This is a genomic window from Embleya sp. NBC_00888, assembly GCF_045207655.1.
Lineage (GTDB): Bacteria > Actinomycetota > Actinomycetes > Streptomycetales > Streptomycetaceae > Embleya.
In genome coordinates this window covers 1-84492 of the sequence record NZ_CP108787.1, presented here as the reverse complement: position 1 = coordinate 84492, position 84492 = coordinate 1, and the positions used below count along the sequence as shown (strand labels likewise).

Below are 84492 nucleotides of genomic sequence, written 5' to 3'. Positions count from 1 at the left end.
AATCGACGTCAACGCGGCACCCAGGTCCTCCCGGGCCTCCGCCGGCAGGCACACCGTCAACCTCACGCCTCCCATGAACCACCCTTCGAACGCGCGACAAGACTCGCCAACGTAGCGGTGGGCAGCGGCCGGCGCACCCGATAATCCGCGGCCTCGTCTCTCCCCCAAGCGTGCGCGCGACCCTCGCCGACACCGCCGTCGGAAGCTCGGTGACGCCGTGCCGAACCCGCGCAGCACGCCCGGGCAAGCGCGGGGCATTCAGCACAGGCAAGTCCACGCTGTCGCGTCGGCCCTCGGGGGACACACACGGGCGGGAGCAACGGCGAAGTCAGCGGCCATGTCGCCCTCGAAAGGCCCGATGTCCACGCGCCCATGGCGCGACTCTCTTCGTGTCCGAAGCGGTGATCACGACATCGGGCACCGACAGGGCCGGCACGACGCGGGCGGGGTCGCCCTGCGGTCCGGACCGGCGATGGACGAGTTCACGCAGACTGGCGTTTGACCACGGCATCACCCGCAGCCGCAGCGGCGACAAAGAACGTCACGAGACGAACAAGCCCCTCGTGCAATGCCTGCCTCACGTCGTCGTCCCATGGCATCAGGAGGTCCAGCGGCGAGTCCTCGTCGTCGGTGAACACCGGTTCCACCTCCCGAACGCGCTGCGCGACGTCGACGCCACTCAGGAACCGAGCGGCCTCGCGAACCTGCGAAGGCTCGAGCACCCACACCACGGAGCCGAGGAACCCGTACTCCGGGTGTTCCGTTCCCTCCTCCCGTACCTCGCCTCCGTAGACGGGGAGTTCGCAGACCCCTTCCTCCCGCTCGCCGAACGTGAGCACCGCGTGCATCAGGTCGCCGATCCGCTCGACCCCCAGCACCATGCCCGCGTCCCGAAGCGGAGCGAACTCCCGGTCGTGCCAGTACGGCACCATCTCCTCCAACTCCCGCGCGGACCCGCCGGCCACCGTCCCACCGGGCAACCGCCGCCAGAAGAAGTTCACCCCCACCGCGACTCCCCCGGCCGCGACGTCCACGCCCTCCAACGAAAGTTCGGCGTGAGCGTGTCGTGGATGCGACCGAGCGGTTCGTGGTGCGGGTCGACCGATCGGAGCCACGGCACCTGCCGGAGCAGGGCGCCGTGTTGCCCGGGGGGCGCCGAGAAGGGCGCGGTCGGACGTGCCGCCGTGGGGGAGAGCTCCGTCGTGGCCCGGCCCGGGTCGGATGCCGCGTCGAAGAAGAGGCTGTAGCGCCTGGGGAGCGTGCGGCCCGCCGCCGGTCGGCGAGGTGCCCGGTTCGGTGACCATGTGCTGCCGGAATTCGGGCCACGACGGGGACGAACTGGTCACGGGCACCACCGCTTGCCCTCGGGGCGGGGGTCGAGGTCGCGGCGCCCGCTGCTCCGCGTCCTCCCTCCAGGCCCTTCTCACACCACCGACGGTGACCTCGGACGAGCCGTTCGGAGCCCCAGCCGTCACCCCGTCCGCCGAATTCGTGGAGGACGGACTCCCTTTTCGTGGAACGCAATAAGGATCATCATTACGGAAATATGGGGAATTTTGTGGTTTCATTGACGTACTACCGTACACGGAGACACAGCCACGTCCGAGAGAACGCACGTCGAGACTTCAAGAATTTGAGATTTCGCCGCCGGGAAACGGGGTAGGTTACACGAATTCGGGGAGAGGAATTTCGCATGGCTCAACACATCTTTACCCAATACACCGACGACATCACCGGAGAGGTCAGCGGCGAAATCAAGACGCACACATTTGCGTTGGACGGCATCACCTACGAGATCGACCTCGGCGAGAAGACTTATCAAGAATTGCTGAACAAGCTGGGCCCGTACCTCACAGCGGCCCGAAAGACCAGCTCCCCGTCACGCATGCAGAGCAAGCGCCGTCTCTCGGCAGGCCACGGGCCAGACCCGGTGGAGGTTCGAAAATGGGCCCAGAGGCGCGGTATCGAAGTCCATGCTCAGGGCCCCATTGCCATCAGCGTTATAGAGCAGTACATGGAAGAACACTGACCGCCGCGAACCTTCACGTATCGGGACGATATCGACAGGGGACGCGGGGTCCTGCTCCTTCCGGTCTTCGCGTCGACACGGCCTCTCGAACCGACCGTTCGTCCACACCACCTTCCATAGGGAGGCGTGACTCTCGTCCGCCTGCTGGGTAGGGCCGTCCCGATCAAAAGAAATTTCAGGCTTCTCCCGTGGGGACTCATGAACAGCGATCTTTACGCTCGAGGCGTATATCGGCGCAGATGCGCCCGGAAGACGTCAAGTCGAATAAACGGCCCACGAAGTCATGATTCTCCACCGTGCCCGGTGGGGCCGTTGATCCATGCGGTGCTGGATGCCTTGGGTGGCGTCAGGCGTCAACCGACGCTTTCGGGGTCGCGCCGCGCAGGGCCGCACGGGGGCAACCGCGGCGGGAAACGCCGGATTCGGGCTGGTCACGGGAGTCCTCCCGTCACGCCCGCTCAGGCGTCTGTCGCGCGTCTCACCACACACTGACGGAGATGAGCATCCAGCGCCGAACCGCGACACACGCTGCGAGACAGAGAAGTGAGCTCCACACCCGACCACGCGAGCACTTCCTTGTGGCAGAACCAGAGCCATGTCCTGGACCGCAGCACTGCGAGCAAACCCCTTGCAAAACAACGGATTTCTTCTGCCGACTCGCGGGGGCCGGGGCATCTGCTGGCACACTGGCCTAGTCGTGTGTCATCTCTGGCGTGGGGGTACTCGGTGAAGCGCAAGGTCCTTTTGGCAGCCTGTCTAACGACCATGGTGACTGCATCGGGTTGCGGAGCCGAGAGCGGGGACGGAGCCCCCACCACCAGCTCCGTCGAGGACGCGGGAACCAACACCGGTACCGGTACCCCCCTCCATGCGGGGCTGCGCCTGGTCCTCCCCGACACCCTCGGCTCCGGCCGCTATTCCCGCGACGTCACCGTGCAACCGTCGACCACGACCCGTGAAGCCACACAGACCCTGATCACAGCTGGTGTCGGCAATCCCGTCATCGTCAACGGCGTGTATGTACAGGCCGGCAACACCAGCGGTGCCCTGCGAATCGACGGCGCATACGGCGCATTGTCCGACCCCGCAAAGGCCCGGGACGCGCTTCTCCAGGTACTGGCCGCAAGTGAACACAGCACGCCCGTCCCAAATACCGCCCGCACGATCCTTCCCTCAGGCGCAACCGAACCTCTCGTGTGTCAGGTGGTTTCCGTCGAGGACCAGCGTGCCGGGGCCACCGTAACGGCACCGGTCTGCGCGTGGACCGATACCTCCACGACAGCCCGGGTCCTCCGTGGCGGTGGCAACGGCGATCAGACCACGGGTGCCCGCATCGACTTGGACGCCTACGCTGCGGAAGTAGATCGCATTCGTGCCGAAATACGGATCGGCTAACGGAAGCGCTCTCAGGCGCTGCCGACATTGAGCTTGCGTCGGGGAGGAACCTTGGTTGCGCCGTGAAGCGCTGCAGTTGGACTGGAGGTGATGAAGGAACACCGCCTCCGCCCACAGTCCCGGCCTCCTTCGATCCCGAGCAAGTCTGGATCGACGGACCCACAGGGTGCATAGTCAGCCGGCCGTCATCCCCGGAGACCGCCCCAACCAAGGGTTCACGGCTGTACGTTGGCCACTTGCTTGCCACCGATCAAGCTGCGTTCCGCCTGTTTCGCGCGCCGAGGGCCGTTCCTCTGGGCAGAGTCGGTGAACTCCAATCGTGCTTGCGTGAAAGCCTTGGCGAACCGAGTTGAGCGTGGGCCGTCGTTCGTCGCGCGAACAATCAGGTGAAGGGGAAGACCATATGTCCGTGGACGGGTTCAGGCCGACTCGCCCCCGCGACGAGCGGAAACGGTACCTCGCTGGCCGGCCGCAAGACCGTCCGAACCGCCCCCTCTCTGTCGGTGTGCGGTGAGACGCTCGCCCAAGTGGCCAAATCCGTGCCAGCGCCGTTGCCACATTCGCCATACCAGGCGTGGGCTCCATGTTGTTCCACAACCCCGCACGGGGTGAGCGGCGGCACGAGATCGGCGAGGATGGCAACATCGGCTCGCGAAAGGTGCCATCAACTCGCCCAGGTCAATGAGTAGGCACCCAGCAGCCCGGCCATCCGCATGGCCAAGGGCGCCTCCGCCTACTTGGAGGGCCATCCGACCTGTCGACTTCGTGCGACGCGTGTGAATCGAGAGAATGCCGCACCGGACCCCGGGAGGAATATTGGTTGCGCAGCCCGCCGTCTTCATCCACGATCGACGGTCCTTCGCCTCAGAGACGGAAGACCTGGCCGCACTCGACGCGGCCACGTGGAGCGAGCGGTTGGCCCGTGCGTGTGTCGACCGCCGGACGTGCGCAGAGCTCTGCGCCGAGGCCATCCGCCGGACCGCCGCCGGGACCATGTCCCTGCGGGACATGCGTATGGTCCTGCTGGTCGCGGACGAGGACAAACAATGGGCGAAGGTACGCGCGTCGATCATGGCGCGCCTGATGGACCGCGTCGAGACCATGCGCGAAATCCTGCACCTGCACAGCCAGTTGGAGATGTGGCCCCCGCTCGCATTCCTCGACTCCGACCAGTCACCGGGTGCCAGCTTCACCCACAAGAGCCGGGCCCGCACGGGGATGCCGGGTCATGAAATCACCGGCCCCGCACGCAAGGGCCGTTCCCGGGAACACGCGCGCACCCGCGCGGCGACGAGTCTTCTTGCCGTCCTGGCCGGGGTTGCGGATCCCCACGCGCACGGCGCCCCGCCGGAGCGCCGCCCCGCCGGCCAATCGGGCCTGGGGATGGAGGCCTTCGAGTACCTCCTGTGCGATCGGCTGCATGCCGACGACCCCGGACCGGTGCTGCTCGAGGAGATCCTCGTCCATGCCGCATGCGGCCGGTTTCGCCATCGACACCTTCACGACCTGCTGTTCCGCGTCGACGGGCCCGGGTGGCGGCAAGCGCGCATCGCCGCCCTGGACGTGGTCGCCAACCGCAACGGCCTCGCCGGAACGTTGCTGGGCAAGCATGCCGCCGTCCTCGGTCGCCCGCTTCCCGTCTATCACGAAAACACTCGACACCAAGGCCCCGTGCGCGTCGTCGAGGTCACCGCCGGCTTCGACCCCGGCACCGGTCTCGTCCGCGGCGCACCCCAGACTTCGACCGGCCGCAAGGGCGCGCGCAACCGCGCGATGGTGAGTCTGGTCGCCGCCCTGACCGGCCTGCCCGAACAATGCGCGCGCGCCCGACCCGCCGGACCCACGCGAAACCGACACCACGACCGCAGCGACGACAAGCCCTCGCAAGACCAACGCGACACCTTCGAAGGCCAAGCGCACCAACGCGCTGATGGACCTGAACCAATTGAAGATGGACGCAGTCATCACCAAGCCCGAGTGGCAGTACCACCCGTCCCACAGCCCCGGCCGATCCGAGTTCACGTGCACGGGCACCTGCCGCATGCACGGCCGACTCGTCGACGCCTCCGGCCGGGGACGGTCGAAGGCCGAAGCCCGCATGGCCGCGGCACAGGTGCTCGTGGAGCGGGTCCGGAACATGCCCCCGCCCACCGGCGAGCCTCCCGGTCTCGTCCCGCCGCCGCGACGCGCGCCCGGCGAACAGCACGGATCTCACGCCGCGTCTTGGCCCCGGCCCGCCACGGGCCCTCACACCACCCCGGACGCCGGCGACACCGTGTCCTTGCCCACCGCCTCGGACGTCGCCGTCGAGGCGCTCGCGACCGGATGCGCCCTGACGGTCGACTCCGACCGCGACGGCGTCCGATTCCTGATCTACCGGCCCGACGGCCGACCCATGCCGCACCTACCGCTGCCGGACCCGATGCACCCCGCGATCCGCGACCTCGCCCTGGGCCACGCCGCCGGCGCACGGCGCGCAAGCGTGACCTGCTGGGTCCTGCCCCTGTCGGCGGCCGTCCCGGCGCTGGTGCCCACACTCCCCGCGGGCGCCCATCCCTCGGCGCGGGCCTGGGCCGCAGCGGCCCGGCTCGGACTCGAACTGATCGCCGCACGCGCGCTGTACCCCACCCTGGACGACGACGACCGCGACACCTGGTGCCTCGCGACGCACAACGGCCCGGCCCGGCAAACCCTGCGCGACATCACCGACGCCATGCCCCCGCACGCCCACTGCCGCGCCGTCCCGAACTCCCCGAACGACCCACTCCACATCGACACCGCCGACGAGGCCGTCGACGCCTTCCTGCGCGCCCTCGCCGACCACATGCTGCGCCCGCCCGGCGCGCCGGTACTCTTCGGCGCCGGCCCCTTCACCAACCCCGGCCCCGGCGACGCTCAACACCTGCGACCGTGGACCGATGCCGTCGAGGACACCCTCGACCCGGCGCCGCCCCCCGGACTCCACCTGCACGTCCAGCCACCCGACGGGACGGACGCCGCCACGGGAACGCTGCGCGCCACCCTGCTGCTGCAGCTCGAGCATCGCGATCACCCCGTGCCCGCCCACGACGTGTGGTCCGGCCACCACCACCCCGACGCGCGACACCTGCGCGCGCGTACACGACGTGCGCTGCGCCGTATCGCAGACGGCTGGGGCCCCGCCGAACGCCTCGCCGCGCAACCCGCACCCGCGGTGGTCCGGTTGACCGCGTCCGAGGCCGTCCGACTCGCCGAAGCCCCGCCCGCGAACCTGACGATCTCGTGGCCCGCGGACATGATCGGGGCCCTGACCGCGCGCACCGTCGTCGGCATCCGTTCCGGCAGCGGCCCCACCCGCCTGGGCCTGGCCGAACTCCTCGACTTCCGGTGGGAACTAGCCCTGCACGGGCGGACGTTGACCGACGCCGAGATGGACTCCCTCGCCGAGGCCGCCCGCCCCCTCGTGCGGCTGCGCGGCACCTGGATCCTCGTCGACGACGCCTCAACCCAGCGTGCCGCCCACCCCCACCTGGCCCCGCTCGAACCCGTCGACGCCTTGGGCGCGGCACTCACGGGCTCCGTCACCATCGACGGCCACATGTACCCCTGTGCCCCCGCGGACGGCCTGGCCGAGCTGGTCGCCACGCTGCGCGCCGCGACATCCGACGCCCACCCCGTGCCGCTGCCCGACACCCTCGCCGCCGAGCTGCGCACGTACCAACACCGCGGCCTCACCTGGCTGGCACGCGTCACCGGCCTCGGCTACGGAGCCTGCCTGGCCGACGACATGGGGCTCGGCAAGACCGTCACCACGATCGCCCTGGCCCTCCACCGACGAGCCACCGGCATCTCCACCGGCCCGACCCTGGTCGTGGCCCGGACATCCGTCGTGACCAACTGGATCCGCGAGATCCGCAGATTCGCCCCCGCCACCCCCGTAATCGCCTACCACGGACCCGGACGCACCCTGGCCGACCTGACGCCCGACACCATCGTGGTGACCACCTACGGCATCGTCCAACGCGACACCGCACTCACCGACATCTCTTGGGACCTGATCCTGGCCGACGAGGCACAGAGCATCAAAAACCCGTCGAGTGCCGCCGCGCGCCGCCTGCGCGAGGTCCGCGCCCGAGCGCGCGTCGCCATCACCGGCACACCCATCGAAAACCGCACCGACGAACTCTGGGCCCTCATGGACTGGACCAATCCGGGCCTGCTGGGCACCCGCACGACCTTCCGCGCCCGATACGGACGCCACGCCGAACGCGACACCACCGGCGACGCCGCCCGCCGACTCGGCCTCCTGGTGGGCCCCTTCCTCCTGCGTCGCCTCAAAACCGACCCCGGAATCGCACCCGAACTCCCCGACAAGCTCCACGAACGACACATCGTCCGGCTCACCCGCGAACAAGGAGCCCTCTACGAGGCAGCCGTACGCGAAACCATGGCGGCCATCACCGAATCCGCGGGCATCGCCCGACACGGACTCGTCGTACGCCTGCTCACCGCACTGCGCCAGATCTGCAACCACCCCGCCCACTACCTCAAGGAACCCGGACCCGACACTCCCGGCGCCACGCAGCACTTCGCCGCACGATCGGCGAAACTCGCCGCCCTGGACGACGTCCTCGACCAGATCACCGCCTGCGGCGAATCCACGCTGATCTTCACCAGCTACGTCGCCATGGGCCGGCTGCTCGACGCCCACCTGCGCGCCCGCGGCCTCGCACCGAACCTCCTCCACGGCGGCACCCCACCCACCGCGCGGCAACGCATGATCGACGACTTCCAAGCCGGCGGGACACGCGTACTGATCCTGTCCGTCAAAGCCGCCGGCGCCGGACTCAACCTCACCCAGGCCACCCACGTCGTCCACTACGACCAGCAGTGGAACCCCGCCGTCGAGGACCAGGCCACCGACCGCGCCCACCGCATCGGACAACGCCGCGCCGTCACCGTGCACCACCTCGTCGCCGAAGCCACCCTCGAAGACCGCATCGCCGACCTCCTCCACCACAAACGCGCCCTCGCCGACGCCATCCTGGCCACCGACAACCGCACCGTCACCGACCTCACCGACCAGGAACTCGTCGAACTCGTCACCCTCGGGACCCCATGAGCACCCCCGCACACGAAGCCTTCCACCGGTGGCACACCCGCCCCCGCAGCACGACCCCGGCACACGCCCGCAACGCCCCGGCGCCCCCGCCCCTCGACACACCCCGACAGGACCCGCCCCGCCCCGCCCCCACCGCCGACGCCCTGAACCTCCTCACCCGCGACGCCGCCCGCCGCGCAACCGCACTCCTGCGCGGCGACACAAGGGCGCAGACGCACCCGGACCCGCTCCACGACGCCGCCCGCATGCTCACCCACCCCGACAACCAGCCGTACCTCCAGGACGCCGCCGCAGCGCTGAACCTGTCCACCGTCGAGATGAAGCACCTCGCCCTCGCCCACGCCCACGGCGGCCCCGCCAACGTCGACGTCACCAGGAACCGCCGCACCACCAACCCGGCACACCTCGCCGACGCCCAACACGCCATCCAACCCCTGCGCCCCGCACCGACGGCAACCCTCGTCGGCGAGGACAACCGCCTCACCGACGCCGCAGCACGAATCCAACTCCGCTACGGAGACGGCCGCTGGTATCCCTTCGTCGACTGGCACGGCACCTGGCGTCCCGTCGCCGGCCACTCGACCAACCCCGCCAACGCCTACACCGGAGCCCGCCGCGCCCTGCGCCGCCCCTGACCACACATCCCACGAATCGATCGGGCCAGGAACCCGCACACCCAAGGGCGATGCCGGCCACATGCTGCTCGATGACGCTCATGTCGTCACGGTCGCTTTCGATCGAGCACGATGACGGACAGGCACAACGGCCGGCTCTGGCATCAGCCCGGGGCACGGCGACAACCGGGCGGACGTGGGAGCAGGACCGGTGGGCGGGGGACAGGGTGTCAGCGGTGGTGTGGGGTGGCCCAGACGCTTGATGTGTCTCCCGGGCGTTGGTCGTCAACGCAGGACGCCAGAGATCATCGGTTCTTGCGAAGTGTCGGTTGTGCTCTTGACCCGCTTCGAAGGTCATCCGACGATGGCAACCTCCATCCCGATCACCTCCCCGGCTGCGCTCGTGCGTACACGGGGGCCGTCGGTACTCCGACGAAGGGCGCTGCGATGCCTGCCTCTGCCTCCAGGATGGACCTCTTTGCCGATCCCGTCCTGGCCGATCCGTACCCGGCCTACGCCCGACTGCGCGAGCTCGGCGCGGTCGTCCGCCTGGACGCGCACGCCGTCTGGGCCCTGCCCCGGCACGCCGACGTCGCCGCCGTCCTGCGCGACCCGGGCACCTACTCCAGCGAACGCGCCCTCGCGCTGACCGACGAGGTCAACGACCTGGTCCTGACCGGTTCCGTAGTCGCCAGCGACGGCGCCGTGCATGCCCGGTTGCGTCGGGTCCTGTCACGGCAACTCGCGCCTCGCGCCCTGAAGTCGCTCACCACCGGCATGCACGCACACGCCCACGTGCTGGTGGCCGCCCTCCCCCGCGGCGAGGTCTTCGACGGCGTCGCCGACCTGGCCGCCCCGTTCGTCGCCGACACCGTCATGCGCCTGACCGGCCTGCCCGAACAGGACCGCGCCCACGTCCTCGACCTCGCCGAAGCGGTGTTCGACGTGTTCGGGCCCGACAACGCGCGCACCCGGGCCGCGATGCCCCGCGCCGAGCGGATGTTCGCCTACCTCGACCAAGTCGCGACGCGCGAGCGGATCGCCCCCTACAGTTGGCTCGGCGCCGTCCACGCCGCCGCCGACCGGGGCGAGATCGACGAGGAGCAGGCCGTCCAACTGATGCTCTCCTACACCGTCGCCGGCATGGACACCACCATCCTCGCCATCACCACCGCCCTCCACCTGCTCGCCTGTCATCCCGAACAGTGGGACCTCGTCCGCGCAGGCGCCGTGGCGAGCGACGCCGTGCTCGCCGAGGCGCTGCGGCTCGAGGCCCCCGTGCAGTTCTTCGGCCGCCGCACCACCCGCGACGTCCACATCGGCGACACCCTCGTCCCGGCCGGCGATCGAGTCCTCCTGCTCTACGGCTCCGCCGGACGCGACCACGCCAAATGGGGGCCCACCGCGGACGACTTTGATATCACCCGCCCCGACTGTCGCGACCACCTCGCCCTCGGCCTCGGCGCCCACCACTGCGCAGGAAACCACCTGGCGGCCATGGAATTCGATGCCATACTCACCGCCCTGACCGCCCGCTTCCGCACCCTGGCCCCCAGCCCCGCCCACCCCTCGATCCGCCGACTCCACAACATCCTCCGCGGCCCGCGCGCCCTGCCCCTGATCGCCGCCTGAGGCACGCGTTCGGATCGTGAAGTGGTCATCCTGCAGGTGCCGCCTCAGCGCTGGATGGATGAGGCCACACGGCCCTTCAAAGCCGAAAACGCGACTGCGCGCCACGGCGGACTGCCCGATCGGGACGGGTCGTCGCGGGGTCTTGGTCCGTCGTCTGCGGCGACCTGCAGATGCCAGCCCCTCGAGACGGGCCGTTCGGTGTCCGAGGGCTGGCCGCACGGGGGTCGGGCCGCCTTAGGGCGCCGGGTGGTGCGAAATGGCGCTGCACTACGGCGACATCGACGCGGCCCCGCAAACACCTCTACTGGCTGCGGCGCCAAGCAGATAGGTGGCCGAACGAACCGGCCTCCCCTGCCGGGACCCGGACACTATCGCCTCGACCCCTCCTGATCCTGATGTCGGCTGCTCGAATTCGACCGCTGCCCGGTGCCGCCACTGTGGCGGAAGCTCTCGCCTGCCGCCCGAGCGCCGCGTTACCGTCCGATCTTTCCGGTAACTCATCACGGGTAACGGAGATGGGCGGGCACTTCGGGCATGCCCACTCCGTGGGTGTGTTCCCACTGCCACAGGGTCCGCTTGCATCGCGCGCATTTGGCCTGGAGGGACATCTCGGCCGCCGCAACGGTTGCCAAGCCGTAGTCGTCACGTTCCCCGGTCGCCTCGATGTAGGCGTCCAGAAGGATCTTCGTCCAGCGCCACCACCACTCGGTGGTGTCGCGGCGCGGGGGCAGGACGATCGGATGCAACGTGTGAGGCTTGTCGGGCGCCGTCACCCCGAGTTCGTCCAGGCGCTCGGACAATGTCGACGACAGACACGTCAGATGCTGCGGACCGTAGTACGACCAGCCGTGCCGGACGCGCAGTCCTTCGCGGCCTGCGGTGAGCAGCCGGGTGACCTCCTCGGGGGTCTCGTCGGTGTCTTGGGCCAGGCGTTCGCAGGTGGCGCCGGCCGCGACGTGGAGCAGCAGCAGGTGGACGCCCCGAAATCGGGTTTCGTCCGCGCGGAGGTCCGCGAGTTCGCGTTCCCGGCGAGCGATTTCCTTGGGGACCTCGCGGTAGGCGTCGAGGACGGCGTCGTGGGGCGTGCGCGGGCGCGGCCCGCCGATGAAGGTGGACACGTCATGTCTCCGAGGGCTCGTGGCGGTCCCGAATAGACCGCGAATGAAGCCGCCGGAGCGGACGAGAGCCGGGAAGCGGTCCCAGTATGCCGCCTTCGCCCGACACCGATGGCCGCGCCGCGCAAATTCGGCGGTGGGGTCGGTTCCGGGCGGGCGGATCGAGACCCGCCCACCCGGAGGGCATAAGCGATTATATGTCCGATATTGGTGGTGCGTTCTCCTCCGGTTCTGGCGGCGCGACGGGGACGTCGCGTCGCGCCGCCGGGGTGGCCCCGTGGCGTGCGGGTGCCGGATGAGGACGAGGCGGACGCGGTTCCGGCGGCGGCACGGCAGGCGCTCGGCGCCACTCTCCAGTGGCTGATCGATGCCCGGGCGAGGGGGTTGCGGATGGGCGTGATCTCCGGGCCCGACGATTGTGTACGGTATGCCGCGGAGGCGACAGGCTGGTCGGTCCGGGAGCTGAAGGAACTCCTTGAGGCAATGCCTGCATCCGAGGACGAAACCGCCTGCGACGTTGGCGAACTGGGCAATGTGGCCTTGGCGCGGATGGTGCGAGGCTACGGATACCACCATCCCCTCGGCTCCGCAGAACTGCACCGCCGGTTCCCTCACTTCAAGGACGTGCACGACGCCTGGAGCGAGACGAGTCCGCCGCTCGACGAGGACCCGCTGATGCTGCGTGGCCCCTCCACGAACGAGGACATTCGGTGGGACGAGGATCCGGCCCATTTCGGGTTTCTACGGGTGAGGGCGCTGTACCGGAAGTTGGTGGACGACATTGCGGCCAGCAGGCCGTAATAACGCGCCCCGATCGAGTGATGCCCGCGGAGGCGAACAGAACGCGGTTGCCGGGGGTTCCGGGCTGATCAGGCCGCCGGGCCCCCGTGCGGGCTGCCGGCCCACACGACCGGCTGCGGTGGTGGACGGCTCGTCCTACACCGTGCCGGTCGGGAGGTTGGACGCGCTGTCGATCGCGCCCTGCCACTGGTCGGGGCCCAGCGGGGTCGAGGTGCGGATCTCTTCCTCGTCGTCGTATACGTACCACAAGGTCTCGGCCACGTGGCTGGCGATGCCGTACGCCAGGTCGGCGCGGGCATAGTCCTCGGCGGGCGGCAGGTCCGAGGTCACCTCGGGCTCGGACCCGGGGTCCCACCGCAGCAGCAGCTCCGCCAGGTGGCTGGCGCAGGCGGGGCGAGACCTCTCGATACCGCCGGGCCCGCCGACGATGTGCCCGAGCGGGCCGGGCACGCCGTCGGTAATGATGCACGGGTACACGGATCCGTGGCCGGTGAGGCAGCGGTCCGGCTGCGGTTCGTGGTGGGTGGGCTCGGACATGGTGATCTCCGATTCGGCACCCGGCGAGGAGCGGCAACAGGGTAGATGTGCTGTGTTCGGGTTCCCGAGCACAGCGCAACATCGCGTCCTCCCTGCGCAGTTGCGGAAACGCGAGTGCCGCTCACGGCAACGAAATTGCCGGGAGCGGCATCATCCCCGCGCGGGGAGCATTACGGCTTGTAGCCGCGCTTGCCCATCGAATCGGGAGTCATCTCCGCGTGCGCGGGGCCTACGTCTCGTCCTGCCCGGTGCCTGAATCACGAGCCACCCCCACCGGCGCGGGGACTTCACCACTGGTCGAGTCGAATGGAATCGGGCTGGCGGCTCACCCCCACCTCGGCGGGAACACCGCCTGCCTGCCCCGCGCCCTCGCGGCGTTCCTGTTCTGCCGGTCCCAATGCCTAGCCGCGACCGTCGTGATCGGCGTCGCCGACGCGCGGACCGTCCACACCTGGTTGGAGGCAGAAAGCCGGCCTGCGGGCGAAGCGTCCGATCCCACCGGCGTCTTCACGCCGACCCACGCCTACGGCGCCGCCTCGCACCGCGGTGTCCCCGCCGACTTTGCCCGCCCCGTACGCACCTCGGCCCGAAGGACACCCCGATGACCACCTCCCCCACCGCAACCGCCGCCGAGCGGGCACACGCCCGAGCCCTCGCCGCACTCCTGGCCACCCAGGAACCCGAACTCCACCCCGCCGTGCCCGCTCTGTTCGCGCGCGTTCTCCGCGACCTGTTCCTGCCCGGCCTGTACCGCGCCGGCCGATACACGCCCGTCGACCACACCGCCGGCGCCTACCCGGACGAACTGCTGAGCTGGTCTACGGCAACTGGCACTCGGCCGCCTCAGCGACGAACGCCTGCTCACCGACATCCCCGACCCCGGACCCAGGGGTCTGGTCGCACTCGCCACCCGCACGCACAACCTCGACCACCAACGGCTCGCGCTGCGCCACCCCCACAGCCGTCCCGACGGACTCGTCGTCACCCTGGCACCCCACACCGCCCGCATGCTTGCGGGACCTGACAACCCTGCTGCGCCGACGACGGCAATTCGGCCACTGGGGCATCCGCGACACCGAACTGCTCGCCCTGCTCGCCCACAACTCCCGCGGCAACGCCGGCAAACTCGCCACCGCCTGGCACGCCGCCTCGAAGACAACTGGCGATGTCTGGAGGACGCGGGCCGCCTGGGGCCGACGGCCGCACCACTGCTCTCCCTGGTCGAAGGCTTCCTCACCGCCGACAACGCGTGGACGCGGCTGCACGCCGCCGAAGCCCACTGGCGCATCACCGGCGACCGGGCCACAGCCATGCCGATCCTGACCGATCTCGCCGAAGCGCTCCCCCTGCCCACGCTCGAAACGCTCCTCGCAATCGGCCCGCCCCTACCCGGCCCGCCTGCGACCGCACCTGGGCCACCACCGACCGTCGCGTACTGCCCTGCGACAGCACGTTCGCACCACTAACCGGACTGCCGCCGGGCACCCGACTCCGCGCTGCGGCAATGTGGATGCTCACATGAAGCGCGTGGGGTCAACCGTCGTTGTGATCAGAACGGTTACAGCACGCTCCTGGCGCCAATTGCGGTCCGACTACGTGGTCGCTGGCTCTCGGCCCCCGGCAGGCTATGGAGCCCATTCGGTGGATAGCCGCACACTCGTCGTGATCGTAAGCACGGCCGATCCCGGGATTCCCGAAGCCGCTCCTGCCCCTGACGGTTGGTAGCGTCCAGTGCACCGTCAACCGCAGTCGACATCCACTCGTGGGTGGCGCCGGACTTCAGCGGCATGACGCATTCAAGACAGCTGAACAACCATGGGACCCTCTCCTGTGCCGACGTCGCAGGATCGCTCAGCGCACGCTCGCCTGAGAGCAAGCTAGTGGGGCATCCTGGAACGACCCCGCCGAGTCCGAGGGCTTGCTGTGACCCGGGCCTGCGCCGAGGTCGACGGGTCTGGCGTCTGGTCTGTCTCCTATGTTGTGAATTTGTGAATGCCACCGTGCCGGCCGGGGCCAACCCCGCCGAGCCGGAGCCGACACCACGAACAAGCCGCCGTCGCTCCGGCTGGCATACATGTGCTGTGCATCAGCCGAAGCCGCGTACCCATCCCGAGCGGCCATCACCCTCCGTGTACAGGCTCGGCCCCGTGGGGCCTCGCGGCCATTGAGGCCGCCAGCGTTGCGCCAGCCAGCCAAGATCAGTGTTGACCTCAGGCATTTAATGCGCATAACGGGCTTAGCTCTCTATATACAGCAAGAGTTATTTTCTAGGCATTTAATTTATTCTATGGCTAATTACTTCTTTCGCTGGATATCTGACGGGATCCACATCTGCAAGGACTGCGGTTGTGTGGCGCGACCGCTGGATCTGGAGCCGCGCCACACAGCAACCGCAGCTCGTGCAGCCATAGGCGCGACCGCACGGAAGGCGGGGCTCGGCAACACAATGCCGGTCCTTGAAGTCCACCAACGAGCGGCGCCGCAAACCCACGCCGCACAATGTTGGTGAATGTCGAGCACTTTCCCACACCGAATTCGCGTGTTGTGCCATTCAACAACCACACGCGCTGCCGAATGCGGTACACCAAGTCCGTTGAAGCGACCCCCTCTCCCTCGTCGAGGTCCTCCTACGTCCGGCGAACGAATGTAACGGTAGTGCAAAATAGTGCCTCTGACCTGCACTTTCACATATTCACAACCTGGGCTACAGACCGGGAGACGGACTCACGCTGTGAATGTCCGGCTTTTCGAGCGAGGGGGAGGCTGAAGATCAAAAAATCACACGGAAGGTCTCTAGAAATAGAGAAGCAATGGACTTCAAAGAAGATCGACAAGGAGCGCGTCAAATTACGAAAGAGCCATCGCGCGGAAAGGCGTTTCTACGATTAAAAGGAAGGCGTGTTCGAATCTAGTGGGCGCGACACGCTATTGCAGCGGAAGCTTGCGCGCAGAGAGGTCGGCTTCTGCTAACGTACGCCAGCAGTGCTCACGGTTCATTTCAGGTCGAAGGACCTCATCGAACCGCAGAGAGAGTCATCGAGACTGCGGAGAGTCGACATTGAACATGACGGACGTCTCACTCCCTGCGCTCCAAGCTCTGTCGAGCTTCAGGACGGCATTCCCCGGACTGCCTTCCGAACGGTGTTGCACGGCGCTCGGCCGCGCAGGAAACCACCTGTAAACCATTGACTCGCCCGGAAGATCGACGCGTCCGCTCGCATCGGTCCGCATGAACCCAGGGCTAACCAGTCAAAACCCACTCGCCACAGGACCATCGAGGCCTTCTCATGAAATCGACACAAGCCGTGCCTGTTCCCACACAGACATCTGTCACTCAGGCTGATCCGCGTTCACGCGAGGGGGAAGATCGCAGCTGGGAACGGTTGCTCATCATCCCCGAGACACTTCCTGCTCCGCTGCGGCGAATGATTGAACTGCTCGACCCGGATCTGCAGATGGTCGTGTTGGCCGCACTCAACTCGCCGAACGGGGTCCAGCTCACCATCGCCAACGCGAAGGGTGGGGTCATGAAGACGACGTTTGCCGTCTACGCCGCTCTCATGCTCGCGTTGACGGGCGAGCAGGTGCTTCTGGTCGACGCTGATGACACCAACCGGACCTGCCTGAAGTGGAACCGTCTCGCAGGTGAAGCGTGGCCGAAGAACGTCATGGTCGTCGGTTGGGCTGATGACGCTCTGCGCACCCGTATCGAGAACGCACGCGCCAACCATCGCCACATCATCGTCGATGTGGGACCGTCCGATACGACCCTCATCAAGCAGGCATGGCTTGCCACCGGACATGGCGTCGTCCCCACCCAGCAGTACCCAGGGGACGTGGTGCAGCTGCCCACTACCTTCCAGCTGCTTCGGGAACTGACTGAGCCGGTCAAGCTCCAGGTGCTCCTGTCTCGGGCCTTTCCCGCCCGCAAGTCCTTCACCAATGCCGTGAACCACATCAGTGGCCAGGGGTATCCCTTGTTGAAGGGGCATGTACCGCACTTGGAGTACATCGCGGAGGAGTGGGGTGCCCTGCCAGCCGAGTTCACACACTTCGCAGAGGTCGTCGCCGAGATCCTCGGCGTGCCGCGGCACGAGATCGAACGTCGCATGAAGCAGGCCGCCTGATGGCCAGCGCACGCAAAAAGAAGCAGAACCCTTTTGAGGTCATCGCTGAGATGGAGAACCAGGGCGTTCTCAAGGACATCGACGGGGCCGGTCACACGGGCAACGCGGCGACTGCGCCGAGCGACAGCCCTCCGACCCCGGTGTCGTCACCCCCGACTGTTGTTGCCGACGCTGCACCAGCGACAAGCGAACAGTCACACCACCCGCTCCCGGCCAGCGAGGCAACCGCCACTCCACAGCCCGCCCAGGAAACCGACCAGCCACCGGCCCCCGCGCTGCGCTCGGTGCCGTCACCCCCGACTGTTGTTGCCGACGCTGCACCAGCGACAAGCGAACAGTCACACCACCCGCTCCCGGCCAGCGAGGCAACCGCCACTCCACAGCCCGCCCAGGAAACCGACCAGCCACCGGCCCCGGAACCGGTGGCAGCGCAGCACGAGCAGGCAGTCCTGAATCGGTCGACGGCCGTCTCGGTGCCGTCTCTCAACTACGACGCCATCGAGGCCATCGCGCAGGGCAACCGACCTGTGATCAGCTCGCCGTTGCCGTACTCCCCGGCAACGGCCAACGGTGCCAACCTCCCAGGGGGCCTCCGGGCGCTCATGCAGGATCGCCCCGTCTACTACACGCTTCTCGGCGAGTCTTTTGCGGCGAGCATTCAGGCGCGAACCGCTCGCGTGAAGCACAAGAAGAAGAGTCTCCGCATCTACGAAGACCTCGCGCACGCCCTCACTATGCAGAGCATTCGCGACAAACGTCAGCTTGACCTCAAAGGCCTCGCCGTAAGCCACTACGTGGATGCCGCGTTGACCGTCGGTCGGGGAGCGGAGACGACAGACCAGCTGGTGACGCTGGCGCATCAGGAGCGGGACAACAGGATCGCGGATGCGTCGGAAAACCTTCCCAACCATTACACGCTCTCGCCGACGAATGCCGCCTGGCTCGATGAAGTCACGGACGACATGACGGCACTCGGCAGCAAGGGCATGCAGGCATACCTCGTGAACGCCCTCGTAAGGCACTTCCTTGCGAACCTCAGCAACGAGGGAGCGCGGGCCCCACGCTGATCCGGAGACCTGACCGCCTCGCGGGCGGCATCCCCTTGACCGGGGATGCCGCCCGCTTGGCGTTTCCGACGCGCGCGACACTGCCGTCCGGGTCTTCCTCGCCGCCCCCCGATTCGAAGGTCAGGGGATCGGGTTGTGCGCTGCAGTGCCACCAATACCGGCGATGCGTAGGAATGTCCTACGCAAAGTGTCCTGCCTGGTTGGTCGTGCGGCCGCCCGCACTCCCGTCGCCGCCATGCGACCAGGGGCAGCCTGGGCATATGCAAGCTTTTGACCAGCGCATTTCTCACAAGAACTTCTGCCGTCGGCGTGTCGCCACGAGCCTGCTTGACGTTTCTGCAAGGCTCAGTCTTGAGTCTCGACAGCAGATTACGTACGAGGGTCGTATGCTTCTCGCCGAGCGTGTATGACCTTCGTCCATCCACCAGGTGTGTCACGTCCCGATCCAGGATCGTGACACTCGGTCCACCGAGGTGTCCGTCTCTCACGAACAGGAGGCAGTAGTCATGAGTCCACGGACAGGCGTCCGACCGAACGGCACGGTGTCACAGCGCTGGCTGAGTGACCACTCCGATGTCCCGGTCCATGTTCTGCAGGCACTGAGGCACAGAGGCCTTCTCCCGGGTCTGGATGCGCTTCGCCCCGAAGACGTAGTTGTCGCCCGCGCCGCCGAAGCCACTGGCGCCCATCGCACCAGCCTCGAGTCCGCCTCCGAGCGCGAACACGACCTCACCGTCGTGCGAACCGTGCGCGATGCCATGACGAAGAAGCGCTCTCCGAGGACGCTGCTCCTCGTAACCTCAAACAGCGCCGTGATCACGAGTGAGGAGCACGAGTTCCTCGCAGCCAAGGAGCGACCACGCCGGAACGGCGAGTCGTTCGTCGTCCTGCCGTTGGGTGTCTGGATGGCCGAACTCGATGCCATCCTGGAGCCGCACGCCGCCGCCCGGGGAGGCTCCATAGCCGCCTGATAACGAAATACGGCGCCATCCCGCCTGTCCGCAACAGGCAACGATGACGCCGATTCCTAAGTAGGCTGGTAAACCAACCCGCTCGCCAAGCTCAAGGTTACCAGTCTTCGGCTGTGACGTCTCCTGAAGGGAGACGTCCCTCCAGCGTGTCATGCCCGCACGCCTAGGATCTGGTGACTTTTTTGCGTTCCCGCACGCGCCAGCTCGTCTTCGGGCCTTCCCCGAAGGGCGCTGGCAAGCCGCCGCGCCCTGCCTTCCCCACGGCCCGCGCCAGCCGGGTCGCCCACCGGCCCTCGGTGGCTCCTACACCTGCCACGGACGGAATCACAGCGACCGCTGCAACGACCGCAGCCCCTGCGCGATCCGTTCCCTCGGCATGCCCGGCCAGCACATCGGCTGCTGACAAAGCGTCAGATGCGCGGCCCGCAGTAGTTGCCGAAAGTGAGGTGTTCTCACACCTCAACCCCTAACTCACGCGGTCCCACTGCTCCGCCCGTCTGTCGGCTGAGCAGCAGGTGAAGCACTGCCTCATATCGCTGTACTCAGACCCGGAGCACTCATGCACGGCACCTCCGGGGTCGATTTTTTGCTGCCTAAATCGGCCCCAACACTTCAACCTAACCCCGCCCCGCGCGGCCCCCAACAACCGGCGCTGCTTCTCCATCCGGGCATGCGCACCCGACTTCGTCGCGCGGTCGACCTCCTGGTGCTCGACGACATCGCGTTCATGTGTTCGCCGGGGGCCCGCCTGATTCGCCTGCTCATCGCCGCCAAGGCCAACTTCAACGACGGTTGCATCACCGCCACGGACCAGGCCGAGCTCGCCCGCTGGTTGGGGGTCTCACCCAGGACCATCGCCGACTACCTCGACGAACTGCGACAGGTCGACGCCATCGTCACTGAACCTCGTTACGGCGAGCACGGCACAGTCGTCGGACTCTGGTGTGCACTCCCCGAACTGGTCGGCGTTCGCTGCCTCGTCACCGACCCCAGTCACCCCCTCGCCCTGAGCCGCAGCGAATTGGCCACGCTTCTCCGCCTCTTGGAGGCGTTGATCGGTCCCGGGTGGATTGGTCGCGACGGCACCGGAACGCCCCCGGGGCTCCTCGCGGAGCGCCGTACCCGCGGGGCTGCCACCGACCGCCTCGCACTCGTCTTGTTGGCGCTGCGTGCTGGCCCCAACGGTCGTGTACGACAACGGGGAGGCCGCGTTTCGGGTCGCCGCGGTCGCATGGCCGGGACCCTGCAAGCGCTGCTGCGGTGCAGCGATGGGGGGGCGGAGAAAGTCCTATCCCGCCTGGAGGACCACGGCGTCGCCTCGCGCGAGCGCCGAACCACGGAGAACGGCCTACACCACCGCACGGACTGGATCATCCCAGCCATCGCCCAAGCGCACAGCCCCTCGCACCCAGTTCCGCGACCCCGCCGTAGCTTCACCAGCCCAGCATCTTGCGATCCGCCCGTCCAATCCGCAGGTCAGCGGCCGGTCCCCACGGATCGGCCCAGGTCACACCGACCCCGACGTAGCGTCGTACATACACACCCTCACGCCACCTTGGGTGACGTTCACCTTGATGCCGACGACGCCATGGGGTTCTCCGCCGAAGGCGAAACACCCGCACAAGATACGTCGCGCGAGACTCCGGGAATCCACCGCGATGAGAACGCGCTGCGCGCGGAGGAAAGCCCTCTCCCGCACTCCCATCTCGAAACTGCCGCGGTCCGCAAGGTGTTCGATGCCATCCCCACCATCACAGCCCGGTTCACACCCGGCCAGCGCTCGATCGCCGCTCGCGCTCTGGAGGTCATCCTTCACGGGCCCACCACCGCAGCATCGTCATCCTGGTTCTGGGACGCAAACATGCTCGAGACCCACTTTCGTGTACGTCTGTCGCAACTGCGCACGGGCGACCAGGAACCAGTAATCTCCTCAGCACTTGGGTGGTTCCTGAGTCAGTTGCCGGAGTCCATCGCGGTCTGCCGGTACTGCCGCCGGACAACGCACGGCGCGCCCAGTTCACGTCGGCTGATCTGCGGTGTCTGTCGGGACGACGGGGCGACGTCGACGTCGCCGCCAACACCACCGGCACCCTCGGTCCCGTTGCCGAACACGGGTGAATTCACCCTGCCGGACTGGGCCTTGGATACCGAACCCGACAACAGCTCCCCCACGGTCCTCTCGCCTCGACTGGCGGCCGCAATCGCCGCTCGCGAGAGGACCCCGGCAGGCTCCCTTTCCGCCTTCGACCGCTATCGCTTGGCGGAAGAGCAGCGGTGGCTGACGCGGATGGCGGACATCGATACGCCCGTCGTCGTCCATGGCGGACAGTTCGACGCGGGATGTCTCGGGCGCGCAGGGGGTCTCGGTGAGCGCAGCCTGACGGAAGAGTTGGTGGGATGCTAACTGCTGGTCAGGTTTCGATCGGGAAACCCAAATGGCCCGGCCAGAGTCCTCGTTCCTCGGAGGACTTCGTGACTTGTCCGCCGAGCGATCCACGCTGTGGTGATCGCCGCCACGACCAGGATTCCGACCAAGGTCGCCGCGAAGACCAAGAGCAGGGTGCGAGCGGTGCGCCGTGTCTCCTCACGGCGGTCGCCGACCGCCTCGACGCGGCCTTGTTCGATGACTTCGATGGCGGTGACAACAAGACCTGCCTCTTCCGGGCTCAGCGACGTGACGCACAGGGTCTGGCTGGCCAGGGGGGTTGGTGTCGAACTCCACCCAGGTTCTGGGGCCTCTGTTGGGGAGGCGGGGGTCGACGCGCACGCCGGCGGTGTGGCCCGACGACGGAAGGACAAGCTTGGTGACTGTGCCGGGAACACGCGTGTTCGCCCCACCAGTTCACGGTCCTTTGTTTCCGGTGAGCACACCATGAATCACAGTGGGCCAACTTGAGTGGACAGCATTGCGAAGAGGATCCACACCCGTGGGCGCCTTCCGCTCGCGCTGCCGCACAGCCCGTCCCGGAAACGCAATCCGGGCTGCACACGGCGCGTGACACAACACCAGCTCAAGATTTGCAAGTCGACCTCGCCGCACAGGAGTTCTGGCCATGTTTGTTGAAGACCGCGACATCCGGTTCGCACGGGTACAGGACGCAGTCCTATCCGTTTGGGATCCCTCGTATAGCCACAACGACCCTGCAGTGGCGCTCGGCACGCTTGCCGCTCTGGCCCTGGAGGCCCGGCCCGACGCCAGAACAGGGATTCTGCGGCTGGAACCTGAGAGCGTGATCCGCTACCTGGCACGGGTGTGAGAGAGCCAGCACCACTTTGTGCGGCCCCATCTGATCGAACGCGCCGGCCGATACGCGCTTTGCAGCAGCACCCCACCCGCGGCGAGAAACGTCCGCGATCTGCACAAGCGATCGGTCCACGCCTGCATCCAGCGCCGACCACCGTTCGACGGGGTCCCTCCACCCTGCGTCTGCTGGAAGTCACGCTCGTTTGCTACCTGTGCCCGGTCGAACTGGACGACCTTATCTTCGGACATGTGAATTGGCACCGCGATTGGGCGACGCGGACCCCGGAGGAGGCGCGGTAGTTCGCAGCGAGTCGGCGGAGGACAAGGCGGCGATGCGGGCCGACTCCGGGGAGGGTCGCGGCCGGCCGCGGCGTCTCCGACGGTGCCGAAGGATTGATGTGACCGCCCGGAACGGCGAGCCGTGATCGTCGGCCGCACTTTGCAGGGCCCGACAACACCGAAGGGAGCACCGTTCATGTCCAAGAACGTTGCAACACCGCCGTCCCTGTGGGGATGGCAGCAAGAGTGGGCCACGCTCGGAGTCATCCCGTCGCCTTCCCCCAGGATCGAGCGGATCGGTTGGATGGTCCGGATGACTGGTGTGCGCTTCGCGCACCTCGGCCACTGCGACGGTCAGGAGTGCCGGAAGGCGATGTACACCTCGACCGAGGGTGGCGTCGTGGAACTGGGATTCCGGCCGTCCGGCCGAAGCTTCCAGCGCGACGACGCTCTCGCACGGCCGAACTTCTGCGGGACATGCCCGAACTGCGGACATCGGCCCGGCAGAGACGACCAATGGGTCGCCAGCCCATGCGGCGCCGGCCACCCCGTCTCCGACGTGAACGAGTGCATACGCGAGCAATGGGAGGTGCTGCGTGAGGAGTTGGGTGTATCCACGCCGAATATGACGCGCGCGGACCTTCTGAGGCTCGACGCGGACGGCAGGGACCCGCAGGGGAGCAAGCGTGCGCGTCGACGCGTGGAACCACTCCTGTAGTCGTGGCCCGTCTGGTGTCGAGCCGCCCCGGCGCAGCCGGAGCGGACAGGACCCGTAGGTATCACCGGGGGACGATCCTCCTCCGACGAGTTGCCGTCCATCAGAAAGGCAAGCGATTCCGGTGAACCCAAACCTGCCCGCGCCCCGGATCCAGTCGGGCAACGACCAAATCCGGCGCCTCCGCGCAGCCTTGGACGCCGCGGCACCTCGAGTGCCGACCGCTTCAGCGGAGGGGCCCGGGGGCATGCCCGCGATGGCGGCCTCGGCCGTCGAGCTTCACACGGCGGCATCGCTGGCACTCGAAGAACTCGAATCCCACATGGCAGAGGATCGAACACTGGCCGACAGGCTCTTCGACGGCCTCCTTTCCGAGGCGAGTGGATGGGACGAGTCCCCCTATTCCGACGTCACCTACGACGACATCGTGAAGATGCCCGACGCCCAGGCGCTGGAAGCCCTGTCCTCCTTCCTGCCGTCTGATCTCATCGCCCCCGCCGGCGCGGTCCTGCGCCGCCTGGACCCCACCCGCTTTGACACCCGCACATGACACCGATGCCGACGTTGCGCCGCCCTGCGGCTTGCCGCCGCACATTCCGCGGACCGGCCGACGAGGACCGGGCCGTTCGCGAGTTCGTTATGCGGGTGTCCTGCAGCTCGGAACCTGAGCTCCGAGGCGACCGAACTTCGCTCGTTCGCCTGCGACTCTTGGTCGCCCATCGTTGCCAACGCGTTGCCTGCAAGCCCGAGCACAGCCGTACCTCAAACCCCGGCCTCGCGATGACGCCATGGACGCCAGCCGGACGAAAGCGACAGCCCCAGATCGCATGGAAGGAGAAAGTGCCGTGACAAATGATTCCGACCCTGAGTTGTTCCTTGAGGACCTGCACCGCTTTCTGGACGAGGCCCGGGCGTTCCAGATCATGGACGACAACCTCGCACGTCTTCGACTGCACGACCCGGACACTGCACTGCTCACCGTCGGCTTCCTCGACGCACACTGTGATCCTCGACTGAGCGACGAGCAGGCCCGGGGACACGAGGCGTACATCAACGCCAAGCACGTCCAGGACCGTTTGGATCTGTGGACGTCCCTTTTCGCAGGCACTCGCGAGGGCCGCGACGACACCACGTAGCACCCCGTGGCAGCTCCTGATCGGGACGACCCGCAGGCAGACATTTGCTCGGCACCCGCATAGGGCGCGGCTGGATGCTTGGGCGGAACTCCCCGATCGAAGGCAACGTGCCCTCGGCGACGAGCGCGGACAGCACCTGGTCGATCCCGCGCAGATCGTTGGTGGGTGAGTCGGCGCCCGGAGCGGAGTGCGTCGGGGTGCCGCTCGACCCCGCGCCGCGCGGAGTCGTCTACTTCCTCGGCAGGCCGCGGAATCCCGACCCGACGGTTTCCCGCGCTGTCACCGGCCGCGGAGGTCGGGGCCGAATCAGGGCTCGAACGCTACTACCGCGCGGTCCTCACGAGACATCGACCGGCTGGATCTCGGGAGGGGCGGGCACCCCGGCGGCGATACGTGGACAGCACGCGAACCCCCTTCCCCGGCACCGCCAAGGCGATGCCGCGGGGACACAGGGGCGACCACGCAGCCCAGACAGCCCCTGGCGTGGGGTTCCGTCAGGAACCCCACGCCAGGGGCTGTCTGGCATTCAGGATGCGCCTCGACGGGCACCGGGGCCCGTGCAGCGTCGCGGGGGCCGGAATCTATCTGCGTTGGTACGAGCCGCGAAACATGAACGGTATCTCGTCTACCGGAGTACCCGGCTTGGGAGCGTTGGAGGGTCCGTTCTCCCAGTAGTCCCACAATTCCAACGCGAGCCGGTCCGTGGCCGCGTCGCGAGCGTGGCGCCCCTGGAACGCGGATACCTGGACGTCGCCCTCGGTGTAGACCGCAAGACCGAAGTGGGTTCCCAGGAGGATGTCGTCGTAGTGCGCAACGACGCTGTTCGGATGGCTGCCAAGGTCCCATCCGTCCATGCCCCAGTTCGGTACGACATACCACAAGGGGCGAATGTGCTTTTCCCATTCCCGGCCGTCGCCTTCATGGAAATCCTCCGGAATCCACGACAAAACGCCGATGGGCAAAAGTCCATCCTCATCATTGCCGGGGGCCTGATTACTCGTTTCGGTCACGTATGGTACTCCTCCGTGAGGGACGATTGTGTTCGAGGCCCATAGGATTTCCCGTACCGAACGGAATTCTCGTTTCCCGTCTATCTGCATTCTCTGCTCACGGTTTCGCCGCTGAACCCTTCCCTGTTCCGGAGGGTGCGGGGGAGGGGGCATTCGCTTACCGAGGCAACGCGGCGTGGATTTGTCATGAACCGGCGAGGCTCACAACGCCGCGCCGGCTCGTGACTTGCCCTCCCTAGGATTCTTCGCTATTAGAGCGCTTGAACTCGAATATTCCCCATAGCTTCCAATCACCCTCCAGCTTGCGAATGATCACGGCGTGCGATGCGCCGCGTCCCTCTCTGGTCAGATTCCTCGCATAGCTGTCGAGCAGGTCTTGAGCCTCCGTGAAGCTGTAACAGATCCTCAGAGGTACGGTGCTTGCCGAAGTCAGTTTGAGAAGGAGTAGATGCCATCCACCTCTGTTTTCGAATGGCCTATGAATTATTACTGCGTGCGTTCGGGCGCGTTCGCTCTTCGACAACATCCGCACATAAACTTTCCGCATTCCCTGTGCGATTTCAAGGGTGTCGCAAATCTCCAACGGCTCCTTGTTGGCAAGGATCAATGATGCGTGAACCGCATCCCTTTCCGATTCCTTCATGCGAGCCGAATTTCCTTTGTGTCGACGTACCGGGGATTCCAACCTAAGGGATATCCGGGGCACCGGAAATCGGCCCGACCCCTTCCCGGGAGCAGGCGGGACGGGGAGGGGCTATCTCGGGTCCGAGGGCCGCGAAATTCGGGATCGAACTGCGCGGCACGGACCGAATGATTCCGTCAGGGCTCTTCGGACCGGCGCATAATCCGTGCGGACGTAATGCAGTGCATGATGAGAAGAAATGCGAGATCCGGTTTTGGAGATATGTGCTTGTCGAAATGCGTGGCCAGCCTCGGAACGATGCCGTTCCGGCCGCGCCTGCCGATCCATTTCCATATCTCTCCCAGAACGGGAATGGCCAACTCCATCATCGAGAAGGCGTCCTCCGCTGCTGAAATCTCCTTGGCGGTCATGAAGCTTCGTCCCTTCGACACCGCGACCAGGGTGGGTGGCCGCAGCACGCCCACTGAGCAGGCTTCTCTCGCTCATGATCAGATCGACGGACGGGTACCCGGCGACTCGATGGGTCGGCGGACACGTGTCCCAGACCTGCAAGATCATGGCCATGGCCAGGACTGCGATCCCCTCCTGGCCGAAATCGGCTTCCGCCCTCGCCAGCATTCGCGAGCACTCGTCCGGATCTCTCGTCGCGAGAATTTGGTCGGCTGACCAGACCGCGCGCATCCAGTCCGGATCGTTTGCGTGCATGATCGACTCCCGGTTGATGGTTGGGGAGCATCAATCTAATGGCTCCCTGCGGTGATTCTTCGACACCGATGCCCCTCCCGGGTCCTTCTGGGCCGGTCTGCTCCGGGGAAGGGTGGAATCCCGGCGCCTGAGTCGATGCGCGAGCGATAGAGTCGGGGCGCATTGAATAGGGATGTGCTTGCGAGCTGCCGCATATGAGGTGCCGGAAGCTATCGGCGACGATGTCATTCGCAGGTCGCGTCCACACGTATTTCTCTGGGAGCTTCGCATGACGGATATGGAAACAAGGGCTCTGGTAAGGAAAGGTGACACTGCGGTGCGCATCCAATGCATCTTTGGGTGGGGATGCGGCGACGACGAGCCGGGCGTGATCGTGAACGCCACGGGCTGTACGGAGGACTACGCCCTGAGCGCGGCCAAGGTGGTGGCGGAGCGACACGCAAACAAGGAGTGCACACGATGCGCACACGGACTGGGACTGAGTGCCGCCTTCCGGATCCCGAATGACACCGACTTCCCCTCGCCCATGGAAGGATGCTTTCCGAACGGAAAACGAATCGTAATACTGACGGCATTCGGTCCCCTCAATCCCTGGTGATCCGACTGTCCGTTCACGACCCCGAGGGATCAACCCGATCGCGGTGTGGAACGAGAGGAGATTGGCGACGTGGAAGCGGAGCGGACATAGGGTCCATTAGGACTGGGAAGCGAAGATAGCGAGAGCCGCCGAAGACCCGACTCACGCGGCGGCACTGGAACGCGCAGCGGATGCCGCGCTGCACGACGAGGAAGATTTTCCCCCCGGAGAATACCGGGCCGAGAGATGAGCGTGGCCTTTGAGGATGTCCGACCGATGCCGGCGGATTCCTCGGACACGGTGATCCGTTGTGCGATGCCTCGGACGCCAACCCGACTGGCCTACGGGCCATGAATGGATGTGGAGAGTTTTCGTGGACGCGAATATGTGGGCCTCGATCGAAGAGCTTCGGAAAATGCTCGACGCGCACCACGCCGCCGCCGGACAGGACGTGCTGCCGCAGCGCCTGCTGAAGATCATCGAAGAGGTAGGAGAGCTTTCCCAGGCGTATCAAGGCTTCATCGGTGCGAACCCGAGGAAGGGTGTGACGCACACGCAGGAGGACGTCTTGATGGAGGTGTGCGATGTCATCATTGCCGCCGCCGTCACCCTCGCGACACTGTCCTCAGACCCTGACAGCACCCTCCGCAGAAACGTTGAGCACGTGGCAAAACGCGCACTCTCCGAGGCGGTCGAATCCCCTGACCGCACCGATGGCGGCGGACCCATAGGTCGGTGGGACGGCGTCGCGCGGAGCGATCGACCGTGACTCGTGCTCGTCCGGACCGTTCCGGTCGGACGGTCCGGACGAGCCTCGCACCGGTTCCCATCGGTCCGCCCTCCGCCCTCGGCGCCGGGCAGCGGGGCCGGTAGTGCGACGACGGGCCGGGCGACCCTTCCCCGATGGGGCCGCTGTGGGTGCGGGGGAGGGGTTCGGCTGGTCGTGCCGGTCGGGGCGGCGGCGCGACAGTGGTCGGGTGGTCGGGTGTCGTCACCCCGGGCGGTACCCGACCACGCCACCGGTACCACTGCGGCACAGGGCGTGTTCCATCGTGTGCCGCGCCGGCGGCGCGTCGATTCCGCAAGTTTCTTCGAGAGTTCGGAGTCCCGATGTCCGAGTCCCGTCCCGTCGATTCCAACGGTTCGACCGATTCCGGCGGTTCGCCCGCGTCCGAAGGGCCGACCGTGTTCGGAGAACGGCCCGTGACTCGGTCGTCGGGGTGGTTCACGCCTGCCCGCCGCGTGCGGGCCATCGTCGAACGCGTTACCGGCGCCGCCGGCGGCCGGCTCCCGACCCCGGGAACTCAGACGTCGAAGGCGTGGACGGCCGGGCCTGCGGGCACGCAGGCGACCCCTGTCGTGTTCGGCGGCCGTACGTGGGTGTGCGGGCCGCCGCGTCCGGTCCCGCCGGGCTCTCACCAGTGCCCCCAATGCCTGGGCGTGTTCCCACGCGCGGCCTCGTTCGATCCCGAGGCGCACGCACACGACGTCGCGTGCGGGGTCGGGCCGGAGTGGTTGGACTTCACCACGGTGCTGACGTTCAACGGAAACCCCTACCCGTCGTCGCGCCGACACACCGACGCGTTGGTGATCACCGCGCAGCATGTGGGGGACGGCCTGTGGCGGATCGAGTACCTGGGCAGGGTCCTCAACCGTCACACGCGCGAGTGGGAGCAAGCCCACATCGCAGACCACCACGACCACGAACACGCCTGCGCGCAGACGGCGTGCCCGTACCTGACCGAGGGCCGCATCGCCGCCGAGGACGCCCGCGCTCTCCTGCCCGAGATCGTGCGTGAACACTCCCGGCAGTGACCGCGCCGAGGACGCCCCGGGCGTGCCTGCCCGGGGCGTCAGTTCTTCGTGACGAGAGGCCGCCCGCGTCCCGCTGGACGGTTCGGGACGCTGGGACACGCAGTGCTGCGTGCGTCTCGGGTTGCCAGTCCCTTCCCCGTTGGGGCCGCGGTGGGTTCAGGGGAGGGGTAGAGGTGCGCGCGCGGGGCGCATGCGGGTGTCAGGGTGGCGGAGTGGTCGGTCACCGTCTCCCCGGGGCGGTGCCCGACCACCCCACCCGAACCGTCTAGGAGTTGCGTACGACATGGAGCGACTGGCCTTCAGCACAAACGGACACCGGATTTCGGGCGAGGCGGAAGTGGAGGTCTTCCGGCTCGAGGGGCAACCGATGATCGCCGGCGCAGCGCCCTCCTGCAAAGTCTGTGGCATCCATCCGCAGCTCCAGATCTCGGGGGAGGTCGTTCGAGCGGTGGAACCTTGCCCCTACCCGGACGGCATCACTACGGAGATCACCCTCGAAGTGCGGTCCGGGAAGATCATCGTCACCGACGACCTGCGCCCCGTCTACGACTGGAACGGTCGCACGACCGCCGACTACGACTCGGTCCTTGGGCAAGCGGAAGCCGTGAGGGCGATGGCCGCCCAGGGCTGCGCCTACGGTCCGGTGGGCAACAGTTGCCCCGGCTTCTACCGCACAGGCCCAGGCAACTACATCATTGCCGCGCCGTGGCACGACGACGAGGGCATTCCATCGCTGCCCGAGGACACGCGCCTGGCGGGCGTGTGTACCGATCTATGGGCGTACTCCATCGCCGACTTCGATGACTGGATAGCCCGAGGGGGCGACCCCGAGACTCTTGACTGGACTTACACGGTCTTGGAAATACCACCGGGGACGTATCGGTTCGTTCACCACACCGGGGAACGTGATTTCAATGGCTATGCGGCCGAGACCGCCATCTTTGCTCATGTGGAGCGCATCGCCTGAAGGCGCGAATGGAAGGGAACTCCGGGCCGACCACCGGTCGGCCCGGAGCGATTCGACGTCGGTCGTAGGTCGGTGCCCGTCCCCTTCCCCGTTGGGGCCGCAGCGGGTTCGGGGGAGGGGTTCCGTTGGATGTGGTGGTGGGGTCGGCGGCGGGATAGTGGTGCGGTGGTCGGGTGCCGTCTACCCCCGGGCGGTGCCCGACCACCCGATTCTTCGTTTCCTGTTGGGTGCGGCCGGCGGGGTCAATCATCTCCGAGGCCCGTTCTCCGTGCCGCATCCCATGTGTTGCCGACCCTTTGGAGCGTTTGCCGTGTCCGATCGTGTTTCGTTCGACGAGTTGACTCCGCAGTCATTCGACGCGTTGTACAGGGAGTTGGAGCGTCTTCGTCTGAGCGAGGCGGGTTCGGATGCCGCGCTCCATGAGGTCATGGACAACCACGACCGCGACTGTGAAGCGGTCAAGGGTCGTGATGCCATGCTGGCCGCGCTGTACCGGCTGGGCGCGCTCGTCGACTCCGCGCGGGCGTCGTCGCGCGACGTCGTGCCGGTGGACCGCATCACCGAAGTCCTGGACGGTCGTGCAACGGACGTACCGGGTCGCCCGACGGTGGTGATCCGGGTTCCCGAATCCTCCGCGCCGGACGACGAGTTCAGGGTGTACCGGTTGACCGGGATCGTCGTGGTCGCGAGTGATTTCCTGGTCACCAGGGACGAACTCGTTCCCGGTTCGGAACTCGAGCTTCCCGAGGATGCGCCGTTGCTCACGAGCCGGCGCGTCTTGTTCCGCACTACCGGACGTTCACGGCTGGACGTGTCGCTCCACCAGGTCGGCCGGGTCGACGGTGACGGGGCCCTCACGCGTGTGGCGCACGCGGAAGGATGCGTCCGGATCGAGAACGCGGTGTCGTCCTTCTTCGTCGTGGCCGCATCATGCCTGCTCGGCTACCGGCCCCCGCTCGGGCGTGACACCCACGCGCGTCCCCAGGGCCCCGGTGCGCCGACGCTGCGCACCGGGCCCCGCTGCGGTCGACGGCGGGCATCTCGACGTGGCCCGCCGCTTGGTTTCCTGGGCCCGTCCGGAGCCCGCCGGTTCGCTCCCTTCCCCGGCCCAGCCGCGGCGGGGCGGTTTCGGGGGAGGGTCGTGCGGGCTCGGTCCGACGCCCGTGACGCCGGAGGATGGTCGTATACGCCCCTCACGACCTTCTCGGTGCCCGGGCGCGCCGCCCGCCGTCACACCCCCCAAAGGGAGTTTCATGCCGTTCCGTTCGACCGATCTGTATGTGGACGCCACGCGATATGCCGGGTCCGCGACGCCGACCAACCGCGCGTGGAAGCGGGCGATTATGGACCGGTGGGCCCGTGTCTTCGACGCGATCGAGGAACGGCGCCCGGCCGTTGCGTGCGATGTGGCGGACGCGGTCGCCCGGGATGTTCTGGTCGCCATTTCCCAAGGCGCCCACGACCCGCGACAGTTGGCCACCCGGGCGGTGATGGTCTTGGAGTTGGTGCCCCGGCGCATGCGGGCCCGGGGGCTGTCGGGCCGTCGGCCCGACAAGTGCGCCAGGTGCGGCGCGCCCGGCCCGCAGCGCCGGGCGTAGCGCGCACCCTCGGCAGAGCAGTGCCCGGCGATGCGTGGAACCCCTCCACGCGGCCCGACCCCTGCTCGGGGTGACACCCGCAGCCATGCCTGCCGGGTCCTGTGTGGTCGTTGGGCGCTGCGGCCGGTGGGGGTGCTTCGGTGCTTCCCACCACGAGCCGGCGCCTGTTCGGCGCCCGACCCTTCCCGGGTGGGCCCGCGGTGGGGTGGGTTCGGGGGAGGGGCTCGGGTGGTAATCCGGGCCTCCCGGCGGGGCCAAGGTGGTTGGAGGCCGCTCGATGTGGCCCCCGGGTGGGGTGTTCCGCCCGGTCTGGAGAACGCGGTTCGGCGTGTGCCGCCGCACGGATGGGAGATCGATCGATGCCCGGTTCGGGAGACCACGTGACGAACATCGAGCAGGCACCCGAGAAGGCTTACGTGATGGCACCTGCGGGTGACGTCGGCATCGGTACGCGGTATCTGACCAACAGGGGGGACGTCGATGCCGGCGCGGACCCGGTATATGCGGCGGTTTGGGCGACGTGGTACGTCTGTGCGAGTCCGCCGCACGCTCCGTGGGGTCACTACGCGATCCGTCTGGCGGACGGGTCCTGCGTCGACCTGAGCACGCACACGACTCATCCCGTGCATCCCGAAGTCCGGGACGAGGACCGGCCCCCGGGACCGGGCGCGTGGATCACCAACGAGCGAGAGGACGCCGCACACGTGGAGTGGGCGGCACACGCGCAGCCGGCGAGAGTCGCCACCACGAACCGGCATGTGGCCGGCGACCATGAATACACCTTGCTCGAATGGAGCGACCGGGAGGGTTCGGCGTACTACGTGCGGCGTCAGACCGACGGTGAGCGCTGGTACAGCCCGTTGTTGTACTCCTCCACCCATGCGGCGCGAACGTGGTACGCCATCGCTGAAGGGAAAGGCTGGTGACACCCCCGAGCAGAGTCGGTGCCCTGGCGCTGCGGACCCGGGGGTGTCGGGCAGTCGGCCCGGCGAGTGCACCGAGCGTGGCGCGCGTTGCCCGGAGCGCCGGCGAACGACGTAGCGCGCGCTCCCGGCCGAGCGGCGTGCCGCGATCACCGAACCTCTCCACCTGCCCGCGCCCCGTGCGGGGGTGACGCTCACGCGCTGGCCCCGAGCACCCGCTCGGGGCACAGCGCGTGGGAATGCGTGTCGGATCGTGTGTGGTCGGGGGTGCTTCGGCGGTTCCACACGACGAGACGGGCCCCGGGCCGGCGCGGGCCCCTTCCCGGGTGGGCCGGGTCGTGGGGGGTGCGGGGGTGGGTGCCGGCTGGTGGGGGCGGTTCCCGGTGCCTTCTACGGTGGTGGGGAAGGCCGCTCCCGGTTCATGAACTGCCGTACCCGTAAAGGGGTTTCATGTCGAAGCACACTCTGTCGCCGCCGCCCTACCCACGGCCCGGGGACTTCTGTGGGGACTGTGCCCAGCCGCGTGAATGCCTGTTCTGTCGTCCCGGAGACCCCGAGAACCGCCTCGCGCCGGAGGTTCCCAAGCTCGGCGGGTGTTACGTGCGACTGGACAACCACCCGGCGTTTCCCGGGCATGTGGAGATCGTTCCCTACCGGCACGTGGCGCGCCTGTCGGATCTGACGGAGCGTGAGAGCACGGGCATGCGGCAACTGGTCGTCTATATCGCCGACGTGTGGTTTCCCGAGCACTACGGCACGAACGCCTACAACATCGGCGGAAACGTGGGCGAAGCGGCGGGGCAGTCGCAACCACACGCCCATCTGCACGTGATACCCCGTAGCGCCGGTGACGTGGCGGACCCGCTGGGCGGTGTCCGTGCGGCGTTTCCCAATTTCGCCCCGCACACGTGGTGACGCCTGTCGAGGACACGCGTAGGTACGCGCGTGCCTTCGTCGTCTGGCTGTGCTCGCTGGTGACGACCCAAGTTGTCGTGATCGGCGCCGGGGAGACCGATCCGGTCGTGGTGGCGGCCTGTACGGCGGTTGTCACCATCCTCTTTGTCATCGTGGTCAGCGCGTTCCGGTCCGGTGTGTGGGTGGTGGCGGGGATGACCGTGTTGGTTGTCGGGGTCGCCCTCTTGCGTTGACGTGCCAGCCGGTCCGGGTGTGTGTTGTCCGGTCGTGAGTGTGGTCGCCCCGTGTCCGAACCTTCGTGGGTTTCGGGTCGGGGCGATACCGCCGGCGTGGGTCGGTCGCCGGGCACTTGGGTCGGCTGGTTGGTGGCCCTTCCCTGGTGGTGCCGCGGTGGGTTCGGGGGAGGGGTTCCGTTGGATGTGGTGGTGGGGTTGGCGGCGGGATAGTGGTGGGGTGGTCGGGTGTCGTTCACCCCCGGGCGGTGCCCGGCCACCCCACCTGTTCCCATCTATTGGTCAAGACGGCGTGCCGGCCCCGGGCCGGACCACGTCATGGAAGGCGTCATGGATTCTCTCCGAGACCACAACACCGCTCCCGAACCGCCCGCTGAGGCCGGACGGGTGAGGTTTCCATCGGTGTTGGGGTGGGTGGTCGTCGTTGCGATCGGCTTCGAGTGTGTGGGTTGTTTGTGGGTGGCGCGGTGGTTGTGGGGTTCGGGTGTGCCGGGAATGTTGTTGGGCGTAGCCGGCATATTGGTCGTGATCTTTACGAGCGTCTGGGCCCTTTTCTGATCTGCCGGTGTCGGGTCCCGTGTCCGGACCCCCGTTCTTCGGTGGTTCGGGCACGTTCCGTGTCGACGTGCCCATGGGCGCTTTTCCCGGGTTGCTTCGCGCGCTACGGGTGGGCGCCCGCCTTGTTGCGTTGACGCGCCGGCCGGCCGGGTGAGCGTTGCCCGGTCGTGACGTGTGGTCGCCCCGTGTCCGAACCTTTGGGTTTCGGCGCGGGGCGACCGCCGGCGCGAGCACTTTGGTTCGGCTGGTTGGTGGCCCTTCCCTGGGCGGTGGGTGCGGGGGTGGGTGTTCGGGGGCGGGCGGTGGCGGGTGGGCGGGGTTCAGAGTGGGTTCCCGTTGGCCGTACGCAACTGCGGTGATCCCGCTTCGGCCGCAAGGGCGTGTTTGCGTCTGGCAGGCGTCGCGTTCAGGCCGGTACGGCGACTTGCCATGGCGGCCGTACCGGCGTACGCCCGCCGTCGGCACCGAGACTCGAGGGAGTACACCCATGATCGGCTTGGACACCACGAACATCGTCGATTACGCGCGGCGTTGGCCGCGGCCGGAAGAGGAGCGCGCGGGAGGGTTCTTCGTGTACGGGGACCATCATCCCGTCACCGTCGCCCTCGGCTGCGTCGCGTTGACCATCGGCATGAACGAGATCACCGAGGCGAACGTGCCCGAGTGGCTGCGGCGGCTCGCGTGCGCCGGTGAACTGACGATGCCGCTGCGAGACGCCGACGGAGCCGCGCGCACCTTCACCGCGCAGGAGGTCGAGGGACACACCGGTCTGGTCGTGAACGTCGCCCCGCTGACACCCGAACAGTTCGACCGCGGACACCGGATCCGGCTCCTGAAGCGGGACGGGCTGCCCACGGTGGAATGCTATGAACACCGTCGATCGAGCACGCACGCCCCGGAACCGACGCTCCTGTACGTGGCGGTGGACATGGAGAGCGGCCACGAACGGCGCCGGGTCGAGCACTACGTCACCGGGCGTGTGGTGGCCGTAGACCACCGCGAGGACGAGGGTGTCGAGATGCCCGACGGGCCGTGGCCCGGCGCGGAGGTCATGAAGGGCCGGCGGTACTCCACGCGGCAGATGTCGTTGTCGGACTTCGAGTTGGTCTTCGCGCACGCCCGCGCGGCCGAGGACAGGTGTGCCTGGCCGACGACGGTCGAGAACTGGGAGGTACCCGGGTGCGGCGCGCGCAAGGACCCGGACCACGCCTTCTGCGGACCCCACATGGAGGCGCGTGACGCGATGTTCCCCGGCCTCGGCGGCTGACCCCGGGACCGCTTCGCCGCCGGTCGGCGGTGCGGTCCCACACCGGGCCCCGGGGCCCGCCGGTCGCAACGCCGGATCGTCGTGTCGTCTGCGTCCGGGGTTGTTGCCGGCGGCGCCCGGTGCCCGAACGGGTGAACAGCGGCGTGGGTACCTGTTGTCGACCCTGTTCGGGCCGGACCACGTCACCCGCTGTTGCCCGTACCGGGCCGTCGCCGGCCTCGCCTCCGGGCGGTGGACGTCAGGTCGTCCGCCCGTCGGCGCCCGCCCGCGGTGAACGCGCGCCTGCGGGCTTCTCGTTCATGTGGTGGTGTGCGCTCCCGGTCGGGGACGCCACCGTCTGTCGTTGATGCCACGCCTGCGCGGAGTTCCGCGGCGGGTTCGTCTCGCGGGCCGGCCCCCATGCGGGGGTGCGGGTCGCTTCCACCAGGGAGTACATGTCATGCCGATCTTTCTCGACCAGCCCGGTTACGGCGACAGGGGGCCGGACGGCCTGGGGTGGAACAGGTTGTCGTTGAACGCGCACTTCGACCGGCGTCATCAGTGCGGTTGGCAACCGACGGATTTTCCGACGCTGTTCGAGTCGATGACCGGCCGCCAACGCTGGGGAGGGTACGAACGCTGTCACCGCCTGGCGCCGGGGTGGTGCGGGCAATGCCCGGTGCAGGCCCGTGTCCTGGCGCGGGAAGGCGGGCTGGAATGGCCCCCGGGCGTTGCGGTGTTCCTGGCCCGCGTGCGGCCCCTGCCGCCGACGCCGGGGGCGATGTGGGCGGATCCGGCCTCGGGCCGCAGCACGCTCGACCTGTACGCGTGGCCCGACGAGCGGACGGCGATCCCGGCGACGTGGCAGGAGGTTCGCCGCACCCCCGGCGTCCGTATCGGCTGGGCGTGGCACGACGACGACGGCCAGGCGTTCTGGCTGACCCGCGACAACCCCGCCGCCGCGACGGCGGTGGTACGCGAAAGGCGGCTGGGCGCCGGTACACGCCACGCCCTGTACGAAACGTCGGAAGGCCCCCGGCTGGCCCTGGTCATATGCCCCGGACCGTGCGACCACGACGCGCACCACCTTCGGCATCTGGCCGCCGACCTTGCCGTGTGCCCGTCGGGCATCGTCGGCCCGGTGTTTCCCGAGCGGCTGCCCGGCCTGCGCGGTGTCACCTTTGCGTACGAGGACGGCCGCGGCGTGCTGTGCCGCAACGGCCGTGTCACCACCGTCTCGTGGGGTGTGCCGTTGCGTCGGTCCGCCGCGGCCGCGCTGGTGGCGTACGCCGTCCGCCTGGCCGCAGCCGCGTGAGCCGGCGGTGTCCCGGGCGTGCTCGTCGGGTGACGGCACCTCGTGCGGGAGCCGGCCGTGGTGCGCGCGGTGCCGTTTCGGTCGGGTGCGGGCGGCGTGCCCGCGTGGGCCGAAACACCGCGGGGCCGGCCGGAGATCGGGTGAGCTCGACTCGCGTGGCACCGGTCTTGCGGTTGTGTGGGGCGTTGTTCCCGTGGGCGGCAACAATTGGGGTATGCCGAGGAACATGTGCACGCGGTGCGGGCAACGGACTTTCTGCTCGGGGGAGTTGTGCGGGCGGTGCTGCTCGTGGGCGATGGAGGGAGCTGTGTTGCCATCGTGGTGTCGCGGCCGGGCCCTGATGTTCCCTGACGTGAGGGTCGAGTGTGTGCCGGCCCTGGTCGAGGGCGTGGTGTCGGTCGCGACCGTGACGACCAGTGTGCGGAGTGCGTGCAATGCCCGTGTTGCGTCTTCGCCGGTAGTGCGGTCCTGCATCGACGCGGTGCTCGCCGCGCGGGCGAGGACGCGGGCGTGCCCGGAGCGGGCCGTCGCTCCTGCCGGCCGGGGATCCAGCGACGGAGGCATCGTTGACGTCGCGTGACCGACGGATGTCGTACGTGGATGTCGGCGGGCGCAAGCAAGTCCTGACCGCTCGGCTCGCGGACGTCCTCCGCATCATCCGCGACGAGATGCCCGTCCGCTACCACCCCGCGTGGGACCGCCGGGTCCTGGTCGGGTTTCGGGATCGAGGTCTGATCGTTCTTCACGAGAGCGACAATGAGACGTGGACGGGACCCGGCCTGACCGAGCTGGACCACGCGGTGTTGCAGAAGTGGCTGTCCACCCGCGGCACTGCGTGGCCGTCGGCGTGAGGAACCCCCGGCGCGTACCTTCGTCGGCCCACCTGCCGGGTGCCCCGGCGGCGGCCATCGGCCGGGCCGCCTCGCCCGGCCCGGTGTATTCGTTCACCGGCCTTAGCGCCGGCCACCTCGAGGAGGCGTCGGGGCTTCCGTAGGGTCTTCGGAACGGCCCCGGCCCCGACCGGGGTTGTTCTCGTTGGGGGCTACACGAGGAGGCCCAACGGCTTGACGCAGAAAGGATGAACCGATGGACACGGATGGCACGGTCCATACGCAGGCCGGAGCGTGGGGGGAAGCACCGCGACTCGAGCAGCTTCGTGACCGCATCCGAGCCGAACCCGGGGTCTGGGACGGCAAGCGTGCGCTCGCCGCCTACCAGGGGATCGGTTTCGACTGCAATCTCCAGCGGGCGCGAGTCAATCTGAAGATGGTGGCCGAGCGTTGGCCGGGTCTCCTCGATGCGGTCCCGGGCAGACGCCACACCTGGGAGACGTCTCGGTCCGAGGACGACGCCACCTGAGCGCGGCAGCCTGTGGGTTCGGGCCGTGGTCTCCCGGCTCCCGGGGATGGCGAATCCGAGTGGTTGTCAACACGTGGTCGGTTCATCATGCCGCGAGCAGTTTAGACAGGCGCTCGGCTGGGGTTCCGAGTCGAGCGTCTTGCGTGGTCGGCTGTTGAGTTCGGCGGCGACCGTGGCCGGGTCGTCGCGCCTGCGGGGCCTGGGCCGCACGCTGCGCCCGATCCCGTCGTGTCGCCGATACGGACCGGCGGTACGGCCGTTCCGCCCGGCGAGGACGCGACGGACCACGATCCGAGGTACCCGAATGCTGTTCAGAGCCGGATGTGCAGGCCCAGGAGCCACGCCTCCCAGTGGGCTCGGTCGACGGGGTTGGGTGTGTCGCCGTTGAGGACCTGGTCCGCGACGGCGAGGAGGTTCTCCGGGCCGTGTCTGATCGCGGCCTGCATCATCAACGCGCGTGCGAGGTCCGGATCTTCGTCGTTGGTCGCCACCACCGCTCGTCCGAACGTCTCGTAGAGGTCCAACAGCCGTGCCACCTCGAGTTCCGTCTCCATGCCCGGCCCAACGAACGATCCCGCGCGGGGCAACGACGGCTCACCCGACTGCCCGTCCGGCCCGCGGCGCCGGCGGGATCCCCGTGCCGGACGCGGCCCGGCGTGACGTGCCCGGACGGTCGGGTCGTCGATGGCCGGTCGCGCGCTTCGTTCGGTCTGCCGGCCGCGCCGGCGGCCTGGAGGAGGTGTGCCGCCGAGTCGTGGTCCTCGGCGTCCGTAACGCCTTCGCGGCGACGGCGCCCGCCGACGCGGCGAGGCCCTCGAACGGCTCGGCACGGCTCGGCGTGGCCGTGCACGGCTGCGGCCCTGCCGGTTGTTCGGTGGTTGGGGGGCCGGGTGGGTGACGCGTCCCGAAGTCCTGTCGGCCCAGGGCGACGAAGTCGGTGCCCGCAGTCGCCGGTCGCGGGTCCGCGGTTCGGCGACGTGTCCGCGAACTGTGTGTCCGGGGTGTGTGTCGATGTCGCGTGGTGGCGGGCGCGTGTGGGTCAGCCGGTGGTGCCGTCGCGGTGGCAGTGCACGGCCATGGTGACGGTGCCGGGCATCCCGCGCAGGGGGGTCGGTGCGGGTTCGGCGTCGTCGGCGACGATGTCGACGGCGCGTAGGACGGCGTGGACGCGGCGGGTGAACTCCTCGTCGCCGGTGACCTCGACGCGGGCGGTGCCGGGGCCCGCGGTCAGCCACGCGCGGGCGTCGTCGTCGAGCTCGGGCAGGGAAGCCATGCGCATGGTCGCCACGAACAGGCGGTCCGCGCGGCCGGGGGACAGACAAGTGGGCACCCGTGCGCCGGCGCGGGTGACGACACCGCGCCACGCCGGCAGACGCTGGGCGAGGGCGTCGCCGTCGACGTATCGGCACGCGGCCGGGCCGTCACCCGTCCATTCCCGGATCGCGGCGGCGTCCTCGGCGCGCCACACGATCAGTCGGCGGCCGCCGAGCCGGCGCGTGAGCTGGCGGGCGGCCTTGTCCAGCGGGACGGCGTTGTTCGGGACCTCGTCGGTCGAACGGGGTCCCGCGAGGCGGATGGTCGTGCGGACCAGGGTCGCGCCGGTGTGGTCGACGGCGGTCACCAGGACGTAGGGCGGCCGCCGCCGGCGGCCGGCTTCGGTGCGGCTGCGGGGCCCGTAGCGCAGGTGGGCCCACGCGCTGGTCGGGTCGGCGACGACCCGGCGCGCCCAGGCGCTCTCGGCCGCGCGTCGGGTGACGGCCTCGCGCTGGGCGGTCCGGATCGTGGCGACCTTCGCGCACGCCGGGCACAAGCGGCGGCGGCCGTGTCGCGGGTGGACGGCGAGGACGCGCTCGCTGTGGGCGCCGCACATCTCGCACGTGTGGGTGCGGTCGACGTCGGCGGCGAGCGGTGTCGAGCGGGCGCCGTCGTGGAGGTCGAGCAGAACGTCGTCGCCGCGGAAATCGGAGTCCCACACGCGTGCCACGACGCGGGGCGACGGTTTCCGGGGCATGTCGAGGTCCGCGTGCTGGGTCCGAGTCATCCACCAGGGGTCGGCGCACCGGGCCGTGCCGTGCGTACGTGTGTCCGTACGTTTGTCCGACCGCGCGTCGGCGAGGGACGATGACGGCCCCGACGAGAGGGCGAGACGATGGCGGACGACCGGCTGGAAGTGCGTCTGCCCCCGGGCGCGAAGCAGCTGCAGGAGGCGGCGGACGCCGAGGAGGTGCAGTTGAGCGACTTCGTCAGGGTCGCCGCCCTGGAGGAGGCCATGCGTGTCCTGCGAGCCTCCCTCGGCTGTACCTATCTCGATCGCGAGGCCTATGACGCGCTCGCCCGGGATCTCGCGGCTCCACCCGAAACGAGCGAGCGTTCGATCGCGGCCGTCCGCCGGGCCCACAGGGGCGTTCTCGACCGCGGATGACAGCCGGGCACCGAGCTTTCACGGACCCGGCCTTGCTCGTCGGTGTGGGTGTCTTCACCACGAGCGGCCGGCCGTTCCCCGGGAATCGGGCTCCGGCCGCGTCGCCGGTCCGTGTTCGACCGCGCCGTGAGCCGTTCGTTCCCCGCTCGTCCGGGGTCGATTGTCGCCCACTCCCGGCCGTCCACACTGCCCGGACACAGCCGCGCCGAGGACCGGACGGGAATCCCCGTGATCCCGGCCACCGACCGACCCGCGCCGGTGACCGACCTGCCCCGACCGTCGGACACCCTGGTCCGGTCGGCCGCGAGCCGTACTCGTGGACGCGGCTGCGGCCCGCCGTGCCGTGTCGGTGTTCGTGACCATGGGGAATGCGATCGTGCGCAGGCCGCGCACAAGAACGGTCGGGACGCACGAGCGCACACCCGGACGCGCGGCGTGCCCACCGCACGGCGACCGCACGCGCGTACCCACGCGGCGCACCACGTCGGCCACGCGACTTCCCGAGCCGCCCGGCCGGCCCGGTCGCACACGGCGCGCACAGCCGATACGCACACCGCAGAGCCGCACACGCACAGCGCCGTGCGCCCGGACACGACACCCAGGGCAACGAGCGCACGGACACCGCCGCACGCACCGGGGCACACACGTCGTCGACCGCACCTGGAGCGCACACGTCGTCGACGAGAGCCACGGGGCACACACGACGGCCGGGCGACCGCGCCCGAACGGGGTCGCCGCGTATGGGAGCGTGAAGGCCGAGAACGGAACGACCCGGTCGTCACGACATGTCGGAGCACGCCACGGCCGAGGGCACGCACCGGTCGAGTCGTTGCCGCCGCCGCCCGCCGCCAGCTCCGTGTCTGCCGAACACCGTTTCACCGAGGTCCACAGCGGCTGTCCGGGCGCGGGCCCCGTCCGGCCACCACGGGGGTGTGGCGATCGGGCGGGTTCAGGGTTCGTCCGCGGTGATGCGTCGCAGGTCCAGCCGGCCGTGTCCTCCGGCGGCGGACTCGCAGGCCGCCCATGCGAGATGGATACCGCACGTGAAGATCCAGGTGGCAGACGCATCGGCGGCGCGTATGCGCCACACGACGCGGCGCGGGCAGGGGCTGGTCCTGCCTCCGTCGCAGCCCGGCGTGTGGTCCGTGACGACGTCGGGGGCGGTCGCGGTCCCGTCGTCGCGCGGCGCCGGCGCGTCGGCACGGCCGCCGGACCGGGCACCGTCGCGCGGGGGTTCGCCGCTCGCCGGTTGGGCCGGGTCTGCGCTCGCCGGTCCCCGACCGGTCGCCTTTCCGGCGTCGTACTCCTCGCCGACGTCGACCCGCCGTTCGCGAGGGTCCCGGAGCGTGCGGTAACGCCTGTGTCGGGGAACGCCGGCGTCGGCATCCCCGGTTCGGCCGGGGGTGGTTTCGGCGCGAGGGGTCCGCGGGGTGTTCATGTTCCTCCTGCCGGTTCGATGAAGGCCGGGCCGCCGGGTCCCCGATCGGCCGCAGGCCCGCGCCGGCCTGCTCGGGGCCGGCGACGGCCGCACGGCGTCGTGTGCGTGCGGCGGCCGAAGGCGTGGTCGAAGCCGTCCACAGGACGGCGGGTTCGTCCGTCGCGGACGCGCCGCGGCCGGTGGGCGACACGCGGACCGTGCGTGTCCGTGTGGCGTCGACCGGACCGTTCACCGCGCGGCACGCACGCAGCCGCCGCACACGTACTCGGCACACACGGACGAGCGCACAGCGCGCGCACCCCAACGGGCGTGCCCACGGTCGTTTTGCACGGCCGGGAGACCCACGAAAGTGCGCGGGCGCCCCGCACACGCGAACACGCCCGGCCCCGGCTGCGGTCCGTCGACATGCCGGGCCGCAACGGCTTTGGCCGGCTCCGTTTCCCGAGCGCCCCTTCACGTCGAAACCATCGGCCCCGCGGCGGCGTTCGTCCCGCCCGCCGATGGGTGCGCTCTTCGCGCGGGATTCGCGCCCGGGTCGGAACGAACACCGGGACAGGGCAGCCGGGCGCGCGACCCGCCGGGCAGCATCCACCCCCGCCCGGGCTCGGTCCCGACAGCTCCGCGCCCGGCGCCTGGTCGACCTCGTCGGCGGGCGCGGATCACGCGGGAGGATTCACCCCCCACACGACCGGCTGCGACCCTGCGTGCGTCACAACAGCCGACAGGCCGGCGCCCCGGGCCCGCCGCGAGGAACGCGCGGCACGGTCCGGGACGCACCACGCATGCGGCAGACGCCGGGCCCGAGCGGTGTGCACCGCAGCCGCGCGCGGAACACGCGCATCCCGGCCCCGAGAGGGAACACGCGCACCCCGGCCCCGAGTTCGGCGACGGCCGCGTACGGCCGCGTACGGCCGCGTACGGCCGCGTACGGCCGCGTACGGCCGCGTACGGCCGCGTACGGCCGCGTACGGCCGCGTACGGCCGCGTACGGCCGCGTACGGCCGCGTACGGCCGCGTACGGCCGCGTACGGCCGCGTACGGCGTACGGCCGTCGTTGCCGCATCGACCGGGTGGGACGGGTGCCGCCGCCGTGACGACCGTGCCCGGACCGGCGCGTCGCCGCGCCCGGCGTTTTGTGCCGCCGTCACGCGATTCGTGGTGAGCGCCCGCGTCCGGTTCGCCGAGCGCCGATCGCCCCGTCCGGGCGTCGTCCACATTCGGATCTCGGTTGTGACGTCGTGTCGTTGTGACGTCGTGTCGCGGCCGGGCGATGCCCACGGTCACCAGAGGTCGGACAGGAATGCCCGGGATTGGAAGATTCCCCGGTACATGTCGGCTTGTTCACTGGTGGCGCCCGTCGCCGGAAGAGGTCGGATCGCCAACGGCCGTGCGCGGGAGAGGTCGAGGGCCGGGCGCCCGGTGGCGGGGTGGATGCCGACGCGGTACGAGTCGGGCGCCAGCCACACCGTGTACCAGGGTTCCGCGGGCGCGTTCGGGGGCGGGCCGTGGGGATCCTCGGGCGCCCAGGCGATGCAGTGACATTGCCGGTCGCCGCAGGGTTGTCTGACGGACGCGGGGCGCGAGGCACGGTAGTGCGTGAGCACTCCTGCCAACATGGGACACCCCAGAATCGAATAGTGCGCGCAGACCCGGTGCATCGCCGGTTCGCAGATCCACCCCTGGACGAGGTCACGGGGGCGGGCGAGTGCGACGATCCGAGCATCCAGCGGACGCAGACAGATCTGACACAGGCCCCGGACCAGCGCGTCGCGGGCGCGGCGATGGTCGACCATGCCCAGGACGGCGGTGCCGTCGCGGTGGCGCAGGCTGATTCCGGGCACCACCAATCCGGCCCTGGTCCTGGGCAGATCGGCGAGTTCCGCCGGCACGGGGGGCGGAGTGAAGCTCATGATCGAGGTGCCTCTCGTGTCGTCGACCACACGGACGGGAACGTCTCGGCGGCATCAGCCGGCGTGTGCGGTCGCGGACCTCCGTCGGGACCGGGCACACCCCGTAGGGGCGGCACGCCGCCGGCGGCCCGGATCGCGACCGGAACCACCGGCCCAACGGCGGCGTTCGCGCTCACGCCGAGGTCCCGAAGTGTCGGCGGGCGGCGTCGTGGTGCCCGTTGGCGACCAGCCACGCGCGGGCCTGCGCCCCGGTGACGCCCCAGTGCGCGGATACCGCGCCGATTGCGGTCGCGCAGGTGCCCCCGGTTCCGCTCGCCGGTGTCCGTGCGCCACGGGTCGTCCGCACCGGGGACAGGATCGTCGTCCCCTCGCTCCGGGCCCTCGAAGAACTCGGTGCCTGGCGCGTGGGGTTCGAACGCGCCGTGCAGGACGAGACGGTCGTGCACGGGGGTGTAGGGGATCATCGTCAGGAACTCCTAGTCGATCGGGTGGGGAAGGATCCGGGACGGGGCGCCTGCGGTGCGGGCGTCGGGAGGGTCCCCGGCCTTGGCGTCCGCGACGTCGCAACAGGGATGTCCACGCCCGCGAGGGCTCGACACGCCGGTGCCGGGCGTATGCGTACGTCGCTCGATCCATTCGCCGGTGCGCTTGTGCGGTGTTCACACCGGGGACGGGATTGTCGTCCCCCCGGCCCGGGCCCTCGAAGGACTCGGTGCCGAGGAGGGGGTAGCCGCTCACGCCTGGGTCGTCGGGTGGTGGGTGAGGGTGCTGTGCGGGTGGTCACGGATTCCTCCTGGGCGGGGTCTGGGGCGGAGAGTCGCCTCCGCCTCCGGGGTGCGGGTGAGGGGGCCATTCGGGGTGGATGTCGTCGCCCTCGTCGTGGGCGAGGACGGCGGCGACGTAGATCCGCATGGCCACCGAGCCGTTGCGGTCGCGGCGTTCGCGCACGGCGGCGTCGCTGTCGTCCTCGCTGTCCACGTGGATCACGAGCATTCCGTCCTCGCTGCGTACGGCGGTGATGTGGATCGGGGCGAGTGGGGCGAGGGCGAGACTCGTCGCCGTGCCGTCGGTGTGAGCGGCGACGACTCGAACCGGGGGGAGTTCCGGGAACTCCGTGTGGTCGGGCTGATCGACGGTCATGTCCTGTCCTTCGGTGAGGTCGGGCGCTTGTCGGTGGGCCCGGCGGTGGTGGCGCGGGTCTGGGCCTGGTGCCGGGGCGAAGGGGCCTCCGCCCCGGCGGGGGTGGCCCTCTGGATGCGGTGCGGGTCGAAGTCGCCCCCGTCGTGGGCGAGCAAGGCGTCGACGTAGACGCGCATGGCTACGGTCCCGATGGGGTCGCGGCGCTCGGGGGCGGGGTCGATGTCGATGCTCACGACGAGCGCCTCGTCGTCCCCACGCATGACGGTGATCGAGCGCCCCGACCGGGGGTCGTCGACGCGGCGGCGGTGTTCGTGCCCGGTCGAGGACCTGCGGCGTCGACGACCCCGGTCGGGGTCGCGCCGTCACCCGGTCTTCCTCGGCTTCGGGACGCGGCAGGCGCCGGGACCTTCGCAGCGGGAGGCCTGGGCGGGGTTGTCCCACCGACAGGTCGGGCAGCGCCACAGAACGCCGGCCGCGATCGCCGCCTCGCGGATCGCCTGCTCCTGGAGGTCGTCGGCGGCATCGAGCAGTTCGGCCAGAAGACCCCGCTCGGAAGCGCCCCCCGTACCGGTGTCCAGCACCAGGTCGTCCTCGACCTCCACGCGCAGCGGCACGCTCCCGTCGGGACGCAACAGTCGGTCCTGCGCGGAGTCCAGGTGTACGGAGACCCGGACGGCGCCGGCCTCGTGATCGAGGTAGGCGAACACCAGAACGCCGTCGATCTCGACGCACGGGAGGCCGTCGGCGTCGGTCTGCGGATGAAAGATGGCATCCCGATTGGCCTGCTCGCACGCATCCTCGTCGGGGAAGCGATGGTCGAGCGCCACGATGCGGGTCCGGCCACGCCCGATGATCTTCTCGGGATGGAGGCTGTATCCCTCGTCCGGGCGGCCGTCGCGGTCGGGGCCGTAGTAGAGCCGCACAACGTCACGGTCGTCGGCGGGCGGCCGATCGGGGATGCCCTCGTCGCCGACGACGTTGTCCCAGACACCGCGCGCGTACTTCGCGAGTTCGGCCCTGGCGCAGTCCTCGTCGACATGGAGGCTCACCTCGTCCTCGTGGCGACTGTGGCGGCGCAGCACCCATGCCCGGCCTGCCGGGCGCGGACCGATGAAAGTCACCACTTCGGGGAAGGACGGCTGCCGGCCGGCGTGCTCGGCGAGCATGGCGACGCGTGCGCGGTCGAGGATGTCCCGCTGGTGCCCGGAAAGATCGTCGGGGTCGATGTCCTCCCACAACTCCACGGCGGTCGTCACGAGGCATTCGATGTCCAGCGGGGCGAAACGTGCAGCAATCATGAGGGTCTCCTCGAAAAGGGGGTGCGGCTGGGGTCCGGCGCCGACGATCGCCCCTTGCTCGTCACGACGAGGGCGGCGTGCTCCGCAGGGTTCTCGGGCGGGCCGGGCATGGGGGAGAGGCCACGGGCATCGGGTGATCGGCGCCCGACTCGCCGTCGAACGGGATCGGTCGCGTGCGGCCCCTTCGGCAGACGCGGGCACGCATGCCGTGGTCACGCTCGTGCCGCGGAACGCCGCGCCCGACAGCGCTTCGTGCCGTCGGGCGTCGAACTCCCGGTAGAGGCCGTGCACGAGGGCCCGCTCCGGACCGGGCAGCTCCGTCGCGTCCAGAGTGCGCGCCCGGCGCTGCGCCTCGCGCAAGAAGGCGAGGTCGGCGCCTTCATGGGGTCGTGTCCAGGGTCGGGGCAGGGGGAGAAGCGGTTTCGTGCCCGGTGGCGTGCGGCGTTTCGGGGCGCGCGGTCGCCCCGGGCCCGGCCGCCAGCACGCGCAGGGTCGCGGTGCCGTCGAGTTCCTTCAGCGTGAGTGCGGCGGCGCGGATCCGGCCGTGGCCGTCGGCGTGCAGGTGCGCCGCTCCGCCGTCCCAGCGCAGTGACGCCACCGCCGGTCGACTGCCGTATTCGATCCTGGCGTCCGGCCCCACGGTCTGGACCGCCTCGGCGAGGAAGTCGTCGAGAGCGGCGCGGGCCACCTCGGTGCGCCCGGTCAGGACCTCGTTCAACTCCTGCCGGGCCGGGACCACCTCCGTGCGGATGCGCGCGGCCATCGCCGCGGGATCCGTCAGCGAGCCCTCCAGCCGCCCCCAGTAGTCCGTGCGGTCCGCCCACACCAGCGAGGCGTTCGAGCGAGTCTCGACGACCGCGCGTTTGTCCGTCCGGGAGATCCACACGTCCAGTTCGAGATCACCCGGGCCCTGGAGAATCGCGCGGTCGGCACAGCCCACCAGGTGGGTCTGCCATTCGTCACCCAGGTGGGCGGCGAGTCGGCGTGAGAAGTCGGGGCCGGAGCGGGCGGTGCGCACGAGAGTCTCCCGGGGGATCGACCGGCGGGGGCCGGGATGGGTGGGTCGGCGCCGGAGGGAGCAACCGCTCCCTCCGGCCCGGCAAGGGCGGTGGGTGAGGTGTCTCAGTGGGTCGGGATCACGCTGTAGTGGCGCACCCGGCGCAGGTACTCGGCGGGCGGCTCGTTGCTCGCGCCGGTGATTCCCGCGTGGTCCGGGTGGAGGCGGTACTCCGTGCTGCCGCCCGTGCCGTCGGGCACCGCCGCGATCCAACACCCGGTGTCGTCGTCGATGGCGAAGGCGGCTTCGTCGTCGTTGCGTTCGGCAACCCTCGTCAGGAGCCGGCCGAGATCGGCGAGCGCTTCCGGCTGGGTGGAACCGACACCCCGAAGGACTCCCAGGGAAGCCGTCCACACCCCCATGGTCTTGGACAGGTCGATCGGAAGGGCGAGGCGATGGGTCACGGCTGTCTCCGAAGTCGTCGATGTCGTGTGGTGGGTCGTATGGGTCCGGGTGGACAACGGGGTTCGCGGCACCGCACGGCGCCGGCTGTCGCGTGCTCCGCGTCCGTGGGTGGTGTTGTCAGCTTCGGGTCGGACACTCGTGGTGGTGCGCGGAGGCGATCCCCACCGTCGCGAGGTGTTCGCAGTCCGGGCACGTGTCGTTCCGCAGGAACCGCCCGACCACAACGCGCAGCCACTCGGGCCATGCGGTGGGGCTGTCCACGAGGAGGAGGTCCTTGAGGTGGACCGCGCCGTCCTCGTTCGCAGTCTCGATCCTGTCGAGCAGCCCGTCGCGGAAGATCAGGGTCAGCCGGGTGACCGCCAGGCGTCGGCTGCGGACATCCTCGACCCACACTCCCGACACCGTCAGGTGCGTCGCGTGGAACTCGCCGGCGATGCGCGCGGTGATCGCGTCGGCCGGTTCGCCTGCGGGCACGGCGTTCGCGTCGCGGTCGGCCCGCACGCGGTCGATCGTGTCCAGCGCGCTCACGCACAGGTCCCTGATCGCGCCCACCAGGGCGTGATCGTCGTCGAACAGGCCCATCACGGACGCCACTTGCCGCTCGGCCGCCTCCGGGTCGCGCCGCCCGTCCGTCAAGCGGTCCCACACGACCTGTGTCAGGATCCGCGCCCCGTCCTCCCGGTGTCCGGCCCCGAGCAGACGCGCAACGTCCGCGCGCAGTGCGCCGCCGTGTCGGCCAGCGGCCCGCTCGGCCCCACTCTCGGGCCCGCGCGACCCGAGCCCCGCCTGGTCCCTTGCGACGGCCGCGTGTGGGAGCCGGGCTGCAACCGATCGGCGTCCGAGCGCCCGCAGGAGGCGAACGAGTCCATGGGGACGGAGCGGCCGGGGCCCGTCGGGGACACCGGCGGGATGCGCGGGCGCGGCTACGCCGAGGCACACGTTGTCGAGCGTCGTCAGCCGCTCGCTCGCCGGAACCAGCAGGCGCAGCGACGGGCCGCCCCGCACGTCGAACAGGGCCGGGGGGCAGGCGCGCGCGACCCTCACGAGCAGCAGGAACGCCAACCGCCATTGTCCATTCACGCCCAGGGTGTTGAATGCCCCGGTGGTGAGGGTCGAGCGTTCCCTGGGGCTCCCGCCCGCCGCGATCCGTTCCGCCCATTCGAGGGCGTCCGCCCATTCCGGGTCCGACTGGTCCATACCCATCGCCTCCGATTGAGAACACGCGGCCGATTCCCGGTCCGTCGAATTCAACGATAGGGAAGTCGAGGACGGCCGATTCACGGCCGGTTCCCTTCCCGGTGCGGGTGGTGCGGGGAAAGGTGACACGTTTCCGTGCGGACCGACTTGCCGGTCCGCACGGAAACGGAGTTTCGCCTATCCGGCGTCCTGGCATTTCCCGATGGAATCCAAGGCTTCCAGGCAGAGCGAGACGGCCGAGGCGATGAGCATCGAGTCCTCGCGAACGGGGATGAACAGTTCCATCAGTGCGACCTCACGGCACTCCGCATGGGCGTTGGCCGGGACGTCGAACGCGTTCGCCAGGAGAAGCCGTGCCCGTTCGTCGTGGCGGATGGGCCCGGCGACCGTGCCCGGTGCCTTCGTGGGGAAGGACAGCGCGCGTAGGACCTCGTCCGCAGTGGGCGCCCCGGACGGTCCCGCAGGACATGTCGGCGGGGCCAACGGCGCCAGTGAAACACGTCCCTCTTCGTCTCGGCAGGCGTCGGCGACGTCCACGGACAACAGCAGTGCCACCTTGCACAGACAGGTGTTGCAATCGATCTCGCCGAGGATCTTCAGCCGTTCCGGCGTGTCCCCGCACGCGGTCAGACGACGTGCGCGATCGGCGGCGGTGCTCCAGAAGGTACGAGTCCGGTCCACGTGGTGATCTCCCTGCGTCGCAATGAGTTCCCGACCGTCGGGTCGCTCGAATTCAATCTAGAGCCGAATCATCGCTCTCGTTCCCCGGGGATTCCCTTCCCGGAATCGGACCGGCCCGGGAGGGGTTCCTTTGTGTTTCGGGCAAGGGAATTCGACCGTAGGGTGAAATCGGTCGACGGCTTCAAAGCCTCGACCGAATTCCGCAATCCGATATTCGATCGTCCGCAGCCACGAATTCCGGGGAGTCCACGCGTGCCCGAAGAGCCCTACTACGATCCGTTCGACGCCCACAATCGCGAGGCGGAAGGCCGTTGGAACGAACTCGCCGCCGCACGCGCCACGTTGGCGCGGGTGCACGCCATCGCCCGGCAGTCCGCCGCCGGCCTGTGGAACCCTCAGGAGGCCCTTGCCCGGGTTCTCGAAACCCTCGACACCCGCCCCGTCGCCACGGTGCCGGCACGCGGGAACCTCACCATTCACCCGGCGCGCCCGGTACACGCCCCCGCGTTCGTCGCTCTGATGACGCTCGCGCTGCCCGACGCCGACCCCGACGACCTTTTGGCTCTGCGCAAGGCAATCGAGAGCGGTCTGCCCCCACTGTCGGAATCCGGCGCGGTCGCCCTCATCGCCCTCGTCGCTCTCGACGACACCGGAAGGACCGTCGGTGCCCTGATCGCCGGCACATCGTCATGGGTGCTCACAGACCCCGAGATCGCTTCGGGGTTGAGGCCGGCACTGACTCGACGGGTCGTCAGCATCGACGGTTTGGCCGTGCGTCCGGAATACCGCCGTACGGGCGTGGGACGCGCCCTCGTTCGGCAGGCGGAGAACGCGTTTCGCGCCGACGGTTGGGGAGCGGTGACCATCAACCACCGGCCCGACCTCGACGCCTTCTATGGCGGGCTGGGGTACGCGAATTACGGCTCCTTGGTCGTCGGCCTCCCGAACGGCCGCGTGGTCCGCCTGAGCCCCAGCGAGGGCCGTGTGGCCGTCAAACCCCTTGACCGCAGCGTGGAACCGGTGCCCGTTGTCGGCCTTTCCTCTCCGGTGATCACCGGCCTCCTGCCCGGCACCTCGCTCCCCGCTCACGCGTGGTTCGGCCACCGGAGCGGCAGGATCATGGCGCGATGATCGTCCGGTGGCGGCCCGTCCCGGATGCGGAACGGGCCGCCGCCGGGGCGGGATGCGGTGCGGGCCGCTCTCACACGGTGGACGATCCCCCCGAGGGGACGAGCACCGTCCCGCGCCGGCCCGGGGGAGGGAACCCCCCGCGCCGACCCGGCCCTCCCCACAAGACCAGCACCGGATACCCCGACAGCGCCCGCAACTTCGCCGAACCGCCCCCGCGTCCCGCCCGACCGCCCGTCGTTTCCGCTGACCCCACCCCTCTCCACACCGCCTTCCGATTCTCCCCGGACTCCTTGAATTCGCCGCCGCTCTCGCATCCTCACGCCGACTCCTCGCACACCTCGCCCCCCGGCCCCCACTCGTCCCCCCTTAATCGGACCGGGCAAAAGGCGCCGATACCCACTGCGACCTGCGTACGGGCGTACAGAACCTGTGGGTTGCGCAGCCGGGGGAGACCTACAGGCAGACCTACACCCGCGCTCGGCCGGCGCCGCGGGACGGCACGCGAGGGCCTTCCTCACCGGTGGCGGGACGATCCGCGGGATCCCTTGACGGTCCCGGTGCGCGAACACGCGCGCAACGGTGAGAGCGACCGCGGCGGACCGCACAGGGCAAGGACACGGGCCACCGTCTCGGTCGACCTGCGCGAGTGTGACCGGAACCATGCCGCCGCGTCACGGTGCCGCGAGTGGACGGCGCAACCGCCCCCGGCCCGCTCGGCGAACGCGCGGTGCCCGTCGCCGGTGCCGACATCCCGGCCCCTTGCACCGGGTTGCACAGCCGGGGAGGCCCAAGTCCCGGCCGGCGGCGAGCCGACGGCCTTCCGCAGGCGGCGATACGAGCAGCCCGTTCGGTCCACTATCGTCACGGGCGACCGACGGGAAGGCGACGACGATGCTCTCGAACGAGTACCGGAGAAAGGGCGGCGGGAGCATGGTGGGCGCGACCGGGGGCGACGCGGAGGGGCCGTTCGGGGCGTGTCGGACCCCGTCCGACCGCACGGCGGAGGTGTTCGCCCGACGGTGGCCGGAGTTGGAGCGGTGGATGCGGACCGCTCCGTCCGAACACCCGCTGTGGGAGTGGGTCGACGAACCCGACGCCCCCGCGACCGCGGCGTTGGACGCTTTCGAGGAACTCCTGCGTCCTCTCGACGCGACGGCATGGGCCAAGAAGCGCGGTCAGGACTTTCCGGCGCTCACGACCCACGACCAACTCCTGGACTTCCGCGCCGAGCTGGTGGTCGCCCGCGCGCTGCATCTCGCGGGCATCGCCTACCACCCGGGTGACACCCGAGTCGCCAATCCCGACTTCCTGCTGCCCGACCGTGCCCTGGGTATCGAGGTCACGACCAGGACCCCTGCGGGCGGGCTGCACGAGTTGTGCGACAGGCTCGGCGCCCGACTGCGTTCGCTTCCGAGGTCGGTGGGGGCCGTGGTCACCGCCGACGTCTACCCCAGCAGACTCCGGGAACCGCACGTGCAGGGCCTGATCGAGGACGTCGTCCGCGCCGCCGGGGCCCGCGACCTCGACACCGCTTTGGTGACGTCGGTCGTCGACGACGTCAAGAACGGCTCCCGGGTCACCCTCGGCGTCGAACTGTCGCTCGAGGGATCGGGCGCGACCTGGCGGGTCGCGCCCGGCCCGCTGGCAGCGCCGTTGGGCTCCGCCGAGCACGCGGTGGTCGAGGCCGGACACGCGCCCGCCAAGGCGAGGCAGGGCCGTTCCATGCCCGGCCGTGTGCTCCTGGCCGTGGACGTGTCGCGATACGGCGGCGCGTGGATGCGACCCGCGTGGGTCTGGCCGCCCTTCCTGGCCGCGCGGGTCGAGGCCGAGCACGACTATCCGTTCGCCGCAGTCGCCGTCTTCCGCCAGTCCCTGGACACCCCCGACATTCTCGACGCCGCAGCCGGCATCCCCGCCCACCTGCCCGCGGCGAGCCGAACCCTGTTCGAGGAGCTGGGCGCGGCGTTGCGATGGTCCACCAACACGGAGTGAATCCCGGCGCGTCGAAGGCGGCGAGCAGGGACGACAGCCCGGCCCGGTCCGGCGCGCGGCGAGTCGGCCGCGCCGCGGTACGCCGAGCGCGTGATCGGCCGGGTCGAGGCACGTTCCACGCCGGGTTCGATCGAGGACGGGTGGGACGCGGACGTGCCGGTCGGCGCGGCGAGTTCCTGGAGAGACGGCCCACTCGCCGGCCCGTGCGCCCCGTGGCGGTTGCGCATCGCGCGGGACAAGGCGCCGCGGCGGTCGACGGCGTCACGATCGAGGCCGCCCGATTGGGCTTCTCCTCCGCGGCCGCTGCACCGAACGACCTGCGGTCGCGTCGGATCGGGAAGGAACCGCGGTCGGCCGAGCCGGCCTTCGGGGTCCGCAACGTCGGCGGAACCGTGCTCACGGCCTGCGCTAGGCGCGGTTGTGCGCGTTCCCGCGCTCTGCGGCGAGAACGGCCAGCGCCGCGGTCTTGAGGAGATCGCGGTCGGGCGCGCTGTCCGCGCCGGCGGCGGCACGGGCGGTGATCAATGCCCGCATCGCGTCCAGGCGCGCGGCCCGACCCTGGTTCAGGGCACGGGTGTCGTCTCGGCCGGCCGCTTTCCGACAGGCCAGGTCGGCTCTCTCGACATCGACCTGAAGGTCGAGCAGGTGACGCAAGCGCTCGGGCAATTCTTCGTGCATGCGTTCGACTGTACGAGGTTTCGCGGGATGATCACGCGAAGTTTTGTCGCCTCGACCGGCGGACGCTCTCGCCGAAGTGGAGTCGGTGGCGGGGCCGTTCGATGGCCGGACGTCGCGGGAGCGGTGATCGCCGCGGCCCATGCCGGTGGCGGCCGCCGAAGGGAGCGCCGTTCCCGGTCGCGGAACGGGCCGATCGGAGCGATGACCGCAGCCCCCCGGAGGCCGCATGGGTGTCCGTGCGAGGCACGGGCGTCGTCGGGAGGCTCGTTCCGGCGCCGATTCGCGGGTGCTGCGCCTGTGGGTGTCCCCGGCGTACGCCAGGCTGTCGAAGCGGCGGCTGACCCCAATGGCCCTGGGGTCAGCCGCCGGTGGGACCTGCGTCAGCGGGTGGGCTTGATGGCGCCGGTGAACGCCTCCCAGGCCGTGCGGTCGAAGGTGTGGATCGGGCCCGCGGTCACCTTGCTGTCCCTGACCAGGACGCCGGGTGTGTCGAGGGCGGTCTCGACGCACTGACCGCCGTCACTGTGGGACGAGGTCCTCCACGTCCGCGCGTGGTTCGAGTTCGGCATGTGTTGTCTCCTTGCTGGGGTGTCGGTCCCTCACATCATGGGACCGGGTGCGCGCGCGTGGGCAGGCGGGTCGCCCCTCCTCGCGGCGTCGTCGCGGGGGGCCGGGAGCCGCCGGTGACGGCGGTGGTGTCGGTCGACCTATTCCGCGTGGAACTCCAGCAGGCCGCGCAGGAATTCCGCGGTCCGTTCCGGCGCGAGGGAGACGGCCTCGATGGCGGCGAACGCCTCGACGAAGTCCGCCACCTGGTCCTCCTTGGTGAAGTACGCGCTGCCGTTGAGGCTCTCGGTGTAGACGACGTCGGGCATCTCCGTCTCGGGCGGCAACTTCAGCCACAGGAACGCGTTGGTCAATCCTCGGTGGGCGCCCGCCTCGAAGCTGACGACTCTGATCGTGATGTTGGGCCTGTCGGCGAGATCGATCAGGTGGGAGATCTGGGCCCGCATCGTCGCGCGGCTGCCGATGACGCGGCGCAGCGCGCCCTCGTCGATCAGCGCCAGCAGGCTCGGCGGGTTCTCGCGGCGCAGCAACTCCTGGCGTCGCATGCGCAATCGCACGCGGTCCTCGACGAGCGACTGGTCCGTGGTGTGCACGCGGATGATCTCCCGGGCGTACTCCTCGACCTGGAGCATGCCGAACAGCATTCCGGCGCTCACGGTCCTCAGCTCGTCCGCTGCGGTCTCGACGGCGAACAGCTGGCCGAGCCCGCGGGGGACGACGCCGGCCTCGTCCTGCCACCAGTCCGGCAGCTTCGCCTTCTCCATGAGCGCGAGCGTGTCGTCGGCCTCCAGGGGTGTTCGCCCGTACAGACGCAGGAGTTCGGCGATTTCGATCCGCTTGAGCGGCCACTGGCGCCCGGTCTCGTAGCGCGAGATCTTGGGTGTCGACCCGTCGATCGCCTCGGCCGCCGCCTTCGCGGAGACCGCCGCCTCGGCGCGGTATCTCCGCAGGCGGCGGCCGAGTTGAACGCTGGCCACGGTCGGTTCCGGCCTGTTCTCCGCCAACACGCCTCCTCGACTGGACAAGCACGTCTTCGCCGTCATCGTGCCGTATGGCGCGCTGCCCGGACGCTTCGCCCTGAGCCTACGGTGGCTGAATCGTCACATGGAACCATTCTTCTGTCTGAAATTTCACGGAAGGGTATTGCCTGGGGGATGTTCCCTTGTATTTTGAGATCACCTCCACGCCCTCGTGAGCTGCGGGAAGGGCGGTTCAACACGCGCAAGGCACCCCTTCTGTCAGGGAGTTCGGCATGGCGTTACCTCCGGCCCGGCCACGGACGACCGCGGTCACGACCATGAGCGTGTATCCCGGTTCCGGTCGGGGCCGCACCGCGCCCGCCGTCGCCGACGGGCCGTCCGACGGGGTTCCCGGCCGAGGGCGGGAACGTTGTCCACCGGCGGTGCGCCCGGAGAATGTCGGTGACGGCCGCGCTCGTGGCGAGCGAACGGGCCGGCGCCATCGTCCGTGTGCGCCCACCGGTGGATGGCATCGGTTCCACGAACGCGAGAAACCCGGCCGGGCACCGCCCGCAGGTCCCTCGACACGTCAGGTCGTGCTCGACGAGCCCGGAGGCGACAACGCGCGACGACGGCCCCCGACGCGGACCCCGGTTTGCGACGGTCGTTCGACCGTCCCGGCCGGGTTCGTGCGGGCGATCGCGGGCGCACGACGCGGCGTTGGCGCCGGGCGCGCGTTACGAGTGCCGGACCAGCGGATCGGTTCGACACCGGGCGAGGACCACGGCGAGTTCGTCCGTCTCGACGTCGCGGTGCCGGGACCCGGGCACCACTTGACTGCTGATCCTCCCCGCGCGGATCGACATCTCTTCGCGCGGGGACGGGCCGCCCTTTCCCCGGGGGCGGCCGGTCGGATACGGCCTCCCCGCCGTATCCGACCACGACTTCCCCTCCTCCCCGATCCCTTCCGCCGCGTTCTCCCCGTCCGGGGAGTGGGGGGAGCCGGGGCCCGGGCCGCTCTCGAGCGCGGCGGTGACCCGAAGGCGGGCGGCACGCCGACCTGGTGAGAGACGCGTGCCGCCCGTACCCCCGCCCCACAGCACGGGAGACTCGATGCGTACGAAGAAGAACGGACAGGCCCGGACGGACCGCATCCCCGGCGGACCGCGGGACGCCTGGCGCGAGCAGCACCGCGTCGCGGACGACGTCGCCGCCGCGCATCACGACAACCAGGGCCGCTGTTCGTGCTGCGGCGCCCAGTGGCCGTGCTCCCCGATCGCGAGCGCGGCACTCATCCTGGACTGCGTGGGCACACCGGCAGCCTGCGCCGCGCCCCGGGTGTGGTGGCCCTGTCGCCCGAACTCCCCGCTGGGGCGGGTGTGGACGGTGCGGTTGTCGACGTGGCAGACCCTGTGGGCCGATCTCGACATCGTTCTCGACAGCCAGCTGCGCGCCTGGGACCTGCCCGAGCCCGAGCGTCACCGGCGCGAGGCACTGGCCCTGGCGATCCGAACACTCGTGACGGACAGCGCGTCCGGGGGCCTTGCCCTGGCGCTTGTGCGTCTGGGACCCGCGACCGGCGCCACGGGCGCGGGGGTGTGGCTCCTGCCCGTCGAGGACCTGCCGCCCATCCACACCGCGGACGACTTCCTCGCCCGCCTCCACGACGCCTGGACCACCGGCGTGCCCATCGCCGGCGATCCGCCCCGACTGCCGCTGATCGGACCCGCACCCGCCCGCCGGCCGACCGCGCCGACCCCCGCCCCCGCGTCCTGACCGCGTTCGGGAACTGCCCAGGAAGGTCGCCACCGTGCCCCCCACCCCCTGTCCGCGCCCCACACCCGCGGAGCGCGCGCACCACGCCCACGTGCGCGAACTCGTCGACCACACCCCCCGGTTGCGTGATACCGGTTGGGAGCACGCGCTCGCCGCGACACCCCGAAGCGGCTACGCGCCCGCCGTCGCGAACCCGAGCGCGACCCTCACTCCCGACGGCCCGAACGCCGACGCGTACTGGAGCGCGCTCGCTGCGACCGGCGACTTGTCCACACCCGCTCCCGACGGCCGCGTTGCCGCCTGGGCCCCGGCACTCGGGTTCGCGGCCCTGCTCACGCGCCTCGAACCACGCCCGGGCCAGCGGGTGTTGGTGGTCGGCGCACGCGGCGGCTGGGAGGCGGCCGTGATCGCCGCGCACCCCGCCCGGCCCGACGTCGTGGTGTGCGAGTCGACTCCCTCGATCGGCGCCGAGGCCGCGAACCGCCTCGCCGCCGCACGCTCGCGCGCACGCGTCGAGATCGCCGACGCCCACCACCGCCTGCCGGCCGGCCGCTGGGACCACGTCGTCGTCACGGGAACCACCGACCACATCCCCGTCCTGTGGACGCGAGCTCTGCGCCCCGGCGGCCGCCTCCTCACCTCGATCGGCCAGGCCCTCGCCGTCGTCGACCGCGATACCCACGGGACCGGGGCACACGGCCGGTTCGAACCGCTGCCCGCCGCGTTCGGTCCCTGGGACCACCCCGACCGGGTCGGCGACCCGTTGCTGACCGAGCACGGGGCACACGGATTCGACCTGTTCGCGTATCTGCCGCCACCGACCCGCGTCGCGTCCGTCGCCCACTTGCCGCGCGGCGCCCACCCCTGCGGGGACACAGCCCTGGGTATGCGCTACGGGGCCCACGTCGCGCTGGGCCGACCGCGACTGAACCGCTTCACCCTCACCGCGCACGGCGGTCGAACCCTGGTGACCCTCACTGACGAGAAGGACGGCAGACCGGTCCGGATGTGGGACCTGACCCCGCCCGCGACACGAACCGACACCGCGCGCCGCGGGGCGGCGTGAACCGCCCGCCCGACCCGCGTTCGTCCCGGACACACCCGACCGGTTCCGGGCACCACACCGTCCTCCGACGGTGGTGGGTCGACGTTCGAGGCTGCGCGGGCCTGTCGTTCGTCGTCAGCCTCGCCCTGCTCGTCGCCACCTACTACACGTGGTGACCGCTCGACACCGCACTCCGCGACCCCCCCTCCCGACCCATCCCCGACGCGCCACACAGCGACCGGCCGAAGCGGCCGGAAACCGCTTCCACGAACCTGGAGTTCCCATCGGCACCGCACCCGCGACGCACCGCCCGCCGCCCGTCACACGGCGTCCGACCCCCGAATACCCCCGCTGCCACGGAGGTTCGTCGTGAGCGAGCCCCTGCGCCTGGCCCTGCTGAGTTCCACCGCGGCCGGCCTGACGTCGATGCGTACCGCGTGCGACCGCACCCGACACCGGACCGTCGTCCACGCCACCCCCGCCGTCCTGTGGCACAACGGCACGCGCGAAGACGACACCGACGCGCGCCTGACCGCGATTCGCGCGAGTGCGCCGCCCGCGACGGCGGTGGTGGCCGGCCGCGTCGGCGAACTCGCCGACCTGCTGCGCCCTCACGCCCCCGACGTCCTGATCGTGTATGGCTACGCGGCGATGCTGCCGTCCGTCGTCCTGGACGTCGCCCGCCTCGGCGCGATCAACCTGCACTCGGGCGATCTGCCCCGGCTGCGCGGGCCCGCCCCCGTCGCGTGGGCACTGCGCCGCGGCGATCCCTACATCGGGCTGACCGCCCACCGGATGCGGCCCGATTCCTACGACAGCGGTCCGATCCTGGCCCAGAGCCACCTCGCGGCCCCGCCCGACGGTTTCGACCCGGACGCCTTCCACGACAGCGTCGTCGGACGGCTCATGGGCCTGCTGCCGACCGCTCTCCACGCCGCCGAGAGAGGTTGGCCCGGGCGTTGCCAGGAGCACGAACACGCCACCGAGGCACCGTTCGTCACGGCCGCGGCCAGGGTCTTGGACCTCGGTTGCACGGCGGAGGAGAACCGCCACCTGGTTCGCGCGCTGCGCTACATCGGTTGGCGACCACTGTTGTGCCTCGACAACCTTTGGTACGAGATCGCGCCGCACAGCGGTCTCACCCGCACGCCGGAATGCCCCGAACATGTCGAGTGCGCGGACCGACCCCTGTGGGTCGGCCGCCTCACCCCCGTCGACCCGCCCCTGTCCACCGGGACGGCGGCGGTCTCCGGAGTGTCCCCTTCTTCCGGCACCGGTTCCTAGGGTCACGACCGAACCCGCTTCTGGTCGGTGGGTGCCGGGCTCGGGTTCCCCGTTCTCGCCGCCCGGCGGGACAGGGCTCGGATGTCGGCTCGGGCTCCTCGTCGTTCGCCCCGGGCCGCTGCGGCCCGTGCCCTCCACCAACGACCGTCCGTATCCGGAGACGAGCACACCACCCATGGGAGTTCGCATGACTCACAATCCCGCCACGCCCGACTTCGTCGCGACGCCGGATCCCGTCCGAGTTCCCGTCGACGTGGCCGGCGACGCCCGGATACAGAACCTCCTGCTGGGCGGGACCGACAACTACGGCGTCGACGCGCGCGCGTGCGAGGCCCTCACGGACATCGAACCCCGCATGCGGGCCATCGCGCGAGCGTCCCGCGCGTTCACCGAACGAGCCGTGCGCGAACTCGCCCGCGAGCACGAAGTGCGGCAGTTTGTCGATCTGGGCTGCGGACTGCCGCATCGCCGCAACGTCCACCAGATAGCGCGGAACCTCCGGGTGGGAGCCAAAACCGTCTACGTCGACCGGGACCCGATGGTGATCGAGAACGCGAAAAGGCTCCTCGGCCGGAACGACGACACACTCGTGGTGGGCGCCGACATCACCGACGACACACTCCTGGACCATCCCGACATCGATCGACTCCTCGACCGTACGCGGCCGACAGCCGTGCTGCTCTGTGACGTTCTGCAATGCGTGCCCGACGAAGCCGACCCGGCCACCCTGATTCGGCGTATCGCCCGCTGGCAGGGCCCGGGCGGCTTCGTCGTCGTCAGTCACCTCGTCGCCAACGAGGTCGCCGTCCGCGAGGCGATCACCGACCTCATGCTCACCGCCACGGGCGGGGCATGGGGCCGCGTCCGTGCACGAAGCGACATCGAACGACTCCTCGAAGATCTGACCCTCCTCGGGCCCGGACTGACCGAGGCGTCGGCATGGCGCCCCGACTTTCACAGCAGCCCCCACCCGGACACCATCGCCGCGTTCACCTACGGCGGGGTCGCCAGCACGGACGCCATCGCCGACCGATGACCACCGAAGCCCCCTGGAACCGGACGGAGGATGGCGTGCGACCCCTTCCGCACGACCGGCGCAGACGGGCGCGCCGGGGTCTGGGTGCGAACCAATGCGCCGACCTCTTCGCGCGTTTTGGTCGCTCCAGCGACGACGCGCAGGCACTCGCGCGGCAGACCGATCCGGGCGACGCCGAACCGCCCTTGCCGCGTCTACGGTCCGGGCTCGCGGTTGGGCGATTCGATGGTGGAGAGGGCTCACACCGCCCCGGGGCCCGGCCCGGGGGTTTCCCGGGCCGGTGCGGTGTCGACGGACAGGGGCTCGGAGAGGCCTTCGCGCAGTGCTGCGGCGGTGAGCAGGCCATGGACGACGAGGTCGTAGGGGAGATCGAGGCCGAACGCCCTCTCGCTCATCCGCAGTTCGCATCCACGCGGCGAGGTGTCGTCGTCGGCCGGAGGGTCGCCACCGGGGCTCAAGAGCCCGGCGGCGATCATGTGTGGAAGGAGCAGGTTGGGATCCGTTCCGAAACGGCATTCGGGCGTCGCTGCCGCGAATCCACAGGTGACCTCGCCGTTCCGGGCATGGACGAAGTGCGCGACCGGGTTGACGTCCGAGTAGACGACGACCGCCTCGGTGCCGACGGAGACTGCGGCTTGGACATCGGGATCGAAGCCGCGGGCCCCGGTGTTTTCCACCGCGAAGGCCCATCCGTGTGAGACGCCCGCGCGGATGACCTCCACGCCGGTGTCGAAATAGGCCTCGGTGGCGTCCACGAACCCCATGGGTGCGGCGGTGGTCGGATCGCAGCCCATCCGGGTGAGCAACTCGAGTGGCCGAAGGCCCTTGGCGAACGTCACGCAATAGTCCGATTCGAACTCGCGCGCCTCGCGCAGCCACGCGATGCCGTCCCAGGTCCTCATCCACACACCATAGGTCGGACCCCCGACAACGAACGCCTTGAGTACCGGGAGCCGTTCACCGGCCGGCAGTCCCACCCGTCCGTCACACGAGACCCGCGACGACGTTCTCGACCACACCCGACGGGGCCTTCAGCGGCTGCTCCCGGACCGGAAGGATTCGGCATCTTCCGAGCCCACAGCGGACACCCCACCGGTCCCCGTTCACGCTCCGGCGCGCGATCGCGAGCTCCCAGGGCGCGAGCGGGCCGTCCTGGATGGTGCCCATCGCCTGGAGGAGCGGGCGCGCGAAGCAACGCCGCGGCCGAGTGGGCGAGGTCGTCGAGGTGCATGATCTCTCGTCGGCCTCGGCCGGGCGCCGCCGCCCCTCCGCTGCGGTGAAGCCTTCGCGTGCTCGACCGCGCGCGTGATACGCGCCAAGATGGGCGTCGTGACCGACGACCGAGCCCTCGGCAACCTCATCGGCCACTACATGGCGGCCGTCGCGGAACGCCTCCTCGCCGACGGCCACCACGTCGTCGGCTGCGATGCGCATCCGCCTCACACCGACGACAACGAACTCCCCTGCGCACGCGGATGGATCGGCTTCGCGCACACCTTCCAGCAGACATTGCACCCGGGACCGTACGAGAGCGAACTGACCTGGGACATCGAATCCGGATGGTCCTGCAGCGTCTGGGACACGGCCACGTCCGAACCCGTACTCCCTCTGAACCGATGGGCCGGCGCCGGGCCCGTTCCCGCCCCCGAACGCGTGGCCGCGTTCGTGGCAGCCCTCCTGCTCGACGCGGCCGCGGCAGGCACCTCGAAGCGGCCCGCCTACTCGGGGAACCTGCGCGCCGCGCACACCCGCCTGCGCGCGCACCTGCCCCGCCATACCCGCCAGTCCTGGGCCCAACGCGTCGATGCCGCCCGCCGCCACGCCAACCGGCGCCACGCCCTCGAATACCTCGCCGGCGCCCACGCCGAGGAACCACCCTTGTACATCCCCGTATTGAGGGTCGAACTGAGGACGTTGAGCCGCTGGCTGGAGGACGCCGAGGCTGCGAGCGACCTCCCCGGTGAACTTGTCCGACTCCTGGCACAAGACCTGGTCCATCGCGCGGCCACCACTGCCGACGCGCGCGCCGTCCGACGACACGCCACCGCCCGTGAGCACGCCGGGAGGGAGATCGCACGCCGAAGGAACACCTAGACCCTCGCCGTCGTGACGCGCGGCTTCCACGACGGCCTTGTCGGCGTGTCGAGAGCCGGGTCACGTGGATGCGCAACCGTTCCACCGCGTTGACACGCCCGACCGGGTCCCGGCACCGCGGTTCCGGAGCGCATGTGGCACCCGCGACCGTCGCGACACAGAGGACACCAGCGGCCGGCTACCGCGCGCCGGCGTGGTCCCGGTCGCCCGCGGACCGGACGCCGGACGCCACATCCGCAGCGAGGCGCTCGTCGTCTTGCCCGAGGTGATGGTCGACGGCGTTAAGCGACCTCACCGCGTCGCCAGGGACTCGGACGTACACGCAACCGCGAACGGCCCGCCGTCCGCACCACCTTCGACGGCGAAGGCCCCGCGGCGACCTGAGGACTTCCGACACCACGCCCACCCCAACACCGTGTGCACCCGCTCGGCGTCACGGTCGCACTCGGCAGAGCCGCTGCGCCACCCGACGAATCGCGCCGGCAAGACCGTGCGAAGAGGCGAAACGACTGCGTGAACGATCCGAAGTCGACACGATGGTCGGGTGGTCGAACCCGGTGTCAGCACCGAACCGCACGAGAGCGCCGGCGATGGCTGCGACCAGCCACCAGGCCTCGCCGGGACTCTGCAGCGCCCCGCCGACCTCGACGACCCCCGGCACCGGCAACTCCTGCGCCGCCACGTTGCCGACAGGGACATCGCCTCGGACCACCCTCCGATCCGCGCCCACCAAGCCACGCGGGCACGCTCGTGAGGATCAGCGACTCCGCAGCACACGCCACGTTGCGCGCGGCCGGGCTGGAGGCCACCGGCCCCTATCCCGGCTACGCCCTCCCATGGCCCTCGCACTGCACCCGCTGCGGCACCACCACCTCACCAACCCTCGCCAACCTCCGCAAAGGACAGGGCGGTTGCCGCGTCTGTGCTGCGGCGACCTCGGCCAGACGCCGCACGGTGCCCGCGCACGACGCCGAGAGCGCGATGCGCGCGGCCGGACTCATTCCCCAGGAGCCCTACCGCAACGCGCGCGCCCCCTGGAGCAGCCGCTGCGCCGTGTGCGGCGCGGCCACGGCCCCCACTTTGGATGCGGTCCGCCGCAAACGCGGCTTCGGATGCAGGTCGTGCGCGAACGCGTCCGCCGGGCGCGAGCGGATCCGCGCCGCCGCCGAACTCGCCGTGGACGAGTTCCGGGCGGTGGGGCTGGAGCCGTTGGAGGACTTTCCCGGCGTCACCGCGCGGTGGCGTGCCCTGTGCACGGGCTGCGGGGCCGTGGTCCACCCGAACCTGAACAGCGTGCGTACCGGGAACAGCGGCGGGTGTCGGCACTGCGGCATGCGGGCGATGGGCGAGGCGAAACTCGCCCGCCACGCGGCCCGCGCCCTCGCCGACATGCGCGCCGCACTCCTCGAACCCCTGACCCCCTACCCGGGCGCGGTCACCCCGTGGCCCGCACGATGCGGCCGCTGCGCCGCCCGGGTTGCCCCGAGGCTGCACGACGTTCGCGCCGGGCAGTCGGGATGCCGGACCTGTGCCCATACGGCCGCATCCACGCGCCGGTTGGCGGCCGGGACCGCGCGGGCGTTGGCCGACTTGGATGCCGCGGGCCTGGTTCCGCTGGAGCCCTATCCGGGGTCCGGGGCACCGTGGTCGAGTCGCTGCCGCACCTGCGAGCGTGTGGTCTCCCCGTGCCTGGTCAACATCCGCTCGGGCTGCTCGGGCTGTCGCCACTGCGCGCACCTGGCCTCGGGCCGCACGAGGATCGACCGGAAGGCGGCCCCCGCGGTGGCGGCCATGCTGGACGCCGACCTCGAACCCCTGGAGCCGTATCCGGGCCGGGCCAAGCCCTGGCGGTGTCTGTGCCGCGGATGCGGAGCCCAGAGCAGCCCGATGCTGTCGACGATCCTGTCGGGCTCGCGCTGTCGCTGGTGTGCCACCTGGGGATTCGCCCCGGCCGCCCCCGCGCTGGTCTACGTTCTCCACCACCACGACTGGGGCGCGGCCAAGATCGGCGTCACCGGACTGGCCACCGTCTCCGATCGCATTCGTTCCCTCGGCCGCGGGGGCTGGGCCCTGGAACACACCACGCCATTCGAGATCGGCGCGGACGCGCTCGCCACCGAGCAGTCCGTTCTCGCCTACCTGCGCGCGAGCGGCCACCGGCCCTTCGTGGCCCGGGACAGGATGCCGTACGGCGGCCACACCGAGACGTTCGACGCCCGTTCGGTCCACGTCGGAATCCTGGTGTCGCTGATCGCGGAGCACACACCCCGCAGCGTGTGAAGGAACCGGAACCGGTCGATCGCCGCGGACACAGTCCCGTGCGCCACCCGTCACGCCCGACAGGTGGTCGGCTGTGGTTGTTCGGGCCCGGGCTGGGAGGCGGCGAGCGAGGCCGAGGTCCGCGATGGTGGGCCGGGCGTGGTCGGCGCCGTATCCTCGGCGCCTGCGCCACGACGGTCCGCGCCGTCCGGGTCGGTGAATGCGCGGACCGGCAGGCCGTACTGACCTGGTCTACCGATCGGCCGCCCTGCCTGACGGGTTGGCCGGACGATCGCTTCAAACCGGTCGCGTCACGGGGCGAAGTGCGGAAGCATTTCCTGCCCGGCGCCCGGTGAATCAGGACCGGGGCGGAGATACCCCATCTCCTCAACGCGCGTGTTCCGCGCGTTTTGTCACCGCCCTGGAAGCCGGGCCACGATCTCGGAGTTCGCACCGCAATGTCTTTGGACCCTTTGATCATGCGACGTCTGGCGTTCGTCCGGTTCCTCGTCGACCAGGGCGTCGACCAGGCCCGGCTTCCGCAACCGCTCGCGGCGACCTCCGTGTTGTCGTTCCACGACGCCGTCGAACTCTTCCTCGTGCTGGTCGGCGAACATCTGCAAGCCAACCTGCCGACACAAATCCACTTCGCGGACTACTGGGGCAAGTTGCAGCCCTACCTGCCGCAGGGCTCTCACCTGCCCGGCAAGAAGGCCATGGAACGGATGAACAAGATCCGGGTCAACCACAAGCACCACGGCTCGATCCCTTCACAGACGGACATCGAGCAGGTCCGCGCCGACGTCGGGACGTTCCTGAGCGACGCGACCACGCTCGTCTTCGACGCCGACTTCTTCGCCGTCGACATGGCGGCCCTGGTGACTCGCCCCAAGACCGCCGCGCTCCTGGCACGGGCCGAGGAGCGCGTCGAAGCCGGCGAGATGGTGGAGGCGTTCGTGGACCTCGCCTATGCCTTCGACGAGATGGTGAGCTACTACGGGCGCCGCTACTACGACATGTTCGAGCTCCCCGGCCCGCTTCACCTGGGTCCGACCGTCCGACCGATCGGACGGAGGTGGCTCCCGCGGCTATCGAACGGAGACGGCCCCCCCTCGGTAGAGGAGATGGCGCACGCACGTTCGCTGACACGTGGGCTTGAGGCGCTGGCGGCCGTTCAAAGGTCCGTCCAGGTTCTGGCGGCGGGCATTCCCTACGACCAGTACGCCAGGTTCCGGGTTCTCACGCCGGACATCGTCTATCACGACGGCGAGCTAAGCGCCCGGATCACCGAATTTCAGCGGGATCGGTCGCACGACGACTACCTCTTCTGCCGGCAGTTCGTGGTGATGGCTGCTCTACAACTCAGGCCGGCCGAGGACTTGATGCTTCTGAACGAGTCCCGAAAGAAGCTCATGGGCAAGTCCGTAGGACCGTGGCCCGAGAGTAGCTACAGCTACGTGGGCATCGACCGAATCAAGGTGGGCGAAGTGAGTCTGTTCGAGTGAAGTGCAGAGAAGTGGCCGAGGACGTACGCCGCTCTCCGGCTGCGGGCGGATCCACCTCGGAAGCGGAGTCCGGACCCCCGGCTCCGAGGGACCACCGGCAGGAACCGGAGGGGATCCCGTAGAACGTGCCGGTTCGACCCCCATCGGCCGATCCAGCAGAGTCCAACGCCGACGGGCCCGGTTCGCCGGGACAAGGACCCGGTGGGTGGGGACGGCGCAAGACCGACCGGCCCCACCGGATCCCGACCCGAAGAGAACATTCTCGCCATGGCCGACCTCGAGCACGTACAGCGTTCCTGAACAGGCCCGTACGCGCGGGGCGTACATCGGCAGCGATGCGATTCCCCGTTCGTCCTCGGTCCCCGGCGTCGGAGACCCATGATGTGAGGGCGGTCGCGATCCGAGGGCCGCCGGGGACCTCCGACCGACGTGGCGCGTTCGGCACGGTCACCTCCTCGGGTGACGAACAGCCGACACGCACGCATCCGCGAGGTCGGTCACGGGACCAACTCCGCCCCCGCCACCCCAATGCTGAGCACGACGCCCCGACACCCCGAGAGCGAGACCTCCCGATGTCCGACGGACGCCCCTCCGCCACACCCGCCGACCTCGCGGCTTTCAAACAGGGCCTCGCATCCAACGGCACGCCCCACCCCACGGTCGGCGGCCGGCCCAAGACACAGGACCGCGCCCTCTATACCCATGCCCACATGGGGCGGATCCGCTCCGCCGCCCAGCGCCGCGCCCACGAGGGCGATCCGGACGCCTTCGACAGACTCGCGGAACTCGCCGAGGACGAGGACTGGGACGGCCGCGACCCGAACTTCTCCGGCGAACAGCGGATCCTGCGCAACTACGTCGAGTGGACCTTCGAGCGCGCCCACCTCCAGGGCAAGGTCCTCACCGCCCCCGACGAACGCCACAGCACGTTCAACACCGGCCTGGCCACCAAGGAACAGGAGGACATCTACGGGCTCTTCGAACCCAACCGCAACGAAGGCCGCCAGCCCTGGTACCTCCGCGGCTGGCGCGTGGGCAGCGACCGCGACTTCCTGCAGAACTTCCCCACCCCACCGGAACCCGCCACGTTCACCGACGACCCCGCCGTCTACCACTACGACTGGACCCGGGAACTGAAGGTGAACGTGCGCCACGTCATGCAGGACAACCTCGACAGGTTCCCGCGAACCCTGCAATCGGACCCCTACGGGCTGGAACTGCGCCTGGAAGCCGCCGTGAAGCGCGCCACCCAGCGCGTAAAACGCAACTACAAGGCCGCCGTCCCGATGTGGTACCCCAAAGCCGACGAGGTGCAACTCCTCCTGCCGCTCTCGCTCACCCACCCCCCACACCGTGGACCTGGCGCTCGTCGTCTCCCGCCACGGCGAGCACTACCGCGGGAACACCGTGCTCACCATGGGCATGGCCTACAGCAACGCCAGGCTCCTGGCCCGCCCGGACGGAGACTGGCTCCAGCCCGCGGCGGACTTCACGGACGCGTCGGATGCCGGCGAGCATCCGGAGGCATGACCTCGGTGCGACCGCGAAAGGGACGCTCTCGCGTCACCCGGCCGCGGATCGCGGTGTCCACACGCCACAACAACCTCGGGCCCGCCCCACCCCGCCTCGGCCCCCGTCGACGTGCGCGGTGGCCGTTCCAGGACGCGAGTCGACGCCGCGTCCACGGCGACGCCTTCTCGGATCCGCCGCGGCTCGCCACGCGACAGGTCGCCGACTGCGGCCGTGAGTCGGTGGTCGCCGACGCGCCTTCGTCCCGCGACGACCCGCATGTGCGGGCCGCGGCGCGGGCGACCTGCGGAGGTTGTCCCGGGACGACGCTCCCGGCCCGTCCGCACAGCCGCCTGCCGACCGTGCCTACCGCGTTCGCGAAGCAACGCGCCGCCACGACCGAAAGCACGCCGCGGATGCGCGCGTTCGGCTCGACGGACACGGTCGTCCGGGCGAGACGAGACGCCGTTCACGGATCCCGGAGGATCGACCCCCCTCCAGACCGCGCCGAGCCGTTCGACTGACGCCATCGGTCGAACAAACGTCAGAACCGCGCCGCGGACGGGTACGGCTCCCGTATCCCAGGGCGATCGACGGCCCCGTTCCTCACCTCCCGGGAAGCCGGTCGACGTCACCGTGTGGCGGCCGACGGCGGCGAGGCGGCAATCGAACACGGCACACCCGAAGCGGACGGCGGTCGGTGGAGTACGTGGTGTCGCGAACCGCGTCGCACAAACGGGGCCCGGTGCGCTTTCCCGGGAAGCAGGGCCCGCCGAGGGCGGCTTCGCCGATGCGGCACCCTCCCGCGAGGGCGGCCCGTCGGCTTCTCCAAGGGGAAATCGGCCAGGCGGGCGGCTCCGCCCGAACGGTGCCACCCGCAGTTCCCGCACGAGCGCCACGGGCGAGGCGGACCCGGCTCGTGTGCCCCCTTGGGGGTACCGAACGCGGCCGAACCCCCGTGCGGGCCGCGCCCGATACGCCGATCCGGCCCGCCGGCAGGGGGGGAGAAGCCGGCGGGCCGATCCCGGCCGTCGGACCCGATTGGGAGGGCAAGCCCCGACGACCGTGTCGTGACGCTACCGACCCCCACCGACAACGCCCGGCGAGCCGGCGAACGACCGACGCGTCGCATCGTCCGCCCGGCCGCGACGGACCGCACGCATCGCCCCACCACGAGACACCTCCGAGCCCCACCACGAGACACCTCCGAGCCCCACCACGAGACACCTCCGAGCCCCACCACGAGACACCTCCGACCCGGTGAACACATCCCCACACGCACCCCCACGGGCGGCCGACACAAGCTCGCCCCCCGCACCGGACCGCCCCTGCACCCCGCTGCGCCGCTTCCTCGACCGCGAACTCTCGGCCGGAGCGAGACCGTTGCGCGAAAGCTCTCCCACGAACAGCACGTCCGACCGGGCCGACCGCGAGGCCCACCCGGCGGGGGAACGGAAGCCGGCACCGTCGGAACCGCGATCGACCAACCGCTGCTCCCGGCCTTCACCGCCGCACAACCGGTCGACCTCGCGACACCCATCGGCGTCGCCTGCTGCGCCGCCGCGGGAAGCCGTCCCGCGTTGCGCCGGATACGAAAAGTCGGCGGCCGACCCGTCGATCGCCTCGCAGAGACCGTCCACGCCCTGCGCCCCGACAATCGAGGCTCTCCTCTCGACCGCACCCACCAGGCACCGGGCCCCGCCTGCTTGCGGTCGACAGCCCGGTACCGGGCCGCGACCGCACCCTGTTCGCTGTCGACAGCCCGGCCCCCACCTCACCCGCACCACCACCGCCGTGCGACGGCCCGTCGAGAATTACCTCGACCTCCGAACGGCGACTACGGGAGCCGCTCGATGAACGGCGTCCCGGGCAAACCGGCGGCCACCCCGTGGGAGTAGTCGTAGGCGGTGTCCTCGCCCAGCATGTCCTCGCACGTGAGGAACCGGTACATCCATTCGGAGAAGCCCATGGCGTAGCCCGGGCAGTCGCCGTCTCCGACGTGCACGACGACCTCGGACGAGTCCCGACGGACGAACACCACGTGCCCCTCGTCGCTCGACAGACAGGGAATCAGACCCGTGGGCCCGGCGAAGATCGGCTCGGGCAGGTCGGCCCATTCGGCGTTCCTGAAGGCCTCGGTGGTTTCGACGACCCAGGCGTCGAGCCCCCAACGCCGCACACCCGGCCGCAGGATGTAGAGCTTGCCGTTCACCAGGCACGGTGGCACCGAGTCGACGAAACGTTTGTAGTCGTCAGGGAAAGCGGTGCCCAGCGGCGCCTCCAAGCGCCCCCAGGCGGGATCCTCGGGGCCGGCCACCCCGAGACCGAGCAGGCGCCGCACCTCCGCTTCAAAATCCGGCACCTGCACCTCGGCAACCTCGGGCGCTCCCGCGGAACGCGTTCGTCACAGCCTGGGGCTCCCCGGCCCGGCAGCGCGCTTCACCCCGGATCGATCCGCCTCGCTCGCACTCACTGCTGCGCCTATTCAAGCGCGCCCCCCTGCGAGGTGTTCCTCGACCCCGGCCGGTCCTGGCGCACCGACCGCACCGCCAGGCGGAACTGTGCGTTGCCGTCACGACATAGAGGGCACAGCCCCGAAACGGCCGGGCATGCTCTTCGTTCGCCACTTGCCGGAACGCTCGGCAAGGATCGGGAGCCAACCGACAGTCGAGGGCCGGGGCCGTGCCGTGCCGGCCGGTCACGAGTGCCTTCGGCGTCGCCGGCGCGATGGCCACGCCACCCCGGGGCAGTTCGACCCGGCCCGCTGGAAGCTCGGGTTGTCGGGTGGCTCCCACGGGCATGGTGTCCGACCCCGGGTCGGCGGCCCGCGGGTGGGGATTCAAGGTGAGCGACTCTGTCCCAACCCTGAGCGGGGGGTGGGGAATTCCGGGCGCGGCCGTGGTCTCGCGTGGCCCGGATCCTCGCCTCGTCACCTGCGATGTCGGATGGTGAGCGGGTGGTTCGTCGCGAGCGGGACGTGGAGCTCGGTCGGTGGGCACACGATCGACGTGGTGCCTTCCGGCACCGGATCCTGCGCCGTCCGTTGTGGTGAGCGTCACCGGCCCGGTGGGTGCCTCTTCCCGGTTGCCGCCGGTTCGGGGGTGGGTGTCGGCGAGGTTCGGCGGGTCCCGCAACGCTCCTACGTTGGTGGGCGCCGCATGATCCGTTCACCACCCGTGAGGAGACATCCTTGATGCCCGATTCCATGCCCGAGTCGATGCCCGAGTCCATGCCCGAGCCGGGGCCCCTGTCGGAGTCGGAGAGCGATGATCCGTTTCCCGCCGGCCCGGACGGCCGAGTGCCGGTCGATTGCCTGCCCTGGGTCCCGGAGGACGACCACGAGAGCGACGGCTGGGCGTGGACGGGCGCGATCAAGCCCCTGTGGCATGCCGTCGCGCTCTGGGGATCGGAGGGATGGGACCTGGGGGACTGGCCGTACGTCATCGTTGCGCACCACGACGACGACATCGGGAACAAGTACTTCGGGCTTGCCGTGTACACCGAGGGCGACGTCCGCGTGGACGCGTACCAGGGGCGGGCGGCCCGGGACGCGGCCACCGACGAACTCGCCCTGTACCTGTGGCACCAGTCCGGGAGCGGCGACCCCGACGCCCCCGCGCCCGACACGCCCGCGAACCTGATCCCGGAGCGATTCCGCCATCCCTACAACCCCACCGACGCCCCCGGTTGAGCGCACCGCCGCCGTGAGGCGACAGGGGTCGGGTACGCGCGGTGCGCGTCCCGACCCCCGTCGGCGGTCCCGGCGCAGTTCGTGAGCGTCGGCGTGGGTCCCCGGCTCGCGCCCCGCGCGTCCGGTCCGTTGCGGCGGATCGGACCGGCGCGCGACTCGGCGAGACCGGGCCGGGTCGTCTCCGCGTCGACCCCTCCCCGGTGCGGCCGGTCCGGGGGTGGGCGCCGGCCGGCGGCTCGGGGCCCGGGGCTGCCCGAAACTGATGGGGCAGGCCGGTTCGCGGCCCGAACAGCCCCCACGCGAAAGGCACTTCATGAGCGACCAGTCCCGCTACCGTCACGCGGACATCAGGTTCGGGCACCACTCCACCGGGTGGGGCCGGGTCGTCGTGTCGCTGACCGCGCCGGAACCCGGGAACGGATGGCTCGGCCACGACGCCGCCGTCCGTACGGTGCGATTCGTGGCCGCCCACGGCGTCGGCGGCGTCCTGGGCAGGTTGACGGACCCCCACGCAGAGCACTCCCCCATGGGAAGGGCGGAGTCCGCCATCGTGGCCGTCTTCGGCTGCCCCGAAGGCGGCGAGTGCTCGGTCATCGCCGCCGCCACGCCCGGATGCGGGCTGTTCGTGCTCCGCCCGGACCGGACGATGACCCACCTCCGACCGGAACTCGAAGGATCCGGGCCGCTGCCCGTGCCCTTCGGCGCACGGGTGCTCCTCACGCAGGCGCCCTTGACCCCTGCGGACGCCATGGAACGGATGATCGCCGGTGCGGTGGGCGAGTTGGACCCGCAGTGCCCGGATCTGCTCATCACGCCGTGACGTGAACCGATCGGGACTCGGCGCGCCGGCCGCGCCGAGTCCCGACGGCGGCCGAGAGTCGTGCCCGGTGCGTTTCGGCCCCCTTCCCGGTTCCGGCCGGTCCTGGGGTGGGGTGTCGGCGGCCGGGGCGCGCCCCGGGACGTTCCTACGCTGGTCGGACACATCCACCCGCCGCGAGCCGTCGTTCGCCACGCGTATGCCGACTCGTCGCCCCTCGACCAGACCCCGGACAACCCATGACCCACGTGCCTTCGTACCGGCTCGATCCGGGCGACCGCCTCGTCACCACCGCCCTGGAGATCACCCACGCCCGAGGCACCGCGCAGACGTCCCGGACCCGTACCGCACACGCCGGCGGCCGGCTCGACGCGGACGACCTGCGCAAGGTCGCGCAGATGTACCTCAAGCACCTGCCGCACGACCTGTTCCACCGGGTCGCCACGAGTGCGAACCCCGTCGAGACACTCCACGGAATGCTCGCGGCGGCATTCGCGACCGGCCTCGACGTCGGTGACGAACTCGGCCGAGTCCGACCCGATTCCACCACCTGAACAGCCGTCCGACCGACACCAACGGGGACGCGATCGCCACCCACGACCGCGAGCGGGTTCGCCTCCCGCGTCGCACGCACGGCATCACGACCCGAACCGCGACCCCGAAACAAATCCGCGACCGGGAAAACCCCCGCGAATACCAGGAGAACCCCCACCATGCCCGAAAGCGCCCGAAGCGTCGCCGACCTCCTCGCGATCCACCTGGACCAACTCGGATTCCCCTACCCCCACGGCACCCGACACCGCCTCACCGGCGACCGACTCGTCAGCACGATCGTGCGCGGCGAACACCTGACCCACCCCCTGCGCCGGGCCCAGGCCATCGCCCGACACCTGGACCGCAGCCCCCACGGCTGGACGGCCAAGGCCACCGCCGGAGTCGGCACCGACCCCGACACCGCCCACGTCACCGTCACCTGCGGCCCCAGAGGCTGGACCAACGGCGGCGACGGCACACGCCTGCCCATCCACGACGTCGACACGGTCCGCGCCCGCCTCGTATACGACGTACCCGCCGGCGCGTTCACCGACAAACCCGAGAGCGCCACACGATTCACCCGCGCCCACGTCCACGCCGAACTCGCTCGCGTCCTCGAACAAGGACACCGTGTGTGGGCCCTGCCCGGCGGAACGGTGGCATTCGAACACGACGGGACACAGGTGCTCCTGCGCCCCTCCGACCGGACGACCGTGGTCGGCGGCGACACCGGCGACTACATGCCCGGCGTCGCGATCACCCTCGACCACGGCCTGACCGCGATCCGCGAACAACCCCACTACCGCATCGACCCGGCCGGCGGAGGGACCTGGAAACGCACACGACACAGCGAACCCGACATCCTCACCGGCCGCGAAGTCGCCGGCCTCATCGAAGACCTGATGAGACGCCGGCCCCACGGCGGCGCGACCGTGAAAGACGGGACCGTGTACATCGCGTGGGGGCGTGGGACCCAGGCGGCCCGATACGTCCCCGTCGACGTCCTCCCGGACGACACCGACACAGGACTCGCCGACCACCCCGCCTTCCGACCGGACGGTCACTACGCGGAGCACACGGTGGACGCGCACGGCACCGAGGACCCGACCGCGCGGACATCGAGCATGAAAGGCCGAGACGTCGCCCGCACAGCGGACGCGGCCACCGAACTGGTCGTCATCGACGGCGCCGGCGTCGTCGACACCCGCACCACGAACCGTCAGGGCCAGACCACCCGCCGCCGGTACCGGCCCCTGACATAGACCCGGGCCGCCACCCACACGCCGCCGTCGGGAGCGCGACGACCTTCCGACGGCGGCACGACCGAACCCGGCACCCGCCCGGCGGGCCCCGCCGACCCGCCCCGGGAAGGGCCCCGCGGCACCACGCCACGCACGGACCACCGACGGACCCGTCACACCTCCCGAACACCCTCACCTCCACCCACCCCCACCAAGCCCCTCCGCCCATCACCGGCCGGCCTGCCTGCCCGCTCCTCCACCCGCCGTCTCGTCTCCCGCCCGCCTCACCCCTCCTCGAATCGCCACACCCTCCCGACACATCACCCGGCACCCGCCCAACCCCCCTTAATCGGACCGGACGTGAAGCGCCGACATCCGCCGTGACCTGCCCGTTCGCAGGGACACCCCTATGGGGACGGCAGTAGGGGAGGAACAACAGGCAGACCTACACCCGACGGGGCCGAACGAGACGACGGTGCGCACGCCCGGACGACGCGGTCGTCCCACCGGCGACCCCTTCCCGACGACCGAGCACGCCTGGCGACACCGGCGCGACGGGGCGGCCGATGTCGGTGGCCCAGGCGATGCCGGCGGACACGGAACCAGCACCGCGTGGGGCGAGTGCGGCATTGGCCCCCACGGGTGTCCGGCGGCGGCGCGAGTACCGAATCCACTGCCCGGGAGAGGAATCAGGGTGCGACCCGGCGCCGGGCGCGACGCCGCGCCGGTGCCGATAGCCGGTCGAGAGCGTCCCGCTGTCCACCGGTGAACACGACGAACAGCCGCTCCACGGCGGCGCATCGACCGTAGCGCCCGGGCGCCGCGCCGCGGCCCGGAACCCGCCGCACCGCGCCGAGCCCCTTCGCCTGTCGGCGTGTTCGGCCCCGAGCGCCTGACGGCCGCGTCCGGCCGCGGATTGCCCCGCCCCGTCGTCGAGTGCTCGTTCGACCGCGCGTCGAGGGCATGGGGGCGACGACGGAGCCGGGTTCGTGGACACGGGAGCGACCGAAGCGACTCACGCGTCGAACGCTGCGCACCGTTCGTCCGATCGGAACATCGGCGGGCCGTGCGGGCCGCCGTCGACGCGCGAACGGCGGCCCTGGCATCGGGGAGACGACGAAACGCGCGGCGGGGGCGTGGCCCGTACGACGCCCCGAGCCGTCATCGAGAGCCACACGATAGGCGCCACCCCCGTCACCGAGCGGCGAAAAGCCCGAGAACCCGGCATCGGGGAGCGCCGATTGCGTGAACGCGCCTGCAGGGCAGCTCCGTGCCTGTCCTTCCGTGCGGAGGCCGTTGCAACCACGTGCCGGTGCCGCCCGCACCGGTGCCGACGGGTCCTCAGCCGGGTTCCGCGTGGACGAGGGCATGTTCCTCGCGGACCAGGGCCCACAGCGTCGCGGGGTCGACCAGGTCGGCGCAGGCGGTCTCGGTGGCGCCGCCGTACGGCATCCGGTCGGCCGTCACGAACGCGGGGACCCGCAGCTCGTTGCGCAGCCGGTACAACACCTGTTGTTCGACGTCGAAGGCGTCGGCTCCGTACGCGAACTCCACGCTGGACACCACGCTCCACCCCGCGCGACGAAAGGTCGCCAGGCGGGTGGTGCCCGGGTTGGTGATGCCGACCTTGACCGCGTTCAGGCCGGGATGATGGAGCACGTACACCAGCGCGGGCAGCCCGTGGTCGAAGCCGAACGGGCGACATCGGCGACAACCCCCGCTCCCGCGCAGCGCCTTGCGGTATTCCGCGCCGCACCCGACGCACCGCACCCGCCACGGCGCCCGGACACGTCCCGGATAGGGCTCCAACGGCAGCTGCCCGCGCGCCACCATGCGCGCGTGGGCCTCGGCGGGCTCCACATGGGCGTTGCCCGAACACTGCCGGCAGACCCGCAGCCCGATCCTGGCCATGTGATGGGTCGGGAACACGACGCGGCGGCACGGCCGGTGCCGGCACTTCCATCGAGACGTCGAGGATCGGTAGGGCTCCAGCGGTTCGAGACCCATCGCGCGCATGTCCGCGACCGCCCGCTCGGCGAACCCCGCCCGCCGGGCCTCCACCGCCCGGGACTTCCCGCACCGGACACACCCCGTGCCTCCCGCACGCACCGAGCCGTACGCGGGCGCGCCCACCAGACCACAGGCCAGGCACAGGCACCGCCACGGTGCGCCCGCCCCCGGATAGGACTCCAACGGCTCCAGACCCCGGCCGCGCATGAACGCCGCCGCCCCCTCGGAATCGATCGCCACGCCGCCGGAACACACCGGGCACCCCCGACCCGCGATCCGCACCTGGACGAGCCGTACCGCCACCACCCGCCCACACGAGGCGTGCCTGCTGCGCCAGGCCCGGTGCGCGCCGGGGTAGGGCTCCAGCGGCTCGAACCCGGCCGCGCGCATGTCCGCCTCCGCGCGCGGGTGTTCCGCATCGAGCAGCCGCGCCGCGACACGCGCCTTGGAGCAGACCCGGCAGGCGCGGCCGCGCGATTTCAGGTGCGCGTACCGGGGCGAGCCCTCGGTGCCGCACTCCGTGCACACGCACCGCCACGGGCGCAGCGCTCCGGGATACGGTTCCAGCGGTGCCCAGCCGACGGCCCGCATCGCGGCCTCCGCACGCTCGGGCGGGACGGGCGCACCCACACGGACCCCCCTTCGAAGGATCGGATCGGCCGGGACCATAGCGGCCCTGGCGAGCGCGGTCGCCGATCGAGTTCGGCGCCGCCGTCGGTCCCGCGGTCGCGTGCCGCCGGCGTCGCGGGGGATCGGAAGGTCATGTGCCGTGGTCCGGTTCGGGCGGCAGGGCCTGTTCCAAGGCGAGCGCCACGTCCTGGAGCACTTCGTCGCGGGGCCTGTCGGTGGCCCGGGCGAGGCGGTCGAGGAGTTCGACGATGACCAGGGTGTGGGCCGACAGCTCCCTGTCGTGCGCGACGGCCAGGTCGTGCAGCGCGGTTTCCAGGGTCGCCCGGTCGCGGGCCGACAGCCGGGTGAGGCGGACCGGGGCCGGTTTCACGGCATTGACGCTGCGGACCAGGTCCCAGCGTTGCGTCGGCGGCGTGTTCGGGTCGCCGAGGATCGTGACGGTCCGGATCACGCGTGCCACCAACTCGCGCGCCGGCGTGCGGTCGATCCGGTGCGGAGCGGGCGCCGTTCCCGGCCGCCACACCGACAGCGAGGCGTCGTCGTCCGCGTCGGGCTCGACGTGATACCCGGCCGCGCGCAACGCAGCCGCGTACCGCGCGACCTCCCCGCGGCCGGGCAGGGACTCGGACGCGCACGCCAGAGCGAACGGCCCGCCGTCCGCGCCGCCCTCGACGACGAAGCCCCCACGACGATCGGAGAACTCCCGACACCGCGCCCGCCGCAACACCCGGCGCACGTCCTCGGCGTCACGGTCGCGCTCGGTCCACAACGGCCGCCCACGCCGCCCGAAACCGAACTCCGGCGCCTCGCCACGTCGTCCACCCCACATACCGTCGACGGTAGAACCCCGTCCACCCGCGTGTCCGCCCATTCCGTGGTCTCGGACGGTGGTTGCCGAACCGGCCGAAAACGCATGCCGTCGACGTGACGGTCCCCGATAGTCGGCGCCCACCAGCGGGAGGCGCTTCACCGAAGCGGCGACACGATCCCTCGGTCGACGCGAAAGTCCCGCCACAGGGAGCGGACTGGGCAACCCTGGAGGCCGATCGAGGCCTGGTCCGGTGATCTGCCGACTGCGCACGGCTGCGAGGTCGAGCGTGGAAAGAAGCGGGACGTCTGGGAAGGCGATCCCGACACCGACCGCCGCCACCACCTGCCCACCCCGGCCCCTGCCCCCGCCTGAACACCCGACCACCGATCCCGGTCGGTCGCCGCACGACACTCGGCCCGTCGCGGCGCGGCGCCTCGAACCGCCATGGCGTTCACGGCAGTGCCGGCGGGTCCCACAGCAGCGCGTACTGCGGGTCGTTCGCGAAGCGCGCCGCGGCCGACCGGACCACCGCGCACGGGTACGGCGCCCGGCAACGCTCACAGTGACCGTGATGATGAAGCGTCAGACGTGTCAGTGCCTCGGCCCGCAACGGCCACGCGGTGTGCTCCGGGATCGTCCGACCGTGCCCGCGCGCGACCTCGGCGCGTTCCGCCATCAGCCGGCCGCACGGCGGGTGCGGGCTCCACCACGACTCGAACGGCACCTCGTGGCCGCAGATCTCGGCGGTGGCCTCGTCCCACGCCTTCCACGCCTGCGCGCCCGCCCCGAGCCCCGGACGGGGTCCACCGGCGAGGCGTTCCTCCAGCCAACGATGGCGGAAGCAACGGGCGGCAGCCTCCCCGGTCTTGGCCTTGTTGTGGCGCGGATGTTCGGTGACCACGGCGAACGACTCCGCGAACTCGGCCCGCGGGCGGGAGTCGAACCACTCGATGCGCGTCGACGCGACCTGCGGCCACCATTCCTTCGGCTTCGACCGCCCGTTGCCGTACCGGTGCCCGTGGAACCTCTTCCTCGGATCCACGGAGATACCCACGTACAACAGGACACCCTCGACGTCGAACAGCCGGTACAACGCGGTGCGCCGGTCCTCGAGCACCGCCCGGCGAGCACGATGCCGCTCGAACTCGTCGCAATCCATCGGCCCCACCGAAACCCGTTCCGACGCGTCCCGCCCCGCCTCGACACAGCCGATGACGGGGCCGCCCGCGGGCGGAGACGTCGTCCCGGCCCGACGGAACACCCACCGGAGCCGGCGCCGGAATCGACCGCCACCACCACCCGACGCCGCCCCGCCCGGGCCCGGCTCGGCGCCCCGCCCGGAATCGTTCACGACAGGACAGGCCGCCGGATCGGCGGAAACCGCTCCGCCACGCACCACTTGTCGTAATCGTCGCCGCATACCAACCATCGTGGCATCGACTTGGCCCACCGAACCGCAAAACCGGAAACGGCCGCTACACCACCCCACCCGACCCCGCTGCGCCGCCGCGGGGGCGGGCAGGCCCGGGGACAAACCACCGTCTCGGCGAGGCCTTCGCATGGCTGGGGCCATGGTGTCCTCGACGGTTGGCGGTGTCGCGATGGGTACGGCCTCGACCGCGCGCGCACGCGCCGTCGAGGCCGACCGGTTCACCGCCGTCACGGGGCACAGCCCGCACACCACGCCGCGAGGCGGATATGAGGACCCCACGAAGGCCGCCCGCCCACCCTGCCACCGACACCTTTCCCGGCGCGCGCCGTTCACCGAACCGGACGCATTCGTTCGCCACAGGCGGTTGGCGCGCCGGGTACAGGCCACTTTCGCCGACCGCGACCAGGGCGGCCGCACCCTCTTGCGCCGGAGTGAGTCGTCGGCTCTGATCGCTTCGTATGGACGGGAGCGAGGCCGCGATACTCGGCGCCGCCATCGGCGCGATCGCGGGCCTGGGAGGTGGATGGCCGACCGTACTCGGCCAAGGACGCCACCTGCGTGAGCAACAACGCGCCGATCGGGAGAGCCGGCGGGACGACCTTCGGCGCGACGCCTACCACGCGTGCATCGACGCCTCGCAACACCTGTCCACGGCGCTGTGGAGGCTGACGGATCAATTCCGCCGGGACGCCGACACCCCCACGCAGTGGCAGGCGGCGCTCGACGAGGCACACGACGCCTGGACACGGTTCGGCGCCGCGTCCGCCGCCGTGACCGTGGCCGGCCCCCGCCCGGTCGCCGACGCCGCCGACACGCTGTACGACGCACTCGCCGCCATGCCCCGAGGACTCGGCCTCGGCCGCCCGGTCGACGGCGCAACATCCACCGCGTCGGCCGTGCCGGTCCCGGTCGCCTCGGGCGCGGCCCAAGGCCTGGTGTCGCCGGACGTGGAGGACCCGGTATGGGCCGACATCCCGCTCGCGCTGCGGCAGAACCTGGCCGTTCTCGCGTACCAGCTGGTGTACCCCACCCACCGCAACTCGTGCCCGCCACCGCACCGGACGATCCCCCCGGTACGCGACGTCGGACACCACGCCCGCCGCCGTCCCGGCCTCGAGCGCGACCGCGGTGTGTGCCTGGCCGGAGGTGACGCGTCCCGGCACCGCTGCCGCGTCGGATGCGAACACCGCCTAAGCGCCGCCCGCAAACACTGCCACCACGCCCGGGACTTCCCCGGCCGAGGAGGCCCCGGCGCCCACTCGGGAGACCCCCGGCGTCCCCGCTCCCGGGACTGGGCTCGCATCGCGTCGCGGCACGAGGCCGTCGCCGTCCCGGGCCACGACGACCTCGACCCAGGGCCAGGGCTACGCCGGCCGGGACTACTCCTACTTCCCCTCGATGATCACCCGCGCCGTCGACGAGGCGGGCCAGAGCTCTGACGGCGACCGCAGGTGGTGACAACAAGCCTGCGAACTCGGCGTCGGTGACAACAACGCTGCCTCGTTGGTGACAACCGTCCTGCTTCGTTTCGCGTTCAGCCGCAGTTCGACCGGCCGCGACGGTGACACCTATCGTGCGTCGGCACACAGGACTGTTGTGTCGGTAGCGGCCGCTATTGTCGACGCAGCGCATCTCGCCTGTGCGCGCCGACCGGGCCCACCCCCGGAAGCCGGTGAACCGTGCTGCCGCGCGGGTGCGAGCGACGACCGGTGCCGTGCCCCGAATCGCGCACCCTGGCCATGCTCGTGGTGGGACGAACCGCAACGTCAGGGCGCGACGAAGGAGAAGCGATGGCCCCGTCCTCTCGCAACACCACCAATCAAGAGCGGATCGCCCGCGCGCTGAACCGCTCGACCGGCTGCGGCTACCAGAAGGCCCTACAGCGCGTGAAGGCTGCGGCCGACGCGGGGCGGTTGCCCGCCAAGCTCGACCAGGCCGGACGCGAGGAGGCCGTGCGCATGCTCGCCAAGGACCACAGCTGGCACGGGCCCGTTCCGGTCGCCGTGGCGAGCGGTCCATCCGCCGGTACGCACCCCCCGGCAGTGACGCTCGGGCCGGACCGGGGAGGCCCGGCCGAGACCGTGGCCGACGCCGGCGCTCCGGACCGGCAGGGCCACCAGGGGCCGGCGGTCGACCCGGGCGACCTGCCCGGCTCGTTCACAGCGTCGATGCTCGAAACCCAGAGGTCGTTGGCGGCGCTCCGGAGTCTGCGGGAAAAGGAGCGGGTTGTCGCCGCCATGCGGGCGGAACGGGACCGAGGTTCGCCCCCTCATCTCCTCCCCGCCGTGTCGCAGAAAGTGGTGGAGCAGGTGGAACTGCTGCTGGAGCAGACCCGCCCCCTGCCGTGGAGCGACGAGCCCCGGTGAACCGCCGTCGGCCGGTCGCACCCATGCCATCGGCAGGCGCTCCGCCCGCACCTAGTGAGGGCCGCGTTCGGCATCTCCCACAGGCCGGGTCCCGGGCCCGCAGTTCGCGCGGGCTTCGCCATCGTCCAACGCCGATCGCCGATTCACCGAACGTTGATCTGCGGTGAGAATCACACGGGTTCGGCGCGACGGGCTACGCGGGCCGCGCCGTCGCCACCGGTCGGCGGCGCCGTCGATTACCGACACGGAGCCAAGACGCCGAGCATCCGACATATCGTGAGACCGCGAACGGACCGGCAGGTCAAGGGACCGGCGTCCGACGCGAGCCGCGAGAGCCCAGACACCGCACAGCCCCGGACTTCGCGCCGAACCCCCGGGAGCCGACGCCCCCACCGAGGAGCCCCGCCATGCCCGGCCACAAGGAGACCAACGTTCGGCTCCCCCTGTGCGCCCTCAGCGCCCTGACCACCGTGGCGGCCCGCCGCGGCGTCTCACGGGATGAAGCCGTGCGCCGACTCCTCGACGAACACATCACCCGACAACACAACCGGGAACCCCGAGCCCGCCTCACCCACATCGCAACCGTGCTCAAGTACCCGGCCACCCCGCTGTGGCGAGGAGAGCCGACGACGGCACGACCGCTGCGCCTGCGCCTGGTCCCCGGGACGGTGGAACGGGCCCGGGAGGTGGCGCTGCGCCTGCCGGGACAGCACCCCCGTGGGCACCACGACTACCAGGCCCGGTTGCTGACCGACGCGATGCTGACCGCCATCGCGGTCGAGGAACCGTTCTCCGACGAGTTTCTGGACGGCCTGACGCCCTTGCTGCGGCACGCCTCGGCGGTCGGGCTGTGGCATCTGGCCGCCGCCGCCACGAGCACCGCCCCCGAGCGAGCCGTCCACGAGGCCGCGCAGGAACTGCTGTACCCCTCCGACGCGTACGACGGGCCGTCCCTGCCATCGGATCCGGCGACACGAGAACGCCTGCTTCGCGTCGCCAGGGCACTGGACGAGGAGGTGTCCTGGCACTCGTCCGCCCGCTTCCGCGTGGCCGCCAACCTCGCCCGCGAACTCCTGCGCGGCCCCGACGCAGGCGCCCACGAGCAGATGCTCTACGACCAGGACAAGGACGGGCGATGGGGCGACCTGCGCTCCGACCTGTGCTTCGGGGCCGAAAACCTCGAACCGTACATGCAGGGCGTCACCAGCTGGGACTGGTCCGGTCGCGGCGGGGCGGCCGTGTGGCGGGCCGAACGCCGGGTCGAACTGCAGGACTTCGAGCACTGGCTCCTCACCCCCCACGCCGGGGCCGACGCGGGGACCGAGCTCGTCGAACACCTCGTGAAGCCGCCGGGTTGGCCCATCCGGCTTCCCCGCGGCTGGCGCGCCCTCCCCGGTACGACGACGCAGATTCCCGAGCGCTTCGCCCGGTGGGTGGCCCAAGGGCGGCTGCTGGCATTCCCCATCGACGACACACCCATGCTCTGGCCGCTTCAAGGCGCCCCCGACACACCCGGCGAGTGGACACCGGTGCCCGGCATCGAGCCGCTCGTGCACGCGGCACAAAGGCTGGGACCCCAGCGGATCAGCGGCTTCGTCGAAGCCATGCTCGTCGACTGGAATCCCGACTCCATCCTCGAGCACCACCCGCACGCCGTCCTGCGCCTGCCGGCGGACCGGGCGCTCGGCTTCGGGTTGATCGACTCGGACCGACTGCGCGAGGCCCGACTCGAGGCCCGTGAGGTAAACCAGGCCGCGATGACCGCGATCATCGACATGGTCGCGGAGGAGGCCCTGCGCGAGTACCTGCAGGAGGTCAGGAACAAGCCGGTGTTGTTCAAGAAGGCCGCCGACCAACTCCCCGGGGTGACGTTCACAGCCGTCGCGGCCACCTGGACGTGGCCGGGACGGTCGGTGGCCGACGAGGTCCTCGCGGGCACCGACGCCGCCATCGTGCGGTGGCTGGCCGGCTGGGCGCACCGGACCTGCAACCGCGTACTGCAGCAGTCGATGGAGCAGTCGTGGCGCGACGCCTTCCAGCACCACCCCGCCGACTTCTGGCGCCCTACAAGTGCGTGTGACACCGAGGATTACAACTAACGCACACCCTTCAGCTGAAATTCGGATGCGAACCGCCGTTCCGAACGGAACTCCCGAGCGGCAGCACCCGACCCGAAGGACCGCGATCATGAACAAGACGAAGCTCATCTACATCGACGACTCCGGCAGCGTGGACACCGGCGTGATCGTCTACGCCTGGATCGAAGTCGAGTTCCCCCACTGGAACGCCGCACTCGGCCGATGGCTGTCCTTCCGCAAGGACCTGGACCGCACCGACGGCATCCCGACCGCCCACGAACTGCACGCCACCAAGTTCATCCGCGGCGCCGGCGACCCCTCGCGCTTCCCGGACTGGAACCGGCACAAGGCCCACCGTGCCCGCGTTGCCCGAGCCGCCCTCGACACGATCGCGTCGCTGCCCGGCACCCAGGTGGGCGCCGTCCACCGGCACACCGACAAGCCGGGCGCCGCCTACCACGCCGAACGCGCCGACCTGTACGGACAACTCGTCCACCACCTCGACCGCCGCCTCGGCACCGCCGGCGACCACGGCATGATCGTCATGGACGGAAACGGCACCGACCCCACCTACCGCCGGCAACACCGGGCCTTAAAGCTGACCACACGGCACATCGTCGAAGACCCGTTCTTCTCCGGATCCGACACGAACCAGCCCGTACAGATCGCCGACCTCTTGGCATACACCGCGTACCACAACGTCCTCCGGACACCCACGAAGAAATTCATGTGGAACTGGTGGCCCGACCACCTCCCCGACGCCGCGCCACCCACCGCGATGTGAACCGCCGAGCACGCAACGGGCCCGGCCACCCGGCCGGGCCCGACAAAAAAGCAGACCCGGTAGTCCGAGTACTCGGGCCGGGTCCGCA

The 84492-nt window shown here is 70.2% G+C and carries 73 protein-coding genes and 1 pseudogene; 46 read left to right on the top strand and 28 right to left on the bottom strand.

Annotation, left to right across the window (positions count from 1 at the left end):
- Window positions 1–482: 482 nt before the first annotated feature.
- Window positions 483–1034 carry a hypothetical protein gene (locus OG948_RS60770; RefSeq protein ID WP_406301020.1) on the bottom strand — a complete coding sequence of 184 codons (552 nt, stop codon included), beginning with the start codon at window positions 1032–1034 and terminating at the stop codon, window positions 483–485.
- Between the two features lie 659 nt (window positions 1035–1693).
- Between OG948_RS60770 and OG948_RS60765 the strand changes: the two genes are divergently transcribed.
- Both OG948_RS60765 and OG948_RS60760 read left to right on the top strand, forming a co-directional pair.
- Window positions 1694–2029: an Lsr2 family protein gene (locus OG948_RS60765; protein WP_331733322.1), complete on the top strand. Its 336-nt coding sequence runs from the start codon at window positions 1694–1696 to the stop codon at window positions 2027–2029.
- 726 nt (window positions 2030–2755) lie between these two features.
- Window positions 2756–3424, top strand: a complete 669-nt coding sequence (locus OG948_RS60760) for a hypothetical protein (RefSeq protein WP_406301019.1) — start codon at window positions 2756–2758, stop codon at window positions 3422–3424.
- Window positions 3425–4597: 1173 nt separating this feature from the next.
- On the opposite strand, the gene OG948_RS60755 is transcribed toward OG948_RS60760, so the two are convergent.
- Window positions 4598–5389: a hypothetical protein gene (locus tag OG948_RS60755; RefSeq protein WP_331733318.1), complete on the bottom strand. Its 792-nt coding sequence runs from the start codon at window positions 5387–5389 to the stop codon at window positions 4598–4600.
- Between OG948_RS60755 and OG948_RS60750 the strand changes: the two genes are divergently transcribed.
- From OG948_RS60750 to OG948_RS60740, 3 genes are all read left to right on the top strand, one after another.
- A complete protein-coding gene (locus OG948_RS60750) occupies window positions 5376–8525 on the top strand; it encodes an SNF2-related protein (protein WP_406301018.1) in 3150 nt (1049 codons plus the stop codon). The genes OG948_RS60755 and OG948_RS60750 overlap by 14 nt on opposite strands.
- Window positions 8522–9160 carry a hypothetical protein gene (locus OG948_RS60745; RefSeq protein ID WP_406301017.1) on the top strand — a complete coding sequence of 213 codons (639 nt, stop codon included), beginning with the start codon at window positions 8522–8524 and terminating at the stop codon, window positions 9158–9160. Before OG948_RS60750 ends, OG948_RS60745 begins: the two co-directional genes overlap by 4 nt.
- A 426-nt stretch (window positions 9161–9586) precedes the next feature.
- Window positions 9587–10771, top strand: coding sequence for a cytochrome P450 (locus OG948_RS60740; protein ID WP_406301016.1), 1185 nt, complete (start codon window positions 9587–9589; stop codon window positions 10769–10771).
- Between the two features lie 500 nt (window positions 10772–11271).
- Here OG948_RS60740 and OG948_RS60735 read toward each other — a convergent pair whose 3' ends face one another.
- A complete protein-coding gene (locus OG948_RS60735) occupies window positions 11272–11889 on the bottom strand; it encodes a hypothetical protein (protein ID WP_331733307.1) in 618 nt (205 codons plus the stop codon).
- A 279-nt stretch (window positions 11890–12168) separates the two neighbouring features.
- Here OG948_RS60735 and OG948_RS60730 point away from each other — a divergent pair, with 279 nt between their 5' ends.
- On the top strand, window positions 12169–12687 hold the full coding sequence (locus OG948_RS60730) for a hypothetical protein (RefSeq protein WP_331733304.1): 519 nt from the start codon (window positions 12169–12171) through the stop codon (window positions 12685–12687).
- Window positions 12688–12822: 135 nt separating this feature from the next.
- Here the strand turns inward: OG948_RS60730 and OG948_RS60725 are convergent, their stop codons facing one another.
- A complete protein-coding gene (locus OG948_RS60725; RefSeq protein ID WP_331733301.1) occupies window positions 12823–13224 on the bottom strand; it encodes a hypothetical protein in 402 nt (133 codons plus the stop codon).
- Between the two features lie 248 nt (window positions 13225–13472).
- On the opposite strand from OG948_RS60725, the gene OG948_RS60720 reads away from it, so the two are divergent.
- From OG948_RS60720 to OG948_RS60680, 9 genes are all read left to right on the top strand, one after another.
- Entirely contained in the window at window positions 13473–13829 is a 357-nt protein-coding gene (locus OG948_RS60720) for a lasso peptide biosynthesis B2 protein (protein WP_406301015.1), read from the top strand.
- 2820 nt (window positions 13830–16649) lie between these two features.
- Complete coding sequence (locus OG948_RS60715) at window positions 16650–17351, top strand: AAA family ATPase (protein WP_406301014.1); 702 nt, start codon at window positions 16650–16652, stop codon at window positions 17349–17351.
- Window positions 17351–18418 (top strand): hypothetical protein, encoded by a 1068-nt coding sequence (locus tag OG948_RS60710; protein WP_331733292.1) that lies wholly within the window; start codon window positions 17351–17353, stop codon window positions 18416–18418. The genes OG948_RS60715 and OG948_RS60710 overlap by 1 nt, the downstream gene beginning before the upstream one ends.
- Before the next feature lie 506 nt (window positions 18419–18924).
- Window positions 18925–19389, top strand: a complete 465-nt coding sequence (locus OG948_RS60705) for a hypothetical protein (RefSeq protein ID WP_331733289.1) — start codon at window positions 18925–18927, stop codon at window positions 19387–19389.
- Between the two features lie 559 nt (window positions 19390–19948).
- A complete protein-coding gene (locus tag OG948_RS60700; protein WP_406301013.1) occupies window positions 19949–21793 on the top strand; it encodes a hypothetical protein in 1845 nt (614 codons plus the stop codon).
- Between the two features lie 649 nt (window positions 21794–22442).
- The gene (locus tag OG948_RS60695; RefSeq protein WP_331733283.1) at window positions 22443–22646 is read left to right on the top strand and encodes a hypothetical protein; all 204 of its coding nucleotides are present in this window, start codon (window positions 22443–22445) and stop codon (window positions 22644–22646) included.
- Between the two features lie 462 nt (window positions 22647–23108).
- Entirely contained in the window at window positions 23109–23630 is a 522-nt protein-coding gene (locus OG948_RS60690; RefSeq protein WP_406301012.1) for a hypothetical protein, read from the top strand.
- A 244-nt stretch (window positions 23631–23874) separates the two neighbouring features.
- On the top strand, window positions 23875–24177 hold the full coding sequence (locus tag OG948_RS60685) for a hypothetical protein (protein WP_331733281.1): 303 nt from the start codon (window positions 23875–23877) through the stop codon (window positions 24175–24177).
- Window positions 24178–24472: 295 nt separating this feature from the next.
- A complete protein-coding gene (locus tag OG948_RS60680) occupies window positions 24473–24763 on the top strand; it encodes a hypothetical protein (protein ID WP_406301011.1) in 291 nt (96 codons plus the stop codon).
- A gap of 581 nt (window positions 24764–25344) precedes the next feature.
- On the opposite strand, the gene OG948_RS60675 is transcribed toward OG948_RS60680, so the two are convergent.
- The 3 genes from OG948_RS60675 to OG948_RS60665 form a co-directional block, all read right to left on the bottom strand.
- Window positions 25345–25773, bottom strand: a complete 429-nt coding sequence (locus OG948_RS60675; protein ID WP_331733275.1) for a hypothetical protein — start codon at window positions 25771–25773, stop codon at window positions 25345–25347.
- 235 nt (window positions 25774–26008) lie between these two features.
- Window positions 26009–26416, bottom strand: a complete 408-nt coding sequence (locus tag OG948_RS60670; protein ID WP_331733273.1) for a hypothetical protein — start codon at window positions 26414–26416, stop codon at window positions 26009–26011.
- A 176-nt stretch (window positions 26417–26592) separates the two neighbouring features.
- On the bottom strand, window positions 26593–26826 hold the full coding sequence (locus OG948_RS60665) for a hypothetical protein (protein ID WP_331733271.1): 234 nt from the start codon (window positions 26824–26826) through the stop codon (window positions 26593–26595).
- Window positions 26827–28071: 1245 nt separating this feature from the next.
- On the opposite strand from OG948_RS60665, the gene OG948_RS60660 reads away from it, so the two are divergent.
- The 11 genes from OG948_RS60660 to OG948_RS60610 all read left to right on the top strand — a co-directional run bounded on the left by OG948_RS60660 (window position 28072) and on the right by OG948_RS60610 (window position 38627).
- On the top strand, window positions 28072–28467 hold the full coding sequence (locus OG948_RS60660) for a MazG-like family protein (protein ID WP_406301010.1): 396 nt from the start codon (window positions 28072–28074) through the stop codon (window positions 28465–28467).
- A gap of 671 nt (window positions 28468–29138) precedes the next feature.
- A complete protein-coding gene (locus tag OG948_RS60655) occupies window positions 29139–29513 on the top strand; it encodes a hypothetical protein (protein WP_331733262.1) in 375 nt (124 codons plus the stop codon).
- A gap of 283 nt (window positions 29514–29796) precedes the next feature.
- Window positions 29797–30480 (top strand): hypothetical protein, encoded by a 684-nt coding sequence (locus OG948_RS60650; RefSeq protein WP_331733260.1) that lies wholly within the window; start codon window positions 29797–29799, stop codon window positions 30478–30480.
- A gap of 1253 nt (window positions 30481–31733) precedes the next feature.
- The gene (locus OG948_RS60645) at window positions 31734–32078 is read left to right on the top strand and encodes a hypothetical protein (protein ID WP_331733258.1); all 345 of its coding nucleotides are present in this window, start codon (window positions 31734–31736) and stop codon (window positions 32076–32078) included.
- 380 nt (window positions 32079–32458) lie between these two features.
- Window positions 32459–33004 (top strand): hypothetical protein, encoded by a 546-nt coding sequence (locus OG948_RS60640; protein ID WP_406301009.1) that lies wholly within the window; start codon window positions 32459–32461, stop codon window positions 33002–33004.
- Window positions 33005–33451: 447 nt separating this feature from the next.
- Complete coding sequence (locus tag OG948_RS60635) at window positions 33452–33916, top strand: HIT family protein (RefSeq protein ID WP_406301008.1); 465 nt, start codon at window positions 33452–33454, stop codon at window positions 33914–33916.
- Window positions 33913–34149, top strand: coding sequence for a hypothetical protein (locus OG948_RS60630; protein WP_406301007.1), 237 nt, complete (start codon window positions 33913–33915; stop codon window positions 34147–34149). Before OG948_RS60635 ends, OG948_RS60630 begins: the two co-directional genes overlap by 4 nt.
- A gap of 1045 nt (window positions 34150–35194) precedes the next feature.
- Window positions 35195–35974 carry a hypothetical protein gene (locus tag OG948_RS60625; RefSeq protein ID WP_331733248.1) on the top strand — a complete coding sequence of 260 codons (780 nt, stop codon included), beginning with the start codon at window positions 35195–35197 and terminating at the stop codon, window positions 35972–35974.
- A 439-nt stretch (window positions 35975–36413) separates the two neighbouring features.
- Window positions 36414–37268 (top strand): hypothetical protein, encoded by an 855-nt coding sequence (locus OG948_RS60620; RefSeq protein WP_331733245.1) that lies wholly within the window; start codon window positions 36414–36416, stop codon window positions 37266–37268.
- A gap of 566 nt (window positions 37269–37834) precedes the next feature.
- Window positions 37835–38119: a hypothetical protein gene (locus OG948_RS60615; protein WP_406301006.1), complete on the top strand. Its 285-nt coding sequence runs from the start codon at window positions 37835–37837 to the stop codon at window positions 38117–38119.
- 235 nt (window positions 38120–38354) lie between these two features.
- On the top strand, window positions 38355–38627 hold the full coding sequence (locus tag OG948_RS60610; protein ID WP_331733239.1) for a hypothetical protein: 273 nt from the start codon (window positions 38355–38357) through the stop codon (window positions 38625–38627).
- Window positions 38628–38938: 311 nt separating this feature from the next.
- On the opposite strand, the gene OG948_RS60605 is transcribed toward OG948_RS60610, so the two are convergent.
- Both OG948_RS60605 and OG948_RS60600 read right to left on the bottom strand, forming a co-directional pair.
- Window positions 38939–39181, bottom strand: a complete 243-nt coding sequence (locus tag OG948_RS60605; protein WP_331733236.1) for a hypothetical protein — start codon at window positions 39179–39181, stop codon at window positions 38939–38941.
- 485 nt (window positions 39182–39666) lie between these two features.
- On the bottom strand, window positions 39667–40602 hold the full coding sequence (locus tag OG948_RS60600; protein ID WP_406301005.1) for a hypothetical protein: 936 nt from the start codon (window positions 40600–40602) through the stop codon (window positions 39667–39669).
- Between the two features lie 174 nt (window positions 40603–40776).
- Between OG948_RS60600 and OG948_RS60595 the strand changes: the two genes are divergently transcribed.
- Window positions 40777–41049 (top strand): DUF1778 domain-containing protein, encoded by a 273-nt coding sequence (locus tag OG948_RS60595; RefSeq protein ID WP_331733231.1) that lies wholly within the window; start codon window positions 40777–40779, stop codon window positions 41047–41049.
- Window positions 41050–41998: 949 nt separating this feature from the next.
- Here OG948_RS60595 and OG948_RS60590 read toward each other — a convergent pair.
- From OG948_RS60590 to OG948_RS60545, 10 genes are all read right to left on the bottom strand, one after another.
- On the bottom strand, window positions 41999–42487 hold the full coding sequence (locus OG948_RS60590; protein WP_406301004.1) for a hypothetical protein: 489 nt from the start codon (window positions 42485–42487) through the stop codon (window positions 41999–42001).
- 1280 nt (window positions 42488–43767) lie between these two features.
- Window positions 43768–44397, bottom strand: a complete 630-nt coding sequence (locus OG948_RS60585; protein WP_406301003.1) for a hypothetical protein — start codon at window positions 44395–44397, stop codon at window positions 43768–43770.
- 172 nt (window positions 44398–44569) lie between these two features.
- A complete protein-coding gene (locus tag OG948_RS60580) occupies window positions 44570–44743 on the bottom strand; it encodes a hypothetical protein (protein WP_406301002.1) in 174 nt (57 codons plus the stop codon).
- Window positions 44744–45177: 434 nt separating this feature from the next.
- Entirely contained in the window at window positions 45178–45537 is a 360-nt protein-coding gene (locus tag OG948_RS60575; protein WP_331733226.1) for a hypothetical protein, read from the bottom strand.
- The gene (locus tag OG948_RS60570; RefSeq protein WP_331733223.1) at window positions 45534–45797 is read right to left on the bottom strand and encodes a hypothetical protein; all 264 of its coding nucleotides are present in this window, start codon (window positions 45795–45797) and stop codon (window positions 45534–45536) included. Before OG948_RS60570 ends, OG948_RS60575 begins: the two co-directional genes overlap by 4 nt.
- A 102-nt stretch (window positions 45798–45899) precedes the next feature.
- Window positions 45900–46835 (bottom strand): hypothetical protein, encoded by a 936-nt coding sequence (locus OG948_RS60565; RefSeq protein ID WP_331733220.1) that lies wholly within the window; start codon window positions 46833–46835, stop codon window positions 45900–45902.
- Window positions 46836–47214: 379 nt separating this feature from the next.
- Entirely contained in the window at window positions 47215–47853 is a 639-nt protein-coding gene (locus OG948_RS60560) for a hypothetical protein (protein ID WP_331733217.1), read from the bottom strand.
- A 104-nt stretch (window positions 47854–47957) separates the two neighbouring features.
- Entirely contained in the window at window positions 47958–48296 is a 339-nt protein-coding gene (locus OG948_RS60555; protein ID WP_331733214.1) for a hypothetical protein, read from the bottom strand.
- 118 nt (window positions 48297–48414) lie between these two features.
- On the bottom strand, window positions 48415–49494 hold the full coding sequence (locus OG948_RS60550) for a hypothetical protein (protein ID WP_331733211.1): 1080 nt from the start codon (window positions 49492–49494) through the stop codon (window positions 48415–48417).
- 177 nt (window positions 49495–49671) lie between these two features.
- Complete coding sequence (locus OG948_RS60545) at window positions 49672–50175, bottom strand: hypothetical protein (RefSeq protein WP_331733210.1); 504 nt, start codon at window positions 50173–50175, stop codon at window positions 49672–49674.
- Window positions 50176–50337: 162 nt separating this feature from the next.
- Here OG948_RS60545 and OG948_RS60540 point away from each other — a divergent pair, with 162 nt between their 5' ends.
- Together OG948_RS60540 and OG948_RS60535 are read left to right on the top strand one after the other, a co-directional pair.
- On the top strand, window positions 50338–51306 hold the full coding sequence (locus OG948_RS60540; protein WP_331733208.1) for a GNAT family N-acetyltransferase: 969 nt from the start codon (window positions 50338–50340) through the stop codon (window positions 51304–51306).
- Window positions 51307–52197: 891 nt separating this feature from the next.
- Window positions 52198–53298: a hypothetical protein gene (locus OG948_RS60535; RefSeq protein ID WP_331733205.1), complete on the top strand. Its 1101-nt coding sequence runs from the start codon at window positions 52198–52200 to the stop codon at window positions 53296–53298.
- A gap of 408 nt (window positions 53299–53706) precedes the next feature.
- Here OG948_RS60535 and OG948_RS60530 read toward each other — a convergent pair whose 3' ends face one another.
- From OG948_RS60530 to OG948_RS60520, 3 genes are all read right to left on the bottom strand, one after another.
- Complete coding sequence (locus OG948_RS60530; protein ID WP_331733203.1) at window positions 53707–53976, bottom strand: hypothetical protein; 270 nt, start codon at window positions 53974–53976, stop codon at window positions 53707–53709.
- Between the two features lie 380 nt (window positions 53977–54356).
- Window positions 54357–54545 (bottom strand): DUF397 domain-containing protein, encoded by a 189-nt coding sequence (locus tag OG948_RS60525; protein WP_331733200.1) that lies wholly within the window; start codon window positions 54543–54545, stop codon window positions 54357–54359.
- A gap of 138 nt (window positions 54546–54683) precedes the next feature.
- Window positions 54684–55547 carry a helix-turn-helix transcriptional regulator gene (locus OG948_RS60520; RefSeq protein ID WP_331733197.1) on the bottom strand — a complete coding sequence of 288 codons (864 nt, stop codon included), beginning with the start codon at window positions 55545–55547 and terminating at the stop codon, window positions 54684–54686.
- Window positions 55548–56615: 1068 nt separating this feature from the next.
- On the opposite strand from OG948_RS60520, the gene OG948_RS60515 reads away from it, so the two are divergent.
- The 4 genes from OG948_RS60515 (at window position 56616) to OG948_RS60500 (ending at window position 60643) form a co-directional block, all read left to right on the top strand.
- The gene (locus tag OG948_RS60515) at window positions 56616–57278 is read left to right on the top strand and encodes a hypothetical protein (protein ID WP_331733194.1); all 663 of its coding nucleotides are present in this window, start codon (window positions 56616–56618) and stop codon (window positions 57276–57278) included.
- Window positions 57279–57312: 34 nt separating this feature from the next.
- Window positions 57313–58344, top strand: a complete 1032-nt coding sequence (locus OG948_RS60510) for a hypothetical protein (RefSeq protein WP_406301001.1) — start codon at window positions 57313–57315, stop codon at window positions 58342–58344.
- Between the two features lie 348 nt (window positions 58345–58692).
- On the top strand, window positions 58693–59607 hold the full coding sequence (locus tag OG948_RS60505; protein ID WP_331733188.1) for a formyltransferase family protein: 915 nt from the start codon (window positions 58693–58695) through the stop codon (window positions 59605–59607).
- Between the two features lie 187 nt (window positions 59608–59794).
- On the top strand, window positions 59795–60643 hold the full coding sequence (locus OG948_RS60500; RefSeq protein WP_331733186.1) for an SAM-dependent methyltransferase: 849 nt from the start codon (window positions 59795–59797) through the stop codon (window positions 60641–60643).
- A 239-nt stretch (window positions 60644–60882) separates the two neighbouring features.
- Here the strand turns inward: OG948_RS60500 and OG948_RS60495 are convergent, their stop codons facing one another.
- A complete protein-coding gene (locus OG948_RS60495) occupies window positions 60883–61545 on the bottom strand; it encodes a DUF6461 domain-containing protein (RefSeq protein ID WP_331733183.1) in 663 nt (220 codons plus the stop codon).
- Window positions 61546–61972: 427 nt separating this feature from the next.
- Between OG948_RS60495 and OG948_RS60490 the strand changes: the two genes are divergently transcribed.
- Window positions 61973–62737 carry a DUF6292 family protein gene (locus OG948_RS60490; RefSeq protein WP_406301000.1) on the top strand — a complete coding sequence of 255 codons (765 nt, stop codon included), beginning with the start codon at window positions 61973–61975 and terminating at the stop codon, window positions 62735–62737.
- 433 nt (window positions 62738–63170) lie between these two features.
- On the opposite strand, the gene OG948_RS60485 is transcribed toward OG948_RS60490, so the two are convergent.
- Window positions 63171–63419, bottom strand: coding sequence for a hypothetical protein (locus OG948_RS60485; RefSeq protein ID WP_331733178.1), 249 nt, complete (start codon window positions 63417–63419; stop codon window positions 63171–63173).
- Window positions 63420–63487: 68 nt separating this feature from the next.
- Here OG948_RS60485 and OG948_RS60480 point away from each other — a divergent pair, with 68 nt between their 5' ends.
- From OG948_RS60480 to OG948_RS60465, 4 genes and pseudogenes are all read left to right on the top strand, one after another.
- On the top strand, window positions 63488–65017 hold the full coding sequence (locus tag OG948_RS60480) for a hypothetical protein (protein WP_406300999.1): 1530 nt from the start codon (window positions 63488–63490) through the stop codon (window positions 65015–65017).
- Window positions 65018–65475: 458 nt separating this feature from the next.
- A complete protein-coding gene (locus OG948_RS60475; protein ID WP_331733172.1) occupies window positions 65476–66501 on the top strand; it encodes a hypothetical protein in 1026 nt (341 codons plus the stop codon).
- Window positions 66502–66836: 335 nt separating this feature from the next.
- Window positions 66837–67787 (top strand): annotated as a pseudogene (locus tag OG948_RS60470) (DUF3825 domain-containing protein); the annotation flags it as partial.
- Between the two features lie 67 nt (window positions 67788–67854).
- Window positions 67855–68031 carry a DUF3825 domain-containing protein gene (locus OG948_RS60465; protein ID WP_331733170.1) on the top strand — a complete coding sequence of 59 codons (177 nt, stop codon included), beginning with the start codon at window positions 67855–67857 and terminating at the stop codon, window positions 68029–68031.
- 1816 nt (window positions 68032–69847) lie between these two features.
- Here the strand turns inward: OG948_RS60465 and OG948_RS60460 are convergent.
- Window positions 69848–70372, bottom strand: coding sequence for a hypothetical protein (locus tag OG948_RS60460; protein WP_406300997.1), 525 nt, complete (start codon window positions 70370–70372; stop codon window positions 69848–69850).
- 831 nt (window positions 70373–71203) lie between these two features.
- Between OG948_RS60460 and OG948_RS60455 the strand changes: the two genes are divergently transcribed.
- The 4 genes from OG948_RS60455 to OG948_RS60440 all read left to right on the top strand — a co-directional run bounded on the left by OG948_RS60455 (window position 71204) and on the right by OG948_RS60440 (window position 74314).
- On the top strand, window positions 71204–71701 hold the full coding sequence (locus tag OG948_RS60455) for a hypothetical protein (RefSeq protein WP_406300996.1): 498 nt from the start codon (window positions 71204–71206) through the stop codon (window positions 71699–71701).
- 313 nt (window positions 71702–72014) lie between these two features.
- A complete protein-coding gene (locus OG948_RS60450; protein ID WP_331733162.1) occupies window positions 72015–72521 on the top strand; it encodes a hypothetical protein in 507 nt (168 codons plus the stop codon).
- 236 nt (window positions 72522–72757) lie between these two features.
- A complete protein-coding gene (locus OG948_RS60445) occupies window positions 72758–73072 on the top strand; it encodes a hypothetical protein (protein WP_331733159.1) in 315 nt (104 codons plus the stop codon).
- Window positions 73073–73231: 159 nt separating this feature from the next.
- The gene (locus OG948_RS60440) at window positions 73232–74314 is read left to right on the top strand and encodes a hypothetical protein (RefSeq protein ID WP_331733156.1); all 1083 of its coding nucleotides are present in this window, start codon (window positions 73232–73234) and stop codon (window positions 74312–74314) included.
- Between the two features lie 1320 nt (window positions 74315–75634).
- Here the strand turns inward: OG948_RS60440 and OG948_RS60435 are convergent.
- The 3 genes from OG948_RS60435 to OG948_RS60425 all read right to left on the bottom strand — a co-directional run bounded on the left by OG948_RS60435 (window position 75635) and on the right by OG948_RS60425 (window position 78903).
- Window positions 75635–76933, bottom strand: coding sequence for a hypothetical protein (locus OG948_RS60435; protein WP_406300995.1), 1299 nt, complete (start codon window positions 76931–76933; stop codon window positions 75635–75637).
- Between the two features lie 130 nt (window positions 76934–77063).
- Window positions 77064–77762, bottom strand: a complete 699-nt coding sequence (locus tag OG948_RS60430; protein ID WP_331733150.1) for a hypothetical protein — start codon at window positions 77760–77762, stop codon at window positions 77064–77066.
- A 433-nt stretch (window positions 77763–78195) separates the two neighbouring features.
- A complete protein-coding gene (locus OG948_RS60425; protein ID WP_331733147.1) occupies window positions 78196–78903 on the bottom strand; it encodes a GIY-YIG nuclease family protein in 708 nt (235 codons plus the stop codon).
- 731 nt (window positions 78904–79634) lie between these two features.
- On the opposite strand from OG948_RS60425, the gene OG948_RS60420 reads away from it, so the two are divergent.
- The 4 genes from OG948_RS60420 (at window position 79635) to OG948_RS60405 (ending at window position 84404) form a co-directional block, all read left to right on the top strand.
- Window positions 79635–80615, top strand: a complete 981-nt coding sequence (locus OG948_RS60420; protein WP_331733144.1) for a hypothetical protein — start codon at window positions 79635–79637, stop codon at window positions 80613–80615.
- 351 nt (window positions 80616–80966) lie between these two features.
- Entirely contained in the window at window positions 80967–81542 is a 576-nt protein-coding gene (locus OG948_RS60415) for a hypothetical protein (protein WP_406300994.1), read from the top strand.
- Between the two features lie 407 nt (window positions 81543–81949).
- Window positions 81950–83641 carry a CopG family transcriptional regulator gene (locus OG948_RS60410; protein ID WP_331733139.1) on the top strand — a complete coding sequence of 564 codons (1692 nt, stop codon included), beginning with the start codon at window positions 81950–81952 and terminating at the stop codon, window positions 83639–83641.
- Window positions 83642–83729: 88 nt separating this feature from the next.
- On the top strand, window positions 83730–84404 hold the full coding sequence (locus tag OG948_RS60405) for a DUF3800 domain-containing protein (RefSeq protein ID WP_331733136.1): 675 nt from the start codon (window positions 83730–83732) through the stop codon (window positions 84402–84404).
- Window positions 84405–84492: the final 88 nt, after the last annotated feature.

What these genes read in the sequence shown, in the direction of transcription:
- OG948_RS60765 (WP_331733322.1), top strand. Translation starts at nt 1,694, where the DNA reads ATGGCTCAACACATCTTTACCCAATACACCGACGACATCACCGGAGAG.
- OG948_RS60750 (WP_406301018.1), top strand. Translation starts at nt 5,376, where the DNA reads ATGGACGCAGTCATCACCAAGCCCGAGTGGCAGTACCACCCGTCCCAC.
- OG948_RS60755 (WP_331733318.1), bottom strand. Translation starts at nt 5,389, where the DNA reads ATGACTGCGTCCATCTTCAATTGGTTCAGGTCCATCAGCGCGTTGGTG.
- OG948_RS60745 (WP_406301017.1), top strand. Translation starts at nt 8,522, where the DNA reads ATGAGCACCCCCGCACACGAAGCCTTCCACCGGTGGCACACCCGCCCC.
- OG948_RS60740 (WP_406301016.1), top strand. Translation starts at nt 9,587, where the DNA reads ATGCCTGCCTCTGCCTCCAGGATGGACCTCTTTGCCGATCCCGTCCTG.
- OG948_RS60725 (WP_331733301.1), bottom strand. Translation starts at nt 13,224, where the DNA reads ATGTCCGAGCCCACCCACCACGAACCGCAGCCGGACCGCTGCCTCACC.
- OG948_RS60715 (WP_406301014.1), top strand. Translation starts at nt 16,650, where the DNA reads ATGATTGAACTGCTCGACCCGGATCTGCAGATGGTCGTGTTGGCCGCA.
- OG948_RS60710 (WP_331733292.1), top strand. Translation starts at nt 17,351, where the DNA reads ATGGCCAGCGCACGCAAAAAGAAGCAGAACCCTTTTGAGGTCATCGCT.
- OG948_RS60705 (WP_331733289.1), top strand. Translation starts at nt 18,925, where the DNA reads ATGAGTCCACGGACAGGCGTCCGACCGAACGGCACGGTGTCACAGCGC.
- OG948_RS60700 (WP_406301013.1), top strand. Translation starts at nt 19,949, where the DNA reads ATGCACGGCACCTCCGGGGTCGATTTTTTGCTGCCTAAATCGGCCCCA.
- OG948_RS60695 (WP_331733283.1), top strand. Translation starts at nt 22,443, where the DNA reads ATGTTTGTTGAAGACCGCGACATCCGGTTCGCACGGGTACAGGACGCA.
- OG948_RS60690 (WP_406301012.1), top strand. Translation starts at nt 23,109, where the DNA reads ATGTCCAAGAACGTTGCAACACCGCCGTCCCTGTGGGGATGGCAGCAA.
- OG948_RS60685 (WP_331733281.1), top strand. Translation starts at nt 23,875, where the DNA reads ATGCCCGCGATGGCGGCCTCGGCCGTCGAGCTTCACACGGCGGCATCG.
- OG948_RS60670 (WP_331733273.1), bottom strand. Translation starts at nt 26,416, where the DNA reads ATGAAGGAATCGGAAAGGGATGCGGTTCACGCATCATTGATCCTTGCC.
- OG948_RS60665 (WP_331733271.1), bottom strand. Translation starts at nt 26,826, where the DNA reads ATGACCGCCAAGGAGATTTCAGCAGCGGAGGACGCCTTCTCGATGATG.
- OG948_RS60650 (WP_331733260.1), top strand. Translation starts at nt 29,797, where the DNA reads ATGGAGCGACTGGCCTTCAGCACAAACGGACACCGGATTTCGGGCGAG.
- OG948_RS60645 (WP_331733258.1), top strand. Translation starts at nt 31,734, where the DNA reads ATGCCGTTCCGTTCGACCGATCTGTATGTGGACGCCACGCGATATGCC.
- OG948_RS60635 (WP_406301008.1), top strand. Translation starts at nt 33,452, where the DNA reads ATGTCGAAGCACACTCTGTCGCCGCCGCCCTACCCACGGCCCGGGGAC.
- OG948_RS60625 (WP_331733248.1), top strand. Translation starts at nt 35,195, where the DNA reads ATGATCGGCTTGGACACCACGAACATCGTCGATTACGCGCGGCGTTGG.
- OG948_RS60620 (WP_331733245.1), top strand. Translation starts at nt 36,414, where the DNA reads ATGCCGATCTTTCTCGACCAGCCCGGTTACGGCGACAGGGGGCCGGAC.
- OG948_RS60610 (WP_331733239.1), top strand. Translation starts at nt 38,355, where the DNA reads ATGGACACGGATGGCACGGTCCATACGCAGGCCGGAGCGTGGGGGGAA.
- OG948_RS60605 (WP_331733236.1), bottom strand. Translation starts at nt 39,181, where the DNA reads ATGGAGACGGAACTCGAGGTGGCACGGCTGTTGGACCTCTACGAGACG.
- OG948_RS60595 (WP_331733231.1), top strand. Translation starts at nt 40,777, where the DNA reads ATGGCGGACGACCGGCTGGAAGTGCGTCTGCCCCCGGGCGCGAAGCAG.
- OG948_RS60590 (WP_406301004.1), bottom strand. Translation starts at nt 42,487, where the DNA reads ATGAACACCCCGCGGACCCCTCGCGCCGAAACCACCCCCGGCCGAACC.
- OG948_RS60585 (WP_406301003.1), bottom strand. Translation starts at nt 44,397, where the DNA reads ATGAGCTTCACTCCGCCCCCCGTGCCGGCGGAACTCGCCGATCTGCCC.
- OG948_RS60575 (WP_331733226.1), bottom strand. Translation starts at nt 45,537, where the DNA reads ATGACCGTCGATCAGCCCGACCACACGGAGTTCCCGGAACTCCCCCCG.
- OG948_RS60570 (WP_331733223.1), bottom strand. Translation starts at nt 45,797, where the DNA reads ATGCGTGGGGACGACGAGGCGCTCGTCGTGAGCATCGACATCGACCCC.
- OG948_RS60565 (WP_331733220.1), bottom strand. Translation starts at nt 46,835, where the DNA reads ATGATTGCTGCACGTTTCGCCCCGCTGGACATCGAATGCCTCGTGACG.
- OG948_RS60550 (WP_331733211.1), bottom strand. Translation starts at nt 49,494, where the DNA reads ATGGACCAGTCGGACCCGGAATGGGCGGACGCCCTCGAATGGGCGGAA.
- OG948_RS60535 (WP_331733205.1), top strand. Translation starts at nt 52,198, where the DNA reads ATGCTCTCGAACGAGTACCGGAGAAAGGGCGGCGGGAGCATGGTGGGC.
- OG948_RS60530 (WP_331733203.1), bottom strand. Translation starts at nt 53,976, where the DNA reads ATGCACGAAGAATTGCCCGAGCGCTTGCGTCACCTGCTCGACCTTCAG.
- OG948_RS60525 (WP_331733200.1), bottom strand. Translation starts at nt 54,545, where the DNA reads ATGCCGAACTCGAACCACGCGCGGACGTGGAGGACCTCGTCCCACAGT.
- OG948_RS60515 (WP_331733194.1), top strand. Translation starts at nt 56,616, where the DNA reads ATGCGTACGAAGAAGAACGGACAGGCCCGGACGGACCGCATCCCCGGC.
- OG948_RS60500 (WP_331733186.1), top strand. Translation starts at nt 59,795, where the DNA reads ATGACTCACAATCCCGCCACGCCCGACTTCGTCGCGACGCCGGATCCC.
- OG948_RS60495 (WP_331733183.1), bottom strand. Translation starts at nt 61,545, where the DNA reads ATGAGGACCTGGGACGGCATCGCGTGGCTGCGCGAGGCGCGCGAGTTC.
- OG948_RS60475 (WP_331733172.1), top strand. Translation starts at nt 65,476, where the DNA reads ATGCGACGTCTGGCGTTCGTCCGGTTCCTCGTCGACCAGGGCGTCGAC.
- OG948_RS60455 (WP_406300996.1), top strand. Translation starts at nt 71,204, where the DNA reads ATGCCCGATTCCATGCCCGAGTCGATGCCCGAGTCCATGCCCGAGCCG.
- OG948_RS60450 (WP_331733162.1), top strand. Translation starts at nt 72,015, where the DNA reads ATGAGCGACCAGTCCCGCTACCGTCACGCGGACATCAGGTTCGGGCAC.
- OG948_RS60445 (WP_331733159.1), top strand. Translation starts at nt 72,758, where the DNA reads ATGACCCACGTGCCTTCGTACCGGCTCGATCCGGGCGACCGCCTCGTC.
- OG948_RS60440 (WP_331733156.1), top strand. Translation starts at nt 73,232, where the DNA reads ATGCCCGAAAGCGCCCGAAGCGTCGCCGACCTCCTCGCGATCCACCTG.
- OG948_RS60430 (WP_331733150.1), bottom strand. Translation starts at nt 77,762, where the DNA reads ATGTGGGGTGGACGACGTGGCGAGGCGCCGGAGTTCGGTTTCGGGCGG.
- OG948_RS60425 (WP_331733147.1), bottom strand. Translation starts at nt 78,903, where the DNA reads ATGGATTGCGACGAGTTCGAGCGGCATCGTGCTCGCCGGGCGGTGCTC.
- OG948_RS60420 (WP_331733144.1), top strand. Translation starts at nt 79,635, where the DNA reads ATGGACGGGAGCGAGGCCGCGATACTCGGCGCCGCCATCGGCGCGATC.
- OG948_RS60415 (WP_406300994.1), top strand. Translation starts at nt 80,967, where the DNA reads ATGGCCCCGTCCTCTCGCAACACCACCAATCAAGAGCGGATCGCCCGC.
- OG948_RS60410 (WP_331733139.1), top strand. Translation starts at nt 81,950, where the DNA reads ATGCCCGGCCACAAGGAGACCAACGTTCGGCTCCCCCTGTGCGCCCTC.
- OG948_RS60405 (WP_331733136.1), top strand. Translation starts at nt 83,730, where the DNA reads ATGAACAAGACGAAGCTCATCTACATCGACGACTCCGGCAGCGTGGAC.